A 113,319-nucleotide genomic window follows, 5' to 3' on the forward strand; every position below is an offset into this window, starting at 1 on the left:
CACGTACCCGACGCCGGGCATCAGCTCGCTGATCTCGTCCGCTCTGGCACCGCTGTCCCGTGCTCCTTCGCCGAGCACCATGTCGACCTGGATCGGGTTGTCCACCCGCAACGCGATCCGGGTCGGGAAGAGGTCCCGCCACGTGACCACGTCCTTGCCGGGGTCCTGCACCGCCGCCACGACACTGATGCCCACCGCGCGGCCCTGCGTCAGCAGCAGGCCCATCGCCTGGTCGATGCGGCGCGTCACGGCCCGCTCGGCGAAGGCGGTCAACGTCGCCAGCTCGTCCACGACGATCACCAGATGCGGGTCATCCGCAGTGGGGGAGTGCAACCGCTGCCCGGTGTCCGCCAACCGAGCCGCCCGCTCGCCCTTGACCTTCACCGCCTCCTCGAGGAGGTCACACATCGCCTCCGCGTCGCCGCCCTCGAACCGCGCGAAGCAGCCCCGCCCGAGACCGAGCTCCATGCCCCCCTTGGGGTCGATGGCCCACACCTGCGCCCAGCCGTCCCGCAACGCCGGAGCCAGACCGGCCATCAGCGACCACAGCACCGAGCCCTTCCCGGACCCCGTGGCCCCGGCGATCAGGGTGTGCGTGCCCGACAGGCGCATCCGCCACGGGCCGCCGTCATCGGCCAACCCCACCGGCAGACCCGCGAGGTCCGTGCCCGTCGAGGCGATGGGCGAGACCACGCGAGCAAGCACGTCGCGACGGACCAACTCGATCCACACCCTCCCCGGGCGAGCAGGCGCCACCCGAGCCGACCGCGAGCCGAACGCCTGGCCGACCGCCTCGACCCGAGCCGCCACGTCATCGAAGGTCAACCCCACCGGCACCTGGACCAGCAGCCGCTCGATCCCGGCCGGGGTGACCTGGAGGCGACGCAGCTTCGCCACCTCGCACGCCGTGTGGTCCTCGCTCCGAGGGGTGACCACCAGCCCGCACCGGCTGGCCACGTGCGGCCAGTACAGCCGATAGGCCGGAAGCCGCCACGCCTGGGAGAGCCGAGGCCGAGCCAGCCGCCCGAACGAGTCCGGGTACGCCACCCGCCACACGATGAGACCTAGGACGGCGGCGACGACGAGAGCCACGACCAGAGTCGGGCTGACCCTGCGCCAGATCAGCACCCCGAGCACGACCACGACCGCCGCCACCGGGTGACGCGCCGCCGACACCGCCAGCCACCACGCGCCACGTACGAGGAGCCAGCACGCACGCAGGGCGGCCTCCACGACAACGGAAACCACGTCATCGCCGAGACCGCCCTGTGGCCGCTGGGGGTGCTCACGCATCGCGCGCGACCTCCCGGTGTGCGTCCTCGATCTGGGCGGTGGCCTCGTGCGCTGCCCGCTCCATCACGAGCAGTGCCGTGTCCAGATCGGGGTCCGGACCCGAGTGGACGAGGTTGCGCACGTTCATCACCCGCTCATCGATGTCCCGCAACGTGCGCACCAGACCGAACAGCACGCCCGGAACGGCGTTCTCGCTCACACCCAGGGCGGACGCCCACGCCCCTGCACCCACTGGCCGTGCCATCTCAAGCCGCCTTCTCCGCAGACGAGGCGGCGGTCTTGCCCGGTGCCTTCAACGACTCCGCACGGAAGGACCAGGCCAGCCGGGGGCGGTTGCCGTTGTCATCGACGTACGGCAGGGCCGTCAGGCCGACGAATTCCACCGGCGTCCACGGGAACGGCGTCGTGTTCTCCGGAGGGACCGGCTGCACCTTCGCTGCGATCTTGATCGAGATCGCCGTCTCCTTCTTGCCGGCCTCCTCATCCGCGTCCAGGACCATCACCTGCCACAACGGCAACCCCGTGTCCTTGTCCAGCTGCTGCGGCCTCGACCCATCCGCACGCCGCTCCGCGTTGAAGTCCGCCACCGGCTCCACACCCCCCTTCAAGAACGCACCCGCGGGAAAGACATCCGCGTGACCAACCGGGAACCGACGCTGCATTGCCATGTCACTCACTCCTAAGTGGTATATGCCAGTTATTCCAAGGTGGCATATACCAGTTGGATGGTCAAGCGGTGCGGCGGTGAGTTTCGGATGAGTCCGCTAGTGTCGCGCGTCATTAATTCATTGACAGTATGGGATGATGGCGTATGCCGTCACCTGCTCTGGAGATCAGCGATGAGGATCGTGCGACCCTGACCTCGTGGACACGGTCGCGCACGTTGCCGGCGGGACGTGCGCAGCGGGCGCGGATCGTGCTGGCCGTCGCGGCGGGGGCGGGCACCTCTGCGGTGGCTCGGCAGGTCGGGACCTCGCGTCCGACGGTGATCAAGTGGCGTGACCGGTTCGCCGTCGACGGGCTCGCTGGCCTGGAGGACGAGGAGCGTTCGGGCCGACCGAAACGCGTCGATGATGCCGGGATCATCGCCACCACGCTTGAGCCGCCACCGGCCAGGCTCGGGGTGACGCATTGGTCCTCGCGGCTGCTGGGCCAGCACCTGGGGATCGGGGATGCCACTGTGGCCCGCGCCTGGCGCAAGTACGGGGTCAAGCCGTGGCGGCGGGAGACGTTCAAGTTCTCCACCGACCCGGAACTGGAGGCCAAGGTCCGCGACGTGGTCGGGCTGTACCTGAACCCGCCGGAGAAGGCGGTCGTGCTGTGCGTGGATGAGAAGTCCCAGATCCAGGCCTTGAACCGGACCGCGCCGATCCTGCCGCTTCGACCGGGTTTGCCGGAGAAGGCGACCCACGACTACAAGCGCAATGGCACCACCACGCTGTTCGCCGCTCTTGAGGTGGCCACCGGTGCGGTGACCGACCAGTGCTACGACCGGCACGGCAAGGCCGAGTTCCTCGACTTCCTCAAGAAGGTCGCCAGGGCCTACCCGCGCCGGGAGCTGCACGTGGTCCTGGACAATTACCACACGCACAAGCACGAGGACATCAAGCAGTGGCTGGCCAAGCACCCGCGGATCACGTTGCACTTCGCCCCGACCAGCGGGTCCTGGCTCAACCTCGTCGAGGTCTTCTTCGGGATCATCAGCCGACAGGCCATCCGCCGCGGCTCCTTCGACAGCGTCAAGCAACTCGTCGCAGCGATCAGCACCTTCATCGACGGCTGGAACGAGCGCTGCCACCCATTCATCTGGACCAAGACCGCCGAGGAGATCCTGCCTCACGCCACCCGTCAAACCAGTTCAGGCGCGCGACACTAGAGGCCGAACGCGCCGCCACCGACGAGGATCGCGACGCCCAGTCCGATCAGGACGATCGGGAAGAGGATGTGCTCCCACCGTTCCAGGACCTCGGCGATGGGTCGACGCGTGGCGACGAACTTGGCCATGGCCACCAACACAGCCACGAGCACGAGGAACATGATGCAGAAGGTGATGACAGCGGGAGTACTGATGTTGAGGAACACCGGGACATAGACGCCGATATTGTCTCCACCGTTGGCGAAGGTGACTCCGGCGACGGTCGCCACTGCAACGCTCTTGCCGGATACGGCGGCATCATCGTCGTCGCCCTCGCCGCGGTAGGCCTGCCATGCGGCCCAGAGGCCCAGCGCGAGGGGGATGAGCCCGAAGTAGGGAATGGTCTCCTCTGGCAGTGCCCACCCCGCCCCCAGGGTCACCAGCAGTGCGGCGGCGAGGATCCCGACGAAGCCGAGGTACTGCCCGGCCAGGATCTTCGCGGTCGTCCCCGGACGCCCCGCCCCTCGGGCGAAGAAGAGTGAGAGCACGATGATGTCATCGATGTTGGTCGCGACGAAGAGCCCGATCGCTTGGAGCAGTGCCGTGACCGTCATGCCCTAGTGCTCCCTTCATGGCAGCCGGGCACATCGCAGGTGACGTCGAGGCAGGGAGCGTCCTCGTCGACGGCCAGCTTGACCTCGACCAGCTCGGTGAGCGCACGCGCGAGGTGGGGGTCAGCGATCTCGTAGAGGGCCTGACGGCCTTCATGGGTGGCGACCACTATTCCGCAGTCCCGCAGGCACCCCAGGTGGTTGGACACGTTCGAGCGCGTCAGGTCCAGAGCGTTGGCGAGTTCTGCCGGGTGCGCTGGGCACGCCAGAAGCGACAGGAGTATCCGTGAGCGAGTGGGGTCGGCCATCGCCCGGCCCAGGCGCTGCATGGCATCCAAGCGGGAAGTAAGAGTCAACATACACTGAACAATACAGTTCATGCTGAACTAAACTTCATCCTGCCCACATTGCCCGCTGCACGCAAGCTCCCGGTCAGAGGGCTGGACGGCTCTCCCCCGAGCACCTGGAGGCAAGACCGCCGACCCCCGCGCAACCCGTCAAACAACTTCAGACGCGCGACACTAGGTGAGGTCGTACCGCTGTTCGGCGGTGTAGCGGCCAGGAGGGTAGACCGCTTCGGCGAACTCGATCGGAGCGTCTGCCCCGTCGTAGACGATGTGCTCGACCACGAGGACCGGTGTCGAGGGCTTGGCGAGGCCGAGTTCGGCAGCGTCCTCCTTACCGGCCGAGCGTGCGGTCATTCGGTCGCGTGCGTACCGCGCAGTGCGGCCTGTCTGTTCCTCGACATAGGCCACCGTGCCCGTGCGGATGCGCTCGGTCGACAGCAGGCGTGGCGCCGTGGAAGCCAGTTGTGCGCTGAACCACGAGGTGGACACTTCGGTCCGCTCGTCCCCGTCCCACGTGATCCGGTGTCGTCGGATCGCAGCCGTCCCCTCGGGGAGGGCGAGACCACGCACCACGTGCGCTGGGGGCTGCTCGACCACCTCGGCGGCCACGATCTCTGCTCGCTCATTCCCGCTGTAGATCCGGCCAGCGCGCTTCGCCCGCGCATACCGATCACCCGGGCGCCGATGGACATCGAGGTCAGCAACGAACGTACCCGAACCCTGGACCGAGTTGAGGAAACCTTCCGTGCGAAGAAGCGCGAGAGCCTTGGTGGCGGTCGGCCGGGACACGTCGTATTCGATCGCCAGGGCACGCTCGCTCGGCACCTCGTCGCCCGCTCGGAGCTCACCGCTGAGGATCCGCGTGCGGAAGTCGTCGGCGATCCGGCGGAACTTCGCGGTGGTTTGGCTGGTCATCACTCACACCTCATCTGGCTAATACCACTTAAGGGTAGAGCTTGCAGCGACCCCGAGACACAATCGCCCGTATGAGGACTCTCTACGTTGCAGCGGGCGGCGGTGGCGATGCCGTCGGCGCACTGCTGGCCCGGCGCGCTTTAGGGGACACGGATGAACGTCCTGCTCTCGTCTCGACCTGCGCATGGGAGCGGCTGCGAATCGATCCGGTACCCGGTCCACGTGCTCGGGCGGACTTCACGGGGTTGTCGCTCGTCAATGGTGAGCCGTTCGAGGTCACCCCTAGCTCGGATACTGTGCCCCCGGGTAGGTCCGTCCTCCCGCGACTGGTGAAGACAAGCGGCGCACGAATCTTCCTGCACGACCTCGACGGTGGAGCGATTGGCCTGCGAGACCAACTCCGGCGACTTGCGGCGGCCGCGGACGTGGGGAGACTCGTCGTGATCGACGTTGGCGGGGACATCGTGGCGCGCGGACTAGAGCCCGGTCTGCGCAGTCCACTCGCCGACTCGCTCACCTTGGCAGCTGCTCTTGGCACTGGCATCCCAACGACCGTGGTGGTTCTCGGTCCGGGCGCTGACGCTGAGTTGCCGGAGGGAGATGTGCTCGGGCTTTTGCAGGACGCTGGGGCCGCGATGGTTGGACACGTCACTCCGGATGACGTACGGACTCTTGAGCCCGTCCTGTCCTGGCACCCCACCGAGGCTTCGGCCTTGGTGGCAGCAGGAGCCGGAGGCATGAGGGGATTCGTCGCCATGCGCCGAGGGCGAGACCCTGTCCCGGTCACTGATCACACACCGCAAACTTGGGTGGTCGCCTATCCGGCCTTTGCGTTATTTCCTTTGGCTCAAATGCTCCAGGCGACAACGAGCCTCTCCGAAGCTGAAGAAGTCATGCGCGCCGCATCTGTCGATGAACTCGACTTCGAACGAAAGGTCGCCGCGGAGACGCCAACGCAGCGCCCACGCAAACCCTTGGCGGACGTCATAGCGGACATGACGGCCGTGGGCGCCACGCACATCACTAGGCGTCGGCTGTCCGAAATCCTGACCCGTCGAGGGTCTGATGAGCTTGCGGAACTTTTCGGTACTCGAACCAGCGGTCTGTGGTCTAAGGCTGACTTGCTCCGCATTGCGAAATCGAAGAGGTCCTAGCGCTGCCAGGAGTCGGGCATGCGTGACGAGCAGGTTCGCTGGGGTCGCTGCCGCTCCAACTAGTCGGACAAATCGGCGAAATCACGCTGGGTCATGAGAGGCAGAGTCATGTGTGTTTGAAAGTGCATTTGCTCCGATAGTCGGGCAATTTCAGCGCGAACGTAGGGCCATAGGGCCAGACTTGCAACGCACCGGCCGAACGAATCGACCGCCTCGTCGCTTCCCTCGGGGAGTGGCTCATCAAACGTGTATAGCCCCCCAAAGGCAGACGAGTACGAAGCCAAAGTCTTTGGCTCGACATCATCCATTGATTCTTGCATTTCAATGCTGGCCCGAAGGACGAACATCCCAGTCGTCCCGCTGCCACTGCTTTGAATGTCGATATCAATTTCGGAGGGTCCGATATCGCCTGTACCTCCCGGAAATCTCGCATGCTCGGCATGAGACTCGAATAGGCGAATCTCTACGAGGGAGGCCATCTGTACTAGGGGTGCAGCAAGTTCCTGCAAATGACGTAGATCAGTCATTAGGCGGGTACGCGCCATTCGGAAAGGTCGGACGAAACAACGCGGAGGTGGCGCGTCCTAACGCGCGGTGTGGCGTAGTCATGCTTCGCCACACTGCGCCACTTCTCTGGCCCTTCTGTCCGCACGACATCTTCGGCTGTAGCCCGCAGGTGTAGGCGTCCGCCGACAGCGCGCACATAGCGCATGAGGGTGCTGATCTGCGGGTCTGTTCGCAGGGACTCGAGTTCTGAGACCGCGGACTGGGTCGTCGACATTTCCTCGGCAACGGAGGACTGCTTCAGGTGTCGGTGCTGCCGCAGCCCACGCATGGCCTGAACTAACTGGAAGTACTCGGCGGCATCGTCCGCCGCCTCGCGAACGGCCTGGGGCTGTTGGCCCAGCAGACGATCGAGGTCGCTTAGTTGTTCCATAGTGCATCACCCTTGGTCATGGCTTGGTCCCGCCTCTGGCGCGGGGACGTGTCACGTCCGCCCTTGCGCTCGGCCACAGCCTACATCGGTCAGGACCGATCCCGGTACCCAGGATCCGAAACTGTGATCTAGGTGTCGTCCTTCCACGCACGCATCCGGTCCTTGGCGACCTTGTGGATCTGCTTGGGCAGCTTGTTCGACTTCTTCATGTACACCTTCAAACCGACCGCGATGTACGGCTTGGGATGGAAGAACAGGCATCGAAGGAAGACCCCGTCCCGGTTCACGGTGATCTCGAAGATGCCGTCACCGATGGGCTTGACCTTGTTCGCTGGGAGCCGCCCCTTCTCGTACTCCTTCATGGCACCCAGGAGCCACCCTCGGGCGTTCTCGTCCGGGATGTCGAGCAACTCACTTCGGACCAGGGGCAAGCGAAAATTGCACCGGTGTCCGTCCGTCCCCGTCATCAGTCTCCCCGAAGTTACACGTATGTAAGACCCCGATCGTACCGTGGGCGCCCGACGCTTCCCGGAAGTCGGGCTTCTTCTACGGCCGACTCGGCCGGTGTGAGGAGTTTCTCTACTGACTCAAGCGCGCCTCCGGCGCGAGCCGGCGGGCCTTCGGCCCGCCGCCGTGCCGGGCATGCGGCCTGGCGGCCGGTCCGGGCGCGGCGTCGGACCTCAGCCCGCACGGCACAACAGAAGGAGCGGCGCCCAGGAGTCATCCCGAGCGCCGCTCCCTTCGCCGAGCAGCTACATGCCAGCCTGCGCGGTCACGTCACCTTCACGCCTCCGACCCTCCGCTCCACTCTCCGCCCGCCTCCGGACCGCATCAAGGGCGCTTCGCGTCACTGCGTGATGGACTCCGTCCACCCTTGACCCGGCCACTCCGGCAGGCTCCTCTGCTCCGCTACAGGGTCGGCGGCTAGAACCGGCCACCACTTCGAGGTCACCTGCGAAGGGAGCAGCGACTCGCCGCGCGTCGACATGACAACACCACGTTCCACTCCTAAGGCGCCCGATGACCCCGGCTCCCCCCGGGAAGATCGCCTGCCCTTCGTGGCACGATCCGCGACGCCCCCTTCTCCCTCCCCCCAGACGAAGGGGGCGTTCGTGTCTCCAGGGTCGGCGGCAAGAACCGGCCAGCCCTCCACTTTGCCCTCCACTTCCGCACGCAGGCTCGCCGAACCAGTCCGAACCGAGCCCACCCGAAGTCAACGAAAAGCCCGAAATGACGGGCGAGCGGCATATCAGCAGGAGCCACCAGAGAAGGCCCAAAGGCAAACAGGTGGTTGGGGGTTCGAGTCCCCCCGCCAGCTCTCTGAGCCGCAGCCGAGGTGAGGATGGGCGCTTATCAGCACTCTCAAGCCTCAATCCGCCGCTCATGGCCCAGTTCTGACTGCCACTCGCGGGTGGTGTCACGCGCCCCAGCAGCCGCGCTCGACCGACAGGCATCTAGTCTCGGGAGCGTGATGGCGCACTCGACCACCTCCGTTCGCAACTGCCTAGGCCGTTGCGGATCCGTGGCGGCGTGATGGATCCGAGTGCGCGTGAGTGGCTGACGACGAACAGTCACGCCCACGAGGACTTCGACGCTGCCGACCTCGTCGAGCACCTGGCGGCGAAGGGGGAGACACTCAGCGTCGTCATCCCCGCCCGGAACGAGGCCGCGACCGTCGGCGACGTCGTCTCCGTGCTCCGACGTCAGCTGGTCGAGGAGATCCCCCTTGTCAGCGAGCTCGTCGTCATCGACTCCGACTCGACCGACGACACCGCGCAGGTGGCCGCCGATGCCGGTGCGACGGTTCACCGCTCCGCCGACATCGCCCCTCACCTGGGCAGCCATCCCGGCAAGGGTGAGGCGCTGTGGAAGTCGCTCTTCGTGACCAGCGGTGACCACCTCGTCTTCGTCGACGCCGATCTGACCCAGTGGGGGCCCCACTTCGTCACGGGACTCATCGGGGCACTCATCGCCGACCCGGCCACCCAGCTGGTCAAGGGCTGGTACGACCGAGTCCTCGACGTGGACGGTCAGGCCCCCAGTACCGAAGGGGGCCGGGTCACCGAGCTCGTCGCCCGTCCGGTCCTCGACCTCTGGTGGCCCGAGCTGGCGGGGGTCGTGCAGCCACTCGCGGGGGAATGGGCCGCGACCCGCTCGCTGATGGAGTCGATCAGCGTCCCCACCGGCTACGGCGTCGAGATCGCCAGTCTCATCGACACCCACACGCGACACGGCCTCGACGGCATCGCGCAGGTCGACCTCGGTGCCCGTGCCCACCGCCACCAAAAGGACCACGACCTCGCGGTCATGGCGGCCGAGCTCCTCGCCGTCGTCGACTCCCGACGAGGCGGGCGGCCGCGCCCCATCGACGTCGCGGCGCAGGAGCTGCAGCAGTTCACGCGGGAGGACGGGTGGCGTACCCGGCCCGTCCCGCTGTCCCAACGACCCCCGGCGTGCGATCAGGCGGGATACCCGGAAGGACCACGATGAGGCTCGGCCGACACACCTTCGCCGACGACGCGATGCTCGTCATGGCGATCGTCAACCGCACGCCCGACTCGTTCTACGACAAGGGCGCGACCTTCGCCGAGGACACGGCGATGGAGCGCGTCGACCTCGTCGTCGAGCAGGGCGCAGACATCGTCGACATCGGGGGCGTCAAGGCCGCACCCGGCGGTGACGTCGACGTCGTGGAGGAGATCGAGCGCGTCGGTGGACTCGTCGCCCGGGTCCGCGCTGCCCACCCCGACCTCGTCATCTCCGTCGACACCTGGCGCGCCCAGGTCGGCGAGGAGGTCTGCCGGGTAGGGGCGGACGTGCTCAACGACGCCTGGGGCGGAGTGGACCCCGAGCTCGTCGACGTCGCGGCCGCCCACGGCGCCGGCCTCGTCTGTACCCACACCGGCGGGGTCACGCCGCGCACGCGACCCTTCCGCACCGGCTTCGAGCGGGACATCATGGACGAGGTGCTCGACGGTGTCCTCGGGTACGCCGACCGGGCGCTCGCGGCCGGGGTGGCCCGCGAGTCGATCGTCATCGATCCCGCGCACGACTTCGGCAAGAACACCCACCACACCCTCGAGGTCACCCGCCGGCTCGACGAGATGGTCGAGACGGGGTGGCCGGTTCTGGTGTCGCTGTCCAACAAGGACTTCGTCGGCGAGACCCTCGAGCGCCCCGTCGACGAACGCCTCGTCGGCACCCTCGCCACCACCGCCGTCTCCGCATGGCTGGGCGCGCGCATCTACCGGGTGCACGAGGTCGCCGAGACGCGTCAGGTCCTCGACATGGTCGCCACGCTGCGTGGCGCGCGCTCGCCCGCCCGCACGATCCGGGGCCTGGCGTGAGGGCCGTCATCGTGCCCGCGGCGCCCGCGCTCCTACCCGGTGTGGGCGGAGCCGCCGATCCGCTCGCCGACCTGCGCGAGCGGGCCCGGGCGCTCGTCGCCGACACCATGACGAAGGGGGCAGAGCGTCTCCTCGTCCTCGGATCGGGTCCGACCACCGCCGCTTGGCCGGTTGACGCGCCGTCGGGAGCGGCCCGCTTCACCACCGGCCGCGTGCCGGCAGGTGCCCTGCCGACCGACCTCGAGATCGGTCGCTTGTTCGCCCCCGCCACGGGGGGCGAACAGGTCCTGCAGTCCGTCGCCGCCGACGCGACGCCGCAGGAGTGCGCGACCCTCGGTCGCGAACTGGCGGCCGGGCCACCGACCGTTCTGCTCGTCGTCGCCGACGGCCCCGCGACGCTGACCGAGAAGGCGCCGGGACACCACCAACCGGAGGCTGCCCCCTTCGCCGCGGTGCTCAGCCGGGCACTGGCCGAGGGGGACGCCCCCACGATCGCCGCCCTCGACCCGACCACCTGCGACCGGCTGTGGATGCGGGGCCGGCCCGCGCTGCAGGTGCTCGCCGCCGCGGCCGAGGGGCTGGCCGGTGAACTGATCGCGGACGAGGCGCCCTTCGGCGTGCAGTACCTGCTCGCCCGCTGGAGTTGAACGGCCAGCCGACGGCCCACTCGCTACGCTCGTCACCAGACCCAGCAACGGCTGGAGTCCCACGCGAGGAGTCTGCGGACTCGGCGGGCGGTCCTGCCGGGCCCGTCACGCTGATTTCTGCGCTCGTCGCACGAGGGAAGGCTGGGCATGTCCGCACCGAACAGCACCAGCGCTGACACTCTCGCGCTGCCCCGGGACACCCGGTGGCGGAGACTGTGGCGCCCGTTCTGGGTGCTGCCGGTTGCGATTTGTGGGCTCGCTCTCCTCGCGGGTGTCGCCATGCCGACCATTGACGACTCCCTCGTCGGCAGGGTCCCCTACGTGTTCGAGGGCGGGCCCGATGGCGCGCGCACCTTGCTGGGCACGATCGCCGGCGCGATGATCTCGGTCACCGGTCTGGTGTTCTCCGTGACCATCGTCGTCCTGCAGCTGGCCAGCAGCCAATTCACACCCCGGATCATCCCGCAGTTCCTGAGCAGTCGCATCACGCAGGTGACCCTCGGGTTCTTCATGGCGACGTTCATCTACTCGCTGACCGTCATGCGCGCCGTGCGCGGCGGGAACGAGGAGATCGACACCTTCGTCCCCGAAGTTGCCATCACGCTCGCGTTCGTTCTCGTGCTGGTCAGCGTCGGGTGCTTCCTCGCGTTCATCCACAACATCACGAGCTCGATCCAGGTCTCCCAGATCGTCTCCCGGTTGGGGGAGTCCACGGTCGCCCTGATCGACCAGCTCTACCCTGCCGCTGCCACCGGGGCGGCACGCGACGGCGACGAGCACACCAGCGCGATGGCCGCGGTCCCGCACCACGACTGGTCACCGCGTCCCGGCGCCCACCGCACCGACGTCACCGCGTCGAACCGCCACGGCGTCGTGACCGCCATCGACTACCCACGGCTCGTGGATGCTGCCGGTGACGTCGACGCCGTCATCGTCATCGACGTCGACCTCGGGCAGTTCATCGCCGAGGGGCACCAGTTCGCGACAGTGTGGGCAGCCCGCGAGCTCGACCCCTCGTGCCGGCGACTGATCGAGCGGTCCTTTCACCTCGGTGGCGAACGCTCGATGGTCCAGGACGTCGCCTTCGGTTTCCGCCAACTCGTGGACATCGCCGAACGGGCGCTGTCCCCGGGGATCAACGATCCGACCACGGCGTCGCAGATCATCGACGAACTTCACCGGTCGCTCCGCCGCCTCGTCGGCCGCCCCGCGCCGAGCCCGAACATCGTCAGCGACGAGGGCCACCTTCGCGTGGTCCACCGCCGAGCGACCTTCCAGTCCCTCCTCGATCTTGCCGTGGACGAGATCGCCCACTACGGCAAGGACTCCCTGCAGATCCCCCGCCGGCTCCACGTCATGCTCGACGACCTGAGGCAGTGCGCGCAACCGTCCAATGTCGACGCGATCGACAACGCCTCGCAGCGGGTCCGGGACATGACCGGTCCCGGGACCTGACAGCGCCGGGCTGCGCGGTGCGACCAGCGCCGCCGGACCATCCGCTCGAGGGCCTGCATGCCATGACCACCTCTGTCGCGGGTGACGCTGCCACGTTCGGGAGGTCCTTCCGGCATCCGTGTGTCACGTGCAGGACACACGTCGAAGTTGTGTGCGTCGCCTTCGTAGTATGTGTCCGGTGACCGGGACCCGACAGCAGCTGCACAACATCGGGCGGCGTCGCGCCTACGCCATCTGGGCCACCGCGCTGGCCGTCTACGTGTTGGCGGTCTTCCACCGCACCTCGCTCGGTGTCGCCGGGCTGCTCGCCGCCGAGCGCTTCGACATCAGCGCCAGCCAGCTGGCGACCTTCACCGTCCTCCAGCTCGCCGTCTACGCCGCCATGCAGATCCCGGTCGGGGTGCTGCTCGACCGCTTCGGCTCCAAGGCCCTGATCGTCACCGGCCTGGTCGCGATGACGATCGGTCAGCTGTGGTTCTCCGTCGCGGACAGCTTCGCCTTCGCGCTCGCGGCCCGGGCCCTGCTCGGCGCCGGCGACGCGATGCTCTTCACCTCGATCCTGCGGCTGATCGCGCTGTGGTTCCTCGTGCGGCAGGCCCCCGTCGTGACGCAGCTGACCGGCATGATCGGTCAGATGGGTGCCGTTGCCGCGGCCATCCCGCTCAGCGCCGCCCTGCACACCTGGGGCTGGACGATGACCTACGCGACCGCGGCGTTCCTGGGAGTCATCGCCACGGCCGCCATCCTCCTCGTCGTCAAGGACTCCCCGTACGAGAAGGGCGCAGTCGAGCGCATCAAGATCCGCGCCCTTCGCCACAGCCTCACCGAGGTCTGGCGCGACCCGGGCACCCGGTTGGGGATGTCGGTGCACTTCGCCACCCAGTTCGCCCCGACGGTCTTCGCGTTGCTGTGGGGCTACCCCTTCCTCGTCTCCGGGCAGGGGCTGACACCGACCCAGGCCTCGGCGCTGCTGACATGGATGACCATCGTCGCGCTCTTCGTCGGTCCGACGATCGGGCGCCTGACCGCGATCCATCCGTACTGGCGCTCGATGATGGCCCTGGGGGTCGTCGGGTCGATCTCACTCGTGTGGGCGATCGTGCTCGCTCTGCCGGTCCGCTCGCCCCTGTGGCTGCTGATCGTCCTCGTCTCGGTGACCGCCTTCGGCGGGCCGGGGTCGATGATCGCCTTCGACCTGGCCCGCAGCTTCCACCGCAGCGAGCGGTACGGCCGGGCGTCCGGGGTGGTCAACATGGGCGGGTTCATCGCGTCGCTGACCACGATGGCGCTCATCGGCTACGTGCTGGACCGGATGGCTCCCGGCGGACCGGAGACCTACACCCTCGACGACTTCCGGGTGGCGATGAGCTCGCAGTTCCTCATGTGGGGTTTCGGCGCGTGGATGATCTGGCGGTACCGGCGACACAGTCTGCGCAGGGTGGCGCGAGTACCCGGTGCCTTCGAGGCACTGCGCGACGGCTCCACGCTCCTGCCGGGGATCTCCCGCGACCGCGACGAGGACTGAGCCGGGAGTCAGCCGCAGTTCGTCGAGCCAGCCGCACGACGAACTGCTGCCCACTCAACGAAGTGCTGCCTGCAGCAGTTCGTTGAGTGGGGCGAAGGGGGCGTCAGAGCGAGGCGAGCAGCTGCCGGGAGATCACCAGCCGCTGGATCTGGTTGGTGCCCTCGAAGATCTGGGTCACCTTCGCCTCGCGGAAGTAGCGCTCGACGGGGAAGTCCTCGGTGTATCCCGCGCCGCCGAGGACCTGGATCGCGTCGGTGGTCACCCGCATCGACGCGTCGGTCGCGACGAGCTTGGCGACGGCGGCCTCCTTGCCGAAGGCCCGCCCGGCGTCACGCAGCCGCGCCGCGTGCAGGTAGGTCGCGCGGGCGCTGGTGACCGCGGCCTCCATGTCGGCCAGGAGGAAGGCCAGACCCTGGTTGCTCGCGATGGTCCGGCCGAACTGCTCGCGCTCCGTGGCGTACTTCGCCGCCACGTCGAGCGCCGACTGGGCCAGACCGGTCGCCACGGCCGCGATGCCGAGCCGTCCCGCGTCGAGTCCGGCCAGGGCCATCGACACCCCTCGTCCGGTGTCCCCCACGAGGCGGTCACCCGCCACCGGCACGTCGTCGAAGATCACTTCGCGCACCGTGTCGCCGTGCAGGCCCATCTTCTTCTCCGGCGCGCCGAAGCTGATGCCCTCCGCGTCGGCGGGCACGACGAAGCAGCTGACCCCCCGGCTGCCCTCGTCGCTCGTGCGGGCGAAGGTCGTGTAGTAGTCGGCGTGGCCGCCGTGGGAGATCCACGCCTTGCGGCCGCGGATGCGCCAGTCGTCGCCGTCGGGGGTCGCCCGGGTGGTCATCGCCGCGATGTCGGATCCGGCCAGCGGCTCGGAGAGCGCGTACGCGCCGAGCGTCTCCCCGGAGAGCATGTCGGGCAGCAGCGCCTCCTGCTGCACCTGGCTGCCGAAGGTGTGCACGGCGTAGGCCGTGAGCGAGTGCACCGAGACCCCGACCGCGACGGCCGCCCACGCCGAGGCGATCTCCTCGACGACCTGGAGGTAGACCTCGTACGGCTGCCCGCCGCCGCCGAGCTCCTCCGGGTAGGGCAGGGAGAGCAGACCCGCTCGGCCCAGGGTGCGGAAGACCTCGCGGGGGAAGACCTCCTCGGTGGCCGCGCGGGCCTCGACGTCGTCGACCTGGGGTCGCAGCGTCTTGTCGCAGATCGAGCGGGTGAGCTCGATCAGGTCGTCACCGATCTCTGTGGGCATGAGCCTCGTTGCTGACATGCCTCCCACTGTATGAGGGCCGGGTGAGGGTTTGGTGACAGTCCCTGCAGAATGCGGTTCACGGCGTGGTCGTCCGCAGGGCCGGGGCCATGGTGGGGGCATGACCGGCTCGACGTCCCCGGACACCGACGGCGGCTCGGCCTCGGCCACCTCCGCCATCGACGCGGCCGAGGCCGAGACCGGTGGCACCGCCTACGCGGTCGACGACGAGAACGGGTCCTGGGAGATCGACCTGGCCAAGGACGCACGAGCATCGAGGTGACGGTCTCTGCGGACGGCACGGTCACGGAGCCGAAGAAGGAGGACCTCGACGCGGAGGACCGCACGGGTCTGTCCGTCGCGAAGACCACCATCGCGGAGGGCATCGAGAAGGCGCTGGCGGAGGTCGACGGCGCCTTCGACGAGGCCGACCTCGAGGAGGAGGGCGGCACCTACTCCTGGGAGGTCGAGATCCGCACCGGCTCCGACAGCGACCGCGAGGTCCGCGTCGACGCCACCACCGGTGAGGTCACCATCAAGGACTGACGAGCACGGGCTGGACCCGGCGACCTACCGTGGAGGCGTGAGACCTCCCTTCGCCCGAGCCACGGCGGTCACCACCGTGGCAGCGCTGACCCTGATCGCCTGCTCCGGCGCCCCGGACGAAGGGGATGAGGTCACCTCGGCGTCCACCTCCACCTCGACCAGCTCCACGTCCTCGTCGTCGACGACGCCGACCCCCACCGTGCAGGTCGACGGGGCGGGCAAGGGCCTGACCGACGCCGTGGCGACGAAGTACCGCTCGCAGTCGGTCACCGGCACGGCCCACACCGGCAGATGGCGCAGCTCGAAGGTCGCGGTCGTCACCTCCGACGACGACGTCACCCTGGCCGTGCGGCCGAAGGGCAAGGAGTGGCGGGTCGTCGGCGGGTGGTGGCCCTCGATGGACCAGGGCACCGACCTCGGTGAAGGACCCCGGCACGTCCTCGTCCTCGGCAGCGACGCCCGTCCCGGGGAGAAGGTGACCCGTCTGCGCGCGGACGCCGTCCAGCTGCTCGGTGTCGACGGAAAGGGCGGCGCGGGCCTGATGGGCTTCGCGCGCGACCTGTGGGTCCCGATCCCCGGCCACGGACACGGCAAACTCAACGCCGCGATGGTCTACGGCGGGCCCGCGGCCGAGGTCGGCGCGGTGTCGAGCCTCAGTGGCATCGACGTCGACGGGTACATCGTGACCGGCTTCACGGGATTCCGGGCGATCGTCGACGAGCTCGGCCCGCTGTCCTTCGACTCCCCCGACGGGCTCGACTCGCACCTGCCCGGCGGCCAGATCCCGAAGGGCGAGACCCGGCTGGGTCCGAACGAGGCCCTCGCGTACGCCCGGGAGCGCAAGACCCTGCCGCGCGGCGACTTCGACCGCTCCCGCCACCAGGGCATGCTCCTGCTCGCGGCGGCCGTCCAGGCCCGTCTCCAGGGGCCCGATTCACTGCCCGAGGCGCTCGGCGTCATCAACGAGTACGCCAGCAGCGACCTCACGGCGACGCAGATGCTGCTCTTCACCGCCAGCTTCTACAAGGTGAACCCGCTCAAGGTCGGCCACGAGGTCGCCCAGGGCCCGACCGGTATGGAGTCCGGGCAGTCGATCGTGCGTCTGGGGCCTGAATCCAGGAAGAACCTGCGCCGCTTCCGCGACGGTCGCCTCTAGTCGAGTGGATCCGGGTGCGCCGGGTGCACCCGCACCTGGCTCGCCTTGACCGAGGCCCACACCCCGTCCCCCGGGCGAAGGGGGAGTGCGGCCAGGGCCCCGGGGGTCACCTCGGCGCTCATCGGCAGCGGCGCCGACAACCACACCCGGGCCCGTCCGGCGTGCGCCTCGACGCGGGAGACCCGGCCGTGCCACACGTTGCGCGGCGACCCCTCCGGCTGCTCCCGGTGCAGCGAGACCGCGTCCGGGGCGAAGGTCACCCAGCAGGCGCCCGTGACATCGTGCGGGCCGGTGGCGATCTCCAGCGCGCCGTCCGCGGTGGTGGTGCGCGCTCCCGAGCCGGCCAGCGCCCGGGCGTGCACGAGGTTGACCCCGGCCAGGCCGGCGGTGAAGGCGCTGCGCGGGTGCTCCAGCACCTGCCGCACCGGCCCGTGCTCGACGCGCTCACCGAGGACGGTCATCGTGTCGGCGGGTCCGTCGGCGACGGTGAGCACGTCGAGCACGTCGTGGGTGACGAGCACGACGACGAGGTCCTCGCGGGCGTGGGTGACGTCGGCGAGGACGGCGCGCATCGCCGGCGTCGCCTCGACGTCGAGCGCGGCGAGCGGCTCGTCCAGCAGGAGCGCGTCCGGCTCGGCCGCGAGCGCGCGGGCGAGCGCCACCCGGGCGGCCTGGCCCCCGGAGAGCTGCGCCGGTCGACGGGTCGCGAAGGAGGCCATGCCGACCACCTCCAGCCAGTGGTCCGCGGTGGCCCGGGCCCCCCTTCGTCCCCGTCCGGCGCTGCGGGGGCCGAAGGCGACGTTGTCCCGCACGTCGAGGTGCGGGAAGAGCGTCGGTGCCTGGCTCATCAGGCCGACCCGGCGGCGGTGCGGCGGAACCCCGTCAAGGGGCCGACCGTCGAGGACGACGCGCGCGGAGTCGGGCCGCGACAGGCCGGCGATGACCGACAGGAGCGAGGACTTGCCGCTGCCGTTGGGGCCGGTGACCGCGTGCCGACCGGCGGGCAGGTCGAGGTCGACCGCCAGACCCCGCTGCGCCCACTCGGCGCGCACCTGCAGGCTCACGCGACCCGCTCCGGGCGGATCGTGCGCGCGTACACCGTGCCGACGATGACGGTCGCGAGGACGACGAGGACGAGTGCCAGCGTCACTGCCGCATCGGGATCGCTTTCGCGCTGCAGGTAGATCTCCAACGGGAGGGTGCGGGTGCGTCCCTGCGCGGACCCGGCGAAGGTGAGCGTCGCCCCGAACTCGCCCAGCGCGCGGGCGAAGGCCAGGACGCACCCCGACATCAGACCGGGCGCGACGAGAGGCAGCGTGACCCGCGTCAGCCGCCGCCACGGGCTCGCCCCGAGGGTGGCTGCGACCTCGTCGTGGCGGCGCCCCAGGCCCCGGACCGCGCCCTCGAGGGAGAGGACGAGGAAGGGCAGGGCGACGAAGGTCTGCGCCAGCACGACGGCCGTGGTGCTGAACGAGATCGAGATCCCGGCCGCTTCGAGGTGCTGGCCGATCAGGCCACGTCGACCGAAGGTGTACAGCAGCGCGAGCCCGCCGACGACCGGTGGCAGCACGAGCGGCACGAGGACGAGGGCGCGCAGCACCGACTGACCCGGCCAGTGACCGCGGGCGAGGAGCAGGGCCAGGGGAGTGCCGAGCAGGAGGCAGATCGCCGTCGTCGCCGTGGCCGTGCGCAGCGACAGCAGAAGGGCGTCCACGGAGGCCGGCGACGTCAGCAGCGGCCACAGCTGCGCGGGCTGCACCTGGGCGACGAGCCCGGCGATGGGGACGACGACCAGCAGGACGGCCAGGGCGGCCGGCGCCCAGAGCCAGCGAGGCGGACTCACGGGGACCGGAAGCCGTTGTCTTCCAGGATCCGCTGGCCCTGCGTCCCGGTGACGAGGTCGATGAAGGCCCGGGCCTCCTCGCTCGGGGCGCCGGTGAGCATCGCGATCGGGTACCGGTTGACCACGGCATCCGAACCCTCCGCCGGAACGGTGGTCACGTCCGGGCCGGCGGCGGTCGCGTCTGTGACGTAGACCAGTCCGGCATCGGCCTCGCCGGAGCTGACCTTGGCCAGCACGTCGGTCACCTTGGACTCCTCGCTGGCCGGGTCCAGTGTCACGTCCTGCTGATCGGTCAGCGTGCGGGTCGCCGCCCCGCACGGGACCTGGGGGGCGCAGACGACGACGGCGAGGTCGGGGTCGGCCAGGTCCGCCAGTCCGGTGATGTCCTGGGGGTTGCCCGGCTCGGTGACGATCGTGAGGGTGTTGGTCGCGAAGATCGTCGGCTCGCCGGCGATGCTGTCGCTGACCTCGTCCATGGTGGGCTCGTCCGCGGAGGCGAAGACATCGAGGTCGGCGCCACCCTGGATCTGCGCGGCCAGGTCCGAGGACCCGGCCAGCTGCAGCTCGACGGTGACGCCGCGGTTCTCCGCCTCGAAGACCTCGGCGATCTGCTCGAAGGAGGACGTCAGCGAGGCGGCCGCGCCGACCCGCAGCGTCTGCTCGTCGTCGCCGTCGTCGGCGGTGGAGCAGGCGGTGAGGGCCAGGGTGAGGGCGGTCAACACCGTGATGGCCGTGCGCTGGTGTGTCACGAGGATCCTCCGGTGGTGCCGATGATGACATTCGTGGACTTGATCGAGGCGACGGCGACGCTGCCGGGCTCCAGCCCGAGCTCGTCGGCGGCCTCGCGGGACATGAGGGAGACCACGCGGAAGGGGCCGGCCTGCAGGCTCACCTGGGCCATCACCCCGTCGCGCTGCACCTCGGTGACGATGCCGCGCATCCGGTTGCGGGCGGACTCGTCGTGGACCGGACCGACCGTCGGCGGCGCGGCGACCTCCTGGGCCAACCGGGCGAGGTCGGCCCCGTCGACGAGGGTGCGACCATCCCCCTTCGTCGCGGCGAGGCGACCGCCGTCGATCCACCGCCGGACCGTGTCCGGTGAGACCGCGAGCAGCTCGGCCGCCTCCGAAACCCGTATATGCGTCATGAAGTGAGGCTATCAGCCGCATCTGCGCCCCCTTTGTCGCACGAGCCCAAGCGGGTGCGGGTGGAGGTCCGCAGGAGCCCAAGCAGGTGCGACTCCTCAGACGTCCGGGAGGTCCGCAGGGCCGAAGGGGGTCAGTCGCGCCCGCTTGGCCGTCACCGCGTCGCCCGAGGAGCGCCCGGTCAGGCGGCGCCGTACCCAGGGCGCCGCGTAGGTGCGTGCCCAGCGCACGCGCTCGGCACGCACGTCGGAGCGGGGCCGACTCGGCGCCGGCGGCAGGGGCTCGTCCCAGTCATCGGGAACCGCCAGGCCGAGCGCATCCATCGCCGCCCAGCAGACGCGGCGATGCCCCTGGGTGCTCAGGTGGATCCGGTCCTCGCCCCACATCCGGGGGTCGCGGACCGATCGCATCCCCCACAGGCCGAGCACGTGGGCGCCGTGCCGCGAGGCGATCGTGTACAGGTTGGCGGTGTGCACCGCGTGCCGGGTCAGCAGGGTGCCGAACAGGCCGGCTCCCCGCGGGTCCGTGGGGGTCGCCAGGAGAACGTCGGCGCCGGTGGCCCGCAGCCGGACGACGGCCTCCTCCAGTCGCGCGGCGATCGTGTCCAGGTCGACGCTCGGGCGGAGGATGTCGTTGCCGCCGCCGACCATCGAGACCAGGTCCGGGCCGAGGTCGATGGCCTCGTCCAGCTGCCGACCGACGACGTCGTCGAGCTTGCGGCCGCGGATGGCCAGGTTCGCGTAGCGGAACTCCTCGCCGCCACTGGAGTGCGCGAGCTGGGCGGCGAGCCGATCCGCCCAACCGACGAAACCCCCTTCGCGCCGGGGGTCGACATCGACCATCCCCTCGCTGAAGGAGTCGCCGATCGCGACGTACCGACGCCAGGGGTGTGCGGGAGCGGGGGTCACGGGAGTCTCCAATCGATGGGGGTGGCGCCCTGCTGGACGAGCAGGTCGTTGGCGGCGCTGAAGGGGTGCGAGCCGAAGAAGCCCCGGTACGCGGACAGGGGTGAGGGGTGCACGCTCTCGATGCATCGCTCCCGGCCGAGCGTCGGGGCGAGCCTGCGGGCGTCGGCGCCCCAGAGGATGGCCACCAGGGGGCCGTCGCGCTCGGCGAGGACCTCGATGGCCCGGTCGGTCACCGCCTCCCAACCCTTGCCGCGGTGGCTGTTCGGGGCTGCGGGGGTGACCGTGAGGCACCGGTTGAGCAGCATGACGCCCTGCTGCGCCCATGGCGTGAGGTCGCCGTTGCTCGGTGGCGGGACGCCGAGGTCGTCGACGAGCTCACGGTGGATGTTGACCAACGACTTCGGCAGCGGCCGTACCTCCGGGGCGACGGCGAAGGACAATCCGATCGCGTGGCCCGGCGTGGGGTAGGGGTCCTGCCCGACGACGAGGACGCGGACCTCCTCGAGGGGGATGGTGAAGGCGCGCAGGACGTTCGTGCCCGCCGGCAGGTAGCCGCGACCCGCGGTGATCTCGTCGCGCAGGAAGTCGCCCATCGCGGTGATCGTCCCCGCGACCGGCTCGAGGGCTCGCGCCCACGACGGATGGATCAGGTCGGACAGGTCGCGCGGGCTCACCGGGTCAACCTACCCGCGCCGTCGTCCCCGGGGTCACCCGCTTCGCGTACCCACGCCCCGACCACCGGGGCCCCTAGAGTGCTCGACGTGCATGGATTCCCCGACGACAACACCTCGCTGGTCGACCTCGAGCGCCTGGTCCTCGACTACTCCGCCGAACGGATGCGCTACGACCCGCCACCGCTCGACCGCACGATGACGCCGGAGCAGCTGCAGCAGGCCGCCGGCGCGACGATCACGAAGGAGGGGCTGGGCGGCCAGGCCGCGATGGACCTCTTCGCCGATGTCCTCGCCCCGGCCTGCCTGTCGGTCGACCACCCGCGCTACCTGTCCTTCATCCCGTGCGCTCCCACCGAGGCCGCGGCGATGTTCGACCTCGTCGTCGGCGCCAGCTCGATCTACGCCGGCTCGTGGCTCGAGGGGTCCGGAGCGGTCTACGCGGAGAACCAGGCCCTGCGGTGGGTGGGTGACCTCGTCGGCCTGCCCGAGGGTGCCGGTGGCGTCTTCGTCCCCGGTGGCACGATCGGCAACCTCTCCGCGCTCGTCACGGCCCGCGGCCGGGCCCGCCACGAGGCAGCGAAGGGGGAGCGTCCCTTCCGCGTGGCGACCACCAGCGGTGCGCACAGCTCGATCGCGTCCGCGTGCGAGGTCATGGACGCGGAGCTGACGCCGGTGGACCCGGACGAGCGTGGGCGTCTGACCGGTCCCCGGCTGCGCGAGGTGCTGCTCGAGCACGGGCCGCAGACCTACTTCGCGGTCGTCGCGACCGCTGGCACGACGAACTTCGGCCTCGTCGACGACCTGGCCTCCGTGGCCGAGGTGTGCCGCGAGTTCGGTATCTGGTTCCACGTGGACGGCGCCTACGGCGGTGCCGGTCTGGCGGCGCCCTCGGTGCGTCACCTCTACGAGGGCATCGAGCACTGCGACTCCTTCATCGTCGACCCGCACAAGTGGCTGTTCGCCCCCTTCGACTGCTGCGCGCTGGTCTACCGGGAGCCGGGCTACGCCAGGGCCGCCCACACCCAGAAGGCCGGCTACCTCGATGTCCTCACCGAGACCTCCGACTGGAACCCCACCGACTACTCCGTCGGCCTGACCCGTCGTGCGCGGGGGCTGCCGTTCTGGTTCTCGCTGGCGACCCACGGCACGCAGGCCTACACGACCGCGGTGGAGAAGACCCTCGCCGTCGCCGCCTTCGCCGAAGAGGAGATCGCGCGCCGTGAGGAGTTCGAGCTCGTCGGTGAGCGCACCCTGTCCGTCGTCGTCTTCCGTCGTCGGGGTTGGGCCGCCGCCGACTACCAGGCGTGGTCGGACCGCGTCCTCGACGAGGAGTTCGCCTTCGTCGTCCCCACGACGCACGAGGGGGAGACGCTCGCCCGCTTCGCGATCGTCAACCCCCAGACGACCGCCGCGGACATCAGCGCGATCCTGGACTCGATGGGCTGACCGCTGCGCAGCCGTCCCCAGACAGGGCCGTGCCCCGGACAGAGGGGGGGTGGTTGTCCGGGACACGGCGGATCGGGGACGCGGGCCGGAAGCGGTGGACGCTCGCTCCATCGCGGCGGCCCTGCGGCAGGTCATGCATGGCGCCGGACGCCACACTGCGGACGGCGGGTTCTTCATGGCACCGTCCTCCCCGCAAAAGCCCCTCCCCTGAAGCCCCCGGGGCGTGCGGCAATGACGACCACCGTCCCTGACTTTACTTGTTCTTTACTGATCAGGGGAGGCTCGTGCGCCCAACGGTCGCGCCGTGTGACGGGTGGGGCCCAGGGGGAGCAGGTGATCTCGTGGGGCGTGGTGTCCAGCCGACACGCCGCGGTAATGACAGGCGTGTGATTCGCTCGGTACGCTGCCGAGCGTGAACCCCGCCAACCAGGCCAACCCGTCCGCCCAGCCGACCCCTTCGGTCCCGCTCACGGACCGTGACCGCGAGATCCTGGCCTTCGAGCGCCAGTGGTGGAAGTACGCCGGATCCAAGGAGCAGGCGATCAAGGAGCTGTTCGACATGGGCTCCACCCGCTACTACCAGGTGCTCAACGGCCTGATCAACAACCCGGCGGCCCTCGCCGAGGACCCCATGCTGATCAAGCGCCTGCGCCGACTGCGTGACCAGCGTCAGCGGACCCGCAGTGCGCGACGCCTGGGCTTCGACGCCTGAACGCTCGGCCTCCGGTCAGCGAGGCCGTCCGAGCCCGCCCGGTGGGCCCTCGTGCCACGATGTGGGCGTGAGTCTGCGAATCGTCCGGGCCGGGCCCGGGGACGCTTTCATCGTCGCCGCACTGTCCCTGCAGTTCGCGATCGCGACCGACGGGTCGCGCGAGGACGGCTACCTCGATCGGGCCGCCGAGCACTGGGTCCGCCACCGGGCTCAGCTGCCGACGTGGTTCGCCGAGCGCGACGGTGCCCACGCTGGTCTTCTCCAGGCGAGCTCTCCGCCGCCGACGACGTGGCCGGGCGTGCCCGATGCAGCCCGCAGCGAGCTGTGGATCCGCTCGGTGTTCGTCTCGCCCGGCCATCGCGGGGCCGGTGTCGGTGCTGCACTCCTGTCCGCCTGCGAGGTCTGGGCGCAGGGGGCCGGCATCGGCGTCATCCGCCTGCGGAGCGAGGCCGGGGCGGAGCAGTTCTACGACAGGGCCGGCTATGCGCCCGCCCGGGAGGTCCTCGAGAAGCGGCTGCACCCCCCTTCGCCCTGACCCGCCCCCGAGCGAATCGCTCCGACCTGCCGCCGAGCGAACTGCTGCAGGCTCGGGTTCGTATTGCCCGCAGCACCACGTGCTGCTGCTGATTCAACGAGGTGCTGCTCGCTCTATTTCGTATGGGGGCGTGTCGTCCGGCCCCGCCGTTTGCACTCTCGGGTGGAGAGTGCCAATAATGGGCGTTAGCACTCTCCCTGTGAGAGTGACAGTCCTGACCGGTCAGGTGAGGGGCGAGACCACGCGGTGACGTGAGCCGAGTGGGAGCGTCCCGTCCGTCGCGGGCACCCCCGGTCGCACCCTTCGATTCGCGTGGAGGAACCACCCGAATGGCAAAGCTCATTGCTTTCGACGAGGAGGCCCGTCGCGGTCTCGAGCGGGGAATGAACACCCTCGCCGATGCCGTCAAGGTCACCCTCGGTCCCAAGGGCCGCAATGTCGTCCTGGAGAAGAAGTGGGGCGCCCCCACGATCACCAACGACGGCGTGTCCATCGCCAAGGAAATCGAGCTCGACGACCCCTACGAGAAGATCGGGGCCGAGCTCGTCAAGGAAGTTGCCAAGAAGACCGACGACGTCGCCGGTGACGGCACGACGACGGCCACCGTCCTCGCCCAGGCCCTGGTCAAGGAAGGCCTGCGCAACGTCGCTGCGGGCGCCAGCCCGATGGCCCTCAAGCGCGGCATCGAGAAGGCCACCTGGGCCGTCTCGGAGGAGCTGCTCGTGATGGCCAAGGAGATCGAGACCAAGGAGCAGATCGCTGCCACGGCCTCCATCTCCGCCGCTGACCAGGAGATCGGCGCCAAGATCGCCGAGGCCATGGACAAGGTCGGCAAGGAAGGCGTCATCACCGTCGAGGAGAGCAACACCTTCGGGCTCGAGCTCGAGCTCACCGAGGGCATGCGCTTCGACAAGGGCTACATCTCCGGCTACTTCGTCACCGACACCGAGCGCATGGAGACGGTGCTCGAGGACCCCTACGTCCTCATCGTCAACTCCAAGATCGGCAACATCAAGGAGCTCCTGCCGGTCCTGGAGAAGGTCATGCAGTCGGGCAAGCCGCTGATGATCATCGCCGAGGACCTCGAGGGCGAGGCGCTGTCCACCCTCGTGGTCAACAAGCTCAAGGGCACCTTCAAGTCCGTCGCCGTCAAGGCCCCGGGCTTCGGTGACCGCCGCAAGGCGATGCTTGCCGACATCGCCATCCTCACCGGTGGCCAGGTGATCTCCGAGGAGGTCGGCCTCTCCCTCGAGACCGCCGAGCTCGACCTGCTCGGTCGCGCCCGCAAGGTCGTCGTCACCAAGGACGAGACCACCATCGTCGAGGGCGCCGGCGACCAGGAGCAGATCAACGGCCGGGTCAACCAGATCAAGGCCGAGATCGAGAACTCCGACTCGGACTACGACCGCGAGAAGCTCCAGGAGCGCCTCGCCAAGCTCGCCGGCGGCGTCGCCGTCATCCGTGCGGGCGCGGCCACCGAGGTCGAGCTCAAGGAGCGCAAGCACCGCATCGAGGACGCGGTGCGCAACGCGAAGGCCGCTGTCGAGGAGGGCATCGTCGCCGGTGGTGGCGTCGCGCTCCTGCAGGCGACCAAGGTGGCCTTCGAGAAGCTCCAGCTCGAGGGTGATGAGGCCACCGGCGCGAACATGCTGCGCGTCGCGGCCCAGGCCCCGCTGAAGCAGATCGCGGTCAACGCCGGCCTCAATGGCGGCGTCGTCGCGGAGAAGGTCGGCAGCCTGCCGGCCGGCGAGGGCCTCAACGCGGCCACCGGCGAGTACGTCGACATGATCTCCCTGGGGATCATCGACCCGGCCAAGGTGACCCGCAGTGCGCTGCAGAACGCCTCCTCGATCGCTGGTCTCTTCCTGACCACCGAGGCGGTCATCGCCGACAAGCCCGAGAAGTCGGCGCCGGCGATGCCCGGCGGCGACGACATGGGCGGCATGGGCGGCATGGGCTTCTGATCCCGGGCCTGCGCGCCTCGGCGCCTCGAGAACGAAGGGCGGTTCCCCGCGAGGGGGGCCGCCCTTCGTCGTCTGCGGGGCGCTGCGAGGACGCGAGGAGAGGAGATGGAGGCGCCGCGAAGCCGTCTCACAGGAAACTGACCGATGATGGGCAGGATGTCTGACACCGACTCCCCGCTCCTGCTGGGCCCCCTGCTGCGCTTCGTCGGCGAACACGGCGCGACCATCTGGGTCGAGACGACCCGACCCGCCCTCGTCGAGGTGCACATCGCCGAACGTTCCTGGTCGGCCCCGACCTTCGTCGTCGAGGGCCATCACTACGCGCTGGTCATCGTGACCGACCTCGAGGCCGGCCGGGAGTACGAGTACACGGTCACCGTCGACGACGCGCCGGTGTGGCCCCTGCCCGACTCTCCCTTCCCTCCCTCGAGCATCGCGACGCTGCAGCGCAGCCGACCCACCCGGCTGGCCTTCGGCTCCTGCCGCACCAGCGTCCCGCACGACGAGGAGCACCACCGCAGCCACGGGGTCGACGCGTTGCGGACGGTCGCGCTGGCCATGGCGAAGGGAGCGGCGGACCGCCCGGACGTTCTCGCCCTGCTCGGCGACCAGGTCTATGCCGACGAGACCAGCCCCGAGATGATCGACTTCATCAGCGCTCGGCGCGACATCGACCAGCCGCCGTACGAGGAGGTCAAGGACTACGCGGAGTACGCCCACGTCTACTGCCTCGCGTGGAGCGAGCCGGCGATCCGGTGGGTGCTGTCGGTACTGCCCAGCACGATGATCTTCGACGACCACGACATCCGCGATGACTGGAACACCTCGTGGACGTGGCACCAGCAGATGAACCAGACCTCGTGGTGGCACGAGCGTCTCGTCGCCGGGCTGTCCTCGTACTGGGTGTACCAGCACATCGGCAACCTCGCGCCGGAGGAGCTGGCCAAGGACGAGGTCTGGCAGCTCGTCGCAGACCCGCGGACCACGGCCCCCGGGGCCATCGACCTCACCCGGGAGCTGCGGGCGCTCGCCGAGCGCGTCGACCGCGACCCGACCGCCTACCGGTGGAGCTACACCCGTGCCCTGGGCGACTCGCGCCTGATCGTGCTCGACTCGCGTGCGGCGCGGGTCCTGGAGCCCAACCGGCGGTCGATGCTGGACGCGAACGAGCTGGCCTGGCTCGACGAGCAGCTCGCCGGCGGTGTGCAGCACCTCTTCATCGGTACGTCCGTGCCCTACCTGCTGCCGCCCGGCCTGCACGACGCCGAGGCGATCGGCGAGTCCTTCGCCGCCCCCGGTCGCAGTGCCGTGGTCCGCAAGGGCGCCGAGGCGGTGCGTCAGGTCGTCGACCTCGAGCACTGGGCGGCCTTCCAGTCCGGCTTCCAGGAGGTCTTCGACCTCGTGCTGTCGGTGGCGAAGGGGGAGCGGGGCCCGGCTCCGAGCACGGTCACCTTCCTCTCCGGGGACGTGCACCACTCCTACGTCGCCGAGGTCGACACCTCCGACGGGGACGTCCGCAGTCGGATCGTGCAGGCGGTGTGCAGCCCGATCCGCAACCCGATGCCCCGTGGCATCCGCATCCTGATGTCGCAGATGGCCAAGGGCCTGGTGCGTCCGATGCGGTGGCTGGCCCGCCGCACCTCCGGGGTCGATGCCCCGCCCTTCCCGTGGCAGCTGACCGCCGGGCCGTGGTTCGACAACAACCTCGCCCTGGCCGAGGTCGGCGACGACGGGCGGATGCTGGTGCTGAGCTGGTTCACCGGTGACCTCGTCGAGGGCGGGGACCCGGTGGTGCGCAAGGTCTCCTCGGTCCGGGTGGACGGGCCGGCCGTACCGGCCGACACCCGGGACCCGCAGGGGGCTTCCGGGGGCTGACCCCAGTGACCGCTGCCGCGCACGACCTCTAGATTTGTCCGCGACACACGGACACCACCAGGGGAGTTTCGCCATGAGTACGCCGGTCGCTGCGAGTACGCACGCCCTCCGCAAGGTCTACGGCAGGGGGGAGGCCACGGTCGCCGCCCTGGACGGGATCGACCTCGACATCGGCGCCGGCCAGTTCACGGCGATCATGGGGCCCTCGGGCTCGGGCAAGTCGACGTTGATGCACTGCCTCGCCGGGCTGGACGAGGTCACCGACGGGCGCGTGGCCATCGGCGGGACCGACCTGACGCGGCTGAAGGAGAAGGCGCTCACCCGCCTGCGTCGCGACCGGGTGGGCTTCGTCTTCCAGGCCTTCAACCTCATCCCGACCCTGACGGCGAAGGAGAACATCCTGCTGCCGCTGGCGATCGCCGGTCGGCGTCCCGACGACGAGTGGTTCGACCTGGTCATCGGCACCGTCGGGCTCGAGGACCGCCTCGCCCACCGTCCGAGCGAGCTCTCCGGCGGCCAGCAGCAGCGCGTCGCCTGTGCCCGCGCGCTGGTGTCGAAGCCCTCGATCATCTTCGCCGACGAGCCGACCGGCAACCTCGACTCCACCTCCGGCGCCGAGGTGCTCGGTTTCCTGAGGCGCTGCGTCGACGAGTTCGAGCAGACGATCGTCATGGTCACCCATGACGCGGTCGCGGCAGCGCACACCGACCGGGTCCTCTTCCTCGCGGACGGCCGGATCGTCGACGAGCTGTGGGAGCCGGACCGCGAGCTCGTCCTCGAGCGCATGCTCGCGCTGAGCGACGGGGTCCGCTGATGCTCAAGGCGAGCATCAAGAGCCTCCTGGCGCGCAAGGCGCGTCTGCTCATGTCCGCGATGGCGATCATCCTCGGCACGGCCTTCGTCGCCGGCTCACTCGTCTTCACCGACACCCTCGAGCGCACTTTCGACGGCATCTTCGCCGGCACCGTCGGGGACGTCGTCGTCCAGCCGGAGCAGGTCGACGAGTTCGGGGGCTCCACGGGCGCCTCGCTGACCGCCGAGGAGGTCGCGGACCTGGCCGACCTGCCCGGTGCAGCACGCGCGGACGGCAACCTCGAGGCCATGGGCGTCTTCGTCGTCGGCAAGAGCGGCAACGTCGTCGGCGGCCAGGGCGCCCCGGCGATGGCGCTCAACTACACCGACGCACCCAACCAGTTCGGGGATGCACCGATCACGGTCACCTCGGGTCGTGCCCCGACCTCCGAGGGGGAGGTCGCGGTCGACGAGACCACCCTCGAGCAGGCCGGGTACGAGATCGGTGACGAGATCACCCTGGTCACCGCCGGGGACCGCCCACGGATCACGGCCACGGTCGTGGGCGAGATGACCTTCGGCGAAGGGGGGATGGCCGGCGCCTCGATCAGCGTCTTCGACACGGAGACGATGCAGAGGTACTTCATGGACGGCAAGGACGAGTACACCAGCGCGTGGATCACGGCGAAGGAGGGAGTCGAGAGTGCGGAGCTGGTCGAGCAGGCCGAGCCGCTCACCCCGGACGCCTACGAGACCCTCACCGGTGCGCAGCTGTCGGACCGGAACGAGGACTCGCTCGAGCAGGCGCTGGGGTTCATCACGACCTTCCTGCTCGTCTTCGCCGGCGTCGCCCTCTTCGTCGGGTCCTTCCTCATCGTCAACACCTTCGGCATCCTCGTCGCCCAGCGCGGACGTGAGCTGGCTCTGCTGCGGGCCATCGGTGCCAGCCGGCGACAGGTCACCCGCTCGGTCCTCGTCGAGGCCTTCGTCACCGGGATCATCGGGGCGACGCTCGGTCTGGCGCTGGGCGTGCTGCTCGCGATGGGGATCCGGAGCCTCTTCGCCACGATCGGCCTCGACCTCAGCGGGACCGGGCTGGTCTTCAAGCCGCGGACGGTCATCGCGACCTATGTCGTGGGGATCGCCGTGACCATGCTCGCGGCGTGGCTGCCGGCCCACCGCGCCGGGCGCGTGGCACCGGTGGCCGCCATGCGCGAGACGGTCGAGACGGCGCGGAGCCACCCGATCCGCGGCACGCTGGAGATCATGGTGCTGGTGGCCGGGCTGCTCGCCTTCCTCTACGGGCTCTTCGTCGCCGACTCGAGGCAGCTGTGGTGGATCGGCGGCGGCATCGTCGGCCTCGTCCTCGGCACGGCCTTCCTCGCCCCCTTCGTCGGACGCCCGGTGATCTCCGGTCTCGGGTGGATCTACCGGCGCCTCTTCGGCAGCGTCGGTCGGATGGCCGAGCAGAACACGGTGCGCAGCCCAGGCCGCACGGCCGCCACCGCGTCGGCGCTGATGATCGGGATGACACTCGTCGCCCTGATGGGCGTCATCGCCTCGAGTGCCAACGCGAGCATCGACAAGGAGATCGAGCAGAACTTCCGGGCGGACTACGTGCTGAGCAATGCCATCGGCCAGCCGTACTCGGCGCAGATCACCGACCAGGCCGCCCAGGTCGAGGGAGTCAGTGCGGTCTCCCCGATCCGCTACGTCCAGGCCACCGTCGACGGTGGCCAGCTGTTCTCCGTCGCGATCGATCCGCAGACCTTCGCCGACGTCGAGCGGATCGAGGCAACGACCGGGTCGACCGGGCTCGACGAGGGCTCGGTGATGCTCTCGATGAACCACAAGACCGGCCGTGAGGTCGGCGACACCGTGGAGGTCACCATCGGGGAGAGCACCCGGGAGCTGACGGTCGTCGGGTTCTTCGAGGACCTGGGCACCATGGGCAACCCGGACGTGCTCTTCGACATCGCCACCATCGATGCGATGGGTGGGCAGGGATCGGACAACATGGCCTTCGTCTTCGTCGAGGAGGGCGCCGACAAGGAGGCCGTTTCGCAGGACATCGAGCAGCTGATCTCGGCCCAGCCCCTGGTGACCCTCAAGGACCAGGAGGCCTTCGCCGACGAGCAGCGCGGCTTCATCAACCAGCTGCTCTACCTCATCTACGCGCTCCTCGGCCTGGCGATCGTCATCGCCGTCCTGGGCATCGTCAACACCCTCGGGCTCTCCGTCCTCGAGCGCACCCGTGAGGTCGGGCTGCTCCGCGCCGTCGGTCTCTCCCGCCGCCAGCTGCAGGGCATGATCTGGCTGGAGTCGATCGCCATCGCGCTCCTCGGTGCCCTGCTGGGCATCGGCCTGGGCGTGGTCTCCGGCGTGGCGATCCAGCAGGCCCTCGCCGAGGACGGCATCACCGAGCTGGCGATCCCGTGGGCGCAGCTGGTGCTCTTCGTCGGCCTGGCCGGGATCGTCGGGGTGCTGGCCGCGGTCGTCCCCGCCTGGCGGGCCTCCCGGATGGACGTGCTCGAGGCCATCGCCGCCGAGTGAGGGTTGGCGCCGGTGCCGGGGCACGTGCCGGCACCGGCGCGGTCGGTGCGCTCGCTGCTCAGCGCCCCATGGACGCCTTGACCCCGTCCTCGGTGGTCGCGTAGGTCTGACCGGCCTCGGCCAGGACACGGGAGATCTCGTCGAGGCTCTCCTTGACCGTGCGCTGCGTGGCGCGCCAGTCGCTGACCAGCTCCTGGAAGGAGCCCGAGGCCGCGCCGGTCCAGTCGCTCTGCAACTGGGTCAGGCGGGTCATCATCGCGGCGACGGAGCTCTCGACCTCCTCCGAGATCTGCGAGATGTCGGAGGCGCTGCCCGCGATGCGCTCGGTGTTGACGGTGAAGCTGCTCATGGTCTCCCCTTCGGTCGGTCGGGCCGGTCGATCCGGCCGTCCCTCAGACCGTATGAGGATCGCGCGAATCGTCCGCGGACTTGTCCACAGGACCGTGGTCCCGGCGTGAACGCTCGAGTGCTTGTGCATAACCGGTACCCATCCCGAGCACGATGAGTCCGCCGACGATGAAGCTGAGCACCCGGGGGATCCCGTCGAGGAAGGACAGGTCGAAGAAGAGCAACTTGGCGACGCTCAGGGCCGTGATGGTCAGACCCGCCGGGACGGCCAGGGTGGAGCCGCGCAGACCCCGCAGCAGGAGCACGGCGGCCGTCGACAGCCACAGGAGCGTCGCGCCGGCCTGGCCGGCCGTGAAACCACCCTGCGGGTCATCGACCAGACCGCCCACGAGGACGCCGGTGATGATGACGGTTCCGCCCGCGCCGAGGAGTGCCCCCGCGAGCAGTACCCCGCTCACGAGCCCGGCGCGCGGGTGGACCTCGGTGACGGTCCGGGCGAGGACGAGCAGGAGGATGACGGCGAGCGCGGCCGCCACGAGGTGGGCGGGCTCGACCTGGCTCGCCAAGGTGCGGTCGATCGCATAGGGCACCAGACCAACCGTCAGCAGCAGCGGCAGCACCGACGTCAGCAGGCCGGTGCCCAGGACGGTGCTCTCACGGAGCGCGAGTGCGGCACCGGCCCACAGCACGCAGACCAGGAGCAGCGCGGGGGTGGTCCAGCCGGTCTCGTCCGCCAGGAGTGCCGCGGACACCAGGGACGTGACCCCCGCCGTGTACAGGCAGCACCCGGTGAGCAGCAGTGTGTCCGAGCCCGCACCCTCCCGCGGCCGAGTCCCCGCGGTGAGTGCTGCGACGATCAGGAGCGCGAGGGTCAGCCCGACCATCAGGGTGGCACCGGTCGCCCGCTCCGCCGCCAGGGCGGCGGAGAGGACCGGTACGGCGACGACCGGGACCGCGATCCCGGTCTGTGTCGGGGCCCTGTCGACCAGGACGCCCGCGAGACCGGTCGCGAGGACGAACCCGGCGAGCAGGGCGGCGAGCAGGATGACGGTGTCGACCGGCACGGCGAAGGCCGGAAGCAGGGCGATGACGATCGCGGTGGGGATGATCCGGATCAGCTCGAGCACGTGCCACCGGCGCGCGATCTGGGCCGGCCACGAGGCGATCGTCAGGACGAGCAGGAACTGCCCGACCAGTCGCATCTGGTCGTGCGCGATCACCGGGGCGAGCGCGGCCACGCCGAGGACGGCGATGCCGGCGAGCAGTTCGCTGTCCCAGGCCCGGGCGAGCAGCAGGCCGCCGATCGTGACCAGACCCGCGATGGCCAGGCCGACCGCCGCGGGGACCCACTCGTAGACGGCGGTGATGGCGATGACGTCGAGGTAGCCGGTGGCGATCCCGGTCGCGGCCAGGCCAAGCGCACCAACGGTGCTGGCCTGGCGTCGACGCACGATGACGGCGGCGATGACGAGAGCGGTGGCCAGGACCGCCCCGCTGGCGACTCGGGCCAGAGGTCCGAAGACGCCCATCTGGATCGCCAGCGCGAGCAGGAAGGCCACCCCGATGAGCGTGATGCCGGTGCCGACGACGGCCAGCAGGCGGGCGACGACACCATCACGCTGCCACCACGGGGTGGATGGCCGGTGCGGGGCCGGCGGGGGCTGGGCGATGGCGAAGGGGGATCGGGCCACCGGGGGCGCGGTCACCGCGCCGGGTGCACCAGCAGCGGCCACGGCCGGGCCGTCCGCGACGGGCGCCACCGGTGGGACGGAAGGGGGTGCCGCCCCGGTCGGCTCGTGGGCGTGCGGGGCAGACGCCCACTGCTGCGGTGGGACCTCGCGGTCGAGGCGAGCCCGCAGCCGGGCGAGGTCGTTGCCGACGACGTACATGCGCGACATCGCCTCGGCGAATTCGTCCTCGAGCTCGCGCACGGACTGCAGCGTCGGGTCCCCTGACATGCTCATGCCCCCAGTGTGCTCATCTCGCACACCGGGGGCATGAGTTCGGCTACTCAGCACCGCCTTCAGACGCCACACCCGAAGGCGGGGGTAGCACCCCTGTAGGAGCGAGGAAAGCCGGCCCCCGCATCGGGGGAGGGAACGATCTGGGTGGCCGTCGCTTCCCGTCTTCTGTGCTCCTGGGTCCTACTGTGCACCGTGGTTCTTGGGAGGTGCTGGTATCAGCCTGAGATTCCCCTGTGATTGCTCAGGCATCGCGCTCGGGAGCCGTCCCGAGCGTGACGTCGATCGTCGTCTTCTTGCCGTCGTGGATGACGGTCAGCGGGACCTGCGAGCCGATGGTGCGTGCGTGCACGAGACCGACGAGGGACTCGGCGCCGGTCACGGGGGAGTCGCCGATGGCGACCACGAGGTCGCCCTCGCTCAGGCCGGCCTCGTCGGCCGGGCTGCCGTCGCTCACCTTGCGGATCTCGGCGCCCCGGTGGGTGGCGGCGCCCTCCTTCGCGGTCCCGTCGGTGGGGACCACGCCGAGGAAGGCGTGCTGGGCCTCGCCGTCCTCGATCAGCTGCTCGGCGATCCACGTGGCCTCGTTGGCCGGGATGGCGAAGCCGATCCCGATGTTCCCGCTCTGGCCGGACCCGCCCATGGTGGCGATCGAGGAGTTGATCCCGACCAGCCGACCGGAGGCGTCGACGAGGGCGCCGCCGGAGTTGCCCGGGTTGATCGCGGCGGAGGTCTGGATGGCAGCGGTGACCACCGGCTGCCCCTGCTGCGCGAAGGGGGAGCTCTGGCCCCCTTCGCTGCGGGCGGTGGAGACCGGACGGTCCAGGGCGCTGACGATGCCGGTGGTGACCGTGCCGGCGAGGCCGAGCGGGTTGCCGACGGCCATGACCGGATCCCCGACCTCGAGGTCCTTCGAGGACCCGACCGTGATCGGTGTGAGGTCCTTCGGGGGGTCGGCGATCGTCAGGACGGCCAGGTCGGTCGAGGGGTCGGTCCCCGCAACCGTCGCGTCGTAGGTCGCGCCGTCGGCCAGTGTGACGGTGATCTTCGGGCTCGGTCCGGCACCGGTGACGACGTGGTTGTTCGTCAGCACGTGGCCCTGCTCGTCGAGGATCACGCCGGACCCTTCGCCGCCGGCACTCTGCCCGCGGACCCCGATGGCGACGACGCTCGGGGTGACCGCGTCGGTGACGGCATTCCAGTTCGGGGACTCCTTCGCCCCGGTGCTGACCGGGATGGCCTGCGACGAGGACGCGGACGAGGTGGCGCCGGCCTCGGTGGTCGCCGTCGAGTCGGGGCGCTCGTCGGTTACCGAGATCACCCCCCAGGTGCCGCCGGCAGCCAGGGCGGCGGAGAGGAGGGAGATCGTGGCCAACTCGCCGATCCGCCGCCCGCGGCGACGCGAGCGTGGCGATCGTGGCTGGTGCGGCATCAGGGGCGTGGTCGGTTGCTGGTCCATCGTGAACTCCTTGCTCGTGGCTTGCCTCCACAGTGCCTCGCGCAGTTCGGATGTCCCTTGACGTTGGCTGACAGGTCGCTGGGCGCGACGGCTCAGGAGCGGGTCGGGCGCGGTCCCGTCGCGGTGGGGATCTCGACGCGGAAGGTCGCACCGCCTCCGGGTGTGGTCCCTGCGCGCACGGTCCCGTCGTGCTGGTCGACGATCGCCGCGACGATCGCGAGGCCGAGGCCACTGCCGCCCCGGGCCCGGGAGCGGGCCTTGTCGACGCGGTAGAAGCGCTCGAAGACCTTCTCGGCCACCGCCGGGTCGATGCCCGCGCCGTGGTCACGCACCTCGACGACCGCCGACCCGTCCTCGAGGCCGGTGGCCACCTCGACCGGGACGTCCTCGTCCGTGTGCATCAGGGCATTGGCCAGCAGGTTGCCGAGCACCTGACGCAGCCTGCTGTCGTCCCCGCAGAGGGTGACCGGCTCCAGCTCGTCGTGGAGGCCGACGAGGGAGATCGAGCGCCCCGGCATGCGCACGCGTGCGTCGTGGACGGTCTCGGCGGCCAGCACGACCAGATCGATGTCGGTCCACTCCAGCGGCCGCTGGTCGTCCAGACGGGCAAGGACCAGCAGGTCCTCGACGAGACCGCCCATCCGACGGGCCTCGCCCTCGATGCGGTCCATCGCCTGCTCGACGTGCTCCCGGTCCTGGACCGCGCCCTGTCGGTAGAGCTCGGCGTACCCGCGCACCGTCGCCAGCGGAGTGCGCAGCTCGTGGCTGGCGTCCGCGACGAACTGGCGCATCTTCAGCTCCGAGGCCTCCTGGACACCGAAGCTGCGCTCGATCTGCACGAGCATGGAGTTCAGCGATTCGCTGAGGCTGGCCACCTCGTCGTGACTGGACCGCACGGGGACGCGGCGGGCCAGGTCACCGGCGGCGATGGCAGCGGCGGTGTCCTCGATCCGACGAAGGGGGCGGAAGGCCCGTCGGGTCGCGTACCACCCGAGGACCCCACCGGCCACGAGTGCGACGAGCCCGACCACGGTGGAGACGATCGCGAACCACCGCATCGTCTGGTTGACACCGGCGAGGGACATCCCGACGGCGAACGTGGAGTTGTCGGTGTAGCGCCCGGCGATGACCCGCCAGCGCATGTCGCCGTCGACGGAGTCGACGGTGAAGGGAGCCCCGGTCTGCACCAGCGGGCCGTCCGGCGACAGGGGTGGGACATCGGGATGGACGTGCACGCCGGTGGGGCCCTGGTACTCCCACGACGAGCCGTCCGCCGGCTGGTGGAGGAGGAAGAAGTTGGTCGGGCCGGACCGGGCCCTGCGCTCGTAGAAGGCGGGGTCGCGCGTGGAGGAGATGTTGTCCTCGGCGATGGGGATCGCGACCGCGCGCAGCTGCTCGTCGACGTTCTGCTCGAGGTCGCGTTGGAGCAGGAAGGCCGTCACCACCGCCGTCGTCGTCAGGGCGGCCAGCAGGATGGCCAGCAGGATGGCGGTCAGCCGCCAGGTGAGGGGGATCCTCTCCAGGCGGCTGACGACCAGCTGGCTGATCCGGTGCATGGCGTCCTTACTCCGGGGGGAGACGCAGAACGTACCCGAAGCCGCGCTTGGTGTGGATCAGTGGCGGGAGGTCACCGGCGTCGATCTTGCGGCGCAGGTAGGAGATGTAGGACTCGACGATGCCGAGCTCGCCGCGGAAGTCGTAGTCCCACACGTGGTCGAGGATCTGGGTCTTGGACAGCACGCGGTTGGGATTGAGCATCAGGTACCGCAGCAGCTTGAACTCCGTCGGGGAGACGTCGATGGAGACGCCGGCCCGGCGCACCTCGTGGGCGTCGTCATCGAGCTCGAGGTCGGCGAAGCTCAGGACCGACTCGGAGGAGGGCACGTCGGTGGTTCGCCGCAGGATCACCCGGATGCGGGCGATCACCTCCTCCAGGGAGAAGGGCTTGGTCACGTAGTCGTCACCACCGACGGTCAGACCCTTGAGCTTGTCGTCGAGGGAGTCGCGGGCGGTGAGGAAGAGGATCGGTTGGTGACGCTCGCTGGTGCGCAGGGTCGAGGCGATCTCGAAGCCGTCGGTGTCGGGCAGCATGACGTCGAGGACGATCAGGTCAGGCTCCACCCGGTGCACGATGTCCAGCGCGGTGGCCCCGTCGCCGGCGACATCGACCTCGAAGCCGGCGAAGCGCAAGGAGGTCGCGAGGAGCTCGCGGATGTTCGGCTCGTCCTCCACGACGAGCAGTCGCGGAGTCTCTCCGGGGGCGGTCTCGTGGGTACTCACAGCATCGAGTGTGCGCCTGGAGCCTGAGTGTCCGCTGACAGCGGCCTGTGACGGCGTCCTGCTGCGGACCACTCTTGGCAAGCAGGGAAACAGGTTGCAGTGCCGTAACGAAGGCTGTGATGCGGGCCGCGGTGCTTGTCGTGGCGAGGTCAGACCTGTTGAAGTCAGGAGAATGCCGAATCGGGGGCGGTCCTCGAGCAAGGTGCTCTGCCTTGATCGAGAGGTCGTGCCGACGCGGTGCAAGTTGCGTCGGGGCGGGGTTCCAGGACTCCGCGCCCACCTAGGAGGAGGAGAGCACATGCGCAGCACGCGAATGCTGGCCGGGACCGCCGCAGCGGCTCTGGCCCTGACGATGGCCGCCTGCGGCGACGGGGGATCCGAGGGATCGTCCGGCGACGGCAGCAGCAGCGGCGAGGGCGGCGACACCCTGGCCAAGATCAAGGACGACGGCGTGATCACCGTCGGTATCGCCGGGGAGGAGCCCTACTCCTTCAAGAAGGATGGTGAGCTGACCGGCGCGACGATCGCGATCCACAAGAAGGTCTTCGGTGAGATGGGCGTCGACGAGGTCAAGGGTGTGCAGACCGAGTGGGGCTCCCTCATCCCGGGGCTGAATGCCGGTCGCTTCGACATCATCTCGGCGGGCATGTCGATCCTGCCCGAGCGGTGCGAGCAGGCGGACTTCGGCCACCCGGAGATCATGTACACCACGGCCCTGATGACGCCCAAGGGCAACCCGGAGGACGTCAACGACATGCATGACGTCGCGGACGCCGACCTGAAGCTCGCGGTCATGAGCGGTGCCATCGAGTCCGGCTACTCCGACAAGCTGGGGATCGACAAGATGGAGGTCGGCAGCCCGCAGGACGGCATGGACGCGGTCCTGCAGGAGCGCGCCGACGCCTTCGCCCTGACCGGCATCTCGCTGCGCACCATGGCGGAGAACAACCCGGATGCCGCGGTCGATGTGACCGAGCCGTTCACCGCCATCGTCGACGGCAAGAAGCAGATCGGTGCGGGCGCGACCGTCTTCCGCAAGGGTGACGACAAGCTGCGCGAGGCCTACAACAAGGAGATCGACAAGATCGTCGGCGACGAGCAGGCCTTCCTGGACGTCGTCGGTGAATTCGGCTTCACCGATGCCGAGCGCCCCAAGGGTGAGATCACCACTGAGGAGCTCTGCAAGGGGGAGCTGCCCGACGCCACGCAGTCCGAGGCCGTCCCGGACTGATCTGTGGGTGACCAACTCGAGGCGCTGAAGGCTTTCCTGCCCGAGCTGACCGACGGTGTCATCACGACGCTGCAGCTCAGCTTGGGCGGGGCAGCCCTGGCCTTCCTCGTCTCCGTCACGCTCGGTCTGCTGAGCATCGCCCCCATCGGGTTCGTCCGGTGGGTCTCGACGGTCATCGTCGAGTTCTTCCGGGGCACCTCGCTCGTCGTCCAGCTGTTCTGGCTGTACTACGTGCTCCCGATCCTCTTCGACATCCGGTGGGACGCCGTCATCACCGGCATCGTCGCCCTGGGCCTGAACTACGGTGCCTACGGCGCCGAGATCGTCCGTGGATCGATCAACAACGTGGACAAGGGGCAGTGGGAGGGGGCGACCGCGCTGAACATGTCGCCCGCCACGAGGATGCGGCGCGTCATCTGGCCGCAGGCTTGGGCGCTCATGCTCTCCGGCTACAACAACCTGCTCGTGATGCTCATCAAGGGAACTGCCGTCGCACTCTTCATCTCCCTGCAGGACCTGGCCTTCCAGGTCGACGAGCTGCGCCGGGACTCGGGGTCGACCCTGTTCGCCTACGGGGTCGGGTTCCTCATCTACTACCTGATTGCCCTGCTCGGTTCCCAAGGTGTGCGTGTCCTTGAGAAGCGGGCCCGGCGCAAGCTCGGGATGCCCGTGGGCAGTGCGCACGCCGGAGCGGGGGCGAGCCTGTGAGTACCGCGACCTCCACCGCCGACACCACCCGCGAGTCGGTGCCGCTGACCCGCTCGCACATCACCCTGATCGTCTGCTCGGCCCTGCTGACGCTCGCGGCGGGGCTCGGCCTGCCGTCGCTCGTCGTTGCGGTCCTCGCCTGGCGCAAGAACGCCGAGGACCACCCTGCGGCCAAGCGACTGACCCGGATCGGCTGGTACGTCTTCAGTGCCTTCGTCGTCATCGGGGCGCTCGTGGCCCTCCAGCTGTGGTCCATGACCGACTCGTTCGATCAGTTCTGGAGCTGGGACGCCGCCGCAGAGGTCTTCCCGGTCCTCCTGGAGACCTTCGTCAAGACGACCCTGCTCATCACCGTCGTCGGTACGGCCATCGCCGCGACCCTCGGTCTGGTGCTGGCGGTGGCCACCGACAGCCTCCCGCGGGTCTTGTCGATGCCGCTGCGGTGGCTCATGGACGTCATCCGGATGACGCCGCTGATCGTCCAGCTGGTCTTCGTCTACTACCTCGTGCCGGTCGAGTGGCCACTGTTGTGGGTGGGCACCTTCGTCATCGGCGTGCACTACGCGATGTACATGGCGGAGTCCTACATCGCCGGTATCGCCTCGGTGGATGTCGGTCAGTGGGAAGCTGCCAAGTCCCTCAGCCTGTCGACGGGTCGTACGTGGGGTGCCGTCGTGCTGCCGCAGGCGCTGCGGGCCACGCTGCCGTCCCTGGGTAACTGGGCCATCTCGATGTTCAAGGACACGCCCTACCTGTTCGCGATCGGCGTGGTGGAAATGGTCACTGCGGCACAGCAGTACGGAGCGAGCACCTTCCGCTACAACGAGGCCTTCACCCTGGCTGGCCTGATCTTCCTCGTCGCGAGCCTCATCACGGCCGTCGCCGTTCGAAAGTTGGAGAAGTCCCTTGTCTACTGAGACCAGCAATGCCCAGCCCTCCGCACCACAGTCGGGTGGCACACCGGTCATCCGTTTCGAGGACGTGGAGAAGAAGTTCGGCGAGACGACCGTGCTGTCCGACCTCAACTTCGACGTCGCCCCCGGCGAGCGGGTCACGCTCATCGGGCCGAGTGGCTCGGGCAAGACGACGATCCTGCGTCTGGTCATGACCCTCGAGCACCTGACGGGTGGCTACATCTGGATCAACGGCCAGCCGTTGACCCACGACCGTCGCAACAACCAGCGGGTGGAGCTGCGTCCGAAGGAGGTCGCGAAGACCCGCAAGAAGATCGGCATGGTCTTCCAGCACTTCAACCTCTTCCCGAACATGACGGTCCTGGAGAACATCACCGAGGCCCCGATCCACGTGCTCGGCAGGGACAAGAAGCAGGCGAACGACCGGGCGCACGAGCTGCTCGACCAGGTCGGGCTGGGTGACCGCTCCGGGGCCCGCCCGAGCCAGCTCTCCGGAGGCCAGAAGCAGCGCGTGGCGATCGCCCGCGCGCTGGCGATGGACCCGGAGATCCTGCTGCTGGACGAGGTGACCTCGGCCCTGGACCCCGAGCTCGTCGGTGAGGTCCTCGGCGTCCTGCGTAACGTCGCCGAGGACACCGACATCTCGATGCTCATCGTCACCCACGAGATGCAGTTCGCGCGCGACGTCTCGCACAAGGTGATGATGTTCGACGGCGGCCAGATCCTCGAGCAGGGCAAGCCCGATGACCTGCTGAGCAACCCGCAGCACAAGCGCACCCAGCGCTTCCTCGAGTCGATCCTCTGACCCGACCACGACGACGGGGCCGGTCACCACACATGGTGACCGGCCCCCTTCGCAACTGCGTGGGTTCCTGCGGGTTTCAGACCGCGAGGTCGTCGGAGTCGACGATCCGGTAGGCGTAGCCCTGCTCGGCGAGGAAGCGCTGGCGGTGCGCGGCGAACTCAGCGTCCACCGTGTCCCGGGCGACGACGGTGTAGAAGTGCGCGGTGCGGCCGTCCTCCTTCGGGCGGAGGAGCCGACCGAGGCGCTGGGCCTCCTCCTGCCGCGAGCCGAAGGTCCCGCTGACCTGGATGGCCACGGTCGCCTCGGGCAGGTCGACGGAGAAGTTGGCCACCTTGGAGACGACGAGCAGGTTGGTGCGGCCCTCTCGGAAGTCGGCAAAGAGCTCCTGACGCACCTTGACCGGGGTCTCGCCGGTGATCAGGTCCGCGTCCAGCTGCTCGGACAACTCGTGCAACTGGTCGAGGTACTGACCGATGACCAGGGTGGGTTCGCCCTCGTGCTGGTCGACGATCCGGCGCACCACCCGCGGCTTGGCCGGTGAGCACGAGGCCAACCGATAGCGGTCCTCGGCGTCGGCGGTGGCGTAGGCCATCCGCTCGGCGTCGCTGAGCGTCACCCGGACCTCGACGCAGTCGGCGGGGGCGATGTAGCCCTGCGCCTCGATGTCCTTCCACGGCGCGTCGAAACGCTTGGGCCCGATGAGCGAGAACACGTCCGCCTCGCGTCCGTCCTCACGCACCAGCGTCGCGGTCAGACCCAGGCGACGGCGCGCCTGTAGGTCGGCGGTCATCCGGAAGATCGGCGCAGGCAGCAGGTGCACCTCGTCGTAGACGATCAACCCCCAGTCGCGGGCGTCGAGCAGGTCGAGGTGCGGGTAGGCACCCTTCCGCTTGAGCGTGAGCACCTGGTAGGTCGCGATCGTCACCGGGCGCACCTCCTTGCGCGCCCCCGAGTACTCGCCGATCTCGTCCTCGGTCAGGGTGGTGCGGGCGAGGAGCTCTTCCTTCCACTGCCGCGCGCTGACGGTGTTGGTGACGAGGATCAGGGTGGTCGCCTTGGCCGCGGACATCGCGCCGGCGCCGACGAGCGTCTTGCCCGCGCCGCACGGCAGGACGACGACGCCGGAGCCGCCGTCCCAGAACCCGTCGACCGCGTGTTGCTGGTAGGGCCGCAGACTCCAGCCGTCCTCGGTGAGGGCGATCGGGTGCGCCTCGCCGCTGACGTAGCCGGCGCGGTCCTCGGCGGGCCACCCGACCTTGAGCAGTTCCTGCTTGAGGGTGCCGCGCTCGGAGGGATGGACGACGACCTCGTCGGGGGAGAGCTGCTCGCCGATCAGCGGCTTGATCTTCTTGTGCCGCAGCACCTCGGTGAGCACGGCGCGGTCCGTGGTGCGCAGCACGAGCTGGTCGCCGTCCTTCTCCAGCACCAGGCGCCCGTAGCGGTCCATCGTGTCGGCGATGTCGACGAGCAGTGCCTGCGGGACCGGGTAGCGCGAGTGCGTGACCAGGGCATCGACCACCTGCTCGGCGTCGTGGCCGGCAGCGCGGGCGTTCCACAGGCCGAGGGGAGTGACCCGGTAGGTGTGGATGTGCTCCGGGGCGCGTTCGAGTTCGGCGAAGGGGGCGATGGCCCGGCGCGCAGCGGCGGCCTTGTCGTGGTCGACCTCGAGCAGGAGGGTCTTGTCGCTCTGGACGATGAGCGCGCCGTCGGTCATCACAGCGACACGTACCCGTCGACGGAGGGCCCCCCCACGGTCACGAAGACGATGGCCACGATGATCGCGAGGACGACCAGCAGGCTGAGCAGCACGAGCACGATCCAGCCGATGCGGGTCATCTTCTTCGCGTGCTCGGGGTCGCTCGCGTTCTGGGTGATGCCCAGGATGCCGAAGATCAGCGGGATGAGACCGACGAGGCAGCAGATGCCCGAGAGCGTCAGGACTCCCGAGATCACGCTCAGCACGACCGCGGAGGTGTTCGCCGGGGTCGGATTGCCGTACTGGCCGGTGCCGGGCACCTGCGCCGGGCCGCCGGTCGTGGCCGGCCGGTAGTCTGGCAGCTCTCCGCCGCCGGGGGGCTGCGCGGCGCCGTAGGGTGCCGGCGCTCCGCTCTGGTGGGGATCGTGGGTCATGTCATCGTGTCCTCTCGGTCAGCCCGGCACTGAGCCGTCAACCAACGGTACGGGATGCGCCACAATGGACCCCATGTCGTCCACAGCACTGCCGCAGCCGGAGCCGATGACGGGTCTGCCGTCCCGCGTCACCGTGTACGAGGTCGGGCCACGGGACGGCCTGCAGAACGAGAAGAGCACGGTCCCCACGCAGGTCAAGGCCGAGTTCATCCGCCGCCTGATCGACGCGGGGCTGGAGACCGTGGAGACGACCTCATTCGTCCACCCGAAGTGGGTTCCGCAGCTCGCCGACGCGAGCGAGTTGCTGGCCGACCTCGACGAGGCGGGCCGCAGCCCCCTTCGCCCTGTCCTCGTGCCCAACGAGCGCGGGCTCGACCGTGCCATGGAGGCCGAGGTCGAGGCCGTGGCGATCTTCGGCAGCGCGACCGAGACCTTCGCCCAGAAGAATCTGGGTCGCTCCCGCGAGGAGTCGGTCGAGATGTTCGCGCCGGTCGTCAAGCGCGCCCAGGACGCCGGCATGTGGGTGCGGGCGTACGTGTCGATGTGCTTCGGCGACCCGTGGGAGGGCCCCGTGCCGGTCGACCGGGTGGCCGACGCGTGCGCCGAGCTGATGGACCTGGGCTGCGACCAGCTCTCCGTCGGCGACACGATCGGCACCGGCACCCCCGGTCACGTCGAGGCACTGCTCGCCGCGCTCGAGAAGCGGGGGGTCGGGGTGGACCGGGTCGGGGTGCACTTCCACGACACCTACGGCCAGGCGCTGTCCAACACGCTCACCGCCCTGCGCGCCGGGGTCGGCGTCGTCGACGCCTCCACCGGTGGCCTCGGCGGGTGCCCCTACGCGAAGTCAGCCACCGGCAACCTCGCGACCGAGGACCTCGTGTGGATGCTCAACGGCGCGGGCGTGGAGACCGGGCTCGACCTCGACAAGCTCGTCGCCACGAGCGTGTGGATGGCCGAGCAGCTCGGCAAGCCCTCCGCCTCACGGGTGGTCAAGGCACTCTCCGGGGCCTGATCAGCAGCATCACCCGAGAACCTCGGGCTTGACCCGAGTAGGTAACTCCGGCGACCCCGGGGAATACCGGGTGACCCGATACTCGAGTGGCAGGTGAGGCTCGCACTCACCCGTCGACGACGACGCCGGTGATCCGGTGCAGCGAGTAGACCTGCGGCTTGGCGTCGACCTCGCCCATGACACGACCACCGTCGACGGCGACCGGGTGGAAGAGGAGGTGCTTGGTGGCGCCGACGGAGTCGGTGATGCCGATCCACGCCGGCAGGCGGTCCGCGGCGGCCTCCCGCAGCAGGGCCGAGGTGCTCGCCGGGTCGAGGGCGGGGATGACCGGTGACCCGTCGTCGGGCTGGGCGCGCCGGCGCTCGGCCGCGTCCTCGCCCGCGCGCAATCGGGCGAGGACGATGGGCGCGGGGTCGGGCCGGGCCTCGGTGACCGGGCGGTCCCGTCGCGGACTGACCCGGGAGGCGGCGGGGACGGTGGAGACGACGCCGCCGGAGCTCTCCAGGGCGGGTGACTGGCCGGCCTCGCGCAGGGCCTCGACGAGCACGGCCGGCCCGACGGGGGAGATAAGCACCGTGGGCGCGATCTGGCGCAGCTGGAGGTGGCCGAGGTCCCGGTGCGCGAGCAGCGCCTCGAGGTGGGTCGGGTCGTCGCCGCGCAGGTAGCTGCCCGCGGCCCCACCCCGCAGCTGGCCGTGTCGGCGGGCGACGTCGCGGACGAGGTAGTCGAGCGGTTGCGGGACCTCGGTCGCGCTGAACCGGGACAGTGACTCCAGCAGGTCATCGGCCGCCCAGCCCGAGTCCATCGCCGAGCGCAGGCTCGCCTCCGTGAATCGGTGCACCCCGGCGCCCCCGCGGGACTCGAGCACGGCGCTGCGCCGGAGCAGGGCGGCCAGCTCCGGGACAGGCGCGCCGGGCACGATCGCGGTCAGGTCGGCCTGGAGCAGGATCCGGTCGACGGGGTCGGGCACGAAGTCGGCGAGGACTCCGGCCACCCCGTCCGAGCCCTCGAGGAGCGCTCGGCCCACCGTGCCCAGGGCGTGCCGCCCGGTGACGCCGAGGACCTCGCCCTCGCGCAGCAGCCCGGCGACGACCAGCTCGACGTCGTGGGGCATGCGTCGGGGGCGCCGTCGGCGCAGCAGCTCGACGACCCGGTCGGGCTCGGGGGCGGAGCCCTCGGGCAGCTCCGCGAGGATCGTGAGCACCTCGCGGCGCAGTGGGCGGATCGGCGGCCAGACGTGCCCGTCGGACAGGGCGTTGACGCGCCCTCCGTCGTCGGGAGCCGGGACGACGCAGGAGCGAAGGGAGGTCAGCCACGGCTTCGCAAGGTCCACCCAGCGGTGTGCCGGGTCGAGTGCCCGCCAGGCCTCCACCTCGGTCGTCAGGCGCCACGTGGGCTCCAGGGCCCGGTCGTCCGCGACCAGTGCGGCGCCGAACGCCAGCTCGAGCAGGAGGGTCGCGCTCGCCTCGTCGAGGTCCATCCGGGAGGCGAGACCGCGCAGGTCGCGGACCGCGAGACCGCCGCTGCGCAGCACGCGGGGACGCATCGCCTCCACGCGGTCCAGCAGCTCGTCGACGAGGGCGACCAGCTCGGTGGCGGCTGCGGTGGCTGCCCGATCGACGTCCTCGAGCTCACGGGCCGGGGCGGGGTCACCCCCTTCGTCCAGCGGGGCGTCGAGCAGGCGACCCCCGCGCACGGACAGGCCGACCTCCCGGGGAGCGATGACGTGCTCGGCATCCAGGGCGACGAGCAGCCCCGCGTCGAGGAGGCGCCCGACCGCCTGCCCGGTACGGCCGGTGGTGTCCGAGGGACGGGCTGCGGTGGGCCCGTGCCAGGCGATCCGGGTGAGGACTCGCTCCGCCTCGGCCCCGACGGACCCGATCGCGGCGGGGAGGTCATCGGGCACGGTGTGCTGCAGCGAGCTGGCGGGTGGGCCGAGGCCGGCCGGGTGCGGGCCGAGGACCTCAGCGACGCTGCCGGCGACCTGCCGTCCGGTGGACGACTCCCAGAGCAGGGCTGCCCGGGCGAGGTCGTCGATGAGCCCGGCGGCGCGCGACTGGTGGGTGTCGAGGAGGTCGGCGACGGCGCTGGTGTCGACGCCCGCCACGAGGCAGGCCTGCAGCGCGCTCAGGTGCGGCAGGTCGAGGTGGTCGATGGCCCGGGCGGTGCTCGCGCGGGTGCTGGCGCGGGCGGCGAGTGCGGTCAGGTCAGCCGGCTGCGGCCGGGCCAGGTCCGGACGCAGCTCCAGCAGCGCCACCAGCTCCTCGTCGGTGCGGCGGCGGATGTCCTCGGCGAGGGAGCGCACCGATCCACGGTAGTTCACCCCGCCGCCCCGGGCCTACGGGGTGGTGGGCGCGCTCGCCGGCTGCCGCTCCGTCGTGGCCGCGAGACCGTTCACCTCCGGGGAGACCAGGCGCTCCAGTCGCAGCATCAGCCAGGCGACGAGGAGGAGGCCCGCGATGATCACCGCGACGAAGGGCGCCGCGAGCCCGCGCTCGAGCAGCACACCGGCGACGACCGGCCCGATGACGCCACCGGACATGAAGGCCGCCGACTGGATGGCGTTGACCCGCCCGCGCAGGTGGTCGGGTGCCAGGTCGTTGGCCATGACGGGCAGGGTCGGCTGCAGCAGCGTCTCACCGAGACCGAAGAGTCCCAGGAAGGCGACCACGAGGACGGCTGCGGTCAGCGTGCCCGGCAGCAGGCCGCTGCCGCCCAGGGCCAGCCACGCGAGCAGCCAGATGCCGAGCATGACCAGGCCGACCCGGGTGCGGCGGTGGCCCTCGATCCGTTGGAGGACCCAGAACTGCAGCAGCACGATGACGGCGGTGTTGACCGCGAAGGCGACCCCGATCGTCTCGGTGCTCACCTGCGAGACACCGCGGGCGAAGGCCGGGATGCCCGCCTCGAGCTGCCCGTACCCGACGAAGCTCGTGACCAGGCCGATGAGCAGGATCCAGCGCATGCCGGGCAGCCGGAGCACGGTGCCGTAGCTCGCCGGCGAGGTGTCCTCGGCGGGCCGCTCGGATCGCGCGGTGACGTGGCGCAGCGGGCCGAGGAGCCAGATGCCCGGGATGAGGATGAGGACGGCGTCGACGAGGTAGATCGCCTCGAAGGTAACCGGACGCGAAACCTCGACGAACATCCCGGCGATGAGTCCGCCGGCGCCGATGCCCAGGTTGAGCAGGGCGAAGTTGACCCCGAAGTAGCGCTGCCGCAGGGGCCCGCGCACGAGTGCCGCGATGAAGGTGTTGCCCGCGGCCCAGCCGATGCCGGCGGACAGGCCCATCAGGGCGGCGGCGAGGAGGGCCGCTGCCGCGCTCGTCGCGAAGGCCATGACGAGCGCACCCAGGCTCTGGCTGACCCCGGCGATGATGAGCATCCACCGGGCGCCGATCGTGTCGGTGAGGCTGCCCATGGGGCCGGAGAGGACCGCTGCCGTCAGCGCGAGGACGGCCATGACCGTGCCCGCGGTGTCGAGCGGGAGGTGGCGCACCTCGTTGAGGTAGATGACCGTGAAGGGCAGCGTCATCCCGCGTCCCAGGTGCTTGCAGGGCGACCGTCGACAGCAGGAACCGGCCCTCGCGTGGCAGCGCTCGCCAGAAGCCGCGCAGCCCGCGGCCGATCTCCTCTGCAGGAAGGTCACGGGGGAGTGAAGTCACCCGGCCGATCCTGCCCCAGGGGACCGACACGCGACGACTCGATTCGGCAGCGTCCGCGAGCACTCCCTTCGCCGTAACGTTGAAGGCATGGTCATCCCCGCGACCGGAACCCAGTGGCAGCTGAGCAGCGGTGACGTCGAGGCCGTCGTCGTCGAGGCGGGCGGCGGGCTGCGCACGCTGACCGTCGCGGGGGTCGAGGTCGTCGCCGGGTACCCCGTGGCGGACATGGCCCCGTCCGGTCGCGGACAGCTGCTCGTGCCCTGGCCCAACCGGATCCGCGACGGGCGATACCGATTCGACGGGCGCGACCACGTGCTGCCGATCACCGAGCGCTCCACCGGCAACGCCAGCCACGGGCTGGTGCGGTGGGAGGCCTTCCGTCCGACCGAGCGCGACGACGACCGGATCGTGCTGGTGCACACGGTGCACCCGCGGCCGGGCTACCCCTTCGCCCTCGAGGTGCGGGTCGTCTGGCAGGTCGACCCACGCGGGCTGACCTGCGCCACGACCATCACCAACATCGGCCGGGACGTGGCGCCGGTCGGGTACGGCGCCCATCCCTACCTCGCCCTCGGCGCCACCCCGGCAGCGCAGGCGCGCCTGACCGTCCCCGCAGACCGCGTCGTGCTCGTCGACCCCGACCGCAAGCTGCCGGTCGGGACGCACGAGGTGGCGGGTTCCCCCTTCGACCTGCGCGGTGGGGATCGGCTCGGCGACCGCGACATCGACAACGCGTACACCGGTCTGGAGCGTGGGCCGGACGGCTGCTGGACGGTCACTCTCGAGGGCGGGCGCACCACGCGCCTGTGGGGCGGGCCGGGGATGGACTGGGTGCAGGTCTTCACCGGGCGCTCCACCCCGGCGGGCCTCGGTGAGGGCCTGGCGACCGGCATCGCCGTCGAGCCGCTGTCGTGCCCGCCGGACGCCTTCAACTCGGGTGAGGGCCTCGTCGCACTGCAGCCCGGCACCACGTGGACCGGCCAGTGGGGCGTCGAGATCGGCTGAGACCTTGCCGTTGGGGCCGGCCCGCCCCCACGGGTTAGCCTTGGGTGGGGCGTGCGGTGTCGCATGCCCATTTCACGAGTACGAGCAACTGTCGAGCAACGAGGTGCACGGTGCCCACTGGCAAGGTCAAGTGGTACGACGCGGAGAAGGGCTTCGGCTTCATCTCCGGGGACGACGGCGAGGACGTCTTCCTCCACGCCAACGCCCTGCCCGAGGGCGAGACGACCATCAAGGGCGGTACGCGCGTCGACTACGGCATCGTCGAGGGACGCCGCGGCGCCCAGGCGCTGTCCGTGACGGTCATCGAGGCCCCCCCGAGCGTGGCCAAGAACCTGCGTCAGCGTGACCGCAAGCCCGCCGACGAGATGGTCGGCATCGTCGAGGACGTCATCAAGTTGCTCGACAACGTCTCCAACGGACTGCGTCGCGGTCGATACCCGGAGAAGGCCCAGGGCGCCCAGCTCGCCCAGGTCCTGCGCCGCGTCGCCGACGACCTGGAGGGCTGACCATGCCACCCCGCACCAAGACCGATGCCGTCCTCGCGGCGGCCGTCGAGCCCGCTCGCCGTGAGCTCCTCGAGGCGACGAAGGGGGAGGGCGTCGGCGAGCACGTCGGCTTCACCCTCGAGGCCGACCGCCTGGGTACCCACTGGTTCGAGGCCACCCTGCCGGGGTACGGCGGCTGGCACTGGGCCGTCACCGTCACCCGGGTGCCGCGCGGCAAGGCCGCGACGGTGTGCGAGTCCCAGCTGCTGCCGGGCGAGGGCGCGATCCTCGCCCCCGCGTGGCTGCCGTGGTCCGAGCGGCTCGCCCCCGGTGACGTCGGTCCCGGCGACGTCACCCCCAAGGTCGACGAGGACCCCTTCCTCGAGTGGGGTTTCGAGGCCACCGGCGAGGAGGACGTCGACTCGGTCGCGCTCTGGGAGCTCGGCCTGGGTCGCACCCGCGTGCTCTCCGCCGAGGGCCGCGACGCGGCCGCCCGGCGGTGGTACGACGGCAGCCACGGCCCGACGGCCGAGGTCGCGCTCAAGGCCCCCGCGCCGTGTGGCGAGTGCGGTTACTTCCTGCCGATGCCCGGCGAGCTGCGCCGGGTCTTCGGCGTCTGCGCCAACGAGTGGAGCCCGAGCGACGGCGGCGTCGTGAGCAAGGACCACGGTTGCGGCGCGCACTCCGAGGTCGACATGCCGGCCCCCGAGCCGGAGAAGGTCGGGACCCCGATCCTCGACGACGGGGCCGTCGAGGCGCTCTGAGGGCTGACCGGCACCGACCGGGCCGGTGACCGGGGGTGGGCGCTGGTGACCGGTAACCCGGCGCGCGCCGCGCTCGGGGCCGCGCTTACGATGGGCGCCCATGAGCACCCCTGCGCGCCCTTCGACCGAGGGCTCCGTCCTCGAGCGCCACTTCAAGATCGCCGAACGCGGTTCCACCATCGGTCGCGAGATCCGCGGTGGCATCGCGACGTTCTTCACGATGGCTTACATCGTGGTCCTCAACCCCCTGATCATCGGCACCCAGACCGACTCGACGGGCGGGTTCCTCGGCGGCGGTGACGGGCCGAACCTCGCGATGGTCGCCGCGACCACCGCCCTCGTCGCCGGTGCGATGACCCTGCTCATGGGGGTCGTCGCGAACTACCCGCTGGCACTGGCAGCCGGTCTGGGTCTGAACGCCTTCGTCGCCTTCGGTGTCGCCAAGCTGCCGGAGATGACCTGGGCCGACGCGATGGGTCTGGTGGTCCTCGAGGGCCTGATCATCCTCGTGCTGGTGCTCACCGGCTTCCGCAAGGCGGTGCTGCACGCCGTGCCCGCGCCGCTGAAGACGGCGATCAGCGTCGGCATCGGCCTCTTCATCACCATCGTCGGTCTGGTCGACGCCGGCTTCGTGCGCAAGGCCGAAGGGGGGCCCCTGGGGGAACTGGGCGTCGGCGGCTTCCTCGCCGGCTGGCCCCTGCTGGTGTTCGTCGTCGGCCTCTTCATCATCATCACGCTGCACGTGCGGGGCGTGCGTGGCGCGATCCTCTACGGGATCCTCGGCACGACGGTCCTGGCGATCGTCGTCGAGGCGATCTTCTCCGTCGGCAGCCAGACCAATGCCCAGGGCGAGATGGTCAACCCCACCGGCTGGGGCCTGAACGTCCCCGCCATCCCGACGAACTTCGTCGACCCGCCGGACTTCGGGCTGCTGGGCGACTTCAGCCTGCTCGGGTCCTTCGACAAGATCGGCATCATCTCCGCCTCGCTGCTCGTCTTCACGATCCTGCTGGCGGACTTCTTCGACACGATGGGCACGATGGTCGCCGTCGGTGCCGAGGGCGACCTGCTCGACGAGGAGGGCAATCCGCCCAACTCGCAGAAGATCCTCATCGTGGACTCGCTCGCCGCGGCGGCCGGTGGTGCCGCCTCGGTCAGCTCGAACACCAGCTACATCGAGTCGGCGTCCGGTGTCGGGGAGGGCGCCCGCACGGGTCTGGCGTCGGTCGTCACGGGCATCCTCTTCCTGCTCGCGACCTTCCTGTCGCCGCTCGTCGCGGTCGTGCCCTACGAGGCCGCGACGCCGGCGCTCGTGCTCGTGGGCTTCCTGATGATGCAGCAGGTCAGGGACATCGACTGGGACGATCTGGAGATCGCGATCCCGGCCTTCCTGACGATCATCCTCATGCCCTTCACGTACTCGATCACCGCCGGCATCGGCGCCGGCTTCGTCACCTACGTCTTCATCAAGGCCGTGCGCGGCAAGTTCTCCGCGATCCACCCGCTCATGTGGCTCGTCGGCGTGCTCTTCGTGCTGTACTTCGCGATCGACCCGATCAAGGGGATCCTGGGCGTCGGCTGAGTCACTCGAATATCGGGTGACCCGATGTTCCCCGGCTCCGCAGGAGTTTCCTACTGCTGCGGAGCCGGGGTTTCTCCAGTCGAGCGCCTCGTGGCGGCGGGGGACGGCACGGAGCGAAGGGGGCATGGCCGCCGGATCCGGACGTGGCCGCCAGATCCGGACGTGGCCGGGAAATCTCACGATGGCCGGGAAGCCCGAGGTCGGCCACGACGTGTCCCGGCCATGTCGAGGTGCGGCGGTCAGCGCGGGTGGACCCGGCCCGGACACCTCGAACCCGCGTCGGCAGCACGTGTCGGCCGGGCATGCGCCGATCCGTCAGGTGCCGGCCCGGCAGGGGGTAGTCGACCCGCCAAGTGCCGGCCCGGTGGGCGCACGCGAGCAGACCCGGTCAGGCCGCCTGGCGCATCGCGCGCTGGACGAGGTCGAACACCCGCTCCGGGTTGTCCAGGTCCGCCCAGACGAGGCGCACCACGAGGTAGCCCGCAGCGCGCAGCCGATCCTCGCGTGCCTTCTCCCGCTGGAGCGCCAACCGCCCATCCGCTCCCGCGTACTTGACCATCCCGTCGAACTCCACGACCACGCGATCGCCCACCAGGAAGTCGACCCGCCCGACGAACCCGTCCTCGTCCCGGATGTCGACCTGGCTGCGGACGTGCAGACCCAGATCGGTGAGGAGTACGCGCGTGCGGGTCTCACCGACCGACTCGCAGGTGGCGTCGGAGCCCTCGACGGCCAGCTCGAGTCGGCGGCGAGCACGTGGCCCCAGCGACAGGTCATCACCCGCCCTGACCACGGCATCGGTCGTGACGCTGCCTTCGTGCAGAGCGCGATCAAGGCACACCAGTCCCGGAACCACCCCGTGCTCGACGACCACCTGCGCGATCGCGACGGACGCAGGGACGACGGACCCGCCATCGACCACGACGGGCGTGATGCCGGCGGGCCATGGGTGGAGAGCGATGCCCGATCGCAGGCGGCGGCGTGGGGTCGAGCACACGACATCGACCCGGCCAGCAGGTCCGCCCCACGCCGGCAGTCCGTGCAGGACCACCGCGCTCATGTGTGAGGCAGCCGCCCCGGGGCGGTCCGCGAGCACCGCCCGGGCGCACAGCCCCAGCCGCTGCTCGGGGTTGGCCTCTCGCCAGACCGACCCGGTGGCGAAGAGTCCACGGCGTATTCGGACCAGGATGCCCGCGCGGACCAACCGAGCCACCGTGAGCTCGTCCACGTCTGCGCCGCTCAGCTGACTCGTCGTGCAGATCTGGCCGTTGGCCGTCAACAGGGCTCGAATACGTGCGTCCACCCCTCCATGGTGGCGCGAGACCCCCTTCGCCCGCCGGGGTCATCCACAGGCTCGCGGCGGCGATCGGCAGGGGCGCGTCTCCGTGGCCGGGAGCCGCGGGCATGGCCGGGACATCTGAGGATGCCCTGCGCACGACCCGGCCATCACTGGACGACCCGGTCATCCTCGGGCAGCGCGGTCCACGGGGGCGGGGCGGAGCCGATGCGAAGGGAGGGCCTCGGGACTCGCCCGCAGCCCGCAGCCCGCAGCTCGCGCCTTCTCCACCGCCCTGCGGAATAGTTAGCACACGTAATGAGTTGTGCTAACGTCATCCCCGCGAAAGGAGCCTCGTGACCCAGACCCCCACCAGAGCGCTCACCCCGAAGAAGATCGCCGCCCTCAGCGAGGACCTGCGCCTGGCGTGCATGCGCATCAGCCGACGGATCCGCTTCGAGGGCGCCGACGAGATCGCGCCCCACCAGTTCAGCGTGCTGGCCCGCCTCGAGCGCGGCCCCCTGACACCACGTGCCCTCGCCGACATCGAGAAGGTCTCGGCGCCGAGCATGACCCGCACCGTCGGCTGCCTCGTCGACGCTGGTCTGGTCGAGCGGCACGACGACCCCGAGGACGGCCGCCGCGTCCTCGTCGAGCTCACCGACGCCGGCCGCGCCTCCCTCCTGGAGGTCCGTCGCGAGCGTGGTCGCTGGATGTCCGAGCGCGTGCAGGAGCTGACCGCGCACGAGCAGGCCACCCTCACCGAGGCCGCGGAGATCCTGACGAGGGTCGCCGCCCGATGAGCCCGACCTTCGCCTCCCTGTCCGTGCGCAACTACCGCGTCTACGCCACCGGCGGCATCGTCTCCAACACCGGCACCTGGATGGGCCGCACCGCCCAGGACTGGGTCGTGCTCACCATGCTGACCGACCACTCCGCGACGGCCCTGGGCATCGTCACGGGTCTGCAGTTCCTGCCGATGCTGGCGCTCGCGCCATGGGCCGGCTCCGTCATCGACCGCGTGCCCAAGCGCACGCTGCTCATGGTCAGCCAGGCGATGCTCGGCCTCGCGGCGCTGGTCGGTGGCGTCCTCGTCGTCACCGGTGCCGCCCAGCTGTGGCACTTCTACCTCATCGCCCTCGCGACCGGGTTGGCCACCGCCTTCGACAACCCGGCCCGCCAGTCCTTCGTCTCCGAGATGGTCCCGATGGACCGCCTGGCCAATGCCGTCGCGCTCAACAGCGCCTCCTTCAACCTCGGTCGCCTCGCCGGCCCGGGCGTTGCCGGCCTGGTCATCGCCGCGGTCGGCTCCGGGCCGGCGTTGCTGCTCAACGCCGCGTCCTTCGGTGCGGTGATCGTCGCGCTGACCCTCATGCGAACCAGTGAGCTGAGCCCCGCGCCCCGAGCCACCGGTCGCGGTGGTGTCCGAGAAGGGTTGCGCTACGTGCGTGGGCGCCCCGACATCATGCTCGTGCTGCTGCTCGTCTTCGTGCTGGGCACCTTCGGGCTGAACTTCCAGATGACCATCGCCCTCATGGCCACCGAGGTCTTCGACCGCGGCGCCCAGGGCTACGGGCTGCTCGGCACGATCCTGGCCGTCGGCTCACTGAGCGCGGCCCTCTACTCCGCCCGGCGCAACCAGCCCCGCTTGCGGGTGCTGCTGGCATCACTGACCGGCTTCACTGTCGCCGCAACCGCAGCCGCGCTCGCCCCCACCTACTGGACCTTCGCCATCGCGCTGGCCGCATGCGGTGGGACGGCGCTCAGCGCGACGACCACCGCCAACGCGATGGTGCAGATGCGCAGCGACCCGTCGATGCGTGGGCGCGTCATGGCGCTGTACATGGCGCTCTTCGTCGGTGGTAAGCCCCTCGGTGCCCCGATCATCGGCGTCATCGGCGACGTCCTCGGTCCCCGCTGGACCGTCGGCGTCGGTGCGATCGCGGTGGGGATCACGCTGGCCGCCGTCGCCCGGTGGATGGTCAGGCACGAGAATGTCCGGGTGAGTTACTCCCACAGCCGACGGCCGCACCTGCGCGTCACCCGTCCGGCCCCCGAGGCCATGGCCGAGGTCGCGTCCCGATGACCCCGCGCTTCCGTCGGAACATGACGCTCTTCGTGCTCTTCGCGCTCGTCGTCGTCGCGGCCATCGCAGCGCTGGTCTAGAGTCCTGCGCTCGCAACTGCGTGGGCCCCTGCGATGTGGGGTGCTGGTGCGGGATGCTCAGAGTCGCTCGATGACGTGGTCGATGCAGGCCAGCAGCGCCGAGACGTCCTCGGGATCCACGGCCGGGAACGTCCCGATCCGCAGCTGGTTGCGCCCGAGCTTGCGGTAGGGGTCGACGTCGACGATCCCGTTGCGGCGCAATGTCGCCGCGATGGCGGCCGCGTCGATCTCCTCGTCGACGTCGATCGTGGCGACCACCTGCGAGCGCGCGGCCGGGTCCGTGACGAAGGGGGTGGTGTGCGCCCCCTTCGCCGCCCAGTCGTAGATGCGGGCCGAGGAGTCGGCCGTGCGGGCGGTGGTGAAGTCCAACCCGCCCGACTCGTTCATCCAGCGCACCTGCTCGTCCATCAGCGCCAGCGTGGAGATCGCCGGGGTGTTCAGGGTCTGGTCCTTGCGGGAGTTGTCGATCGCGCTGGTCAGGGACAGGAAGGCCGGGACCCACCGGTCCGTCCTCGCGAGCTCCTCGGCGCGGGCGAGCGCAGCCGGGCTGAGCACGGCGAACCACAGCCCGCCCTCGGAGGCGAAGGACTTCTGCGGGGCGAAGTAGTAGGCGTCGGTCTGCGCGATGTCGACGGGCAGACCGCCGGCGCCGGAGGTGGCGTCGACGAGCACGAGCGCGTCGGGGGCGGCGCCCTCGGGCCGCACGACCGTCGCCATGACACCGGTCGAGGTCTCGTTGTGCGGCCAGGCGTAGGCGTCGACACCCGCCTCGGCGACGGGGTGGGCCAACGACCCGGGCTCGGCCGAGCGGATGCTCGGCTCGGCGAGGAAGGGGGCACGGCTGGCGGCGGTGGCGAACTTGCCGGAGAACTCGCCGAAGACCAGGTGCTGGGAGCGCTCGCGGATGAGGCCCAGGGTGGCGATGTCCCAGAACGCGCTCGCCCCGCCGTTGCCGAGGACGACCTCGTAGCCGTCCGGGAGGGAGAAGAGCTGCGTGAGCCCCTCTCTCACAGAGCCGACGATGGAGCGCACCGGCGCCTGCCGGTGGGAGGTGCCCAGCACGCTCGTGGCGATCTGCTGCAGGTGTTCGACCTGCTCGAGACGCACCTTCGAGGGGCCGGAGCCGAAACGCCCGTCAGCGGGGAGGAGGGCGAGGGGGATGCGGATCTGGTCGCTCACGCCACGGATTGTCCCCCACGAGCGGCCGCGGCGGTCAGGGCGTCCCGGAATCCGGCGACTGGGCGATCTCGGAGGGCTTCGGCGTGCTGATGTCCACCGGCTGGCCCCACTCGCTGGCCATCACCTCCGCGGAGACACCGTTGGCCGAGAAGGACATCTTGCGGATCAGGTCGTCGTCGTCGAGCCAGACGTCGTAGAGGATCGTGTCGGCCGTCCCGGGGGCCTTCTCCATGCCGAGCTCGGCAAGGGCCCGCTGCGAGTCGACGCTGGCGGTGTAGTGCGTCGTCGAGACCCCGCCGACCTTCTCCTTGCCCTTGGTCCCGGCCTGCTCGACTCCGGCCACGAAGGCGTCGAGCTGGTTGCGCATGCTCAGGATCTGGATCTGTTGCAGAGTCTGTCCGACCGCGGGGTTGTCGGAGTCCTCCTCGACCGGGACCCACTTGGGCGGCTGCGCGAGATAGTACTGGCCGTCGACGAGGAGGTACCCCAGCTGCTGGTTGCCCAGGTCCAGGTCCATGTCGAGGGCGTTGCGTCGCAGGTCCTGCACACCCTTCGCCGCGGCGCTCATGGTCTCGTTCATCTGGACCTGCACGTCGATGCGCACGGTCGGCGTCTCCTCGACGGCCGCCTCGAGCCGGGTGGTGAACTCCTCGGGGTCGAAGGGCTTGCCCGTGTCGGTCGGCGTCGATGACGGCGCCGCCTCCTCGGGGGAGGCCGTCGACCCGGACGACGTGGACGGCGCGGCCGGCGTGGACTCGTTCTGCGGCGCGGTCGGACCCGGACCTGCACCGTCGTCCGCGCAACCGGTGATGGCCAGGGCCAGCGCGGCGGCGAGCAGGGGCGGGGTCAGTCGCACGGTGTTCCTTCGGGTCAGGCCGTGGGCAGCTGGTCGTGCCCGGCCACGTCCGTGACCGGGCGCGGGCCGTGTCCCACGTAGTTGCTGCTCGGGCGGATGAGGCGACCGGTGCGCTTCTGCTCCAGCACGTGTGCGGACCAGCCGGCGGTGCGCGCGCTGACGAAGAGCGGAGTCATCATGTGGCCGGGCACCTCGGCGAAGTCGAGCAGGACCGCGGCCCAGTAGTCGACATTCGTCTCCATCGTGCGGTCGGGGTAGCGCTCGGCCAGCTCGGCGATGGCGGCCTTCTCCAGCTCGAGGGCGACCTGGTAACGGGGTGCGCCCAGGCGCTTGCAGGTGTCGCGCAGGACGGCGGCGCGGGGGTCGTAGGCGCGGTAGACACGGTGGCCGAAGCCCATCAGGCGCTCCTTGTTGTCCAGTGCGTCCTTGACGTACTTCGTCGCGTCGCCGGTGCGCTCGACGCCCGCGATCATGTGCTGCGCACGTGAGGGGGCGCCGCCGTGCAGCGGCCCGGACATGGCGCCGACCGCTCCGGAGAGACAGGCTGCGGCGTCGGCGCCGGTGGAGGCGATGACCCGTGCGGTGAAGGTGGAGGCGTTCATCCCGTGCTCGGCGGCCGAGGTGAAGTAGGCGTCGATCGCCTCGACGTGCTTCGGGTCCGGCTCGCCGCGCCACCGGATCATGAAGCGCTCGACGATGTTCCTCCCCTCGTCGACGCGGGCCTGCGGGACCATCGGCTCGTCCTGGCCGTGAGCGGACTGGGCGATGAAGGACAGCGCCATGACCGACGCGCGGGCCAGGTCGTCGCGCACCTGCGTGTCGTCGACGTCGAGGAGGGGGCGGAAACCCCACAACGGTGCGAGCTGCGCGAGGGCGGACTGGACGTCGACGCGGATGTCGCCGCTGTGCACGGGAAGCGGGAAGGGCTCGGCGGGCGGCAGGCCCGGGTCGAAGGAGTCGTCGACGAGCAGGCCCCACACCCGCCCGAAGGAGACCTTGCCCACGAGGTCATTGATGTCGACCCCGCGGTACCGCAGGGCTCCACCGGCCTTGTCGGGCTCGGCGATACGGGACTCGAAGGCGACGACGCCCTCGAGTCCGTGCTTGACATCGGTGTCGGACATGGTTGTGCCTCCAGTTCAGCGTCTGCAGCGCCCATTGTGCACTCTCCACGCTGTGACGCACGCCCCCTGTCCCTCTCGGAACCGACGGGTAGCATTCCTCGAGGCCCACCCACGGCGTGCCGCGAGGACCGGCGAAGGCGCCGCACGAGAGAAACGACAGGAGCGCGGTGGCACGCTCACGCCTTGGCTACAGCCCGGCGCTCGACGGCGTCCGTGGCCTCTTCATGCTCTGCTTCATGGCCTACCACTTCGGGGTGGACCAGCTCGCGGGCATGTGGGTGTGCATCAACCTCTTCTTCGTCCTGTCCGCCTTCCTCATCACCCGCATCCTCGTGGACGAGAAGGTCACCCGCGGGGACATCGACGCCATGGCCTTCTACAAGCGCCGTGCCCGTCGACTGCTGCCGGCGCTCTTCCTCGTCCTCGGTTTCATCGTCACCTATGTCTTCCTCTGGGCCGACGAGACCGTGCGCCGCACGATCGGCGGCGACGTGCTGGCGACGCTCGGCTACGTCATGAACTGGCGTCTCATCGCCGAGGGCGACCAGTACTTCGGCACCCGGGGGGGAGCCTCCCCCCTTCGCCATGCCTGGACTCTGGCCATCGAGGAGCAGTTCTACGTCCTCGTGCCCTTCGTCATCCTCGGGCTGATGGTGCTCGCGCGCTCGCGCCGCCTGATCACCCTCGTGCTGCTCCTCGGCGCCGTGGCGAGCGCGGTGTGGACCGCGGTGCTCGGCTTCCACGACGCCAGCGACTTCCCCCGCGTCTACTACGGGACCGACACCCGCGCGCAGGCCCTCTTCATCGGCGCCGCCCTGGGCGTGTGGCTCGCCCCGGGGGCGAACGGCCGTGTCCCCACCTTCTCCGGGCCCGTGGTCCTCGCCGCCGGGATCGTCGGCGTGGTCTCCAGCGTCGGTTCCTTCCTCCTCGTCGGGCCGTACTCGGGGTGGATGTTCAACGCCGGCGGCATGTTCTTCTTCGCGCTCGGCTCGGCGCTGCTGGTCATCGCCTGCGTCGACGCGCGGCCCAGCTGGGTGCACACCGTCTTCGGGTGGCGGCCGCTGGCCCATGCCGGACGCATGTCCTACGGGCTGTACCTGTGGCACTGGCCGATCTGGCTGGCCATCGGCAACGGCCGTCTCAGCGACAGCGCGGTCGTGAACTTCGCGGTGAGTGCCGTGCTGACCGTGGGCATCGCCCACCTGTCCTACACCTACGTCGAGCGTCCCATCATCGCGAAGGGGGTGCGCGGCCTCTTCCCGTCCGTGCGGTCCGCGTCGGGCGTCGCCGCGGCCGTGGTGACGCCGATCGTCGTGCTGGCCGGCGCTGGTTTCGCCGTCGCACAGAGCGCGCCCGAGACCGCGGGCTCGCCGCCGATCGCGGCCGCCCCGGCCGGCCCGCCGCCGACGATCGTCGAGGACCAGCCCGAGTACGTGCCGAAGGAGCCGGCCCGCGTCGGCGTGTACGGCGACTCCGTCCCCTTCTACCTCGCCGACCGCTTCCCGACGGGCGCCTTCCCCGGCGTGACCGTGCACAACTACGCCAAGGAGGGTTGCGACTTGCTCGCCGAGCCGATGAGCTGGGCGCCGGGCTTCCAGGTGGGCAACCAGCCCGAGTGCGTCGCGTTGAAGAAGGAGTGGCCCCAGCAGTTCGACCAGGCCGACGACGACGTCCTCCTCGTCTTCGCCTCGCCGCTGCTGGCCGTGCCGCACGTCGTCGACGGCGAGCGGCTCTGGCTCGACGACGACGACTACCTCCAGCTGATCACCGACCGGCTCGACACGGTGCACGACGAGGCGATGGCCGCCGGCGCCGAGCAGGTGCAGCTGGTCAACGTCCCCTGCCGCAAGCCGGTCAAGGAGTCGATCCCCGAGGAGTTCCGCGTCGTCTTCGACTCCAGCCCGAAGATCGTGCAGGAGTACAAGGAGCCGGTGAAGATCAACACCCTCGTCGAGGACTGGGCCGCCGAGTACGACGACGTCGAGCTGATCGACCTGCACCAGGCGCTGTGCTCCGACGGCTACCAGTCGACGATCGACGGCATCCGGGTCTTCAACGACTACCTGCACTTCTCGCCCGAGGCGACCCCGATGATCTGGAACTACCTCCTGGGCCGGGTCAGCGAGAACTACCAGCAGGCCGGTCCATGAGCCTGACCCGCATCACCGGGGGGCTGACCACCTCCGCCGGCGCCCAGCGGCTCGCGGCCCTGGACGGGTACCGCGGGCTGTTCGTCGTCCTCGTGCTGCTCTACCACTTCGGGGTCACGGCGCTCGTCGGCGGCTGGGTCGGCATCAACCACTTCTTCGCCTTCTCCGGGTACCTGATCACGCGACTGCTCATCTCCGAGTTCGCCAAGAACGGCACCATCGACGTCCTGCGCTTCTACCGACGGCGGGCCGAGCGCCTGCTGCCCGCGCTGCTCGTGGCCTGCTCGGCGATCCTCGTCTCCGGTCTCTTCGCCGGGGCCGCCAACCGGCACCGCGACGCGGGGGACGTGCTCGCCACGCTGGCCTTCGTGCAGAACTGGCGTCTGGTCAGCCTGGAGGACGCGTACTTCGAGCAGGTCGGCAACCCATCGCCGCTGCGGCACGCCTGGACGCTCGGCGTGGAGGAGCAGTTCTACCTGCTCGTCCCGGCGCTCGTGGCGCTGCTCTTCCTGCTCTTCCGGCGCAGCCGCACCGGTCGCTTCGTCGTGGTCGCCGCGCTCGCCCTGGCCTCCGCCTGGTGGGCCGCCCACCTCGCCCGCTCCGGGGTCGACTTCTCGCGCCTCTACTACGGCACCGACACCCGTGCGCAAGCCCTCCTCGTCGGTGCGGGGATGGCCGTGCTCCTCGGACGGGACCATCGTGGCCGACTGGGGCGGCGCCCTTCGCTCCCGGTGACGCAGGCGATCGGCCTGCTCGGGTTCGCCATCTCCCTGTCCGCCTTCTTCATCGTGGGCCCGCGCAGCGAGTGGCTCTTCACCAGCGGCGGGATGCTGCTCTTCGCGGTCGGCGCCGGGATGATGGGGATGACCGCGACGGACCCGCGCCCGATGCTGATCAACCGCATCGCCGGATGGTCGCCGGCCGTGCTGCTGGGCCAGATGACCTACGGGCTCTACCTCTACCACTGGCCGATCCATCTCTGGCTGGGCCCGGTACTGGAGGGGCTGCCCCTCGCCGTCTCGGTGGTCGTCCAGCTCGCGGTGACGATCGGGGTCGCCTTCGTGTCGTTCCGGTGGCTCGAGGTTCCGGTGCTCCAGCACGGCTTCGGGGTGCTGCTGCCCGCCGGTCTGCGTCGGCGCCCGGCCGGTCCACGAGCCGCGCGCCGTGCCGGCGTTCCCGTGTGGGCGCTTCCGGTGGCCGCGACCGCCGTCGTGGCAGTGCTCGCGGCGTTCACCTTCACCCGGCCGGTGAGCACGGCCGACCTCGACGTGCCGCCGCTGATCGCCTCCGACGGGGAGTTCACCGACGCCGAGCCGCCGGTCGACGTCGCTCTGCTCGGCGACTCCGTGGGGGTCTCCCTGGCCAAGGGCTGGCGCGGCGAGGACTATCCCGGGGTGACCCTGAGCAACCAGGCCCGGATCGGCTGCGACCTCATCGACGCCCCACTCATCGCGGACGGTGAGCCGATGTCCGAGTTCGAGGGCTGCGAGCAGTGGCGCGACGACTGGCCCGCGCAGGTCGAGGAAGCCGGCTCGCAGAGCCTCCTGGTGCTCGCCGGCGTCCATTTCATCGGTGACCACGAGGTCGACGGCGAGCTCGTCGAGTCGCGCACCCCGCGGGCCGCCGCGCTGATCAAGCGCACTCTCACCGACATCGAGCAGCGGGCGAAGGACGCCGGAGTCACCCACGTGCAGATCGCCACGATGCCCTGTCGGCAGGTCGACCCCAACAAGCTCGACCCCGCACTGCGGCAGTTCGCCGGCCCGATCTCCGATCCGGCCAACATCGCCTGGGTCAACGAGACCGTCTCCGCGTGGACGAAGGGGGAGGGAGAGGGCGCCGAGCCGATCGACGGCGTCGAGCGCGATCTCCTCGACCTGCACGGCGCGCTGTGCGCCGACGGCTACACCGACGAGGTCAACGGCATCCCGCTGTACGCGGACACGGTGCACTTCTCGCCGGCCGGTGCCGCCACGGTGTGGACCTGGTTGACGCCGCGTCTCGTCGAGGCCGCCCACCGCTGACGCCTACGCTGACGGGATGAGCGCTTCCCCCGACGGGATCATCCCGCGCACCCCACCGAGCCCGGACCACGTCGACTACTCCGGGGAGGGCCTGGCCGAAGCAGAGGTGCCGGAGACCCCCTTCGCCCTGGTGACGACGTGGATCGACGCCGCCCGCGCGCGGCAGGTGGATCGCGGGGACGTCCCGGAGCCGCTGTCCATCGCCGTCGCGACGGTGGACGCCGACGGTCGGCCGGACGTGCGCACCGTGCTCATGCGCTTCCTCGACCCCGCCGGGCCCGGCTTCGTCACCAACCTCGACTCGACCAAGTCCCGTCAGCTGCAGGCCGCGCCGGTCATCGCCGCGACGCTGACCTGGCCGTCGATGTTCCGGGCGATCCGCTTCCGCGGGCGAGCCGAGCGCGTGGGGGAGAGCGAGGTCGACGCCTACTTCGCCGACCGCCCCCGCGGCTCCCAGCTGAGCGCGTGGGTCTCCCACCAGTCCGCGCCCATCGAGGGCCGGGAGCCGCTCGAGCAGGCGTGGGCCGAGATCGAGGCACGTTTCGAGGGGCAGGACGTGCCCCGGCCGCAGTTCTGGGGCGGGTGGCGGATCGTCGTCGACGAGCTCGAGGCGTGGGCCGGCCGCAGCAACCGCCTGCACGACCGCTTCCGCTGGACCCGCGTGGGTGACGGTGGTCTCGACGACGCGGGCGCCTGGCGGGTGCAGCGTCTCCAGCCCTGATCGTGGGTCCGCGGGTGGCGGATCGCGCTCGTCCTTGGAGCCACCCTCATCCCGTTGTCCGCGAACCACCAGCGGACCCCTCACCAGTGGTGCATCGACGCCCGGATGACGTCGGCGATGTCCTCCTCGGTGACCTCGCGCGGGGCGGTGGCGAGCAGTCGCTGCTGCTGCATCGTCCCGGAGACGATCCCGTCGACGTCCGCGTCGGTGTAGCCGATCTCCGCCAGGCCGGAGGGTTGACCGATGTCGCGCATGAGCCGCCGCAGCACGGCCGACAGCCGCTGGGGAGCGGCGACGTGCGCATCCAGCCCCTGCGGGTCCAGCCAGGCAGCCGCCGTGAGGTGCCGCTCAGGGTCGGCGTCGAAGGTCATCTCGAAGGCCGCCGGTGCCGTCGACGCGACCGCCATCCCGTGCGGGACCATCGCCTCGCTCGCGTCGTAGTCCACGGGCCGGAAGTGAGAACCGATGTCGTGGACGCGCCCGGCGACGGGGTAGGCATTGGCGTGCGGCACGTGCACGCCCGCGTTGCCGAAGCCCATCCCCGCGAAGGTCGCCGCCAGCGCCATGTCGTCGCGTGCCGAGGCGTCACCGGCCACCGCACCCCGGAAGGCGCCGGCGAGCAGGCGCATCGCCCTCTCGGCGTACAGGTCCGAGATCGGGTTGGCCCCGCAGTAGGGCACCCGTTGCTCGGCGCTCTTGTGCTCATAGCTCGAGTACGGCCGGGCGGTCCACGACTCGAGCGCGTGGCACAGGATGTCCATCCCGGCCGAGGCGGTCACGCCCGGCGGCTGGGTCGCGGTGAGCTCGGGGTCGACGACCGCGAGGACCGGGCGCATCCGCTCGTGGCTGATGCCGGTCTTGACCTTGGCGGCGAGCACGTCGAGGACGCAGATCGTCGTCGACTCGCTGCCCGTGCCCGTGGTGGTCGGGACCGCGACGACCGGCAGCACGGGGTGCTCGGGAGCACGCCCGCCGCCGACCGGCGCGTTGACGTAGTCCATCAGCTCGCCGGGATTGCTCAGCAGCAGGGACACCGCTTTGGCCGTGTCGATGCTCGACCCACCACCGACGGCGACGACGACGTCGGGGCGGGGTCCCCCCTTCGCCCTCTCGACCGCTGCTGCCAGGGACGCGTCGCTCGGCTCGACCGCGGCCGAGTCGTGCACCTGCGCCGCCAACCCGGCGGACCGCAGCGACTGCGCGACCCGCTCCGGGTGACCGGTCGCGACCAGCTGCGGGTCGGTGACCACGAGGACGGTGTGGGCGCCGAGTGCGGCGACGTCGTGGCCGATCTCGTCGACGGAGCCGGGACCGAACTTCAGTTTCGGTGCGGCGTAGGTGAAGACGGACTCGGGGACCTTCGGTGACGAGCGCTGCATCTGCGTTCCTTCCTACTCCCGGTGGACCTTGTGCTGGGCGGCCTGCGCACGCGGCTTGATCACGAGCAGGTCGACGTTGACGTGCGGAGGGCGGGTGGCCATCCAGGCGATGGCGTCGGCGACGTCCTCCGCGACGAGTGGCTCGGCGACGCCGTCGTAGACCTGCTTCGCGCGCTCGGCGTCACCCTTGAACCGGGTGAGCGAGAAGCCCTCCGTGTGGACCATCCCCGGCGCGATCTCGGTGATCCGCACCGGCTGGTCGACCAGCTCCAGGCGCAGTGTCTCGGTCATCGTGGCCAGGCCGTGCTTGGCGGCGGTGTACCCCGCTCCGCCCTCGTAGGAGACGCGGCCGGCGGTGGAGCCGACGTTGACGATGATGCCCTCGCCGGTGACGAGCGCGGGCAGCAGCGCCTGGACCATGCGCAGGGTGCCGATGACATTGATCTCGTACATCGTGCGCCAGTCCTCGACGTCGGCCGTGGCGACCGGGTCCAGGCCGTACGCGCCGCCGGCGTTGTTGACCAGGACGTCGAGGCGGTCGCCGACCTCGGCGGCCAGCGCGGCCACCGAGGCGGGGTCGGTGACATCGCAGGTGACCGCACGACCGTCGATCTCGGCGGCGAGCTCGGTGATCCGGTCGGTGCGGCGGGCGGCGCAGACCACCTCGTGGCCGGCCGCGGCGAGGGCGCGGGCGGTGGCGGCGCCGATGCCGGAGCTGGCGCCGGTGACGAGGGCGAGCGGGCGGGTCATGGGTTCTCCTCGATGACGAAGGGGGTTCAGGCTGCGGGTGCGGTGCCCGGGATCAGGTCGCGGGGCACGGCGATCCACGTCGCGGCGGCGCTCGCCAGGAGCCGGTCGCCGTCGTAGAGGGCGGTGCCGGACCAGCGCTTGCGGCCCTCGCGGCCGGTCGACCAGGCGAGCACGACGAGCTCGCGACCCACCGGCACCTCCTCGTGGACCGTCGCGACGAAGGTGCCCAGCAGCAACGGGTCCTCGTCGATCCCGGAGGCGAAGGCGCCCGGGCAGTCGAGCGCGGCGAGGACGGGAGGCAACCCCCCTTCGCCCAGCGTCACGGGTGCGGCGAGCAGACCGGGTCGCGAGTCGACCGGGCTGGCGTAGACGTGCAGGCCGTCCGGGGCATCGGGGCCGCAGACGTAGCAGCCCGGGAACGGGTGACCGGTGCGGTCGAAGGCCTCGGCAGCGGCGCGGGCCTCCTCGAGGGTGACCGGGGCAGGGACATCCAGACCGTGCCCGTCACTGCGGCGCGCGGTGCCGAGCAGGGTGTCCTCGTGGAGGAGGTGGACGGCGAGCGCATCGGGCTCGGCGACGGAACCGTCGACCTCCCAGCGCAGCGGACGGTTCAGCGGGGTGGGGGCGGTGAGGCGCACCGTCGCCGATGCCGCGCTCCCCTCGGCCGGGACGAGGTCGTCGAGGCGCTCCACGAGCAGCCCGCAGACCCACCCTCCGTTGCCGCACCCCGGAGGGCCGGCCCGGCGGTCGGAGACGGTCGTTGACATGGATGTGGTGTGCACCACGCCAACCTATCGACCTGTCGCAGACGGTCCACGAGCCGGTGGCCGGCGCCGACTGTTTCGTCGTGGCCACGCGGATCGCCGCGGCGGCCTTCGGCCCGGTCCGCAGACTGGACGGACAGGGCATGATGGGTCGTGTGAAGGATCTCATCGACACCACGGAGATGTACCTCCGCACGATCTTCGAGCTCGAGGAGGAGGGCATCCCTGCGATGCGTGCGCGCATCGCCGAGCGCCTCGGTCACTCGGGCCCGACCGTCTCGCAGACGATCGCCCGCATGGAGCGGGACGGACTCGTCAGCCTCGGGACCAACCGTCAGCTCGTGCTCTCGGAGGAGGGACAGCAGCTGGCCACCCGCGTGATGCGCAAGCACCGTCTGGCCGAGCGCCTGCTCGTCGACGTCATCGGCCTCGACTGGGAGCACGTCCACGAGGAGGCCTGCCGGTGGGAGCACGTGATGAGCGAGCGGGTGGAGCGCAAGATCCTGGGGATCCTGCCCGACCACCGCGAGTCGCCCTACGGGACGCCGATCCCCGGACTGGACGAGCTGCTCAGCGGAGAGGACGAGGTCATCGACTACCGGGAGGGCCTGTCCAGCCTGAGCGAGATCGTGGAGCAGGACCACACGGGGGACTTCCGAGTGCGGCGCATCGGCGAGACCGCGCAGGTCGACACCGACGCCCTGTCCCTGCTCACCGCTGCCCAGCTGCACCCCGGAGTGGTCGTCCAGGTCTCGGTCGACGACGAGGAGCGGGTCGTCGTCCAGCGTGACGGAGCGGACCCCGCCGACGCGGTGTCGCTGCCCCGCGGCGTCGCCGACCACGTCTTCGTGGAGTCCGTGCACCGGTGAGGTCGTGACCTTCCCCGGTGGCTTCCGTGACCTTGGCGTGACATCCCCGTGATCGCCATGTACCGTCGGGTCGTCCGCCTCCCCTGGGCGGATCCGTCGAGCGGCGCCGAGTCCTGCCACCGCGACTGACGGGTTTGGACGAACACCGCTTGGCAGGAGCGGGGGACCCACACCGGGCCATCGCAGATGCCCCTTGGGGTGAAGTCCCGCGGAGACAGGTCACCCCGGTGACGTGTCGCCACGGGACCGGGCCGCACCTCTGGCCCGAACCCGACAGCTGACCTCGTAGGCGGGAGAGGTAGAAAACTGTGTCCCACAACGTCGGGCGCCACCGCGCCCCAGGCCGCTACAACCCGGCCACCGAGATCGGCCAGATCATCACCGAGGCCGGCACGCCGCTGGCCAAGGGCTCGGCCGTCCTGGCCGCCTCAGGTGGTCTCGTGGCCGCGATCGCCATCCCCGCGCAGGCCAGCCCCCTCGACACCACGGAGCCCACGCCGCAGGCCGCCAGCGCCCTGCAGGCCAGCGGGTCCGAGCGGGCCGTCGTGGCGCTGGAGCAGACCGCCGCCGTGACCGCGCCGGCGGCGAAGTCCTCCAAGAAGGCCGCGACGTCCTTCGGCAAGGTCGGCGTCGAGCCGGTCGCCAAGCCGACCGGCCCCACCGAGGCGGAGTTGCGTGAGCGCGCCGAGCGCGAGGCGGCCGAGCGTCAGGCCGCGCAGGAGGCTGCTGCCGAGCAGGCCGCCGACGAGCAGGCCGCCGATGAGCAGCAGGCCACCCAGGAGCAGACCGAGGAGCGCCAGGAGTCCGCGCCGAGCCGCTCGCAGGAGCGTCAGGCCCCCGCGCAGAGCAGCTCGTCCGGGTCGAGTGCCCCCGCGCCGGCGCCGGCGCCGTCCTCGGGCGGTGTCATCGGCATCGCCAAGCAGTACATCGGTACGCCCTACGTCTACGGCGGCACCAGCCCGTCCGGCTTCGACTGCTCGGGCTTCACCCAGTACGTCTTCGGCAAGGCAGGCGTCTCCCTGCCCCGTACGACGACCGCCCAGCAGGCGGCCACCACGCCCGTGTCCGACCCGCAGCCGGGTGACCTCGTCTTCTTCGGGTCGCCCGCCTACCACATGGGCATCTACCTCGGCGACGGCATGATGATCGACGCTCCCAGCAGCGGCAAGTCGGTCTCCATCCGTCCGGTCTTCAGCGGCGTCTCCGGCTACGGCCGCGTCTGATCGACCTGCACGAAGGGGGCGAAGGGAGACTCTCCCTTCGCCCCCTTCGTCGTGTCTCGAGGTGACCGGACGGCGGCCTGAGTCGGGCGACCCCGCCCCTCCGTCCGCTCAGGCGGGGCAGCCGCTCATCGCTGCATGCGGCGGTAGGCCTCGCCCAGCTCGTCGATGTGCAGCAGGTCGTCCTCGGTGGTGCCGCTGCGGTAGCCGGCGCGACCGAGCATGTGGGCGGCGACCGGGGCGGTGAGGCCCTGGGCGCCGATGACGATGAGCAGCGTGGCCACGGCGCCCCAGGTGCGCACCGTCAGGGCCAGCCCCAGGAGGATGAGCAGCAGGCCGAGCGTCTGCGGCTTCGTGGCGGAGTGCATGCGGGCGAAGAGGTCGGGCAGGCGGACCAAGCCGACCGCCCCGATGAACGCGAGCAGGGCACCGAGCAGCAGCGAGAGCGCGCCGGCGATGTCCAGGAGGGCGGTCCAGCTCATTCCGGGTCCTCCTTCCGGCCCATGAAGCGGGCCACGGACACCGAGCCGACGAAGCCGGTGAGGCTGAAGACGACGAGGATCGGCAGCGAGGAGGCGTCCTCGGTGCGCACGATCTGGGTGGCGAGGATGCCGGTGATGATGACGATGATGACGTCCAGGCACAGGGCCCGGTCGAGGTTGGTGGGGCCGAGGGCGACGCGGGTCAGGGCGAGGCCGGCGGCCCCCAGGAGCAGCCCCATGGCGAGACCGAGGATGATGCTCATGCCGTCTCCTTCTCGGTGGCGCCCATGACGGCCTCGAGTTCCTCGTCGGACCCGAGCGCGCGCACGACGCGGGTCTCGACGGCGAGGACGTCCCGGCGCAGCTCCTCGAGCCCCTCGGGGGTGGTGACGTGGAAGCCGTGGACGTACAGGACGTTGGCCGTGCGACGGGCCTCGACGACGATCGACCCGGGCACCAGGGAGACGAGCGCGGAGATGATCGTCATGTACAGCTCATTGCGCACCCGCAGGTGCACCTCGACGATCGACCCGCCCTTGGGCGGATGGCGGTCGAGCGTGGCGATACTGACCTCGATCGCCGCGCTGACGAGGTCGACGAAGAAGCGAAGGGTGAGCACGAGGAGACGCCAGGGGTGGATCCGCCCGAAGTACTGGATCGACGGCAGCGGGAAGATCTGGGTGATCACCGCACCGATGATCAGGCCGTTGACGGCGTTGCCGAGGGTGATCCGATCCCACAGCAGTACCCAGACGACGGCCAGCGCGATGATGGCCCGTGGCTGGAATCCACCACGGGTTCGCGCCGAGAGGCGCCGAGAGATCCGGCGGGCGCTCATCGTCCCTCCTCGATCGGCAGCACGACCCGGACGTAGGCGTCGCGGGCGATCATCTGCTCGGCGGCCGCATCCGTGTAGCGGAAGAGCGGACCGGCGAAGAGGGAGAGGCCGATGCTGAAGGCGACCACAGCGGTGGCCCCGCCGAACATCGCGGGTGGCATGTCGCGACGCACCGCGACCGGCCTGGTCGGGGGAGTGATCGGCGTCTGCGGGCGCTGCGCGGCGACCGTGGCCCCGATGGCATCGCTGAGGCGGCCCCAGGAGGGGGTGAGAGCCGGCATCTCGAGCGTCTGGTGCTCCGCGCCGTCCAGTCGTGGCCGCCAGAAGGCGTAGCTCCACGTCTTGGCGATGGCGTAGAGGGTCAGCAGGGAGGTGACGACCGAGCCGACGACGAGCAGCCACGCCGTCGGTCCACCGACCTCGACACCGGCCTGGATGAGCGCGACCTTGCCGACGAAGCCGGAGAAGGGCGGGATGCCGGCGAGGTTCATCGCGGGCACGAAGAAGAGGAAGGCCAGGACCGGCGCACCGGCGGCCAGACCACCGAGCCGGTCGATGATCGTGGAGCCACCGGCACGCTCGATCAGGCCCGCGATGAGGAAGAGCGCCGTCTGCACGGTGATGTGGTGGGCGATGTAGAAGACGGCTGCCGACAGCCCCGCCTCGGTGGCCAGGCCGATGCCGAAGAGCATGTAGCCGATGTGGCTGACCAGGGTGAAGGAGAGCATCCTCTTGATGCCCGGCTGGGCCACCGCCCCGAGGATGCCGACGAGCATCGTCACCAGGCCGGCGCCCATGATGAGGTGCTCCAGCGGGGAGTCCGGGAAGAGCAGGAACTGGGTCCGGATGATCGCGTAGATACCGACCTTGGTCAGCAGGCCGGCGAAGACCGCGCTGACCGGGGCGGATGCCGAGGGGTAGCTGTCCGGAAGCCAGGCGGACATCGGGAAGATCGCGGCCTTGATCCCGAAGACGGTGAGCAGGAGCAGTTGCAGGGCCAGCGCGACGGTCGAGTCGATGTCCGGCAGGCGCATGGACAGCTGGGCGAGGTTGACCGTGCCGGCGGCCGCGTAGACGCCGGCGACGGCGACGAGGAAGAGGAAGGAGGAGACCATCGAGACGATGACGTAGGTGGTCCCCGCGCGGATCCGCGTGCCGCTGCCGCCGAGCGTGAGCAGCACGAAGGAGGCGAAGAGCAGCATCTCGAAGCTGACGAAGAGGTTGAACAGGTCCCCGGCGAGGAAGGCGTTGGACACGCCTGCCGAGAGGACGAGGTAGGTGGGGAAGTAGATCGCCAGTGGAGAGCCCTCGTCACCGTCGGCCACTCCCTGCCCGATGGCGAAGACCAGCACGCTGAGGATGACGAAGCTGCTCACCAGCAGCATCAGCGCCGAGAGCCGGTCGGCGACGAGGGCGATGCCCAGCGGTTCCCGCCACGCCCCGAGCCACAGTGCCATCGGCCCCTCGGTGTGCGTGTGCCACATCAGCAGGACGGCGACGGCGAGACTGGCGCTGAGGACGAGGAGGCTGATGGCCAGCTGGGCCCGTTGGGAGCGGCGGGCCACGAGGGTCAGGGCCGCGCCGAGCAGCGGGAGCAGCACGGGCAGGGGGAGGACGTTGACCATGCTCATGCGGTGGCGTCCTCCTCGTCTGCCTCGGTGGTGGACTGGGTGTCCGGGTCGTAGGTGCTCGACGTCTGGTCACGCTCGGCGAGCCGCTTGATCAGCTCGTCCTCGGCGTCGTCGGGCACGTCGTCGCTGCCGGTGATGCGCCACTGCCGGTAGGCCAGCGACAGCACGAAGGCGACCGATGCCAGCGCGATCACGATCGCGGTGAGGACCATCGCCTGCGGCAGGGGATCACTCATCTCCTCAGGCGGTCGGGCGCCGACGAAGGCCGCCCCCTTCGCCGGGCCGGAGGCCACGAGGTACAGGGCGGCGACGCCGTTGCTGGCCAGCACGATGCCGAGCAGCACCCGGGTCAGGGCGCGCTCCAGGAGGAGGTACGCCCCGGCGGCGACGAGCACTCCGGCGACGATGACGAGGGTGAGGCTGGGTTCGATGGCATTCATGCGGCGACCTGGTCCTCCTCTGCGTGTCGGTCCACGCCGGCGCCGAGGGAGCGCACCACGTCGAGCGCGAGCCCGGTGACGATGAGGTAGACGCCGATGTCGAAGACCAGCGCGGTGACGAACGTGACCTCGCCCCAGAGCGGCAGGGTGACGTCGAGGACGTAGGACTGCAGGACGGTCCCACCGAAGGCGAGGGGGAGCAGCGCGGAGATCGCCGACACGGCCAGGCCGGCCCCGAGGACGGCGCCGGCGTCGACGGGGGCGGCGTGGTCGAGCTCGTAGCGGCCCCCGGCGAGGTACCGGGCGAGCAGCGCGAGCCCCATGGTGAGGCCTCCGGCGAAACCACCGCCTGCCTGGTTGTGCCCGGCGAAGAGCAGGTAGAGCGAGAGCGCGATCATCACGTGGAAGACCAGTCGCGTGGCGGTCTCGAGGATGACCGAGCGGCGCTCGCGCGGCATGGTCGAGGCGACCGTCTTCTCGTAGTCACCGCGGCGGGTCCAGGTGCGCTCGATCTCGTGGGAGCGCAGGAAGACGAGGCTGGCGATGCCGGCCGCGGCCGCGACGAGGACGGTGATCTCGCCGAGGGTGTCCCAGGCGCGGATGTCGACGAGGGTGACGTTGACGACGTTGCGACCGTGACCGAACTCGTAGGCCTCCTCCGGGAAGGCCGTGGAGATCGGCGCCTCGCGCCGTGCGTTGGCGGCGACGACGGTCAGGATGCTCACCGCGGCGCCGAGGCTGCCGGCCAGCACCATGCGCCAGTAGCGACGCCAGGGGCGGCGGGTCGTGCGGGGACGGTGGCGGAAGTCCGTGGGGAGCCTGCGCAGGACGAGGACGAAGAGCACGAGCGAGAAGGTCTCGACGAGGATCTGCGTCAGCGCCAGGTCAGGTGCGCCGTGCACCTGGAAGAGCAGCGCGAGACCGTACCCGGTGAGCCCGACGAACATCACCGACTGCAGACGGTTGCGCGAGCGGACCGCGAGGATCGTGGCCGCGATGATGAAGAGGGCGACGGCGACCTGGGTGAGGTTGTCCCACAGCCGCACCGACGACCCGGACAGGGCGGAGGCGGCGACGATGCCGGGTAGGACGATGACGACGGCGAAGATCGTGCCGAGGTAGGTCGGCAGCGACCCGCCCTGGGAGAGCGCGGTGATCTCGACGGCGAAGCGGTCGAGGGCGCGCATGAGCCGCTGGTAGACCCGCTCGGCATCGACCACGTGGGGGAGGGCGGCCTGCAGGCGGGCGAAGGGGGCCCGCCACACGAAGAGGAGCGCGCCACCGGCGATGGCCAGGGCGGACAGGCCGAGGGCAGGGGTGAACCCGTGCCACAGGGCCAGCTCCTCCGGCGTGCTGCCGGGCAGCGTCTCGACGTGGGGTGCGAAGGTCTCGGTCAACCACCCGCCCATGAAGCCCTCGACCACGGTGAGGACCGCCAGGCCCACCGGGGCGATGAGCAGTGCGTTCGAGGCGGCGAAGGGGGTGGGGCCGGCGGAGGCACCCGTCGTCGACTTCGTCATGAACGCGCCCCAGATGAATCGGGCCGAGTACGCGGCGGTCAGGGTCGAGCCGAGACCGAGACCGACGACCAGGAAGGCCCCGCCCCAGGGGCCGAGCGGGGAGCCGATGGACTCGACGGCCGCCGTCAGGGACGACTCCTTGGCCACGAAACCGATGAAGGGGGGCAGCCCGGCCATCGAGGCGGCCGAGATCGTGGCGGCGGTCGCCAGGACCGGGAGGCGTCGGCCGAGTCCGTGCAGCTCGGTCAGGTCGCGGGTGCCGGTCCCCTTGTCGATGATGCCGACGGTGAAGAAGAGGGTGGACTTGAAGAGCGCGTGCGAGAGGACGAGCGCGAGCGCGGCCAGCGCCGCGGCCTTGGTGCCGACACCGGCCAGCGCCGTCATCATGCCCAGCTGGCTGACCGTGCCGTAGGCGAGCAGCAGCTTGATGTCGTCCTGCCGCAGGGCGCGCCAGCCGCCGATGAGCATCGTGCCGATGCCCAGCCCGATGGTCAGGATGCGCCAGCCGGGGGTGGTGGCGAAGATCGGAGCCAGCAGGAGGATCAGGTAGATGCCTGCCTTGACCATCGAGGCCGCGTGCAGGTAGGCGCTGACCGGGGTCGGTGCGGCCATCGCACCGGGCAGCCAGAAGTGGAAGGGGATCTGCGCGGACTTCGTCAGGGCGCCGACGAGGACGAGCACGACCGCGATGGTCGTCAGGGTCCCGGCCGGCGGCGGGTCGGCGAGCATGGCACTGATCGTGTAGCTGGAGGTCTCGCCGAGGACGACCGTGCCCACGAGCATGGCCAAGCCGCCGAAGGTGGTCACCAGGAGTGCCTGTGTGGCCGAGCGGCGGTTGGCCGAGCGCACCGGGTTGTGGCCGATGAGGGTGTAGCTGAAGATCGTCGTCAGCTCCCAGAAGACGTACAGCGCCAGCAGGTTGTCGGCCAGGACGAGGCCGAACATCGCGCCCGCGAAGGCGACGAAGACGCCCGTGAAGCGCCAGAGGCTGGGGTCGTCACGCCGGAAGTACCAGGCGCAGTAGACCAGGGCGAGGGCACCGACCCCGGTGACGAGGAGGCCCAGCAGCCACTGCAGGGCCCCGAGCTGGAGGGTGAAGTCCATACCGAGTGAGGGCACCCACTCGACGTTCTCGCTGATCACCCCACCGCCGGAGACGGCCGAGGTCTGGGCCAGCAGCCACACGAACGCCGCACCCGGCACGAGCGCCAGGACCAGGAAGGAGCGCCGGTCGAGGACTCTGGTCAATCCGGGCGCCACGGCTGCTGCCACGAAGTGGGCGAGCAGCAGCAGGGTCACGAGGGCCTCTCGACGTGGTCCGGGGGACGGGACCACAGGTTACCGGCTGACCGTCGGCGGCTCATGCGATCCCGCATCGAGGGTAGCCCGGTCCACGAGTGCCCCCGGCTGGATTCGAACCAGCGACACCTTCTTTAGGAGAGCAGGCTGGGACCTAGATGTCTGGCTTCCCTCCCGGATCTACCGGGGTAACCGTGAGAACTGGACATGGTCGCGCGGGTCGATCTGGGCGGACATGTGCCCATTCTGTGCCCGCCCTGGCGGCCAGACCACGTTGACGGACAGAGAGAGGCGCCGACCCGATAGCGGAGCAACGGAGGCCGAAGCTGCTGGCGATCAAGCGGTCGTATGCGGGAAACCGGTACACCACATGTGCGGGAGCACATACCTGAAGCGGTTCACCAGTTACCGCTTGATCGGCAGCCGTGAAGGCCGCACTGTGTAGCGGCGGGTCGTCGACTCGAAGGTGGGGCACTGACCAAGGTGGTTGGTGCCCTTTCGTCGTGTCCGCCGGGCAACGGAGGGCGCGTAGGCGGGGGTGCGCGGAGGGCGAGGAACGAGCCCGGAGCGCGGGGGTCCCTGCCGGAGCGGCCGGAGGACGACCGGCGGACGCGGGCCGGAGGCCCGCCTTGAGTCAGTAGGGAAAGTCATCACACGGACGTTCGAAGAATTGCTGTCCTGTCCCGGTAGGTGCTTGACGCTCGTGTGTCAGTAGGTGGTTGACACTCGAGCCATTTGATGCTGGATCGGTCCTTGGGGTGGACTTTTCGGCCATTTCTAGGGGTATTGGTGGGCTGAGTGACCCACCTCGGTGGCACGAGTCAGGTCTCACGGGCAACCCGAGTGGTCGGAGTTAGCCGGTGCGTGATCCCGTTGCGGCGGCAGAACTTGTCGAACAACAGGGTCTCCGTCGAAGTCAACGCGGAGTAGGATCTGGAGGTCTCCCACTGCCTTCTCGGACCACTCCGCTGACGCTCCTCCATGGAAGCCAAGGGTGGCCTGCAACTTCACGCCCAGGGTCACGTTTCGGCTGGCTTCCTCAGTCAGGTTAAGGCGCAGGGTCTGACTCTTCTTCTGCACTCCGTCACGAACTGTCCCAAGCAGGTGGCTCATAGCGGGGTCGTGGCTCAGTCGCTTTTCGATGACCAGAGCTTCCGCCTTGGCAAGATTTGCTTCGGCTGGAACGTTATGTGAGCCAACCTCAAGAAGACGACGAAACTTTCTCGATGCCTGGCGGTCGAACGAGGCTTCAGCGTCCACAAGTGAGTGTTTTCCGTCCGCTCGGATTGTAAACTCGTCATCGCCTTGATGGACCAGCAGCTCCTCTACCGAGAACGATGACGCACCGAGAATTCCCGCGACACGGTCATAGATGAGCAGCTTGTCTAGTGCGAAGACTTCTCGGGCTCTCTCAACAGGCTCGTAGTGCTCAGGGTCAAACGGGCTTTGAATCAAAATGGCCTCCACCTCGAGCAGGCCGCGCTCATATAGTTGCCGGTCTAAGACCCCTGAGGGTCGGCGGCTAGGAGGAGTGACCGATGCGACGTGATTGCACCGCGCGCGGGGGGCATCGTTCCGTGGAAGAACTGCGACAACTCTTCGGCGATGTTCGGGCGTTGCTTGCAGGCTCTTGCTTCGAGTGGCTTTGGATGCAGCCGCCTCAGGTGAAGCTTCTACTTCCCTCGCGGCACGGGCGACGTCTGCATTGGTGAAGGCATCGCGAACCTTTCTCACCACGGGGCCCTCCAGGGTCGAAGAGGCACTCTTCACGAACTCACCTTGGTCGCCCAGGAAGGTGAGCAACTCTTTCGATGAGAGCCCCAGCTCCCTCGCCAGTTCATGAACTCTCACTTTGGCTTTGGCCATGATTCCTCCTGTGCTAGTCATTAACTGTCACTCGTGAGAACCGACTCGCATGCCGTCCACGTTCCATTCTGATGGCGCAGATGGCGCAGGGGTGCTCCCAGTGACTGTCCATCTCCGCGAATGCTCTGGCCGAGACTTCCTCTGTGGACGAGTCGGCGAGGTCCTGATGGTGGCCCGACAGAAGGTCGCGGTCGGCCGTCAGTACGTCCAAGCGACGGCGACGATCCACGTCTCCGAGACGAACCTGGCCATCCTGCTGCCCGACGGAGACACCAAGGTCGTGCGCCGGACCAACGAGCAGGCCGTGCGTAGCATCAAGGGACAGCGGCCGCAGACCGCTGACACCCCAATTTCCTAGGCCGAACGTCAAGGACGTGGTGACACAGATCCGTCAAGGCCCTACTGACTCAAGACACGTTCGAAGAATTGCTCGGTCGTCCGATAGGCCGGATTTAGCCGCCGAGCGGGGGGAGGGTCGCGCTGATTAGGCTCTGCAGAGCGTCGTACGCCGCGTTGGTGGTCATGCCCGCCGCGAGCGTATAACCCCCCTGCCGGACTTTCTCAAGCCAAGAGGAGACCTCGGGTCCCTGCGTGCCACCGTCCTGGTCGATAGCCCGTTGCAGGTCTTGCGTCGCTGCGTCGTCAACGATGTCGTTCACTTCACGGAGTAGCGTCTTCACGTCTCCTGCAGCGACGGTGGCTTGATTGCCCGTTCCGCTGGCTAGTGCATTGCCACTTCCTAGGACGAGGGAGGCATGATCGCCTGTTAGATGGATCGTCACGTTCTCGACTGCAGCGGCGACCTCGGGGCTTGTTTTCACTGTAGGTCCGCCCAAGGTGCCGGCGTCGGTGGATGCGCCTTCGAGGGCCAACACCAGCCGCAACGCTGTTGTTTGCACCTGATCCATCACGGTGGTCAATCGAGAGCGTGGTACGAGCAATTCTGCTGTGTCGAGAAGCATGAGTTCGACAGTCCCCATCTTGCCTTCCTCGATCGCCTTTCGAGCCTCATGCACCCAGAAGTGAGGGAGCGGCATTCGAGGGTCGTTGTCCGCGCTCTGAAGGGCGGCGAGTTCGGCGACGGACTGCCTGAGGTCGCCCCACCCCTGTTCCATGGTGGGGCGCAGGCCCTCTGCTAGGTCCCACGGGCCGACGATGATGCTGCGCGAACTTCCCATGGGTCCTGCGAAGTTTAGGCGAATTGTGGGCGTGGCCCTTCGGTACTCCGGCACAGGGTCGTTGGGCCCATAGCCATCCAGCTCGGACGTTAGCCATTGAGACAACTCATCTGCCTGGATTCGAGATGCCACAACCATGAGTCGACGAAGTGCACCTGGCAGTTCAGTCGTTGATCCACTCAACTCGTCGATCGCCTTGGTCAGCGGATTTGTCACTTTACCCCTCCGGTAATCAGCCAATGGGCGCACGCCACGTGGTCCAAGAGTGCCTCGTTCTAGCCCAACTGTGCCATCAACACTGATATTGCCCCGCGAGGACCGACAAGGCCGCTCCTTGCCTGTGGATAAAGATCCGCGGCCAGGGCTTGTCTCTGGTGTGCTGGGTTGCAGGCAGGGGTCCTCGAGACGGGCGGCACCTCCTGCCGCGTGAAAGATGCGTAGTGCGCTGTGCGCTGCGTACTGTTGTTGATGGGGCAGGTGGTCCCGCAACTGATCTGGAAGAGGGAGTGCTTCTCATGATGGGTTTCACCGTTTCGTCGCTGGTCGCCGCGGTGTCGGCGGACATCGTCAACACGGACGGGCTGAAGGGAGAGCTCTTCGGCCTCCTGGGAATTGGAATCATCGCGGTTGGTCTGGTCGCGCTGTTCGCGTTCGGGACGAAGAAGTCTGGCGTCCGGGATCTGCTTTCGACGCTCGGTGGCGTCCTGATCGTGTTCCTGATCGTGGGCCTTGCCGGGCTGGTCGGAACGTCGACCGGTCGCGACATGGTCTCGGCGATCTTCAACTTCTGAGGTCGACCGTGCGACTGACCACAGATGACCGCGTGTGGCGCTTTCAGGGGCGCCTCGTCGAGGTGGACGGGATCGAGATCCCCATGCATCCGCGCTACGTGGCGGTGTTCATCTTCCTTGTGGCTGCGCCGGTTCTGGCGCTGCTCTTCTCGCCGCTCGGCTGGTTCCTGGCCAGTGTCTCTGGTGCTGTCTTCGGCGGCATCGTCGCGTGGGTCCTCGCCGACTTTGTAACAGGCGAAGTGCCGGTCGGGGCATGGCTGCGGATCATCCGCTCCGAAGTGGAGGCACAGCGGCGGTTTCGACGTGACCGACTCAATCACGACGCGAAGGTGGGTGACCTGCGGTGATGTTTGGCAAGGCAAAGAAGTCCCCGCCCAAGAGGCAGGGACTGGATGTGTCGCTACCGAAGTCCTACGACTGGCAGCTGACCGGACTCTCTGGCCACGTGACGACGGCCCGGGGCGAGGTGCGTGCGTGGTACGTCCTCCGTGAGGTCGACTGGGAGTTCCTCTCCACTGACCAGCGCGAAGCACACATCCACAACGCTGCACGAGTGCTGACGGGACTGGCGGGACGCAGTGTCCACGAGCGGGTTTCGTCGATGCCGTTCGCGGCTTCGATGTGGGCAGCAGCTCTTGACGCCTCGACGCCGAAACCTGTCGACGAGGCCGCATGGCGGGAGTACTTGGCCGGAGGCCAGCGGGTCCTCACTTCTCGTTCGCTTTCCGCGACTCCGGTGCTCTGGGGCATTTCTGTGGGCAACGAGTCGACCGTGGCTCGGGTCCTGGGCGGTCTTCGCGCGGAGGACCGGGCTGGCCGAGCCTCGGCGCGGTTGAGTGCCGACATCGAGAACCTTGACGCCCTTATGGAGTCGATCGGGCGTCCCGCGACGCAACGCGAGGTGGAGTGGCTGGTTTCGCGGTCCCGAGGCCTCGGCCTGCCGAACCCGTCGCCATCGTGGGCCGCCGGCGCAGAGCCGGTCGACGTCTTCGACCTGGCAGGCGTGATGGACCAGGTCGAGGTTCATCCCGGACCTGTTGGGTCGCGCACGGTGCGTTTGGTCGGGTCGCCCGACCGTTCAAAGACCGTCGACCCGGTGGAGACACACGTGGCGGTGTTGTCGATGGCCCGCATGGAGGACCGCTCGATCCCTGAGACCTCACCGCCCTGGGCGGCCTACGCGCGCCGCTTCGGCGGGTTCGAGATGTCGTCGCACTTCCTTGTCCGCGAGGGGCGGTCGGCCGCCAAGGACGTCGAGAAGCGCTTGCAGCTGATCCACGACCAGAAGGACCAGTTCCAGCGTGCCGGCTCGCGCATGGAGCCGCCGATGCTCGGCCAGGCGCACAAGGCGGCTCGTGCGATGAAGCATGAGATGGAAGAGGGTTACGGGACGGAGTCGACCCGCATCTACGCGTACGTGCGGTTTGCCGTCGCGGGGCCAACGAGCAAGCAGGCGCTCGAGCGGGCTCAAGGCCTGATCAAGCATTACGAGGCCGAGCGGATCGACCTGAAGTACATGCGCAACGTCGAAGGTGCCTACCGGGAGTTCGTGCCGGGAGAAGGGATCTCGACGACTGCCCACCTTCGTCACATGCCCGTGGCTACCTACGCGGCCGGGCTGCCGAACGTGTCCAGCCGTCTCGGTGACCGTGAGGGGCACCTGATCGGCTCGACCGTCGGCGCCGGTGGCCACCCCTTCATCTGGGACATGCACCAGGGCATGGAACAGTCCTCCCGTTCGGGCCTGACGCCACTCGTCTCAGGCTTGGGAGGGGGGAAGTCCACCCTCATGGGCCTGCTCGCAGCGCTCGAAACGCTGTCGAACGTATCCACGACGATCTTCGACCCGTCCGGCCCCTTGGCTCGACTGACGAAGTGGGAGCCCATCGCATCCGTCTCGAGCGCGTTGAACCTGCTCGATGCCGCCGAGGGGACGTTGTCCCCCTTCGGTGTGGTCGTGGACCCGACGGCGGAGTCGGTCGAGGCAGATGAAGCCGTGCAGGAGAAGCTGCGGACGCTCGCCACCCGAAGGGAGCGGAACGAGTACCTCGAGCAGAAGTGGCGGGACGCGCGGCAGGTGGCGCGAATGGAGCGCTCGGCGCTGGCCCTGGACGCGATGCGCAGCATCCTCCCCGAAGGGGTGATGTCCGGGGCCATGACGGAGGTTCTGCTCTCTCGGGCTCTGTCTCAGCAGGAGAGCAGCCAGGACGGATCCTTGGCGGACGTTGTCGAGCTGCTCGCGGATCGGGCGCTCTTTCCTGAGGAGTTGGCGCGCACCCTGTACGAGAGCCTGCGCCAGATGATGGAGCACCCGCGCACGCGACTGTTCTTCAACCCTGGCACGCAAGCGCAGTCATCGTCGCGCCTGCTGGTCATCACTCTTCCGGGCATGAGCCTGCCGAAGCAGGAGGCGGAGCGCTCCTCGTGGTCCGTGGATGAACGCTTGTCGGTCGCCGTGCTCAACCTTGCCGCGCAGTTTGCCTCGTCGCGGATCTACTCCGGCGGGATGAACGAGCGGAAGTTCGTCGGCTTGGACGAGGCTCACCGTCTCTCCCAGTGGGCATCGGGACGTAACCTCTTCGCCCGTCTCGAACGGGACAGCCGGAAGTGGAACGCGCGGATCGTGACTAGCTCCCAGGACCGCCACACGGCCTTGTCGGCGCAGTCCGCGTCGAAGGCGCTGATCAGCGACGCTTTCATCGGAGCACTGGACGACCCGGACCAACAGGAGGACGCCCTTCGCCTCATCGGGGTGAAGACCGGGGTCGGCTATGAGCGCACCTTGGGCAATCTGCGATCACCCGAGGGGACGCCCGAGAGTGCCGCATATCGCGACTTCGTGGCCCGGATCAACGGCAAGGTCGGTCGATTCCGAGTGAATCGGGATGTGCTGCCGGGCCTGTGGGAGCTGCTCGACACTCGCCCGAAGGGGCAGGAGCGCCGCAACGTCGGCGTCGCCAGCGAGCTGGAGTGGGTCTGATGCGCACCGCGTGCCGAGTGCTGCTGTCCCTCGTCGTCGCTGGGCTGTGTGCCCTGACCGTCGGGGCAGTGCCGGCCACTGCTGCACCGGACCCCTTCGGGTGCGAAACGGCACCGGTTGCTGACGCACCTACGGACGGACTCGCCGGCTGGCTGCTGCCTGCACCCAATACTCCGCCGACGAAGGTCAACCCGACCTCAGGTGCGAGCCTGCTGCAGAACCATGGGATTGCTGGCCTGTCCTGGTTCTCCTTCGACGACGACTGCGACTTCGGCGTCGGGGATGTGACCGATAAACCAGGCGAGGTCATGAACGGGATCGCGTCATCCATCTTCCTGCCTGCAGTCCTGTCGGCGGGCGCGACGGTTTCGGCTGGCAACGCTTTCGGCAATCCCGATTGGCTCGACTTCCTCGATCCCGTCTTGCGGCACACCTCGACCGCGATGGCCCAGGCATTCGCGGAACCACTCATGCCGCTGTTCATCCTTGTAGCGGCACTGTCGGGGCTCGTCTTCGCGGCCCGCCGGGAGGTGAGCAAGACCCTGAAGGTACTCGCCTTCGTCCTGATCGGGTTCTGCGTCGTCGGGCTGACCGTGGGCTGGCCGGTCAAGGCCGCCAAGGCAACCGACGACACGGTGTCCGCGGTCGTGCTGACTGGGCAGAAGAACATCATCAGCGGCGTGGACGAACCGCCCTCCGTCGCCGACCGTGAGCAGCCAGGAGCCGTCTTCATCGGTCCGCTGTACAAGGCGCTGGTGTGGGACGTGTGGTTGCGCGGACAACTCGGCTCCGACGACTCCGCGGTGGCGCAGAAGTACGGCTATCAGCTCTACGCCTCGCGCACCCTCACCTACACAGAGCAGGCGCAGGTCAACCGCGACCCCAGCGGCGCGGGGAAGAGGATCTACGAGCAGAAGAAGGAGGCCTTCAAGGAGGTCGCGGAGAAGATCAAGAAGGAGGACCCCGGGGCCTACCATCACCTGACGAACGCCAACTTCGGGCAGCGCATGGGCCTTGCCATTGGGGGCTCACTGATTGCCCCCATGGCGTTTTCTCTGCCGTTCCTCGCCTTCGTGCTGCTCCTGCTGTGCTTCCTCTACTGGCGCTTCACGGTGATTTTGGGGCCGATGCTCGGTGCGGTGATGGCGATGATGCCCTCGGTTGCACGGTCGGTCGCGCGCAAGCTTTGTGCGGTCGTCCTCAACACGGTGATTTTCGGCCTCGGCGCGGCGGTCTACATCGCCTTGGCGCGCTTCATCACAGAAGCCCACGAGATCCCCTTCGGGTGGCAGTGCCTGTCCATCGCCGTCCTGACGCTCGTGGGATGGATCGTGCTCCATCCCGTCCGAGCCCTGACCCGGTTCACCGCGCTCAACATGCCGGGCGCCGACGGCCAAGCAGCCAGCGGCGCGTTGAGCATCGCCAAGACCGTGTTCACGGTTGCCGCAGGTACAGCGCTGGGTGAACGAGCTGCAGACGACGACGACGAGGAGGACGGCGGAGAACAGAAGTCGTCCAAGCGCCCAGACCGGCGGATCACCCACCAGTGGAAGGAAGGCGAGCAGGCCACCGGGGATCTGGGTACCGCTAACGAGCCGAGCCTCGACATGGCGCCGCTCGAGCCGGAGACCTCAGCGCCCTTCACGGACGGCATCCCAACTCAGCGCGAAATCATTGAACGGGAAAGGGACGACTCGGCAGAGACGCTCGTGGTGGCCCAGGTTGACGCATCCTCCATCGAGACGCCCGAGGGGACCGACGATCACACTGCGTCGGACTCGGAAGCGGTGACAGTCGCCAAACCTCCACCACCTGTGGTGCTCATCGAGGAAGGCACGGGTGAGCCGGTGGAGCAGGTCGAGCCGGTCGCTGTGGTCGCGCCCGCATCCGAATCGGTTCCGGTTCGATACGACGACGGCATACCCGCCCAAGCGAATCCTGAGGAGGCCGGTTGGGTCTTCTACGACGCCTCGACGAAGGAGTTCGTGACCAGCAATGGCAACGACGAGGTGGAGCGGGGTGAAGCGTGATGAGGAGCATGGGGCAGGTCGTGAGAGTCGTCCTCGCCGTCGTTGCGCTTGTTGCCGCGGCTGTCGTTATCAAAGTCGCGCCGGATCCTGATCGTGGAGTTGCGACACCCCCAGAGCCGGTGGCTGCGTACCCGAGCACGGGAGTAGCCCCGGAGGAGGAACAGGTCGCGTCACCGTCATCAAGCGAGGCGAGCGAGGAGGTTCGCTGGGAAAGGACCGCTCGCTCGTTCATCAGTCGATACGACAACACGAAGGGAGGGCGCGCCGCGTGGTTGCGTCGCCTGCGCCCCGTCGTCAGCCAGGACGTTTACTCAGGGCTGCAGACCGTCCGTCTGGCGAATCTCCCTTCGGGGACGTTTACGGCAGGTGAGGTCCTGTGGAGGGCTGAGGTCGGCGGGACGATGCGATTCCCCCTTCGTGGCGGTCCACTTCGCGGGCTCGACGTCACGGTCTCCGCCAGCGATGAAGGGACCTTACGCGTGACGGGGTTCGTCCCAGTGCCAGACCAGCAGCAGGTGGCGTGATGGATCCGTGGATCGCCGGAGCGCAGCTGGCGTGGCGGTATCGACGCATCGTGCTGGCCGCACTGGTCGTGTTTGCCGTGGCCACGTGGCTGTTCCTCCTCACGGTCGTCGCTGCTGCTACCGGCGGTTTCTCCGCTCCTGAGGAGGGAGCGACTGGTCGGGATGCGTCGATCACGTGCGTGGGGGCGCCCTCGAAGGAGCTCAGCCTGTCGCAGGAGCAGGCGGCCAACGCAGCGAAGATCATCGCCGTGGCGCAGCGGTTGAAGGTCTCTCCGCGCGGTCAGGTCGTGGCCATCGCCACCGCCCTGCAGGAGAGCTCTTTGCTCAACCTGAACCACGGTGACCGGGACTCGCTCGGGCTGTTCCAGCAGCGACCCAGCCAGGGCTGGGGGTCACCTGCCCAAGTGCGCGACGTCGTGAAGTCCACCGAAGCGTTCTTCGGTCGCGCCACACACACGGACAACCGAGGCCTGCTCGACGTCCAGGGTTGGGAGTCCATGCCAGTGACCGTGGCCGCGCAGACCGTGCAGGCTTCCGCGTTTCCCGAGGCGTACGCACGGCATGAAGCAACCTCGGTGGCCATCGTCGAGACTGCCAGCGGTGAAACCGGACTCTGCGAAGACGTGTCTGTGGGCGGATCTGGCAAATGGAGGGCACCCCTCCCTGCTGATGCTCTGGTGCCTGGGTCTCCCTTCGGCATCCGCCTCCACCCGATCACAGGGGTTGCGCGCATGCACGAGGGGACGGACTTCGCCGCGCCCCTGGGCACGCCACTCCATGCCATGAGCAGCGGCAAGGTCGTGCACGCCGGCCCGATGGGGGGCTACGGAAACCTCGTCATCGTCGACCACGACGGAGGCATAACGACGCGGTACGCGCACATGAGCCAGGTCGACGTGAGGCCGGGGCAGACGGTCAAGGCTGGGCAACGGATCGGGGCAGTCGGGAGCACAGGTCAATCCACTGGGGCGCACCTCCACCTCGAGGTCCGTGTGCGCGAGGAAGCCGTGAACCCGCTGCCGTGGTTGCAGGGCAAGGGGCTCGACCTGAACGGAAAGGGATCCTGATGTGGAAGGAAATCCGGCGATACGCTGGCGCAATGACGGGCGAAGTGGCTGACCTCTTGAGACGCGCACGCTCTGCCTCCGCCGAGGTCGAGGAGTTGGAAGCGTCATTGTCTGCCGCCCTAGAACGTCGCAACGACTTGTTCCTCGAGATCGCCGGCACCGGCATGTCCGCAAGCCAGATCAGTGAAGCCGTGGGGGGAAAGATCGGCACGAGCGGCGTCCGGTACGGCATCCTGAAAGCTCGCCAGTCTCGCTGAGGAGGGGATGGGCATGCGGAGCATCGCGAGGTATCCCGAGGTCCGGGGAGACGGCTCGCTGTGGGTTCCGCTTGCTCCGCCGCCCGCGCCGACGTATCGGCAGCTCTCGCCCCAAGACTCTGGCATTGCCGGTGCACGGGCGGTGGTGTCGTACTCGACAGAGTGGCTCACGGAGTTGCGGGTTCTCACGGATCCCTACGAGCAGAGGGAAGACGGCTCGCGGTGGGTGGTTCAGCTGTGTGATGAGGGTGCATGGCACGACTTCGATCGGCACGGTATCGATCCGATCAGCGCTGAGCGGTTGGTCGCCTCCGTAAGACTTGTCTTCGTCTTGGACTCAGTGTGACCACACGGGCTGTCGGCCCCGAAGGCTAGAGTCTGCCTCAACTTGGTGATTTGGCAATGGGGGTGTGGAGTGACGCTGGCCGTCGAGGAGTTGGTTGTGAGGTCACGCGAACGAGTGAAGGCCCACGGCGAGGTCTTTACGCCCCGCTACATGGTCGACCAGATGCTCGACCTGGTGAGCGAGGACTTGGAATCCAGCCCCGACTTCGTTGACAAGACCTTCCTCGAACCGTCGGCCGGGGGCGGCAACTTCCTCGTGGCGATCCTGCGACGCAAACTGCAGGCGATCGAGAAGCGCTTTCCGGCCAATGAGTGGGCGCAGGAGTCGCTGTTCGCGCTGGCGTCCATCTACGGCATTGAGTTGCTAGAGGACAACCACCAAGAGGCAAAGGCGATCATGCTCGCGGAGTTTCTCGGCTTTCACCGCGACCACGGCACCCCGTGCAGCAATCGCACCAACCTGCACCGCGCTGCAGCCTTCCTCATCGACACCAACATCGTCCACGGGAACACTCTGACCAGTCAGGACTGGCGCGGCCAGGAGATCCAGTTCTCGTGGTGGCATAGGTCTCTGGAACAGCCGGGCATCGTTGAACGTGAGCCCTTTTCATTCCGATCCCTTCGCGACAACGGGGCGCTCGACTTCGCGGTATATGAGGTCTACGCACCGTGTCCCATCAACCGTGTCCACCAGGAGGTGACGGCCTCGTGACGAGCCCCAAGATCGCTACCTTCCGCCAGATCAATCCGATGGTCTACTCATGGCGAACCCCAGACGTGCCCAAGTACGACGGCTGGGAGAAGATCGGCTACACAGCTCTCCAGACCGTCGACGACCGGATCGCACAGCAGGCGTCCCAGATGTCGGTGAAGAAGGAGAAGGTTTGGGCGCGGCGAGCCGTGTTCACGTCCGAGACCGGTGGCCAGTTCACCGACACGGACTTCCATGCCTACCTGAAGCAGCACGGTGTCAAGCGCGAGTTCGCCCCTGATGCACAGCCCCAGCAGACGGAGTGGCACCACTTCACCCCTGCGCCGAAGTCGTCCCTCGACTACTTCAACGCCTTCGCCGGCCAGGACTACAGCGACCTTCAAACCGGCAGCGAGGACGACTACGTCCTGAGGCCCGAGCAGCAGGATGCTGTCGCCCAGGCCATGGCGGCCTTCGTCCGTGGCTCCGAAGAGGTGCTGTGGAACGCCAAGCCTCGGTTCGGAAAGACGCTGACGACATACCACCTCATGCGCGAGCTGGACGCGGTCCGCGTTTTGATTGTTACCAACCGACCGGCCATCGCCAACTCGTGGTTCGACGACTTCACTCGCTTTATCGGCCACCAGACGACATTTAAGTTCGTCTCGGAGTCGCCATCGCTGGCACACCGCTCACCGATGACCCGGGCCCAGTGGATCGCCTACTCCAACGAACACATGGACAAGGACCCCCGCGTCGTCGAGTTCCTCTCGCTTCAAGACTTGAAGGGGTCGCAGTACTTCGGTGGGACGCACAATAAACTGAAACACATCGCCGACTTCCAGTGGGACCTTCTCGTCATCGACGAGGCCCACGAAGGCGTCGACACCACCAAGACGGATATCGCTTTCGACCAGATCAAGCGCAAGCACACGCTCCACCTGTCAGGCACACCGTTCAAGGCGCTGTCTGCAGGCCGCTTCACCGACGACGAGATCTTCAACTGGACGTACGAGGACGAGCAGCAGGCTCGCACGGATTGGGACGACAGGACCCAGGAGAATCCCTACGCTGCGCTGCCCACCCTCAACCTGCTCACTTACCAGCTCTCTCGCATGATCACCGACCGCCTAGCCGAGGGCGTAGCGATCGACGAGGACGAGGCGAGCGTGGACTTTACGTTCGATCTCAACCAGTTCTTCGCCACCAAGGACAACGGATTCTTCGTGTACGAAGCTGAGGTCACCAAGTTTCTCGACACCCTCACGACCAACGACAAGTACCCGTATTCCACCCCCGAGCTACGCGACGAGATCCGCCACTCCTTCTGGTTGCTCAACCGTGTGGCCTCCGCGAAGGCGCTGGAGAAGCTCCTCAAGGTGCACCCAGTGTTCAAGGACTACACCGTTGTCCTCGCAGCCGGTGATGGGCGAACCGAAGAGGACGACCCGGTCGCCATTGGCAAGTCCCTAGGCAAAGTGCGCGAGGCGATCGGTGACGCAGAAGCCTCAGGTGGCAAGACCATCACCCTGTCGGTTGGACAGTTGACTACGGGTGTCACGGTCCCCGAGTGGACCGCAGTCATCATGCTGTCCAACATGTCATCCCCGGCTCAATACATGCAGGCGGCCTTCCGGGCTCAGAATCCGCATACCTTCGAGCGAGACGGCGACGTCTACCAGAAGACCAACTCATATATCTTCGACTTCGCCCCAGAACGCACGCTGACCATCGTCGATACATTCGCGAATAACCTGAGCCCAAACCCACCGTTGAGCGCAGAGATCCGACGGGACAACATCCGACGGCTCCTCAATTTCTTCCCGGTGCTGGGCGAGGACTCCGAGGGGCGCATGATCGAGCTCGATGCCTCGCAGGTCCTCACCTTCCCGCAGGTTTTCAAAGCCCGCGAGGTCGTCCGACGCGGTTTTCTGTCAAACCTGCTGTTTGACAACGTGGCCGGCATCTTCCGTTACTCCGAACACGTCAAAGAGATCTTGGACAAGTTGCCGACGGCCAAGGGGGGCAAGGTCAAGAAGGGCGAGACCCTAGAGATCCCGCAGCCGCCGCCCACGACGGACCCTAACGGCAACGTGCAGGTCGACGAGACCGTCATCAACCCCAAGGTCGCCGAGCTCGGTCCCCCGGTGTGGGCGGTCGAGGAGATCCCCGTCATCGACCCCGCCACTCCTGTGGCCAAGGCCGTGGCCGAGGTCGCCAAGTTCGTGACGGGCCAGACCGGCACTAAGCGCGAGGAGTTGAAGGACGCTTATCAGCTGACCAAGAAGCAGGTCGAGCGAGACGTCAAGCGGACCGAGCAGCTCGTGGCCGACAAGGTTGAGCGTGCACTGACCGATCACCAGATCGCCCAGAAGCACCTCCAGGATGAGTTCGAGGCCGCGGCTACCGAGACCGAAGCCGACGAGGTCAAGTCTCGGCAAGCGGGCGAGACGGAAGCGTTCAAGACGGATCTGGCGGCGATCGTGGAGGACGTGATGGAGGCCATCGTCCCCGAGGTGGTCAAGAGGGAGGAGACAAAGTCGGAGCAGAAGCGCGCCGACCAGACGATGGAGGACGCCCGGTCCCACCTTCGGGGCTTCGCCCGCACGATCCCGATGTTCCTCATGGCCTACGGTGACCGCGGCCTGGTTCTGTCGAACTTCGACGACTACACCCCGGACGACGTGTTCGAGGAGATCACCGGTATCACCGAGGACGAGTTCCGACTGCTGCGCGACGGGCAGGACGTCACTGAGGAGGACGGCACCGTTGTGAAGATTCCCGGCCTGTTCGACGAGGCGGTCTTCAACCAGTCCGTCCAAGAGTTCCTCGATAAGAAGGAAGCCCTGGCCGACTACTTCAACGACTCCCAGACTGAGAGCATCTTCGCCTACATCCCGCAGCAGAAGACCTCTCTCGTCTTTACCCCGCAACCGGTAGTGAAGAAGATGGTCGACCTCCTTGAGGTCGAAAACCCGGGCATCTTCACGGACCCGGACAAGACGTTCGCCGACCTGTTCTCTACCGCCGGGCTGTTCCTAATGGAGCTCGTGCGCCGCCTCGATACCGGTCTGACTGAGGTCATCCCCGACCAAGAGGACAGGCTGCGGCATATCCTCACGTCGCAGATATTCGAGATGAGTCACAGCGAGATCCTGCACCGCATTACCATCGAAGCTGTGTCTGGTGGCCTGCCTGAGCGTCGCGAGTGGATGGAGAGCTCGGGGCACTTTGTGTATGGCGATATCGCTCGCATGAGCACCGAGCAACGACGCCAGATCGTTGACGGAATGTTGACGGAAGGAAGCTGATGATGGGAAAGAAGTTTGACGTCGTGATCGGCAACCCGCCGTATCAGAGTGAGGCCGTTCGTGAGGGTGGTCGAAGCGAGCCGCTCTACCACCTCTTCTTGGATGCCGCATACGAGGTCGGTCAACAGGCGGTCATCATCACGCCCGCACGATTCCTATCCAATGCAGGCCAGACGCCGAAGGCGTGGAACTCCAAGATGCTCGCGGACAAACATCTTCGAGTCGCATACTTCGAACCGGACTCGGGCAAACTCTTTCCTGAAATTACCGACACGATCAAGGGCGGCATCGTCGTCACCCACCGCGACTCGGAACGGATCCTCGGGCCGATCGGTACATTCGCCCGTCACACTGCCCTTGGCGGAGTACTACATAAAGTCGACCGTGCGAGCGTCGCGTCGCTCATGACGGTTGTCTCTGCAAAGGGCGCGTTTCGATATACAAACAAGATGTTCGAAGACTACCCAGATGCATCGGAGATGATCCCAAACGGGAGCAGCAACATGGTTGTTGGCTTCAACACCCTTCCATCTATATGGCATACCGATAGGCCGAACGACGGCCATGTCTACGCGGTCGTGCATGGCCTTGATTCGACGAGGCGTACGTCGCGATACATTCGACGGGACTACATCACTGGACCGGATTCGTTCGACAAGTGGAAGGTAGCAATCGCGAAGGTAAACGGCACGGGTTCGACCACTGACTTCTTCGGGCTGCCCCTGACGAACCCGTTCGTGCTCAACCCAGGTGTGGGTGTGACGCTTACGTTCATGACGATCGGCGCGTTCGATTCGGAGATGGAGGCGAACGCGTGCCTCAAGTATCTAAAGACGAAGTTCGCGCGTGCGATGCTGGGCGTGTTGAAGGTGACTCAGGACAACGCGCGCGGGACTTGGAAGCACGTCCCCCTCCAAGACTTCACCAGTAGCTCCGACATTGCTTGGGCGAAGTCGATCCCCGAGATCGACCAGCAGCTCTACGCCAAGTATGGACTCGATGCGGACGAGATTTCCTTCATTGAAGAAGAGGTAAAGCCGATGGCATGACTCAAAAGGACCTTGATGGCCACCTGCACCTAACGGGTTGATGCCTCGGAGGGGCGTCGCGCATGGCGCTACCCTCCGAGGAATGCTGCATGGATCAATTTAATCGCCTGAGAGATCAATCACGATTGCCGTCTTGTCGTCATGTGGCTTGCTGCGTGGCCATTGAGATGCGTTTGAGTCCGCTGCTTCGATCGCATGCGTCGCATGAACGGCGTTATGTGGGCCAATTGCTGCGAAACGGCCCCATGTAGGGACGGTCTTGTAGGTGACGCAGGACGCCGCTCCGTCGCTGGCTAACACAATGGCAGTGAGCGTATCTCGCTGGACGGCGATCAGATCCGCCTTGTTGGCGGCCTTTGGTTCGGCGCCAGCGATCCAGTAGCCCCCGGGCCTGTTCCGCGCCATGGCTTGATGCTCTTGAAGATCCTGCAGGAGAGCTCGGTGTTCTTCATCGAAGCCGTGTCCCTGGCGGAGCCGCGATCGGTACTCCTTCCGCAGCGACGGGGCGACATCCGCTACCCGTGTGTTGGTGAGGACGGTCTCGTCTCCCTCGCCGATGAGAGCGACGGTGCTGTCGCCGAGGACGTACGCCTCGACTGTCTCGCTTGACCACCGGGCCAAGGCGATCGTGCTCGTAGGGCAGGTCTCGGGATCGTCGTGCGCAGATGCCGCAACGTCGATCGCCCTGGCCACGATGTCGGTCGTCGCATCGTCTGGGTTGGACGTGAGCTCCTCAACGAGCGCGTTCTTGAGCCGCTCTGCGTACCAGCCGCCGTCATGCTCGGGCTGGTCTGTCGCAAACGAGGAAGCCCCATCGAGGACAAACGCCCAATCGTCGCCGTACGCGTATCGGTCTTGGTTCTTCTCCCCGCCGGCCAGTGTTGCCGCCGAGATTGTCACCTGTGGACTGTCGGTCCCCACACGGCCTCCTTGCTGGTCGGCGTCAGCTCCTCGAACTGTGCACGCACGACCATCGAGAAGTCCTTGGTTCCTACTGCATCGTGAAGGCTGCGCAGGTTCTCCGCAACGTACGAGACGGCCCCTATGGAGCCGAGAGCGTGGATGCCGGCAATGACGAGAACAGTCTTGCTGCCTCGGGTGACTCTGCCGACGTAGGCAACGTCTTCCCCCTTCGTCCCATCGTCGAGCGGTGACTCGAATCGCTGGCCGGTGGCGCGCTCCTCGATGACCCAGCGCCCCCCCTCGTCCTCGTAAAAGGAGAGGACTGGGTCGTGGCTGAGGATCTCCGCTGAGACGTGCGAGGACTTCGGGCCGCAGATCACGACTGCCTCATGGGCCGGGTTCCAGGTCCCATCGATGGGGATCGCGACCGGGCGAACCTCGAAGGCCAGGTCGCGCAGGACGTCCGTGATGATGCGTGCGGACTCCGCATCTTCCCGAGCCACGAGGCCCTCTGCGCGGTCCGCGCTGTGACGCGTTGGGGTGGCGACGTCGATCGGACCGACACCGAAGAATGCCCGCTCTGTGGCCGGTGCGTCCTTACGGATCTGGGAGATTCGTCCCCGCGTGAGCCCAAGCTCTGCCCCGACCGCACTGAAGTTCACACCGCGCTGCTCGACCACCCTGTTGATGGCGTCACGGCGGATGCGCGCGAGCTCGTAGCCACGTTGGCGGTACAGCGCCATGAGGTCGCCAGCCATACGTGCTTGCTCAAGAGGGTCTGACTCGCGTCTGACTGCCTCGAAGGGGTCGCTTTCCACAGACACAGTTTAGAAGGTCTTGACGAGCTGGCCAGCATGACTCTACCTTGAACTCAGGCCCTTTGTTTAGGGCCTCTAAGCGCACCTAGTGCTTAGGCCTACTACACAGGAGGTTGTCATGGCTGTTAGCCGTCGCATGGAGGTTGTGTTCGGATCGGTGTTCCCCGCTGGGGCATACCTCGTCGGTGACGTCGAGCCGGTGCAGGACTACAAGCAGGAGAAGCGCCCCGACGGATCGCGTCCACAGCAGGTGGACCCCGACACAGGTGAGCTCATCTGGACCGTCCCGGTCCTCGACGCCGACCCGGAGGCCCGCAAGAACGAGAAGACGATCAACGTCAAGATCTCCGCCCGCCAGCAGCCCGTACCCCCGGCTAACCCGGATGGACTGCCCTTCATCCCGGTTGAGTTCGAGGGGCTGACACTCACGCCGTGGGTCGACGACAACGGGCAGTTTCCGCGGTTGGCGTGGTCGTATCGGGCCAAGGGCATGACGGCTCCTGGCAAGTCGTCCAAGGGCTCTGCCGCTGGCCGGTCGGAGTCGGCGGCTGCGTGATGACCGTTCTAGGTGCTTGGGGAGGCCGCCTGATCCGTGGGCTGATGCTTACGGGTCGGGCGGCTACCCCTGCGGTCTGGCGTCTCCTCGTCCTGTGGCTGGCCCTGTGTGTCCTTGCTCGCGTGGTGGAGTTGCTGCCGGCAGAAGTGCACTTCGAGGTCTTGCCGCTGGGCGGGTGGGATACGACTGTGCTCGCGCCATGGGCAGAGCTGTTCGACACCAGTGCCACGTTCCTGCTCTGGTCCGTCGTGGCTCTGGTTGGGGTCGTGTTGGTCCTCTCGGTCTGGCTACCCGATTCGGTCTCGGCATGGATCGGTCGACGGTATGTGCGTCGGTCCTTCATTGACGTCGCTCGTTCCTCGGGTCTGTCCGAGCGCGTGGATGAAGGGGGTGAGACTACGTGGCTTGATCCTCGCCTCCTGCGGGTGACCTCGCAGGGTGGGGTGGTCGTGGCTCGCGTCCGGGCTCGCCGCGGTCAGTCCTCGGCAGATCTCCTCGCCGGGGCGGAGAGGTTGGCGGCCGGCGTGGACGCTGTGGCCTTTCGGTCATCGGTCGTTTCACCATCGGTGGTTGAGGTCCGGCTGACGATGCTGGACGCCCTGGCCGCTCCGACGATGGCCGCCTTGCCAGCTGGTCGACCGACGGGGACGAAACTCGAGGAAGTCGACGTCGGGCGCGACGAGTCGGGGATGCCCTGGCGACTGTCGCTCGTCGGGAAGCACACCCTCGTCGCGGGGCGCTCGGGTGCCGGGAAGGGGTCGATCCTCTGGGGTTCTGTCGCCTCCCTCGCCCCGTGGATCGCCCAGGACACGGTCCGAGTGCATGGGGTGGACCTCAAGCGCGGCGTCGAGATCGCCATGGGTGACGGTCTGATGTACCGCACCGCCTACCGCCCCGAGCAGGCCTTGGTCGTCCTTCGCGACCTGCTGACGATTATCGACGAGCGGGCCGCACGGATGGTGGGCCAGTCACGACTTCACGAGGCGAAGCCCGGTGATCCGCTCCACCTCCTCGTCATCGATGAGCTCGCCGCCCTGACCGCCTACGCGGACGCCGAGGTCAAGAAGGAGGGAAACCGCCTTCTCGCCGAGATCTTGACGCAGGGACGCGCGATGGGTGTCGTCGTGGTGGCCTGTGTGCAGGACCCCAAGAAGGAGACCGTTCCCGCACGCGGCCTGTTCACACAGACGATCGCGCTTCGCCTCGCATCGGCCGATGAGGTCCGGATGGTCCTTGGGCAGGGAATGAGCGAGGAAGCACCGGCCCACCGCATCCCGACCGACATGCCCGGCACGGGCTATCTCGTCACCGAGGAGGGTTCGGCAGCTCGGGTCCGGGCGCACTTCTGGTCGGACGAGCTGATCAGGGCCACGGCTGCCCACTTCCCGACGGTTGAGCGGTGGGTGCCTCCGCTGGAGGAGTCGGCGGCGGCCGGCGTGCACTTCGGCTAGGGCACTCGAGATCAAGACGTGGCCAGAAACGACGGGGGCGAAGCTCCGCGACCTCGTGAACGGCGGCCGCGGTCGCCTCGCAAGAAGACCACGAGCAACGAGACAACGAACGTCATTGCACTGGGAGGAGTTCGTGATGGTGCCGAATGAGAGGACACGCGCCGCGACTCGCACGCTGGCGACGCTCAACACCCACGGGGCATGTGTGGGTCACCCGCACCCCGACTGGTGGTTTCCCGAGCGCGGCAAGGACGACACGCACAAGGCGATGCAGGTGTGCGCCTCATGTCCCGTCCGGAAGATGTGCCGGGAGTACGCGAAGACGTGGCACGACGTGGGCGTGTGGGGTGGGAGCACCGCCGATGAGCGGGAAGAGCTGCACCTGGTCGCCCTTCCCAAGGGGTGGGCCGGCATGACGCTGCCCGGTCTCGAGCTGGGTGAGACCGCATGAGTTGGATGCTGGCCCTCGCGCCCTCCCAGGTCCTCCCTCTTCGCTCGGCCGTGGGTCGAGGTGCTGCGGTTGCCTGCGACGAGTGCGGCACAGTCTTCGTCCGCCGCATTGACGCTCGCGTGATCTTCCCGACGACCTCGGACGCCATCGCAGCGGCCACAACCTTCTGTGAGGGCTGGTCATACGTCATCGGGGATGGCCGAGATCACCTCGTGTGTGTTGATTGCGTGACCACGCGCTCGACTGTGGGGGAGTTCTGATGGGACGGAGTGCGCCGATCTCCGGCATTGACGCCGAAGCGCGTCGTCTCATCCGTGGCTACGGCCTCACGGTGCGTCAGTACGTGCAGCACTTCCGTGGAGACCTGACGAGGTGGCCGGGTGATTCGTGCGGGTGTCCCGACGACCGGTGCCGTGGCTACCACCACGCGGAGGATGACCCTTGCGGCTGCTTGCCGGCCCTGCTCGAGGACCTGACGTGAGCCGCCCGCGAGGACACAGCCACCCGGCACTGAAGCGCCAAGAGGGGCTGAGCAATCTGACCGATCGGTCGGTGGAAGCGGTCCGGCAGCTGCTCGCCCGCGGCGATCTGGACAAGTTCACTCATGCTGCTAGCCGGGTCGGATTCTGCCAGCGTCCAATTCGTCTCCATGGCCAGTCGGCCACCATCGATGCCAGGACGGGCGAAGTCTCGTCGACGTTCTCCTCTGACGAAGCCCCTCTCGGCGTGCTGCTCACTAGGTGCGGGAATCGCCGGGAATCGGTGTGCACATCGTGCTCACGGGTTTATGCCCGCGACACCTTCGAGATGATCCGGTGCGGGTTGGAGGGCGGGAAGGGAGTCCCCGAGCGGGTCGCAGAGAACCCTCTTGCCTTTGTGACGGTGACCGCCCCGTCATTCGGTCCGGTGCACTCCACTCGCGGAGGCCGGCTCTGTCATCCCCGAGGGCAGGAGACCTGCAGGCACGGCCGATCGATGTCGTGCACTACGCGGCACGAGAAGGACGACGCCGTGGTCGGGTCACCGATCTGCTCCGAGTGCTACGACTACCGCGGGCACGTCGTCTGGCAGTACCACGCCCCCGAACTATGGCGGCGGGCGATTCAGGACGTCAGCCGCCAGCTCGCTGCCTTGCTCGGTGTCCCGTCCTCGAGAGTGTCGAAGATCGTCTCCCGGCAGTACGGGCGAACCGCTGAGATGCAGGCCCGGGGTGCGGTCCACTTTCACGCGTTGTTCCGGCTGGACGGCCCGTCGTCGGAGGGCCTTGGTGCCGCGTGCGGTGTCGGGGTCGACGTGATGGTCGAGGCCATCGAGGCGGCCTTCGCCAGAGCCCAGGTCGTCGCACCCCCGACCTTCGACGGTGACCGCTCACGGGTCCTGCGATGCGGTGAACAGATCGACATTCGCGTGGTGCGAGAGGGGACACGTACCGACGACCCGGACGCCCCAATTACTGGGGAGCAGGTCGCGGCCTATTTGGCCAAGTACTCCACCAAGGACACATCATTGGCTGTTCCCGACGGTGCGCACGTACACCGGATCAAAGAGACGTGTGCCCAGGTCCACGAAGAGGCGATGCTGCGGGCCGAGCAACGTCGAGCCGGCGAAGACCCCGCGGTTCCGCTGGACGCCGAAGGCCGGGACCACTACGCGCTGATCGGCAAGTGGACGAAGGAGCTCGGCTATCGCGGTCACTACTCGTCGAAGTCGCGGTGCTACAGCGTGACCTACCGGAGTCTGCGCCGCCGCCGGGCGCGATTCCAGAGAGTCATGCAAGACGAGACAGAACGGGCGAAGAGGGCCGGGAAGCCGGTCGACCTCGAGGCGGTCGAGAAGACATTGCGGGTAGAGGCCGAGGACTCCGAGACGACGCTCGTCGTTGGCATGTGGGAGTTCGTCGGCGCCGGATGGTCGAACGAAGGCGAGGTCGAGATCGCAACGGCCGCTGCAGCTCGGGCACGCGAGTACGCGCAATTGAAGGCTTCAGGGCTCCAGTGACAGGAATGAGCGTGACAACTGCAACTCAAGGGATGAGTGAGGACCATGGATGAGACAACCACCGTGACGTTTCCGCAGTTCATGACGGTGCAGGAGGTGGCGAAGCTGCTGCAGGTTCCGGTGTCGACGGTGTACCACTGGGCCGCGTACGGCGAGGGCCCGCCGTCCTTCAAGGTGGGAAAGCACCGCCGGTTCAAGGCGTCTGCGGTCGCTGAGTGGATAGAAACCGCAGAGGCTCGGGGTGTCGCGTGATCGAGCGTCGTGAGCGGAAGGACGGCGCGGTCACGTATCGCGTCCGGTATCGCACGCCGGATGGACGTTTTCGATCACGTTCCTTTAGGCGCAGGGGCGATGCCGTCGTGTACGAGCGCGAGATGGAAGCGCAGAAGCGACGCGGGGACTGGGTGGACCCACAGCGAGGCCGGATCACGCTGGCCATGGTGTGGGAGGAGTATGAGCGGTCGGGGATGACCCATCTACGAGTAACCACCCAGAACGGGTACCGGTACGCGTGGAAGCACATCGAGCCGACGTTCGGACGGTGGCCGGTCGCGAAGATCGAGCACGCGGACGTGGCCGAATGGGTGTCGGAGCTCTCACGGTCCGTGGGTACCGACACTGTGCGCCGGGCCCATGGCGTCCTGTGCCGGGTCCTCGATCACGCGTGCCGGACTCGCCGTGTTCCGGTCAATGTCGCGCGGGGAGTGCGTCTGCCGAAGCGGGCTCCGGCTCGTGAGCGGATCCTGACCGTGGCGCAGGTGCACGCCCTGGCTGACGGAATGCCCTCGGGCGGGGACGTGGTCCTGGCTCTGGCATACCTCGGTCTTCGCTGGTCGGAGCTGGCCGCGCTGCGGTGTGAGGACGTGAACCTCGATCGTCGTCGGATCCACGTGGTCCAAAGGGCTACGGAAGTCGACGGCCGAATCGACGTCGATCAGCCAAAGAGCCGCGCGGGCCATAGGTACGTACCAATCCCCGGTCGAATCGTTCCCCTGCTCGAGGCCCGAATGGCCGCTAAAGCCTCAGATGCGCTGGTCTTCGCCTCGCCCGAAGGTGACTTTCTCCGGTCACGGAACTGGCGGCGGCGTTCCGGCTTCGACACCACGGCGAAGACTCTCGGCATCGTCGTCACACCTCATGACCTTCGGCGGACCTTCGGCAGCCTCGCGAGGATGGCTGGGGCAGACCTGCGCTTCATCCAGAAAGCGATGGGCCACGAGTCGATCACTACGACGGCGCGGATCTATGCGCACCTCTATGACGACGAGCTGGACACGGTGGCTGCTGCCCTTGACGGGCTGCACCCGGTGGACACGCCTCGGGAGCAGTGACATGTGCCCATTCCGTGCCCATTTGACGCTGCTCCTGGCCCTGCGAATCGCAAGAACCCTGATTTCTAGCGGCGCCCCCGGCAGTGTTTAGGTTCACGACATCGTTGACAGGTTAGGTCGTGGCGGGTGTCGATGACCGGTGATGGGTGAGTCGGGTCATCGTTGACAGATTCAGGTCGGTGATCGTTGACCGGTGAGTCGGGTCATCGTTGACGCTCGCGCGGCGCGGACGATTGGTGATGAACTCTCGTGAGAAGAATCAGGTGATCGTGCGGTCGGTGCTGGATCAGGGGTTGACGGTCGCGCAGGCCGCGGCGCGGTTCGGGGTCACGCGTCAGTGGGTGCACACGCTGGTGACTCGGTACCGGGCCGATGGCCCGCAAGGACTGGCACCGCGCAGCAAGGCACCGAAGTCACGACCGGGGACCACGAGTCAGGCGGTGCACGGGCGGATTGTCCAGTTGCGTCGTCAGCTCCACGCCGACGGCGCGGACGCCGGCCCGGAAACCATTGCTTGGCACCTGCGCGATGAGGGGTTGATGGCGCCGTCGACCTCCACGATCCGGCGGATCCTGCACGCTGAGGGGTTGGTGGTCCCGGAGCCGAAGAAGCGCCCGAAGTCCTCCTACATCCGCTTCGAGGCAGACCTGCCCAACGGGTGCTGGCAGGCCGACATCACCTACTGCTTCCTCGCTGATGGCACCCGCGTGGACGTCTTGGACTTCCTGGACGACCACTCCCGCTACCTGCTGTTCCTGCGTGCCGCATCTGCCTACAGCGGGCCCATGGTCGTGGCCGCACTGCAAGAACTGATCGACACCCACGGCGTACCGGCCTCGACCCTGACCGACAACGGGCTGGTCTTCACCGCTCGCCTGGCCGGCCGCACGGGTGGCCGCAATGGCTTCGAGAAGCTCCTGCAAGCCCACCACATCGAGCAGAAGAACGGGCACCCCGGCCACCCGCAGACCCAGGGCAAGATCGAACGCTTCCACCAGACCCTCAAGAAGTGGCTACGCCCCCGACCGGCACCGTCCACCACCACCGAATTGCAAGCCCTCCTGGACGAGTTCGCCCACTGGTACAACCACCAACGCCCGCACCGCTCCATCGGCCGACGCACCCCCGCGACCGCCTACACCGCACAGACCAAAGCCACTCCCGCCACCCCAGCGCATGACCCCGAATGGCGCACCCGCACGGACAAAATCGCCGCCGCCGGGACCGTGTCCCTGCGCTACGCCGGAAAGATGCGTCACCTGGGCCTCGGACGCGCCCTGGCAGGCCAACCCGTGCTCCTACTCATCCACGATGACCACGTGATCACCAGCCACGCAGAAACCGCAGAAATCCTGGCCGAACACCACATCGACCCCACCCGCGACTACCAACCAGCCACCCGACCACCCACCTGATCGTTGACACCGATGAGTCGCGACATCGACGACAAGCCCCGCGAACCTACAAAAAAGTCCTGAGTCGCGACACCGTGTAAACGATGTCGCGACTCAGGACACGGCGCCCCCGGCAGGATTCGAACCTGCGACACCTTCTTTAGGAGAGAAGTGCTCTTCCCCTGAGCTACGAGGGCATGACGCCGAGGCGCCTCGGACAGGGTAACTGCCGCGCGTGGGTGCGTGGGCATCGCCGAGGACCGCGCCCGGTGACCCGGCCGTCGTCGAGGCGGTTGCGCTGCGGCGCAGGCGTGTCCCACCGGTCTCGTCCTCCCGATGAATCGGCCCGCTCTTGTTAGCGTTGCCCCCGTGACCCAGCAGCCGACGACCCCCGCCCCGGTCCCGGCCGCCCTGACCGCGTTGCGCCGGGAACTCTCGGAGCTCGGCGGGCCCAACACCCTGATCTGGCCGGCCCGCGACCCGCACGTGGTGGACCTGAGCGCGGCCCACCCCGGCGGCGTCGCCATGCTGCTCTCCGGGCGCGACGCCCGCCTGTCCGACCTCGTGCGCGAACCGGGTGCCCTGCTGCGCGCCCAGCGCCACGCGGCGCAGCTCAGCGAGCACGTCGACGCGATCGAGGAGGAGCACGGGGTACGCACCTGCTTCCTCGCGATGGGCTCGGCCTCGTGGGCCGTCCCCGGGCAGGACGATCGACCGTTCGCGCCGATCCTGCTGCGCCGGGCGGTGCTGCGTCGCCTGCGGCCGGGGCCGGACTTCGCCCTCGACCTCGTCGACCGCGTCGAGCTCAACCCTGCCCTGCTGACCTACCTGCGCGGCGCGCTGCGCCTCCACCTCGAGGGCGACCAGCTCGTCGCCCTCGGCCGCGGTGACGGATCGGGCTTCAACCCCACCCCCGTCTACGACGCCCTGCGGGAGCGCTGCGCCGACCTGCCGGGGCTGCGGATCACCCCGCGTCTCGTCATCGGCTCCTTCCCGTACGGCAAGGCCGAGGCGCTCGCCGACATCACCGCGCTCTCCGACCCGGACCGACTGACCGAGACCGCCCCCCTTCGCGCGCTGCTGACCGGACAACCGATCACGGCACAGCGCGAACCCCGCAGCACCGCCGACACCGCCATCAGCGACGTGACCGCCGACCAGCAGGCCGTCCTCGACCGGGTCGCGGCGGGGGAGAGTCTCTTCGTCGACGCACCTCCCGGCACCGGGGCCGCCTGCCTGGTGGCCGCGACGATCGCCGCGGCCACGGCCCGCGGTCGCGGTGTGCTGCTCCTGAGTGAGAAGACCGCGCCCATCGGCGGCGTCCACGCCGAGCTGGAGCGTGCCGGCCTGTCCGACCTGCTGCTGAGGGTGAGTGACCCGGCCGCCGAGGTCGACCCGACGGTGGTCACCACCCGGTGGCAGGCCCGCCCGCCGGAGGGCGAGGGCCACCTGGCGGCGCCCGGCCGTCGTGCCGTGGAGGCCGCCCGGCTGCTCGAGGGCCACACCGAGGCGACCCACACCAAGCGCGAGCCGTGGGGCGTGTCCATCGCCGACGCCCACGACGCGATGGTCACGCTGGGCACCCGCCGCCCGGCGCCGCGCTCACGCGTCCGCCTCACCGGAGCGACCCTCGAGGTCATCGGGCCCGCCGACCGCGACGCCCTCGTCGCCCAGCTCACCGGCGTCGCGAAGCGCCGGGCCTGGCGCCCCGGTCGACAGGAGCAGCCGTGGGCCGGCGCTCGCATGCACACCCAGCACGACGTCGACGACGTCCTCGCCGCACTCGAGCGGCTCCGTGGGGACGAAGGGAGCCTCGCCCGCCTGCGCAGCACCGTCCGCGAGGTGTTCGCGGACATCGCCGAGCCCCGCGCGTCCTGCCCGGCCGACCACGGCCGCTTCCTCTCCGGTATCGAGGAGATCAGCGACACCCTCGAGGTCTTCCGCGCGGAGGTCTTCGACACCCCGTTGGACGACCTGCTCACGGCGACCGCGCCCGTCGGATCGGCCAGCGGCGGTGAGTCGCTCGGCGTCTTCGAGCGGCGACGCCTGCGCCGCCAGGCGAGCAAGCTCCTGCGCCCGGGGCGACCGCCCTCGGACGTGCACGCGGCCCTCGCCCTGGCGGCCACGCAGCGGCGCAACTGGTCCCGCCTGACCGGGGGCGGCGGCCGCCCGCGGATCCCGGCCGACATCGCTCGGGCGCACAGGGCCTACGAGCGCGTGTACGCGGACCTGACCCACCTGGGCGCCGTCCTCGCCGACACCCCGGCCGGTGGCCGGCTGCTCGACACCCCGTGGGACGAGCTGGAGCGGCGCCTCGACGACCTCGCCAAGGACACCGCCGGTGCGCGCGCCATCCCCGAGGTCATCGACGACCTCGACGACCTGCGCGCCCGCGGTCTGGGCGAGCTCGTCGACGACCTCGCCGCCCGCCGCGTCGAGCCCGCCGCCGTCGGCGATGAGGTGCGATTCGTCTGGTGGGGCTCCGTGCTCGCCGAGGCCAGCCGCGACGAGCGGTACGACCAGGTCTCCGGGGATCGCCTCGACGCCGCCCTGCGGACCTTCGTCGAGGCCGACCGGGCGAGCCTGGGCGCCAACGCTGCCCGCATCGCCACCCGTCAGCGAGAGCACTTCCACCGGGTCGGCCGCGGGATGCGTTCCGTGGCCCGGGAGGTGGCCGCGGTCGAGGCGGGCACGCTTCCTGCCCCGCCGTGGAACGCCGTCGTCGAGCGCTGGGGCGGTCTGCTCCGGGCCGTGGCACCCGCGTGGGCCATGTCCCCCTTCGTCGTCGGCCAGGTGCTGCCGCTGCGCGAGCGATTCGATCTCGTCATCGTCGACGACGCCTCCCGGACCACGCTGGCCCGGGCCTTCTCCGGCATCGCCCGCGGCAGTCAGCTGCTCGTGATCGGTGATCGCGGCCAGCTGCCCCCGCGGGTGTGGAGCGCCGACGGCGCAGTCGCCGCGCCCGCCGCACCGAAGCAGTCCCTCGCCGACCTCGCCGCGCAGGTCCTGCCGACGCAGCCCCTGCGCGACAGCGCCTACCCGCGTCCGCGGGTCACCCCTCGTCTGGGCGACTCCGCCGCCGCAGAGGTCGTGCACCCGCCCACACCGCGCGAACGGGAGGACGTGCGGCTCGTCCACGTCGACGGCACGGGCCCGGTCGACGAGCGAACCGGACTCGTCGAGACCACCATCTCGGAGGTCGAGGCGGTGCTGGGGCTGGTGCGCGCCCACCTGCACGAGCACCCGCGCCACTCTCTCGGGATCGTCACCTTCTCACGACGCCACGCGGACGAGGTCACCCACGCGATCGCCGAGCTCCTCGCCTCGGACCGGGCGCTGGCCGCGGCGGCCGCTGCCCTCCCGGAGCCGCTCATCGTCAAGCCCGCCGATCGGTGGCAGCGGGAGCAGCGTGACCGGGTCATCGTGTCCGTCGGCTTCGGCCGCAGCGCGCAGGGCGCGATCGTCGATCGTCTCGGGGCCCTCAGCGGACCGTTCGGGGAGCAGCTCGTCCTGCTCGCCGCGACCCGTGCGCGGCGCACCGCGACCTGGGTGACGACGTTCTCCCGGAGTGACGTCAAGGACGACCCCGACCGGGCCGGCCACCGCGCTCTGCGCACCCTGCTGATGAGCATCGAGGAGGAGGGGCCCGGGTCCGAGGCCAGTGCCGACGAGCTCAGCCCGCTGCTTGCCGGCTTCGTCGAGCGACTGCGCGCCAGCGGGCTGGTCGTCCACACCAGTCTCGGCGAGGGTGAGTACCGGATCGACATCGCCGTCGCGGACCCCCGGGACACGTCACGGTTGCTCGTCGCCGTCGACGTGGACGGGCCGGGCTACGCGGGGCTGGCATCAACCCGGCAGCGCGACCGGATCCTCGTCGAGCGGCTCCTCGACCTGGGCTGGCACCACCTGCGGCTGTGGGCGGTCGACATCTTCGCCGACCCCGCCCGTCAGGAGGCGCAGGTGCAGCGCGCGGTGCGACAGGCGATCGAGGATGATGAGCAGCATGGGTGACGAGGAGACGACCCCCGAGCAGGAGCCGACCGATCGGGCCCGGCCTCGGGTGCGGCGCCGACGGCCCGATCAGACGAGCGACGACACCGACCGGGGTTGGGGCGAGGTCCCGGGAGACGACGACGCGCACGACCGCTGGCTGCAGGAGCAGCGGCCGCCGCACTGGGAGTAGGGCTCAGCGTGTCCGGGGCCGAAGGTGGTTGCCGGCGATCATGCAGCGCACCGACCCACCGGCTCCCTCGATGGTCGGGACGGGCACCGCCAGCACCCGGCAGGATCGCCGGATGACCGCCAGCTGGTCGGGGCGAAGGGAGTCGACCGCCGTGGTCGACATCACCAGGGCCCGGTCGGGGTCGGCGGGGTGACGTCGACGCGCGGCCAGCTCGATGCAGTTGCCGGCGAAGCGGTGGACCTGCTGTGCGGTGAGCTCGACGACGGTCTTGCCCGAGTCGCGCAGACGACGCAGCACCCACTCCCGCTGTCCGTGGTCAGTGATCATCCCGGACCCGACGAGGGCGAGCTGCGTGCCCACCGACATCAACACGTTGGTGTGGTAGACGGGCAGGCCCCGCTCGTCGACGGCGTCGAAGAGCACCGGCTCGTAGTCGTGGTCGGCGCAGAAGTCCGCCAGCAGCTCGGGGGAGAGCCGGTTGGACCGGCAGGCGTAGGCCAGGCGCGCGTCGTGGTCGAGGACCATCGCGCCCGTCCCCTCGAGGAACTGCTCGTCGTACTCGGCCGCCGAGTAGTCGATGACCCGGCGCACGACGAACTCGCGCTTGAGGTCCTCGATGATGTCGGCGCGACGCTCGCTCCGGCGATTCGTGGCGTACATCGGGTACAGCGCCACGGACCCGTCCGGGTGGGTGGAGAACCAGTTGTTCGGGAAGACGCTGTCGGGTGTGTGCGTCGTGTGGTCGTCGAAGAGCGACACCTCCACCCCGGCGCCCGTCAGGACGCGGGCCACACCGGTCACCTCGTCGTGGGCTCGCACGGCCACCGTCCGCGGGTCCTCGGCGAGGTGCGACTGGAAGCCGTTGTCCTGCGCGGTCATCGGGTTGGGGGTGAAGTGGCGCGGGCGCACGAGCACCACCGCGGACGGGGCCTGGACGCTGGTCGCCGACGTCGTCGTGGGCGCCACGCGCAGCTCGCTGGTCGCGCTCATCCGACCGGCTTGAGCGAGGTGACGAGGGAGAAGAGGTCCTTCGGGTCCTGCGGATCGGCGACGAGGTCGATGGAGACCTGCAGGTCGGTGCCCGCGGTCGCGTCACGCGCGCACCGCAGCGCGGCGAAGTCGGCGATGGCGAAACCGACGGAGTCGAAGACGGTGATCTCCTGCGTCGAAGCGCGGCCCTCTGCCTCGCCGGTGAGCACCTGCCAGAACTCCACGACCGGGAATTCGGGGTCCATCTGCTGGATCTCGCCCTCGATGCGGGTCTGCGGCGGGTACTCGACGAAGACCCGGCTCCGGGTGAGGATGCGTGCCTCGAGCTCGGTCTTGCCCGGGCAGTCGCCGCCGATGGCGTTGATGTGCACGCCGGGCTCGATCATGTCGTCGGTCAGGATCGTGGCCATCTGCTTGTCGGCTGTGCAGGTGGTGATGATGTCCGCCCCGCGGACGGCCTGGGCGGTCGAGGTCGCCTCGGTGATCCGAAAGCCGAGCGGCTCGAGGTTGCGCCGTAGCTTGGCCATCGCGGCGGGGTCGGTGTCGAAGACCTGCAGGTCCTCGATGCCCATGGCGGCACGGAAGGCCAGGGACTGGAACTCGGCCTGCGACCCGGTGCCGATGAGTGCCATGACGCGCGAGTCGGGGCGGGCGAGGACCCGTCCGGTGAGCGCCGACGTCGCGGCGGTGCGCAGCGCGGTCAGCAGGGTCATCTCCGAGAGGAAGACCGGGTAGCCGTTGTCGACGTCGGCGAGCATGCCGAAGGCGGTCACGGTCTGGAAGCCACGGCTGGGGTTGAGTGGGTGGCCGTTGACGTACTTGAAGGAGTAGGTGACGTCGTCCGACGTCGGCATCAGCTCGATGACGCCGAAGGGGGTGTGGCTCGCGACCCGTGGTGTCTTGTCGAAGCGGGGCCACCGGGCGAAGTCCTCCTCGACGTACCGGGTCATCCTGCCGAGGACGTTCTCTGCGCCGTCGCGCTGGATCCAGCGGCTCATGCTGGGCACGTCGAGGAACTGCGTCATGGTCTCTCCTTCGTCCGGTCCCGGGGTTGTCCGGTCTCTCGAATTCAGACTAGAACTCTCGATTTGCAGGCGAAAGATGAGAATTGGTCGATTTGTGTCAAGGACGCGTGCACTTTGTCGGGCTCGAAATACCATGATGTGCATGTATCACCCGACGGACCTCGACAAGCGCCTCATCTCGGCCCTGCGCAAGGACGGCCGCGCGCCCGTCTCGACGCTGGCCCAGCAGCTCGGGGTGTCCCGGGCCACGGTGACCGCGCGCATCGACAAGCTCACCACCCACGGCGTCATCGTCGGCTTCACCGTGCGCGTGCGTGATCCCGCTGAGGCCTCCGAGGTGCGGGCGGTCTGCTCCATCGAGGTCGAGGGCCGCACGACCGACCGGGTGATCCGCGAGCTGCGCGGCTTCCCGGAGATCCAGGCCCTGCACACGACCAACGGCGGCTGGGACCTCGTTGCCGAGCTGTCCTGCGCGGACCTGGCCGCCTTCGACGACCTGCTGCGCCGGATGCGCGGCATCCCCGGCATCGTCAACAGCGAGACGAGCCTGCTGCTCAGCTCCGTCGTGCGCTGACCCACGGGCCCGTGGACAGGCACGACGGGGGCCGGCCCACCCCTTCGCAAGAGCCCAGGCAGGTGCACTGGGTGGGTGCAGGAGCCCAAGCAGTTGCGTTGGGTGAGTGCAGCAGCCCCGCAATGTCGTCACCCGCGGCCGGACCGCGTCCACGCGAAGGAGGTCGGTCACCATCGACGGCGACCGACCCCCTTCGCCGTGTCGGCGGGTGTGGCTCAGGCGCGCTCGGTGCGCAGCGAGTCACGGATCTCGCGAAGCAGGATCACGGACTCCTCGACCGCCTCCTCCTCCTCGGTCATGGCGAAGCGCTCACGCAGGTGGGTGTAGGGCTTGATGACACCGAAGTACACGACGGCGGCGAGGATGAGGAACGCCACGCTCGCGGTGACGAACTCGCCGACCGGCAGGCCGGCAGGCGTGAAGTCGTCGAAGTTGGGGTTGGCGCCGATGACCTTGGCGATGACCGCGAGCAGCAACTTGGTGAAGGCTGCGACGACGGTGGCGAACGAGGTGGCGATGACCAGACCGACGGCGATCTCGACGAGGTTGCCGCGGAGCAGGAACTCCTTGAAGCCCTTCATGACTGTCTACCTTCCGTGGGAGCGAGCAGGGCGATGACCGGATTGAGCATCCGTGGACGAGTCTGACGCAGAATCGTCACCGGCGTCGGCCCCTCAGGCCGTGTCCTTGCCCGCACCCGCCCGCACGACGATGAATCCCGTGCGCCCGCCGACCTCCGACGTCATCTGCTGAACCAGTGTCCCGACGTCGCGTGCCGGCAGGGAGATCCGCACCGTCGGCGGGGCGCCGGAGGTCGCCGGGAGGGCGAGCACCGTCGCGCCCGTGACCACCGGCTCGGCCCGGCCGGGCAGGTAGACCCCGACCGCGTCGCCCGGCGCGAGGTGGTCGGCCGGTGTCGCCAGGGGCACGCTCAACGCCGATCCGGCCGGGGCGGAGGGCTCGTCGGACATCTCCGGGGGACGGGTCACACCGAGGGTCAGCTGCAGCGCGAGCAGGAGCGCGCCGGCAGCCAGACCGCGACGCACGAGTGAGAGTCGCCAGGCCGCCCGTCGGGAGGGCCCGAAGAGCGAGGGCAGGTGTGCGGCGAGACGCGAGGTGGCCATGCCGACGACGCTAGAGGCGTCGCGGACGACCGGGTCGGGGCGTCAGGGCGCGGTGGACGAGGTGCTCGACGCAGTCGAGCTTGTGGACGAGTTGCCGTTCGAGGACGAGGACGAGGACGAGGACGAACCCGAGGAGTCGCTCGACGTCGTCGTGGAGGTGCTCGAGGAGTCGCTCGACGTGCTGCTCGCGTCCTTGGAGGAGCCGGAGGACCCCGAGTCCGAGCGCGAGTCGGTCTTGTAGAAGCCACCGCCCTTGAAGACCACACCGACCGCGTTGAACTGCTTGCGCAGACGGCCGGAGCACTCGGGGCAGGTGGTCAGCGAGTCCTCGCTGAAGGACTGCACGACATCGAATTGGTGGCCGCACTCGGTGCAGGCGTAAGCATAAGTAGGCATTTCACGACGATTATAGGCCGGTGCTGGCATACGCTCGCACCGTGACCACGACCACCACCCGCAGGCTCAGGCGCGCCCTGATCGGTCTCCTCGCCCTCGTGGTCGTCGTGGCCGTCGTGCTCACGGTCGTCGTCATCGGCCAGGGGCGCCGCCCGCTCCCGCAGACCAGCGGGACCATCGAGATCCCGGGCCTGGACGGCGAGGTCGAGGTGCTGCGTGACGAGCGCGGCGTGCCGCACATCTATGCCGACACCATGGGTGACCTCATGCGCGCGCAGGGATACGTGCAGGCACAGGACCGCTTCTTCGAGATGGACCTGCGTCGCCACATCACCGCCGGCCGCCTGGCCGAGCTCGTCGGCGAGCCGGGTGTCGAGACCGACAGGGTCATCCGCACCATGGGCTGGCGCCGCGTCGCCGAGCAGGAGCTGGCCATGCTGGACCCGGACACCCGGCGGGCCCTGGGCTCCTTCGCCGACGGCGTCAACAGCTGGCTGGAGGACAAGGGCTCGACCTCCGCCATGGCGCTGGAGTACACGGTCCTGGGTCTGTCCCTCCCGACGTACCGGGTCGAGAACTGGACGCCGGTCGACTCCCTGGCCTGGCTCAAGGCGATGGCCTGGGACCTGCGGGGCAACTACACCGGTGAGCTCACCCGCGCGGCCCTCGACGGCACGGTCGCCACGTCGATGCTCGACGAGCTCTACCCGACGTACCCGACGGACCGCCATCCGCCGATCCTCTCCGGCACGGAGTGGCGCCCCAGCAGGAAGGGGGTGAACCCCCCTTCGTCCTCGTCGTCGCCGTCCGAACGGCCGGCCACGACACCGCAGGTGCGCTCGGCCCTGACCGACACCGCGGCGGCGATCGAGAGCATCCCCGCGCTGCTGGGCAAGGGGCAGGGGATCGGCTCCAACTCCTGGGTGGTCAGCGGCGAGCGCTCGACGACCGGCAAGCCGCTGCTGGCCAACGACCCGCACCTCGGGGTGAGCATGCCGGGCATCTGGTACCAGATGGGCCTGCACTGCCGGGAGATCACGGACGGGTGCCCGGTCGACGTCTCCGGGTACACCTTCGCCGGGATCCCGGGGGTCGTCATCGGTCACAACCAGTCCATCGCATGGGGGTTCACCAACCTCGGCCCGGACGTCACCGACTTCTACCTCGAGGAGATCTCGGAGGGCCGCTACCTGCGTGACGGGGAGCTGGAGCCGCTGGAGACCCGTACCGAGACGATCACGGTGGCCGGCGGCGAGGACGTGGAGATCACCGTCCGCTCCACGGGGCACGGACCGATCCTGTCCGACGTCGTCCCTTCCGCCGCGGCCGCCGGGCGGGACGTCGAGGTGGAGGGCCGGGCCGCGAGCAGCTATGCCGTCTCCCTCGCGTGGACCGCGCTGACCCCGAGCACCACCGCCGACGCGATCCTCGAGCTCAACTCCGCGACGAACTTCGACCAGTTCCGGGCCGCCGCGAAGGACTTCGCCGTCCCCAGCCAGAACCTCGTCTACGCCGACACGGAGGGCAACATCGGCTACCAGGCGCCGGGGAAGGTGCCCATCCGCAAGGGCCTCGGGACCAACCCGCCCGGCTGGCTACCCGCCCCGGGCTGGGACTCCGACTACGACTGGCAGGGGTACGTCCCCTTCGCGGACCTGCCGTGGGTGCTCAACCCGAAGGACGGCTACATCGTCACCGCCAACCAGCAGGTCACGGCCAGCCGCAAGCCCTTCCTGACCACCGAGTGGGACATGGGCTACCGCTCCCGACGCATCGGTGATCTCCTCACCAGCGAGGAGAAGGTCTCGCCGAAGAAGATGGCCCGCATCCAGCTCGACACCCACAACGGGCTCGCCGAGACGCTCGTCCCGGCCCTGCTGGAGGTCGAGGTCGACGACTTCACCCGTGACGGGCAGGACCTGCTGCGCACGTGGGACGAGAGCCAGCACGCCCGGGGCGGGCACAACGCCGCGACCGCCGCGTACTTCAACTCGGTGTGGCGCCAGATCGTGCAGATCACCTTCAACGACGACCTGCCCGCGGACCTGCAGGCTGCCGGCAGCTCCCAGTACTGGTTGGCGATCGAGGGCCTGCTCGAGAACCCCAGCAGCCCGTGGTGGGACGACCGCACGACCCCCGGCGTCATCGAGAGCCGCGACGAGGTGCTGCGGCAGGCGCTCGTCGACGCGCGTCTGGAGCTGACCCGCTCGATGGGCAAGAACCCCGAGAGGTGGAACTGGGGGGAGCTGCACGGGGTCACCTTCGTCCACCAGGTCCTCGGCGGTGAGGACGTCCCCGGCCCGGTCCGCTCGCTGGTCAACGCCGGGCCCTACCCGGTCGGCGGCAGTTCGTCGACGGTCAACGCGACCTCGTGGGACGCCTCCGAGGGCTTCGCGGTCACGGCCGCCCCGTCGATGCGGATGATCGTCGACCTCGGCGACCTCGACAACTCGCGCTGGGTGAACCAGACCGGCAACTCCGGCCACCCCTTCAGCAGCCACTACGACGACCAGATCGAGCCCTGGCTCGAGGGGCGCACCTTCGCGTGGCCGGCCAGCCGCGAGGCGGTCGTCGAGTCGACGGCGGACACCCTGACGCTCGCACCGGAGGCGGACTGACGGTCAGGCACGAAGGGGGGCGCTCGCCTCGGCGATCCCGGTGGCGGTGACCACGGTGGTCACCGGGACGTCGTGCGGATCGCGCGGAAGCGTCTCGCGCGTGTGCTCGCCGGGGTGGAGCAGGACGAGTACGGGCGTGCCGGCGGGGAGCATCGGCAGCACCCGGTCGTAGCAACCGCCACCCTGTCCCAGCCGCGTGCCGCTGGTGTCGACGGCCAGCGCCGGGACTATGGCACCGTCGGCGGCGGCAGGGGTGTCGATGCCCAGCGGGGTGCGCTCGGGGTCACCCAGGTCGCACCACTCCAGCCGCCGGTCCGGCAGCGTGATCGGGACGAGCACGCGGTGGCCGGCCCTGCGCAGGGCCGCGTTGAGAGCCGTCGTCGGTGGCTCGTGGGGGAGGGACTCGTAGGACAGGACGGTCCCGGACGCGAAGGGGGTGGCCCCCGTGACCGCCGCCGCGATCGCCTCGGCGTCGGCACCGAGATCACGGGAGCCGGCCAGTCGCCGCCGGTGCGCGCGCAGGCGGCGGCGGGCCTGCCCCTTCGTCTGCCCGGCGCGGTCCATGCCTGCATCGTAAGGTGGCGCCATGCGAGTAGAGGGACGTGACGAGGCCGTACGCAGGATGACCGAACGCGGGATCGATGCTCGGGCGATCGCCGTCTTCGAGGACTACTGGCAGCAGCTGGCCGAGGGGGCGCAGGGCACCATCCCCGAGTCCACGATCGAGCCGCTCGTCGACGTGCCGGAGCTCGCCGCCATCGAGGTCGACGACGACGAGCGTCGTGCGGCCCTGGCGAAGGTCGCCGTGGTCAAGCTCAACGGTGGGCTCGGCACCAGCATGGGGATGTCCGGCCCGAAGTCGACGCTCGTCGCCCGCGACGGGCTGTCCTTCCTCGACATCATCGCCCGCCAGCTGATGGGACTGGAGGAGCGCCACGGCTCCCGGCCGCCGCTGGTGCTGATGAACACCCCCCGCACGCGCGAGGAGTCGCTGGCCGTCCTCGAGCGCTACCCGCAGCTGGCGCAGCAGGACCTGCCCCTGGACTTCCTGCAGAGCATGGAGCCCAAGCTCGACGCCGAGACCCTCGCCCCCGTCTCCTGGCCGCAGGACCCGAGCCTGGAGTGGTGCCCGCCCGGCCACGGGGATGTCTACGTCTCGCTCGCCGCCTCCGGGCTGCTGACGCAGATGCGCGAGGCCGGGTACCGCTATGCCTTCATCTCCAACGCCGACAACCTCGGCGCCACCTGCGACCCCGACATCGCGGCCTGGCTGCTCGCGGAGGGCATCCCCTTCGCCGCCGAGGTCGCCGAGCGGACCCTCAACGACCGCAAGGGTGGGCACGTGGCCGTGCGCAGGTCCGACGGACGGATCATCCTGCGTGAGTCGGCGATGGTGTCCGACGACGAGCAGGACCTGTTCCAGGACACCGGCCGCCACGGGTGGTTCAACACCAACAACCTGTGGGTGGGGTTGGACGATCTCGACGAGCTGATGCGCGAGCGCGACGGCGTGCTCGGGCTGCCGATCATCGTCAACCGCAAGACCGTCGATCCGCGCCGCAAGGACAGCACGAAGGTGATCCAGGTCGAGTCGGCGATGGGGACGGCCGTCGAGGCCTTCGAGGGGAGTGTCGCGCTGCGGGTGCCGCGCACCCGGTTCCGTCCGGTGAAGACGACCAACGAGTTGCTGCTCCTGCGCTCGGACGTCTTCGAGCTCGACGAGCAGTCACGGGTGGTCTCCCGGATCGAGCACGCCGAGCCGAGGGTGTCCCTCGACGGCAACTACACGTTCGTCGCCGACTTCGACGAGCGCTTCCCGCACGGTCCGCCCTCGCTGCGGGAGTGCACCTCCTTCGGTGTCGAGGGGGACGTGACCTTCGGCGAGGACGTCGCGGCAGTCGGTGACGTCGAGGTCGTGGCGGCCGAGCCGGCGCGCGTCGCCGACGGCACCCGCCTGACCGGTCGGGCGGTACTGTCCACCGGGTGACCCGCCGATCCGTCGTCCTCACCGGGACCACTCCCCCGGGGGAGCAGGTGACCCTGCGCCCCTTGCGAAGGGGGGATCGCCGCGACTTCGTCGACCTGCGCTCGCGCAATGCCCTCTGGCTGGCGCCGTGGGACCCGACGGTCCCGCCCGGCGGTCGGCCGCGCCGGGACCTCGGGCGCGACTTCCCCGGCTACGTGCGGGGGCTAGCCCGGGAGGCCAGAGCGGGGACGGGACTGAGCCTGGCGATCCTCGTCGAGGGTGAACTCGTCGGGATGGTCGCGGCCAGCAGCATCGTCGAGGGTGCCCTGCGCTCGGGCAGCATCGGCTACTGGGTCGGACGGGAGGTCGCCGGGCGCTGGATCGCCCCGACCGCGGTGGCGATGCTGGGCGACCATCTCATGGACCCGACGGGCCGTGCGCTGCACCGGATCCAGGTCGAGATCGTCCCCGAGAACAGCGCCAGCCTGGCTGTCGTGGCCAAGCTCGGCATGCGTGAGGAGGGCACCAAGCGGGCCTACCTGCACATCGGGGGCCGCTGGCGTGATCACCGGTCCTTCGCCGTCGTGGCCGAGGAGGTCGGGGTCGGGGGACTGGCAGCACGTCTGTCACACAGATATCAGCAGTCACAAGCGCGACACACCGAGTAGCCTGCGCCACACTGCGCGGGTTCCTGCCTAGCGTTGTCCTCGTGCAGCCAAGCAGCCTCATCTTCGTGCTCGTCGTCGCGATCTGGGCTGTCTATCTGCTCCAGTACTGGATCAAGCGCCGCGACCACCTCTCCACCGTCCGGTCGGTCGATCGCTTCTCCGCGGCCATGCGGGTCCTCGACGACCACCGGATGGGGCGCCGGCTCGCGGAGCCGACGCCACGCTCCTACTCCGTCGCACCGACCCGGGCCGCGCGCCCGGAGGTCACC

Annotated in this window: 105 protein-coding genes, 2 tRNA genes, 1 pseudogene and 1 riboswitch (2 of these 109 only partly in view); of the genes and pseudogenes, 59 read left to right on the forward strand and 49 right to left on the reverse strand. The window is 69.1% G+C overall.

The features are described 5' to 3' along the window. The 3 genes in view from V1351_RS01405 to V1351_RS01415 are tightly spaced (at most 1 nt apart) and all read right to left on the reverse strand, a layout consistent with a single transcriptional unit that may run on beyond the window. Positions 1 to 1,293, reverse strand: partial view of an FtsK/SpoIIIE domain-containing protein gene (locus V1351_RS01405; protein WP_338750021.1) — the 5' portion only. The gene continues 144 nt to the left of window position 1, outside the view; the window shows 1,293 of its 1,437 coding nt (coding positions 1–1,293); its start codon is at positions 1,291 to 1,293; the stop codon falls past the left edge of the window. Continuing rightward, a complete protein-coding gene (locus V1351_RS01410) occupies positions 1,286 to 1,537 on the reverse strand; it encodes a hypothetical protein (protein ID WP_338750023.1) in 252 nt (83 codons plus the stop codon). The genes V1351_RS01405 and V1351_RS01410 overlap by 8 nt, the downstream gene beginning before the upstream one ends. Before the next feature lies 1 nt (position 1,538). Then, positions 1,539 to 1,961, reverse strand: a complete 423-nt coding sequence (locus tag V1351_RS01415) for a plasmid replication, integration and excision activator (RefSeq protein WP_338750025.1) — start codon at positions 1,959 to 1,961, stop codon at positions 1,539 to 1,541. 143 nt (positions 1,962 to 2,104) lie between these two features. Between V1351_RS01415 and V1351_RS01420 the strand changes: the two genes are divergently transcribed. Next, complete coding sequence (locus tag V1351_RS01420) at positions 2,105 to 3,169, forward strand: IS630 family transposase (protein ID WP_338750027.1); 1,065 nt, start codon at positions 2,105 to 2,107, stop codon at positions 3,167 to 3,169. Here the strand turns inward: V1351_RS01420 and V1351_RS01425 are convergent. From V1351_RS01425 to V1351_RS01435, 3 genes are all read right to left on the reverse strand, one after another. Beyond that, entirely contained in the window at positions 3,166 to 3,762 is a 597-nt protein-coding gene (locus tag V1351_RS01425; protein ID WP_151523381.1) for a cadmium resistance transporter, read from the reverse strand. The genes V1351_RS01420 and V1351_RS01425 overlap by 4 nt on opposite strands. Next, entirely contained in the window at positions 3,759 to 4,118 is a 360-nt protein-coding gene (gene cmtR / locus V1351_RS01430; RefSeq protein ID WP_050671804.1) for a Cd(II)/Pb(II)-sensing metalloregulatory transcriptional regulator CmtR, read from the reverse strand. Before cmtR ends, V1351_RS01425 begins: the two co-directional genes overlap by 4 nt. A gap of 162 nt (positions 4,119 to 4,280) precedes the next feature. After that, positions 4,281 to 5,021, reverse strand: coding sequence for a GntR family transcriptional regulator (locus V1351_RS01435; protein ID WP_338750036.1), 741 nt, complete (start codon positions 5,019 to 5,021; stop codon positions 4,281 to 4,283). 71 nt (positions 5,022 to 5,092) lie between these two features. Here V1351_RS01435 and V1351_RS16265 point away from each other — a divergent pair, with 71 nt between their 5' ends. Continuing rightward, positions 5,093 to 6,175 carry a DUF1152 domain-containing protein gene (locus V1351_RS16265; RefSeq protein WP_422388993.1) on the forward strand — a complete coding sequence of 361 codons (1,083 nt, stop codon included), beginning with the start codon at positions 5,093 to 5,095 and terminating at the stop codon, positions 6,173 to 6,175. A 526-nt stretch (positions 6,176 to 6,701) separates the two neighbouring features. Here the strand turns inward: V1351_RS16265 and V1351_RS16270 are convergent. Together V1351_RS16270 and V1351_RS01440 are read right to left on the reverse strand one after the other, a co-directional pair. Then, on the reverse strand, positions 6,702 to 7,112 hold the full coding sequence (locus V1351_RS16270) for a helix-turn-helix domain-containing protein (protein ID WP_422388994.1): 411 nt from the start codon (positions 7,110 to 7,112) through the stop codon (positions 6,702 to 6,704). Between the two features lie 128 nt (positions 7,113 to 7,240). Further along, positions 7,241 to 7,543 (reverse strand): type II toxin-antitoxin system RelE/ParE family toxin, encoded by a 303-nt coding sequence (locus V1351_RS01440; protein ID WP_338750038.1) that lies wholly within the window; start codon positions 7,541 to 7,543, stop codon positions 7,241 to 7,243. Positions 7,544 to 8,645: 1,102 nt separating this feature from the next. Between V1351_RS01440 and V1351_RS01445 the strand changes: the two genes are divergently transcribed. From V1351_RS01445 to V1351_RS01465, 5 genes are all read left to right on the forward strand, one after another. Then, on the forward strand, positions 8,646 to 9,602 hold the full coding sequence (locus V1351_RS01445; RefSeq protein WP_338752428.1) for a glucosyl-3-phosphoglycerate synthase: 957 nt from the start codon (positions 8,646 to 8,648) through the stop codon (positions 9,600 to 9,602). Further along, positions 9,599 to 10,459 carry a dihydropteroate synthase gene (gene folP / locus V1351_RS01450; RefSeq protein WP_338750040.1) on the forward strand — a complete coding sequence of 287 codons (861 nt, stop codon included), beginning with the start codon at positions 9,599 to 9,601 and terminating at the stop codon, positions 10,457 to 10,459. The genes V1351_RS01445 and folP overlap by 4 nt, the downstream gene beginning before the upstream one ends. Next, on the forward strand, positions 10,456 to 11,106 hold the full coding sequence (locus V1351_RS01455; RefSeq protein ID WP_338750042.1) for a hypothetical protein: 651 nt from the start codon (positions 10,456 to 10,458) through the stop codon (positions 11,104 to 11,106). The genes folP and V1351_RS01455 overlap by 4 nt, the downstream gene beginning before the upstream one ends. Before the next feature lie 279 nt (positions 11,107 to 11,385). Continuing rightward, positions 11,386 to 12,561: a DUF2254 domain-containing protein gene (locus V1351_RS01460; protein WP_422388995.1), complete on the forward strand. Its 1,176-nt coding sequence runs from the start codon at positions 11,386 to 11,388 to the stop codon at positions 12,559 to 12,561. A 178-nt stretch (positions 12,562 to 12,739) separates the two neighbouring features. After that, on the forward strand, positions 12,740 to 14,086 hold the full coding sequence (locus V1351_RS01465; RefSeq protein ID WP_338750046.1) for an MFS transporter: 1,347 nt from the start codon (positions 12,740 to 12,742) through the stop codon (positions 14,084 to 14,086). 103 nt (positions 14,087 to 14,189) lie between these two features. On the opposite strand, the gene V1351_RS01470 is transcribed toward V1351_RS01465, so the two are convergent. Then, positions 14,190 to 15,350: an acyl-CoA dehydrogenase family protein gene (locus V1351_RS01470; protein ID WP_338750048.1), complete on the reverse strand. Its 1,161-nt coding sequence runs from the start codon at positions 15,348 to 15,350 to the stop codon at positions 14,190 to 14,192. Positions 15,351 to 15,450: 100 nt separating this feature from the next. On the opposite strand from V1351_RS01470, the gene V1351_RS01475 reads away from it, so the two are divergent. Genes V1351_RS01475 through V1351_RS01485 form a run of 3 tightly spaced genes read left to right on the forward strand, consistent with a single transcriptional unit; the run spans position 15,451 to position 17,031 of the window. After that, the gene (locus V1351_RS01475; protein WP_338750050.1) at positions 15,451 to 15,612 is read left to right on the forward strand and encodes a hypothetical protein; all 162 of its coding nucleotides are present in this window, start codon (positions 15,451 to 15,453) and stop codon (positions 15,610 to 15,612) included. Next, positions 15,609 to 15,875, forward strand: coding sequence for a PepSY domain-containing protein (locus V1351_RS01480; protein ID WP_338750052.1), 267 nt, complete (start codon positions 15,609 to 15,611; stop codon positions 15,873 to 15,875). The genes V1351_RS01475 and V1351_RS01480 overlap by 4 nt, the downstream gene beginning before the upstream one ends. 37 nt (positions 15,876 to 15,912) lie before the next feature. Next, positions 15,913 to 17,031: an LCP family protein gene (locus V1351_RS01485; RefSeq protein WP_338750054.1), complete on the forward strand. Its 1,119-nt coding sequence runs from the start codon at positions 15,913 to 15,915 to the stop codon at positions 17,029 to 17,031. Here V1351_RS01485 and V1351_RS01490 read toward each other — a convergent pair. The 6 genes from V1351_RS01490 to V1351_RS01515 all read right to left on the reverse strand — a co-directional run bounded on the left by V1351_RS01490 (position 17,028) and on the right by V1351_RS01515 (position 21,601). Next, complete coding sequence (locus V1351_RS01490; RefSeq protein WP_338750056.1) at positions 17,028 to 18,095, reverse strand: sulfate/molybdate ABC transporter ATP-binding protein; 1,068 nt, start codon at positions 18,093 to 18,095, stop codon at positions 17,028 to 17,030. The genes V1351_RS01485 and V1351_RS01490 overlap by 4 nt on opposite strands. Further along, positions 18,092 to 18,874, reverse strand: coding sequence for an ABC transporter permease (locus V1351_RS01495; protein WP_338750058.1), 783 nt, complete (start codon positions 18,872 to 18,874; stop codon positions 18,092 to 18,094). Before V1351_RS01495 ends, V1351_RS01490 begins: the two co-directional genes overlap by 4 nt. Next, positions 18,871 to 19,623, reverse strand: coding sequence for a molybdate ABC transporter substrate-binding protein (gene modA, locus V1351_RS01500; RefSeq protein WP_338750060.1), 753 nt, complete (start codon positions 19,621 to 19,623; stop codon positions 18,871 to 18,873). The genes V1351_RS01495 and modA overlap by 4 nt, the downstream gene beginning before the upstream one ends. After that, positions 19,620 to 20,021 carry a TOBE domain-containing protein gene (locus V1351_RS01505; protein WP_338750062.1) on the reverse strand — a complete coding sequence of 134 codons (402 nt, stop codon included), beginning with the start codon at positions 20,019 to 20,021 and terminating at the stop codon, positions 19,620 to 19,622. Before V1351_RS01505 ends, modA begins: the two co-directional genes overlap by 4 nt. 96 nt (positions 20,022 to 20,117) lie before the next feature. After that, a complete protein-coding gene (locus V1351_RS01510; protein WP_338750064.1) occupies positions 20,118 to 20,927 on the reverse strand; it encodes an SGNH/GDSL hydrolase family protein in 810 nt (269 codons plus the stop codon). Further along, positions 20,924 to 21,601: a uracil-DNA glycosylase gene (locus V1351_RS01515; RefSeq protein ID WP_338750066.1), complete on the reverse strand. Its 678-nt coding sequence runs from the start codon at positions 21,599 to 21,601 to the stop codon at positions 20,924 to 20,926. Before V1351_RS01515 ends, V1351_RS01510 begins: the two co-directional genes overlap by 4 nt. 87 nt (positions 21,602 to 21,688) lie before the next feature. Here V1351_RS01515 and V1351_RS01520 point away from each other — a divergent pair, with 87 nt between their 5' ends. The 7 genes from V1351_RS01520 (at position 21,689) to V1351_RS01550 (ending at position 31,478) form a co-directional block, all read left to right on the forward strand. Next, entirely contained in the window at positions 21,689 to 23,047 is a 1,359-nt protein-coding gene (locus V1351_RS01520) for a pyridoxal phosphate-dependent decarboxylase family protein (RefSeq protein WP_338750068.1), read from the forward strand. A gap of 412 nt (positions 23,048 to 23,459) precedes the next feature. Continuing rightward, positions 23,460 to 23,759, forward strand: a complete 300-nt coding sequence (locus V1351_RS01525; protein WP_338750070.1) for a DUF3263 domain-containing protein — start codon at positions 23,460 to 23,462, stop codon at positions 23,757 to 23,759. Between the two features lie 67 nt (positions 23,760 to 23,826). Further along, entirely contained in the window at positions 23,827 to 24,294 is a 468-nt protein-coding gene (locus V1351_RS01530; protein ID WP_338750072.1) for a GNAT family N-acetyltransferase, read from the forward strand. 329 nt (positions 24,295 to 24,623) lie between these two features. Beyond that, positions 24,624 to 26,258, forward strand: coding sequence for a chaperonin GroEL (gene groL / locus V1351_RS01535; RefSeq protein WP_338750074.1), 1,635 nt, complete (start codon positions 24,624 to 24,626; stop codon positions 26,256 to 26,258). A gap of 156 nt (positions 26,259 to 26,414) precedes the next feature. Beyond that, complete coding sequence (locus V1351_RS01540; protein ID WP_338750076.1) at positions 26,415 to 28,133, forward strand: alkaline phosphatase D family protein; 1,719 nt, start codon at positions 26,415 to 26,417, stop codon at positions 28,131 to 28,133. A gap of 73 nt (positions 28,134 to 28,206) precedes the next feature. Then, on the forward strand, positions 28,207 to 28,947 hold the full coding sequence (locus V1351_RS01545) for an ABC transporter ATP-binding protein (RefSeq protein WP_338750077.1): 741 nt from the start codon (positions 28,207 to 28,209) through the stop codon (positions 28,945 to 28,947). Further along, positions 28,947 to 31,478: an ABC transporter permease gene (locus V1351_RS01550; protein WP_338750079.1), complete on the forward strand. Its 2,532-nt coding sequence runs from the start codon at positions 28,947 to 28,949 to the stop codon at positions 31,476 to 31,478. The genes V1351_RS01545 and V1351_RS01550 overlap by 1 nt, the downstream gene beginning before the upstream one ends. A gap of 58 nt (positions 31,479 to 31,536) precedes the next feature. Here V1351_RS01550 and V1351_RS01555 read toward each other — a convergent pair whose 3' ends face one another. The 5 genes from V1351_RS01555 to V1351_RS01575 form a co-directional block, all read right to left on the reverse strand. After that, on the reverse strand, positions 31,537 to 31,827 hold the full coding sequence (locus V1351_RS01555; RefSeq protein WP_338750081.1) for a WXG100 family type VII secretion target: 291 nt from the start codon (positions 31,825 to 31,827) through the stop codon (positions 31,537 to 31,539). Between the two features lie 43 nt (positions 31,828 to 31,870). Then, positions 31,871 to 33,790, reverse strand: a complete 1,920-nt coding sequence (locus tag V1351_RS01560; RefSeq protein WP_338750083.1) for a DUF2339 domain-containing protein — start codon at positions 33,788 to 33,790, stop codon at positions 31,871 to 31,873. Positions 33,791 to 34,031: 241 nt separating this feature from the next. Next, the gene (locus V1351_RS01565) at positions 34,032 to 35,246 is read right to left on the reverse strand and encodes a S1C family serine protease (RefSeq protein WP_338750085.1); all 1,215 of its coding nucleotides are present in this window, start codon (positions 35,244 to 35,246) and stop codon (positions 34,032 to 34,034) included. A gap of 92 nt (positions 35,247 to 35,338) precedes the next feature. Beyond that, entirely contained in the window at positions 35,339 to 36,802 is a 1,464-nt protein-coding gene (locus V1351_RS01570; RefSeq protein WP_338750087.1) for a sensor histidine kinase, read from the reverse strand. A gap of 7 nt (positions 36,803 to 36,809) precedes the next feature. Then, the gene (locus V1351_RS01575; protein ID WP_338750089.1) at positions 36,810 to 37,526 is read right to left on the reverse strand and encodes a response regulator transcription factor; all 717 of its coding nucleotides are present in this window, start codon (positions 37,524 to 37,526) and stop codon (positions 36,810 to 36,812) included. Positions 37,527 to 37,824: 298 nt separating this feature from the next. On the opposite strand from V1351_RS01575, the gene V1351_RS01580 reads away from it, so the two are divergent. From V1351_RS01580 to ehuA, 4 genes are read left to right on the forward strand one after another with little or no spacing between them, the layout of a single operon-like run. Next, entirely contained in the window at positions 37,825 to 38,757 is a 933-nt protein-coding gene (locus V1351_RS01580; protein WP_338750090.1) for a transporter substrate-binding domain-containing protein, read from the forward strand. Between the two features lie 3 nt (positions 38,758 to 38,760). Continuing rightward, positions 38,761 to 39,465, forward strand: coding sequence for an ectoine/hydroxyectoine ABC transporter permease subunit EhuC (ehuC, locus tag V1351_RS01585; protein WP_338750092.1), 705 nt, complete (start codon positions 38,761 to 38,763; stop codon positions 39,463 to 39,465). Then, positions 39,462 to 40,382, forward strand: a complete 921-nt coding sequence (locus V1351_RS01590; protein WP_338750094.1) for an amino acid ABC transporter permease — start codon at positions 39,462 to 39,464, stop codon at positions 40,380 to 40,382. Before ehuC ends, V1351_RS01590 begins: the two co-directional genes overlap by 4 nt. Continuing rightward, the gene (gene ehuA, locus V1351_RS01595) at positions 40,372 to 41,184 is read left to right on the forward strand and encodes an ectoine/hydroxyectoine ABC transporter ATP-binding protein EhuA (RefSeq protein WP_338750096.1); all 813 of its coding nucleotides are present in this window, start codon (positions 40,372 to 40,374) and stop codon (positions 41,182 to 41,184) included. The genes V1351_RS01590 and ehuA overlap by 11 nt, the downstream gene beginning before the upstream one ends. A 76-nt stretch (positions 41,185 to 41,260) precedes the next feature. Here ehuA and V1351_RS01600 read toward each other — a convergent pair whose 3' ends face one another. Continuing rightward, the gene (locus tag V1351_RS01600) at positions 41,261 to 42,898 is read right to left on the reverse strand and encodes a DNA repair helicase XPB (RefSeq protein ID WP_338750098.1); all 1,638 of its coding nucleotides are present in this window, start codon (positions 42,896 to 42,898) and stop codon (positions 41,261 to 41,263) included. Continuing rightward, on the reverse strand, positions 42,898 to 43,314 hold the full coding sequence (locus V1351_RS01605) for a hypothetical protein (protein ID WP_338750099.1): 417 nt from the start codon (positions 43,312 to 43,314) through the stop codon (positions 42,898 to 42,900). Before V1351_RS01605 ends, V1351_RS01600 begins: the two co-directional genes overlap by 1 nt. 73 nt (positions 43,315 to 43,387) lie before the next feature. On the opposite strand from V1351_RS01605, the gene V1351_RS01610 reads away from it, so the two are divergent. Continuing rightward, on the forward strand, positions 43,388 to 44,329 hold the full coding sequence (locus tag V1351_RS01610) for a hydroxymethylglutaryl-CoA lyase (RefSeq protein WP_338750100.1): 942 nt from the start codon (positions 43,388 to 43,390) through the stop codon (positions 44,327 to 44,329). Between the two features lie 106 nt (positions 44,330 to 44,435). On the opposite strand, the gene V1351_RS01615 is transcribed toward V1351_RS01610, so the two are convergent. Beyond that, a complete protein-coding gene (locus V1351_RS01615) occupies positions 44,436 to 46,634 on the reverse strand; it encodes a helicase-associated domain-containing protein (protein WP_338750101.1) in 2,199 nt (732 codons plus the stop codon). Positions 46,635 to 46,667: 33 nt separating this feature from the next. Next, positions 46,668 to 47,861 (reverse strand): MFS transporter, encoded by a 1,194-nt coding sequence (locus tag V1351_RS01620; protein ID WP_338750102.1) that lies wholly within the window; start codon positions 47,859 to 47,861, stop codon positions 46,668 to 46,670. Between the two features lie 217 nt (positions 47,862 to 48,078). Between V1351_RS01620 and V1351_RS01625 the strand changes: the two genes are divergently transcribed. The 4 genes from V1351_RS01625 (at position 48,079) to V1351_RS01640 (ending at position 51,827) form a co-directional block, all read left to right on the forward strand. After that, positions 48,079 to 48,996: an aldose 1-epimerase family protein gene (locus V1351_RS01625; protein ID WP_338750103.1), complete on the forward strand. Its 918-nt coding sequence runs from the start codon at positions 48,079 to 48,081 to the stop codon at positions 48,994 to 48,996. 110 nt (positions 48,997 to 49,106) lie between these two features. Next, entirely contained in the window at positions 49,107 to 49,502 is a 396-nt protein-coding gene (locus V1351_RS01630; protein ID WP_338750104.1) for a cold-shock protein, read from the forward strand. A 2-nt stretch (positions 49,503 to 49,504) separates the two neighbouring features. Then, complete coding sequence (locus V1351_RS01635; protein ID WP_338750106.1) at positions 49,505 to 50,245, forward strand: DUF3027 domain-containing protein; 741 nt, start codon at positions 49,505 to 49,507, stop codon at positions 50,243 to 50,245. A 100-nt stretch (positions 50,246 to 50,345) separates the two neighbouring features. Next, positions 50,346 to 51,827 carry an NCS2 family permease gene (locus V1351_RS01640; RefSeq protein ID WP_338750108.1) on the forward strand — a complete coding sequence of 494 codons (1,482 nt, stop codon included), beginning with the start codon at positions 50,346 to 50,348 and terminating at the stop codon, positions 51,825 to 51,827. Between the two features lie 388 nt (positions 51,828 to 52,215). On the opposite strand, the gene V1351_RS01645 is transcribed toward V1351_RS01640, so the two are convergent. Beyond that, on the reverse strand, positions 52,216 to 53,130 hold the full coding sequence (locus tag V1351_RS01645) for a type IV toxin-antitoxin system AbiEi family antitoxin domain-containing protein (RefSeq protein ID WP_338750110.1): 915 nt from the start codon (positions 53,128 to 53,130) through the stop codon (positions 52,216 to 52,218). Between the two features lie 329 nt (positions 53,131 to 53,459). On the opposite strand from V1351_RS01645, the gene V1351_RS01650 reads away from it, so the two are divergent. Then, the gene (locus V1351_RS01650) at positions 53,460 to 53,906 is read left to right on the forward strand and encodes a MarR family winged helix-turn-helix transcriptional regulator (RefSeq protein WP_338750112.1); all 447 of its coding nucleotides are present in this window, start codon (positions 53,460 to 53,462) and stop codon (positions 53,904 to 53,906) included. After that, positions 53,903 to 55,189: an MFS transporter gene (locus V1351_RS01655; protein ID WP_338750114.1), complete on the forward strand. Its 1,287-nt coding sequence runs from the start codon at positions 53,903 to 53,905 to the stop codon at positions 55,187 to 55,189. Before V1351_RS01650 ends, V1351_RS01655 begins: the two co-directional genes overlap by 4 nt. 137 nt (positions 55,190 to 55,326) lie before the next feature. Here the strand turns inward: V1351_RS01655 and serC are convergent, their stop codons facing one another. The 3 genes from serC to V1351_RS01670 are packed head-to-tail and all read right to left on the reverse strand — an operon-like array spanning position 55,327 to position 58,428. After that, positions 55,327 to 56,448 (reverse strand): phosphoserine transaminase, encoded by a 1,122-nt coding sequence (serC, locus tag V1351_RS01660; protein ID WP_338750116.1) that lies wholly within the window; start codon positions 56,446 to 56,448, stop codon positions 55,327 to 55,329. 34 nt (positions 56,449 to 56,482) lie between these two features. Then, positions 56,483 to 57,304, reverse strand: coding sequence for an LppX_LprAFG lipoprotein (locus V1351_RS01665; RefSeq protein ID WP_338750118.1), 822 nt, complete (start codon positions 57,302 to 57,304; stop codon positions 56,483 to 56,485). Between the two features lie 14 nt (positions 57,305 to 57,318). Continuing rightward, positions 57,319 to 58,428 (reverse strand): citrate synthase 2, encoded by a 1,110-nt coding sequence (locus V1351_RS01670; protein WP_338750120.1) that lies wholly within the window; start codon positions 58,426 to 58,428, stop codon positions 57,319 to 57,321. 167 nt (positions 58,429 to 58,595) lie between these two features. On the opposite strand from V1351_RS01670, the gene V1351_RS01675 reads away from it, so the two are divergent. Genes V1351_RS01675 through pdxH form a run of 3 tightly spaced genes read left to right on the forward strand, consistent with a single transcriptional unit; the run spans position 58,596 to position 63,323 of the window. After that, a complete protein-coding gene (locus tag V1351_RS01675) occupies positions 58,596 to 60,578 on the forward strand; it encodes an acyltransferase family protein (RefSeq protein ID WP_338750122.1) in 1,983 nt (660 codons plus the stop codon). Then, on the forward strand, positions 60,575 to 62,602 hold the full coding sequence (locus tag V1351_RS01680; protein WP_338750124.1) for an acyltransferase family protein: 2,028 nt from the start codon (positions 60,575 to 60,577) through the stop codon (positions 62,600 to 62,602). The genes V1351_RS01675 and V1351_RS01680 overlap by 4 nt, the downstream gene beginning before the upstream one ends. 16 nt (positions 62,603 to 62,618) lie before the next feature. Next, the gene (gene pdxH, locus V1351_RS01685; protein ID WP_338750126.1) at positions 62,619 to 63,323 is read left to right on the forward strand and encodes a pyridoxamine 5'-phosphate oxidase; all 705 of its coding nucleotides are present in this window, start codon (positions 62,619 to 62,621) and stop codon (positions 63,321 to 63,323) included. An 80-nt stretch (positions 63,324 to 63,403) separates the two neighbouring features. On the opposite strand, the gene V1351_RS01690 is transcribed toward pdxH, so the two are convergent. Genes V1351_RS01690 through V1351_RS01700 form a run of 3 tightly spaced genes read right to left on the reverse strand, consistent with a single transcriptional unit; the run spans position 63,404 to position 66,219 of the window. Beyond that, entirely contained in the window at positions 63,404 to 64,702 is a 1,299-nt protein-coding gene (locus tag V1351_RS01690) for a hydroxyacid-oxoacid transhydrogenase (protein ID WP_338750127.1), read from the reverse strand. Positions 64,703 to 64,714: 12 nt separating this feature from the next. After that, positions 64,715 to 65,452 carry an SDR family NAD(P)-dependent oxidoreductase gene (locus V1351_RS01695; RefSeq protein ID WP_338750129.1) on the reverse strand — a complete coding sequence of 246 codons (738 nt, stop codon included), beginning with the start codon at positions 65,450 to 65,452 and terminating at the stop codon, positions 64,715 to 64,717. Positions 65,453 to 65,478: 26 nt separating this feature from the next. Next, positions 65,479 to 66,219 carry a hypothetical protein gene (locus V1351_RS01700; RefSeq protein WP_338750131.1) on the reverse strand — a complete coding sequence of 247 codons (741 nt, stop codon included), beginning with the start codon at positions 66,217 to 66,219 and terminating at the stop codon, positions 65,479 to 65,481. Positions 66,220 to 66,371: 152 nt separating this feature from the next. Here V1351_RS01700 and V1351_RS01705 point away from each other — a divergent pair, with 152 nt between their 5' ends. Together V1351_RS01705 and V1351_RS01710 are read left to right on the forward strand one after the other, a co-directional pair. Further along, on the forward strand, positions 66,372 to 67,085 hold the full coding sequence (locus V1351_RS01705; RefSeq protein ID WP_422389014.1) for a metal-dependent transcriptional regulator: 714 nt from the start codon (positions 66,372 to 66,374) through the stop codon (positions 67,083 to 67,085). Positions 67,086 to 67,218: 133 nt separating this feature from the next. Beyond that, positions 67,219 to 67,392, forward strand: a riboswitch (cyclic di-AMP (ydaO/yuaA leader). A 1-nt stretch (position 67,393) separates the two neighbouring features. After that, on the forward strand, positions 67,394 to 68,308 hold the full coding sequence (locus V1351_RS01710) for a C40 family peptidase (protein ID WP_338750133.1): 915 nt from the start codon (positions 67,394 to 67,396) through the stop codon (positions 68,306 to 68,308). Positions 68,309 to 68,433: 125 nt separating this feature from the next. On the opposite strand, the gene mnhG is transcribed toward V1351_RS01710, so the two are convergent. The 8 genes from mnhG to V1351_RS01750 form a co-directional block, all read right to left on the reverse strand. Continuing rightward, positions 68,434 to 68,787, reverse strand: coding sequence for a monovalent cation/H(+) antiporter subunit G (gene mnhG / locus V1351_RS01715; protein WP_338750135.1), 354 nt, complete (start codon positions 68,785 to 68,787; stop codon positions 68,434 to 68,436). After that, positions 68,784 to 69,050 (reverse strand): monovalent cation/H+ antiporter complex subunit F, encoded by a 267-nt coding sequence (locus V1351_RS01720; RefSeq protein ID WP_338750136.1) that lies wholly within the window; start codon positions 69,048 to 69,050, stop codon positions 68,784 to 68,786. Before V1351_RS01720 ends, mnhG begins: the two co-directional genes overlap by 4 nt. After that, positions 69,047 to 69,625, reverse strand: a complete 579-nt coding sequence (locus V1351_RS01725; RefSeq protein ID WP_338750138.1) for a Na+/H+ antiporter subunit E — start codon at positions 69,623 to 69,625, stop codon at positions 69,047 to 69,049. Before V1351_RS01725 ends, V1351_RS01720 begins: the two co-directional genes overlap by 4 nt. Then, positions 69,622 to 71,256 carry a Na+/H+ antiporter subunit D gene (locus V1351_RS01730; RefSeq protein WP_338750140.1) on the reverse strand — a complete coding sequence of 545 codons (1,635 nt, stop codon included), beginning with the start codon at positions 71,254 to 71,256 and terminating at the stop codon, positions 69,622 to 69,624. The genes V1351_RS01725 and V1351_RS01730 overlap by 4 nt, the downstream gene beginning before the upstream one ends. Further along, positions 71,253 to 71,696: a Na(+)/H(+) antiporter subunit C gene (locus V1351_RS01735; RefSeq protein ID WP_338750142.1), complete on the reverse strand. Its 444-nt coding sequence runs from the start codon at positions 71,694 to 71,696 to the stop codon at positions 71,253 to 71,255. Before V1351_RS01735 ends, V1351_RS01730 begins: the two co-directional genes overlap by 4 nt. Next, a complete protein-coding gene (locus V1351_RS01740) occupies positions 71,693 to 74,515 on the reverse strand; it encodes a Na+/H+ antiporter subunit A (protein ID WP_338750143.1) in 2,823 nt (940 codons plus the stop codon). The genes V1351_RS01735 and V1351_RS01740 overlap by 4 nt, the downstream gene beginning before the upstream one ends. A 99-nt stretch (positions 74,516 to 74,614) precedes the next feature. Then, positions 74,615 to 74,704: transfer RNA gene (locus tag V1351_RS01745), tRNA-Ser, on the reverse strand. 639 nt (positions 74,705 to 75,343) lie between these two features. Then, positions 75,344 to 76,381, reverse strand: a complete 1,038-nt coding sequence (locus tag V1351_RS01750; protein WP_338750145.1) for a translation initiation factor IF-2 N-terminal domain-containing protein — start codon at positions 76,379 to 76,381, stop codon at positions 75,344 to 75,346. Between the two features lie 166 nt (positions 76,382 to 76,547). Between V1351_RS01750 and V1351_RS01755 the strand changes: the two genes are divergently transcribed. Next, complete coding sequence (locus tag V1351_RS01755; RefSeq protein WP_338750147.1) at positions 76,548 to 76,739, forward strand: hypothetical protein; 192 nt, start codon at positions 76,548 to 76,550, stop codon at positions 76,737 to 76,739. A 94-nt stretch (positions 76,740 to 76,833) separates the two neighbouring features. Here the strand turns inward: V1351_RS01755 and V1351_RS01760 are convergent, their stop codons facing one another. After that, a complete protein-coding gene (locus tag V1351_RS01760; protein ID WP_338750149.1) occupies positions 76,834 to 77,775 on the reverse strand; it encodes a hypothetical protein in 942 nt (313 codons plus the stop codon). Between the two features lie 299 nt (positions 77,776 to 78,074). Between V1351_RS01760 and V1351_RS01765 the strand changes: the two genes are divergently transcribed. From V1351_RS01765 to V1351_RS01810, 10 genes are all read left to right on the forward strand, one after another. Further along, complete coding sequence (locus tag V1351_RS01765; protein ID WP_338750151.1) at positions 78,075 to 78,350, forward strand: hypothetical protein; 276 nt, start codon at positions 78,075 to 78,077, stop codon at positions 78,348 to 78,350. Between the two features lie 8 nt (positions 78,351 to 78,358). Continuing rightward, positions 78,359 to 78,697, forward strand: a complete 339-nt coding sequence (locus V1351_RS01770) for a hypothetical protein (protein WP_338750153.1) — start codon at positions 78,359 to 78,361, stop codon at positions 78,695 to 78,697. Next, entirely contained in the window at positions 78,697 to 81,330 is a 2,634-nt protein-coding gene (locus tag V1351_RS01775) for an ATP-binding protein (protein WP_338750155.1), read from the forward strand. The genes V1351_RS01770 and V1351_RS01775 overlap by 1 nt, the downstream gene beginning before the upstream one ends. Continuing rightward, the gene (locus V1351_RS01780) at positions 81,321 to 83,360 is read left to right on the forward strand and encodes a hypothetical protein (RefSeq protein WP_338750157.1); all 2,040 of its coding nucleotides are present in this window, start codon (positions 81,321 to 81,323) and stop codon (positions 83,358 to 83,360) included. Before V1351_RS01775 ends, V1351_RS01780 begins: the two co-directional genes overlap by 10 nt. A gap of 523 nt (positions 83,361 to 83,883) precedes the next feature. Next, positions 83,884 to 84,951 (forward strand): M23 family metallopeptidase, encoded by a 1,068-nt coding sequence (locus V1351_RS01785; RefSeq protein ID WP_338750159.1) that lies wholly within the window; start codon positions 83,884 to 83,886, stop codon positions 84,949 to 84,951. Positions 84,952 to 84,983: 32 nt separating this feature from the next. Beyond that, positions 84,984 to 85,208 carry a hypothetical protein gene (locus tag V1351_RS01790; protein WP_338750160.1) on the forward strand — a complete coding sequence of 75 codons (225 nt, stop codon included), beginning with the start codon at positions 84,984 to 84,986 and terminating at the stop codon, positions 85,206 to 85,208. A 13-nt stretch (positions 85,209 to 85,221) separates the two neighbouring features. Beyond that, the gene (locus V1351_RS01795; protein ID WP_338750161.1) at positions 85,222 to 85,554 is read left to right on the forward strand and encodes a hypothetical protein; all 333 of its coding nucleotides are present in this window, start codon (positions 85,222 to 85,224) and stop codon (positions 85,552 to 85,554) included. Between the two features lie 69 nt (positions 85,555 to 85,623). Continuing rightward, positions 85,624 to 86,265: a hypothetical protein gene (locus V1351_RS01800; RefSeq protein WP_338750162.1), complete on the forward strand. Its 642-nt coding sequence runs from the start codon at positions 85,624 to 85,626 to the stop codon at positions 86,263 to 86,265. Continuing rightward, positions 86,262 to 89,555 carry a DEAD/DEAH box helicase gene (locus tag V1351_RS01805; protein WP_338750163.1) on the forward strand — a complete coding sequence of 1,098 codons (3,294 nt, stop codon included), beginning with the start codon at positions 86,262 to 86,264 and terminating at the stop codon, positions 89,553 to 89,555. Before V1351_RS01800 ends, V1351_RS01805 begins: the two co-directional genes overlap by 4 nt. Further along, complete coding sequence (locus V1351_RS01810; protein ID WP_338750164.1) at positions 89,555 to 90,604, forward strand: Eco57I restriction-modification methylase domain-containing protein; 1,050 nt, start codon at positions 89,555 to 89,557, stop codon at positions 90,602 to 90,604. Before V1351_RS01805 ends, V1351_RS01810 begins: the two co-directional genes overlap by 1 nt. Positions 90,605 to 90,703: 99 nt before the next feature. On the opposite strand, the gene V1351_RS01815 is transcribed toward V1351_RS01810, so the two are convergent. Further along, on the reverse strand, positions 90,704 to 91,504 hold the full coding sequence (locus V1351_RS01815) for a hypothetical protein (protein ID WP_338750165.1): 801 nt from the start codon (positions 91,502 to 91,504) through the stop codon (positions 90,704 to 90,706). Next, positions 91,501 to 92,325: a hypothetical protein gene (locus V1351_RS01820; protein WP_338750166.1), complete on the reverse strand. Its 825-nt coding sequence runs from the start codon at positions 92,323 to 92,325 to the stop codon at positions 91,501 to 91,503. The genes V1351_RS01815 and V1351_RS01820 overlap by 4 nt, the downstream gene beginning before the upstream one ends. A gap of 145 nt (positions 92,326 to 92,470) precedes the next feature. Here V1351_RS01820 and V1351_RS01825 point away from each other — a divergent pair, with 145 nt between their 5' ends. The 7 genes from V1351_RS01825 (at position 92,471) to V1351_RS01855 (ending at position 99,527) form a co-directional block, all read left to right on the forward strand. Then, positions 92,471 to 92,881 carry a plasmid replication, integration and excision activator gene (locus V1351_RS01825; protein ID WP_422388996.1) on the forward strand — a complete coding sequence of 137 codons (411 nt, stop codon included), beginning with the start codon at positions 92,471 to 92,473 and terminating at the stop codon, positions 92,879 to 92,881. A gap of 587 nt (positions 92,882 to 93,468) precedes the next feature. After that, entirely contained in the window at positions 93,469 to 94,332 is an 864-nt protein-coding gene (locus V1351_RS01830; RefSeq protein WP_338750170.1) for an FtsK/SpoIIIE domain-containing protein, read from the forward strand. A gap of 136 nt (positions 94,333 to 94,468) precedes the next feature. Beyond that, positions 94,469 to 94,783, forward strand: coding sequence for a WhiB family transcriptional regulator (locus V1351_RS01835; RefSeq protein ID WP_338750172.1), 315 nt, complete (start codon positions 94,469 to 94,471; stop codon positions 94,781 to 94,783). Between the two features lie 477 nt (positions 94,784 to 95,260). Continuing rightward, positions 95,261 to 96,781, forward strand: coding sequence for a replication initiator (locus V1351_RS01840; protein ID WP_338750174.1), 1,521 nt, complete (start codon positions 95,261 to 95,263; stop codon positions 96,779 to 96,781). A gap of 45 nt (positions 96,782 to 96,826) precedes the next feature. Further along, positions 96,827 to 97,033: a helix-turn-helix domain-containing protein gene (locus V1351_RS01845; RefSeq protein ID WP_338750176.1), complete on the forward strand. Its 207-nt coding sequence runs from the start codon at positions 96,827 to 96,829 to the stop codon at positions 97,031 to 97,033. Then, positions 97,030 to 98,112 carry a tyrosine-type recombinase/integrase gene (locus tag V1351_RS01850; RefSeq protein ID WP_338750178.1) on the forward strand — a complete coding sequence of 361 codons (1,083 nt, stop codon included), beginning with the start codon at positions 97,030 to 97,032 and terminating at the stop codon, positions 98,110 to 98,112. Before V1351_RS01845 ends, V1351_RS01850 begins: the two co-directional genes overlap by 4 nt. A 239-nt stretch (positions 98,113 to 98,351) precedes the next feature. After that, positions 98,352 to 99,527 carry an IS481 family transposase gene (locus V1351_RS01855; RefSeq protein ID WP_338750181.1) on the forward strand — a complete coding sequence of 392 codons (1,176 nt, stop codon included), beginning with the start codon at positions 98,352 to 98,354 and terminating at the stop codon, positions 99,525 to 99,527. A gap of 104 nt (positions 99,528 to 99,631) precedes the next feature. On the opposite strand, the gene V1351_RS01860 is transcribed toward V1351_RS01855, so the two are convergent. Then, positions 99,632 to 99,703: transfer RNA gene (locus V1351_RS01860), tRNA-Arg, on the reverse strand. Positions 99,704 to 99,875: 172 nt separating this feature from the next. On the opposite strand from V1351_RS01860, the gene V1351_RS01865 reads away from it, so the two are divergent. Together V1351_RS01865 and V1351_RS01870 are read left to right on the forward strand one after the other, a co-directional pair. Then, the gene (locus tag V1351_RS01865) at positions 99,876 to 103,517 is read left to right on the forward strand and encodes a hypothetical protein (RefSeq protein ID WP_338750183.1); all 3,642 of its coding nucleotides are present in this window, start codon (positions 99,876 to 99,878) and stop codon (positions 103,515 to 103,517) included. Continuing rightward, complete coding sequence (locus V1351_RS01870) at positions 103,510 to 103,689, forward strand: hypothetical protein (RefSeq protein ID WP_338750185.1); 180 nt, start codon at positions 103,510 to 103,512, stop codon at positions 103,687 to 103,689. The genes V1351_RS01865 and V1351_RS01870 overlap by 8 nt, the downstream gene beginning before the upstream one ends. 3 nt (positions 103,690 to 103,692) lie before the next feature. On the opposite strand, the gene ctlX is transcribed toward V1351_RS01870, so the two are convergent. Together ctlX and V1351_RS01880 are read right to left on the reverse strand one after the other, a co-directional pair. Next, positions 103,693 to 104,679: a citrulline utilization hydrolase CtlX gene (ctlX, locus tag V1351_RS01875; protein WP_338750187.1), complete on the reverse strand. Its 987-nt coding sequence runs from the start codon at positions 104,677 to 104,679 to the stop codon at positions 103,693 to 103,695. Beyond that, complete coding sequence (locus V1351_RS01880) at positions 104,676 to 105,704, reverse strand: ornithine cyclodeaminase (protein ID WP_338750189.1); 1,029 nt, start codon at positions 105,702 to 105,704, stop codon at positions 104,676 to 104,678. The genes ctlX and V1351_RS01880 overlap by 4 nt, the downstream gene beginning before the upstream one ends. Before the next feature lie 142 nt (positions 105,705 to 105,846). Here V1351_RS01880 and V1351_RS01885 point away from each other — a divergent pair, with 142 nt between their 5' ends. Further along, entirely contained in the window at positions 105,847 to 106,278 is a 432-nt protein-coding gene (locus V1351_RS01885; RefSeq protein ID WP_338750191.1) for an Lrp/AsnC family transcriptional regulator, read from the forward strand. Positions 106,279 to 106,493: 215 nt separating this feature from the next. Here the strand turns inward: V1351_RS01885 and V1351_RS01890 are convergent, their stop codons facing one another. Together V1351_RS01890 and V1351_RS01895 are read right to left on the reverse strand one after the other, a co-directional pair. After that, the gene (locus V1351_RS01890; RefSeq protein ID WP_338750193.1) at positions 106,494 to 106,859 is read right to left on the reverse strand and encodes an MscL family protein; all 366 of its coding nucleotides are present in this window, start codon (positions 106,857 to 106,859) and stop codon (positions 106,494 to 106,496) included. A gap of 93 nt (positions 106,860 to 106,952) precedes the next feature. Further along, on the reverse strand, positions 106,953 to 107,402 hold the full coding sequence (locus V1351_RS01895) for a hypothetical protein (RefSeq protein WP_338750194.1): 450 nt from the start codon (positions 107,400 to 107,402) through the stop codon (positions 106,953 to 106,955). Here V1351_RS01895 and V1351_RS01900 point away from each other — a divergent pair. Beyond that, entirely contained in the window at positions 107,401 to 107,643 is a 243-nt protein-coding gene (locus tag V1351_RS01900; protein WP_338752581.1) for a hypothetical protein, read from the forward strand. The two genes, V1351_RS01895 and V1351_RS01900, sit on opposite strands and share 2 nt — an antisense overlap. Before the next feature lie 14 nt (positions 107,644 to 107,657). On the opposite strand, the pseudogene V1351_RS01905 reads toward V1351_RS01900, so the two are convergent. After that, positions 107,658 to 107,828 (reverse strand): annotated as a pseudogene (locus V1351_RS01905) (FmdB family zinc ribbon protein); the annotation flags it as partial. A gap of 11 nt (positions 107,829 to 107,839) precedes the next feature. On the opposite strand from V1351_RS01905, the gene V1351_RS01910 reads away from it, so the two are divergent. After that, a complete protein-coding gene (locus V1351_RS01910; protein WP_338750196.1) occupies positions 107,840 to 110,416 on the forward strand; it encodes a penicillin acylase family protein in 2,577 nt (858 codons plus the stop codon). A gap of 3 nt (positions 110,417 to 110,419) precedes the next feature. Here V1351_RS01910 and V1351_RS01915 read toward each other — a convergent pair whose 3' ends face one another. Beyond that, the gene (locus tag V1351_RS01915) at positions 110,420 to 110,980 is read right to left on the reverse strand and encodes a 5-formyltetrahydrofolate cyclo-ligase (RefSeq protein ID WP_338750198.1); all 561 of its coding nucleotides are present in this window, start codon (positions 110,978 to 110,980) and stop codon (positions 110,420 to 110,422) included. A gap of 22 nt (positions 110,981 to 111,002) precedes the next feature. On the opposite strand from V1351_RS01915, the gene V1351_RS01920 reads away from it, so the two are divergent. The 3 genes in view from V1351_RS01920 to V1351_RS01930 are tightly spaced (at most 41 nt apart) and all read left to right on the forward strand, a layout consistent with a single transcriptional unit that may run on beyond the window. After that, positions 111,003 to 112,403, forward strand: coding sequence for a UTP--glucose-1-phosphate uridylyltransferase (locus V1351_RS01920; protein WP_338750200.1), 1,401 nt, complete (start codon positions 111,003 to 111,005; stop codon positions 112,401 to 112,403). Further along, on the forward strand, positions 112,400 to 113,050 hold the full coding sequence (locus V1351_RS01925; protein WP_338750202.1) for a GNAT family N-acetyltransferase: 651 nt from the start codon (positions 112,400 to 112,402) through the stop codon (positions 113,048 to 113,050). The genes V1351_RS01920 and V1351_RS01925 overlap by 4 nt, the downstream gene beginning before the upstream one ends. A gap of 41 nt (positions 113,051 to 113,091) precedes the next feature. After that, positions 113,092 to 113,319 carry the 5' portion of a hypothetical protein gene (locus tag V1351_RS01930; RefSeq protein ID WP_338750203.1) on the forward strand. The gene runs 627 nt beyond the window's last position, so the window shows 228 of its 855 coding nt (coding positions 1–228); its start codon is at positions 113,092 to 113,094; its stop codon lies beyond the right edge, outside the window.

Origin of the sequence: Janibacter sp. A1S7 (assembly GCF_037198315.1) — a bacterium.
GTDB lineage: Bacteria > Actinomycetota > Actinomycetes > Actinomycetales > Dermatophilaceae > Janibacter > Janibacter alittae.

What these genes read in the sequence shown, in the direction of transcription:
- V1351_RS01410 (WP_338750023.1), bottom strand. Translation starts at nt 1,537, where the DNA reads ATGGCACGGCCAGTGGGTGCAGGGGCGTGGGCGTCCGCCCTGGGTGTG.
- V1351_RS01415 (WP_338750025.1), bottom strand. Translation starts at nt 1,961, where the DNA reads ATGGCAATGCAGCGTCGGTTCCCGGTTGGTCACGCGGATGTCTTTCCC.
- V1351_RS01420 (WP_338750027.1), top strand. Translation starts at nt 2,105, where the DNA reads ATGCCGTCACCTGCTCTGGAGATCAGCGATGAGGATCGTGCGACCCTG.
- V1351_RS01425 (WP_151523381.1), bottom strand. Translation starts at nt 3,762, where the DNA reads ATGACGGTCACGGCACTGCTCCAAGCGATCGGGCTCTTCGTCGCGACC.
- cmtR (WP_050671804.1), bottom strand. Translation starts at nt 4,118, where the DNA reads ATGTTGACTCTTACTTCCCGCTTGGATGCCATGCAGCGCCTGGGCCGG.
- V1351_RS01435 (WP_338750036.1), bottom strand. Translation starts at nt 5,021, where the DNA reads ATGACCAGCCAAACCACCGCGAAGTTCCGCCGGATCGCCGACGACTTC.
- V1351_RS16265 (WP_422388993.1), top strand. Translation starts at nt 5,093, where the DNA reads ATGAGGACTCTCTACGTTGCAGCGGGCGGCGGTGGCGATGCCGTCGGC.
- V1351_RS16270 (WP_422388994.1), bottom strand. Translation starts at nt 7,112, where the DNA reads ATGGAACAACTAAGCGACCTCGATCGTCTGCTGGGCCAACAGCCCCAG.
- V1351_RS01445 (WP_338752428.1), top strand. Translation starts at nt 8,646, where the DNA reads ATGGATCCGAGTGCGCGTGAGTGGCTGACGACGAACAGTCACGCCCAC.
- folP (WP_338750040.1), top strand. Translation starts at nt 9,599, where the DNA reads ATGAGGCTCGGCCGACACACCTTCGCCGACGACGCGATGCTCGTCATG.
- V1351_RS01460 (WP_422388995.1), top strand. Translation starts at nt 11,386, where the DNA reads ATGCCGACCATTGACGACTCCCTCGTCGGCAGGGTCCCCTACGTGTTC.
- V1351_RS01470 (WP_338750048.1), bottom strand. Translation starts at nt 15,350, where the DNA reads ATGTCAGCAACGAGGCTCATGCCCACAGAGATCGGTGACGACCTGATC.
- V1351_RS01475 (WP_338750050.1), top strand. Translation starts at nt 15,451, where the DNA reads ATGACCGGCTCGACGTCCCCGGACACCGACGGCGGCTCGGCCTCGGCC.
- V1351_RS01505 (WP_338750062.1), bottom strand. Translation starts at nt 20,021, where the DNA reads ATGACGCATATACGGGTTTCGGAGGCGGCCGAGCTGCTCGCGGTCTCA.
- groL (WP_338750074.1), top strand. Translation starts at nt 24,624, where the DNA reads ATGGCAAAGCTCATTGCTTTCGACGAGGAGGCCCGTCGCGGTCTCGAG.
- V1351_RS01540 (WP_338750076.1), top strand. Translation starts at nt 26,415, where the DNA reads ATGTCTGACACCGACTCCCCGCTCCTGCTGGGCCCCCTGCTGCGCTTC.
- V1351_RS01545 (WP_338750077.1), top strand. Translation starts at nt 28,207, where the DNA reads ATGAGTACGCCGGTCGCTGCGAGTACGCACGCCCTCCGCAAGGTCTAC.
- V1351_RS01550 (WP_338750079.1), top strand. Translation starts at nt 28,947, where the DNA reads ATGCTCAAGGCGAGCATCAAGAGCCTCCTGGCGCGCAAGGCGCGTCTG.
- V1351_RS01555 (WP_338750081.1), bottom strand. Translation starts at nt 31,827, where the DNA reads ATGAGCAGCTTCACCGTCAACACCGAGCGCATCGCGGGCAGCGCCTCC.
- V1351_RS01560 (WP_338750083.1), bottom strand. Translation starts at nt 33,790, where the DNA reads ATGAGCATGTCAGGGGACCCGACGCTGCAGTCCGTGCGCGAGCTCGAG.
- V1351_RS01565 (WP_338750085.1), bottom strand. Translation starts at nt 35,246, where the DNA reads ATGGACCAGCAACCGACCACGCCCCTGATGCCGCACCAGCCACGATCG.
- V1351_RS01570 (WP_338750087.1), bottom strand. Translation starts at nt 36,802, where the DNA reads ATGCACCGGATCAGCCAGCTGGTCGTCAGCCGCCTGGAGAGGATCCCC.
- V1351_RS01580 (WP_338750090.1), top strand. Translation starts at nt 37,825, where the DNA reads ATGCGCAGCACGCGAATGCTGGCCGGGACCGCCGCAGCGGCTCTGGCC.
- V1351_RS01600 (WP_338750098.1), bottom strand. Translation starts at nt 42,898, where the DNA reads ATGACCGACGGCGCGCTCATCGTCCAGAGCGACAAGACCCTCCTGCTC.
- V1351_RS01605 (WP_338750099.1), bottom strand. Translation starts at nt 43,314, where the DNA reads ATGACCCACGATCCCCACCAGAGCGGAGCGCCGGCACCCTACGGCGCC.
- V1351_RS01610 (WP_338750100.1), top strand. Translation starts at nt 43,388, where the DNA reads ATGTCGTCCACAGCACTGCCGCAGCCGGAGCCGATGACGGGTCTGCCG.
- V1351_RS01620 (WP_338750102.1), bottom strand. Translation starts at nt 47,861, where the DNA reads ATGACGCTGCCCTTCACGGTCATCTACCTCAACGAGGTGCGCCACCTC.
- V1351_RS01625 (WP_338750103.1), top strand. Translation starts at nt 48,079, where the DNA reads ATGGTCATCCCCGCGACCGGAACCCAGTGGCAGCTGAGCAGCGGTGAC.
- V1351_RS01635 (WP_338750106.1), top strand. Translation starts at nt 49,505, where the DNA reads ATGCCACCCCGCACCAAGACCGATGCCGTCCTCGCGGCGGCCGTCGAG.
- V1351_RS01640 (WP_338750108.1), top strand. Translation starts at nt 50,346, where the DNA reads ATGAGCACCCCTGCGCGCCCTTCGACCGAGGGCTCCGTCCTCGAGCGC.
- V1351_RS01655 (WP_338750114.1), top strand. Translation starts at nt 53,903, where the DNA reads ATGAGCCCGACCTTCGCCTCCCTGTCCGTGCGCAACTACCGCGTCTAC.
- V1351_RS01670 (WP_338750120.1), bottom strand. Translation starts at nt 58,428, where the DNA reads ATGTCCGACACCGATGTCAAGCACGGACTCGAGGGCGTCGTCGCCTTC.
- V1351_RS01680 (WP_338750124.1), top strand. Translation starts at nt 60,575, where the DNA reads ATGAGCCTGACCCGCATCACCGGGGGGCTGACCACCTCCGCCGGCGCC.
- pdxH (WP_338750126.1), top strand. Translation starts at nt 62,619, where the DNA reads ATGAGCGCTTCCCCCGACGGGATCATCCCGCGCACCCCACCGAGCCCG.
- V1351_RS01690 (WP_338750127.1), bottom strand. Translation starts at nt 64,702, where the DNA reads ATGCAGCGCTCGTCACCGAAGGTCCCCGAGTCCGTCTTCACCTACGCC.
- V1351_RS01695 (WP_338750129.1), bottom strand. Translation starts at nt 65,452, where the DNA reads ATGACCCGCCCGCTCGCCCTCGTCACCGGCGCCAGCTCCGGCATCGGC.
- V1351_RS01700 (WP_338750131.1), bottom strand. Translation starts at nt 66,219, where the DNA reads ATGTCAACGACCGTCTCCGACCGCCGGGCCGGCCCTCCGGGGTGCGGC.
- mnhG (WP_338750135.1), bottom strand. Translation starts at nt 68,787, where the DNA reads ATGAGCTGGACCGCCCTCCTGGACATCGCCGGCGCGCTCTCGCTGCTG.
- V1351_RS01720 (WP_338750136.1), bottom strand. Translation starts at nt 69,050, where the DNA reads ATGAGCATCATCCTCGGTCTCGCCATGGGGCTGCTCCTGGGGGCCGCC.
- V1351_RS01725 (WP_338750138.1), bottom strand. Translation starts at nt 69,625, where the DNA reads ATGAGCGCCCGCCGGATCTCTCGGCGCCTCTCGGCGCGAACCCGTGGT.
- V1351_RS01730 (WP_338750140.1), bottom strand. Translation starts at nt 71,256, where the DNA reads ATGAGCATGGTCAACGTCCTCCCCCTGCCCGTGCTGCTCCCGCTGCTC.
- V1351_RS01735 (WP_338750142.1), bottom strand. Translation starts at nt 71,696, where the DNA reads ATGAATGCCATCGAACCCAGCCTCACCCTCGTCATCGTCGCCGGAGTG.
- V1351_RS01750 (WP_338750145.1), bottom strand. Translation starts at nt 76,381, where the DNA reads ATGGCCAAAGCCAAAGTGAGAGTTCATGAACTGGCGAGGGAGCTGGGG.
- V1351_RS01755 (WP_338750147.1), top strand. Translation starts at nt 76,548, where the DNA reads ATGGTGGCCCGACAGAAGGTCGCGGTCGGCCGTCAGTACGTCCAAGCG.
- V1351_RS01765 (WP_338750151.1), top strand. Translation starts at nt 78,075, where the DNA reads ATGATGGGTTTCACCGTTTCGTCGCTGGTCGCCGCGGTGTCGGCGGAC.
- V1351_RS01775 (WP_338750155.1), top strand. Translation starts at nt 78,697, where the DNA reads ATGTTTGGCAAGGCAAAGAAGTCCCCGCCCAAGAGGCAGGGACTGGAT.
- V1351_RS01785 (WP_338750159.1), top strand. Translation starts at nt 83,884, where the DNA reads ATGGATCCGTGGATCGCCGGAGCGCAGCTGGCGTGGCGGTATCGACGC.
- V1351_RS01790 (WP_338750160.1), top strand. Translation starts at nt 84,984, where the DNA reads ATGACGGGCGAAGTGGCTGACCTCTTGAGACGCGCACGCTCTGCCTCC.
- V1351_RS01795 (WP_338750161.1), top strand. Translation starts at nt 85,222, where the DNA reads ATGCGGAGCATCGCGAGGTATCCCGAGGTCCGGGGAGACGGCTCGCTG.
- V1351_RS01810 (WP_338750164.1), top strand. Translation starts at nt 89,555, where the DNA reads ATGATGGGAAAGAAGTTTGACGTCGTGATCGGCAACCCGCCGTATCAG.
- V1351_RS01830 (WP_338750170.1), top strand. Translation starts at nt 93,469, where the DNA reads ATGCTGGACGCCCTGGCCGCTCCGACGATGGCCGCCTTGCCAGCTGGT.
- V1351_RS01835 (WP_338750172.1), top strand. Translation starts at nt 94,469, where the DNA reads ATGGTGCCGAATGAGAGGACACGCGCCGCGACTCGCACGCTGGCGACG.
- V1351_RS01845 (WP_338750176.1), top strand. Translation starts at nt 96,827, where the DNA reads ATGGATGAGACAACCACCGTGACGTTTCCGCAGTTCATGACGGTGCAG.
- V1351_RS01855 (WP_338750181.1), top strand. Translation starts at nt 98,352, where the DNA reads ATGAACTCTCGTGAGAAGAATCAGGTGATCGTGCGGTCGGTGCTGGAT.
- V1351_RS01870 (WP_338750185.1), top strand. Translation starts at nt 103,510, where the DNA reads ATGGGTGACGAGGAGACGACCCCCGAGCAGGAGCCGACCGATCGGGCC.
- ctlX (WP_338750187.1), bottom strand. Translation starts at nt 104,679, where the DNA reads ATGAGCGCGACCAGCGAGCTGCGCGTGGCGCCCACGACGACGTCGGCG.
- V1351_RS01880 (WP_338750189.1), bottom strand. Translation starts at nt 105,704, where the DNA reads ATGACGCAGTTCCTCGACGTGCCCAGCATGAGCCGCTGGATCCAGCGC.
- V1351_RS01885 (WP_338750191.1), top strand. Translation starts at nt 105,847, where the DNA reads ATGTATCACCCGACGGACCTCGACAAGCGCCTCATCTCGGCCCTGCGC.
- V1351_RS01890 (WP_338750193.1), bottom strand. Translation starts at nt 106,859, where the DNA reads ATGAAGGGCTTCAAGGAGTTCCTGCTCCGCGGCAACCTCGTCGAGATC.
- V1351_RS01900 (WP_338752581.1), top strand. Translation starts at nt 107,401, where the DNA reads ATGCCGACGACGCTAGAGGCGTCGCGGACGACCGGGTCGGGGCGTCAG.
- V1351_RS01895 (WP_338750194.1), bottom strand. Translation starts at nt 107,402, where the DNA reads ATGGCCACCTCGCGTCTCGCCGCACACCTGCCCTCGCTCTTCGGGCCC.
- V1351_RS01915 (WP_338750198.1), bottom strand. Translation starts at nt 110,980, where the DNA reads ATGGACCGCGCCGGGCAGACGAAGGGGCAGGCCCGCCGCCGCCTGCGC.
- V1351_RS01920 (WP_338750200.1), top strand. Translation starts at nt 111,003, where the DNA reads ATGCGAGTAGAGGGACGTGACGAGGCCGTACGCAGGATGACCGAACGC.